At 70.2% G+C, this 112,646-nt stretch carries 98 protein-coding genes (1 of these 98 cut by a window edge); 30 read left to right on the forward strand and 68 right to left on the reverse strand.

Translation table 11 applies throughout. The annotated features are described in order from the left end of the window. The 4 genes in view from AC07Q9_RS09625 to wrbA are tightly spaced (at most 26 nt apart) and all read right to left on the reverse strand, a layout consistent with a single transcriptional unit that may run on beyond the window. Nucleotides 1-299 carry the beginning of a hypothetical protein gene (locus AC07Q9_RS09625; protein WP_495309012.1) on the reverse strand. 361 nt of this gene lie to the left of the window's left edge, so only the first 299 of its 660 coding nucleotides appear in the window; it begins with the start codon at nt 297-299; its stop codon lies beyond the left edge, outside the window. 23 nt (nt 300-322) lie between these two features. Then, nucleotides 323-1,093, reverse strand: a complete 771-nt coding sequence (locus tag AC07Q9_RS09630) for an SDR family NAD(P)-dependent oxidoreductase (RefSeq protein ID WP_495309014.1) — start codon at nt 1,091-1,093, stop codon at nt 323-325. Then, nucleotides 1,090-1,554 (reverse strand): ester cyclase, encoded by a 465-nt coding sequence (locus AC07Q9_RS09635; protein WP_495309016.1) that lies wholly within the window; start codon nt 1,552-1,554, stop codon nt 1,090-1,092. The genes AC07Q9_RS09630 and AC07Q9_RS09635 overlap by 4 nt, the downstream gene beginning before the upstream one ends. A 26-nt stretch (nt 1,555-1,580) precedes the next feature. Next, the gene (wrbA, locus tag AC07Q9_RS09640; RefSeq protein ID WP_495309018.1) at nt 1,581-2,180 is read right to left on the reverse strand and encodes an NAD(P)H:quinone oxidoreductase; all 600 of its coding nucleotides are present in this window, start codon (nt 2,178-2,180) and stop codon (nt 1,581-1,583) included. A 277-nt stretch (nt 2,181-2,457) separates the two neighbouring features. Here wrbA and AC07Q9_RS09645 point away from each other — a divergent pair, with 277 nt between their 5' ends. Continuing rightward, on the forward strand, nt 2,458-3,522 hold the full coding sequence (locus AC07Q9_RS09645) for an asparaginase (protein WP_495299964.1): 1,065 nt from the start codon (nt 2,458-2,460) through the stop codon (nt 3,520-3,522). Nucleotides 3,523-3,532: 10 nt separating this feature from the next. On the opposite strand, the gene AC07Q9_RS09650 is transcribed toward AC07Q9_RS09645, so the two are convergent. The 7 genes from AC07Q9_RS09650 to AC07Q9_RS09680 form a co-directional block, all read right to left on the reverse strand. Continuing rightward, nucleotides 3,533-5,149, reverse strand: coding sequence for a phospholipase D family protein (locus tag AC07Q9_RS09650; RefSeq protein WP_495309020.1), 1,617 nt, complete (start codon nt 5,147-5,149; stop codon nt 3,533-3,535). 11 nt (nt 5,150-5,160) lie between these two features. Continuing rightward, nucleotides 5,161-7,389: a molybdopterin cofactor-binding domain-containing protein gene (locus AC07Q9_RS09655; RefSeq protein ID WP_495309022.1), complete on the reverse strand. Its 2,229-nt coding sequence runs from the start codon at nt 7,387-7,389 to the stop codon at nt 5,161-5,163. 18 nt (nt 7,390-7,407) lie between these two features. After that, the gene (locus tag AC07Q9_RS09660; RefSeq protein ID WP_495309023.1) at nt 7,408-8,391 is read right to left on the reverse strand and encodes an FAD binding domain-containing protein; all 984 of its coding nucleotides are present in this window, start codon (nt 8,389-8,391) and stop codon (nt 7,408-7,410) included. Beyond that, on the reverse strand, nt 8,388-9,032 hold the full coding sequence (gene paoA, locus AC07Q9_RS09665) for an aldehyde dehydrogenase iron-sulfur subunit PaoA (protein WP_495309025.1): 645 nt from the start codon (nt 9,030-9,032) through the stop codon (nt 8,388-8,390). Before paoA ends, AC07Q9_RS09660 begins: the two co-directional genes overlap by 4 nt. 25 nt (nt 9,033-9,057) lie before the next feature. Beyond that, nucleotides 9,058-9,405 (reverse strand): DUF4148 domain-containing protein, encoded by a 348-nt coding sequence (locus tag AC07Q9_RS09670; RefSeq protein ID WP_495309028.1) that lies wholly within the window; start codon nt 9,403-9,405, stop codon nt 9,058-9,060. 113 nt (nt 9,406-9,518) lie between these two features. After that, nucleotides 9,519-10,913, reverse strand: a complete 1,395-nt coding sequence (locus AC07Q9_RS09675; RefSeq protein WP_495309029.1) for a sensor histidine kinase — start codon at nt 10,911-10,913, stop codon at nt 9,519-9,521. Beyond that, nucleotides 10,910-11,569, reverse strand: coding sequence for a response regulator (locus tag AC07Q9_RS09680; protein WP_492683357.1), 660 nt, complete (start codon nt 11,567-11,569; stop codon nt 10,910-10,912). The genes AC07Q9_RS09675 and AC07Q9_RS09680 overlap by 4 nt, the downstream gene beginning before the upstream one ends. 562 nt (nt 11,570-12,131) lie before the next feature. Here AC07Q9_RS09680 and AC07Q9_RS09685 point away from each other — a divergent pair. Next, nucleotides 12,132-12,797 (forward strand): hypothetical protein, encoded by a 666-nt coding sequence (locus AC07Q9_RS09685; protein WP_495309030.1) that lies wholly within the window; start codon nt 12,132-12,134, stop codon nt 12,795-12,797. 52 nt (nt 12,798-12,849) lie between these two features. On the opposite strand, the gene AC07Q9_RS09690 is transcribed toward AC07Q9_RS09685, so the two are convergent. Further along, nucleotides 12,850-13,773, reverse strand: a complete 924-nt coding sequence (locus AC07Q9_RS09690; protein WP_495309031.1) for a LysR substrate-binding domain-containing protein — start codon at nt 13,771-13,773, stop codon at nt 12,850-12,852. A 74-nt stretch (nt 13,774-13,847) separates the two neighbouring features. Between AC07Q9_RS09690 and AC07Q9_RS09695 the strand changes: the two genes are divergently transcribed. The 7 genes from AC07Q9_RS09695 to AC07Q9_RS09725 all read left to right on the forward strand — a co-directional run bounded on the left by AC07Q9_RS09695 (nt 13,848) and on the right by AC07Q9_RS09725 (nt 21,986). Next, a complete protein-coding gene (locus AC07Q9_RS09695) occupies nt 13,848-14,717 on the forward strand; it encodes an HpcH/HpaI aldolase family protein (RefSeq protein WP_495309033.1) in 870 nt (289 codons plus the stop codon). Nucleotides 14,718-14,719: 2 nt separating this feature from the next. Further along, nucleotides 14,720-15,598, forward strand: a complete 879-nt coding sequence (locus tag AC07Q9_RS09700; RefSeq protein WP_495309036.1) for an amidohydrolase family protein — start codon at nt 14,720-14,722, stop codon at nt 15,596-15,598. Between the two features lie 3 nt (nt 15,599-15,601). Continuing rightward, entirely contained in the window at nt 15,602-16,714 is a 1,113-nt protein-coding gene (locus AC07Q9_RS09705) for a hypothetical protein (protein WP_495309037.1), read from the forward strand. After that, complete coding sequence (locus AC07Q9_RS09710) at nt 16,711-17,907, forward strand: DUF5624 domain-containing protein (RefSeq protein WP_495309039.1); 1,197 nt, start codon at nt 16,711-16,713, stop codon at nt 17,905-17,907. Before AC07Q9_RS09705 ends, AC07Q9_RS09710 begins: the two co-directional genes overlap by 4 nt. Before the next feature lie 45 nt (nt 17,908-17,952). After that, the gene (locus AC07Q9_RS09715; protein WP_495309041.1) at nt 17,953-18,921 is read left to right on the forward strand and encodes a Bug family tripartite tricarboxylate transporter substrate binding protein; all 969 of its coding nucleotides are present in this window, start codon (nt 17,953-17,955) and stop codon (nt 18,919-18,921) included. Nucleotides 18,922-19,044: 123 nt separating this feature from the next. Continuing rightward, a complete protein-coding gene (locus tag AC07Q9_RS09720; RefSeq protein WP_495309042.1) occupies nt 19,045-20,103 on the forward strand; it encodes a porin in 1,059 nt (352 codons plus the stop codon). 32 nt (nt 20,104-20,135) lie between these two features. After that, complete coding sequence (locus AC07Q9_RS09725; RefSeq protein WP_495309044.1) at nt 20,136-21,986, forward strand: tannase/feruloyl esterase family alpha/beta hydrolase; 1,851 nt, start codon at nt 20,136-20,138, stop codon at nt 21,984-21,986. On the opposite strand, the gene AC07Q9_RS09730 is transcribed toward AC07Q9_RS09725, so the two are convergent. Together AC07Q9_RS09730 and AC07Q9_RS09735 are read right to left on the reverse strand one after the other, a co-directional pair. Beyond that, on the reverse strand, nt 21,975-22,658 hold the full coding sequence (locus AC07Q9_RS09730; RefSeq protein ID WP_495309046.1) for a LuxR C-terminal-related transcriptional regulator: 684 nt from the start codon (nt 22,656-22,658) through the stop codon (nt 21,975-21,977). The genes AC07Q9_RS09725 and AC07Q9_RS09730 overlap by 12 nt on opposite strands. A 96-nt stretch (nt 22,659-22,754) precedes the next feature. Continuing rightward, a complete protein-coding gene (locus AC07Q9_RS09735; RefSeq protein ID WP_495309048.1) occupies nt 22,755-23,549 on the reverse strand; it encodes an alpha/beta hydrolase in 795 nt (264 codons plus the stop codon). A gap of 232 nt (nt 23,550-23,781) precedes the next feature. On the opposite strand from AC07Q9_RS09735, the gene AC07Q9_RS09740 reads away from it, so the two are divergent. Continuing rightward, entirely contained in the window at nt 23,782-24,198 is a 417-nt protein-coding gene (locus AC07Q9_RS09740; RefSeq protein ID WP_495309050.1) for a nuclear transport factor 2 family protein, read from the forward strand. A 54-nt stretch (nt 24,199-24,252) separates the two neighbouring features. Then, the gene (locus tag AC07Q9_RS09745) at nt 24,253-27,078 is read left to right on the forward strand and encodes an ATP-binding protein (RefSeq protein WP_495309052.1); all 2,826 of its coding nucleotides are present in this window, start codon (nt 24,253-24,255) and stop codon (nt 27,076-27,078) included. Nucleotides 27,079-27,135: 57 nt separating this feature from the next. Here the strand turns inward: AC07Q9_RS09745 and AC07Q9_RS09750 are convergent, their stop codons facing one another. Continuing rightward, nucleotides 27,136-27,534, reverse strand: a complete 399-nt coding sequence (locus AC07Q9_RS09750) for a RidA family protein (protein WP_495309054.1) — start codon at nt 27,532-27,534, stop codon at nt 27,136-27,138. 143 nt (nt 27,535-27,677) lie between these two features. On the opposite strand from AC07Q9_RS09750, the gene AC07Q9_RS09755 reads away from it, so the two are divergent. Further along, entirely contained in the window at nt 27,678-28,616 is a 939-nt protein-coding gene (locus tag AC07Q9_RS09755; RefSeq protein WP_495309056.1) for a LysR family transcriptional regulator, read from the forward strand. On the opposite strand, the gene AC07Q9_RS09760 is transcribed toward AC07Q9_RS09755, so the two are convergent. From AC07Q9_RS09760 to AC07Q9_RS09785, 6 genes are all read right to left on the reverse strand, one after another. Beyond that, complete coding sequence (locus tag AC07Q9_RS09760; protein WP_495309058.1) at nt 28,608-30,305, reverse strand: long-chain fatty acid--CoA ligase; 1,698 nt, start codon at nt 30,303-30,305, stop codon at nt 28,608-28,610. The genes AC07Q9_RS09755 and AC07Q9_RS09760 overlap by 9 nt on opposite strands. A 100-nt stretch (nt 30,306-30,405) precedes the next feature. Beyond that, on the reverse strand, nt 30,406-30,855 hold the full coding sequence (locus AC07Q9_RS09765; RefSeq protein WP_307638209.1) for a nuclear transport factor 2 family protein: 450 nt from the start codon (nt 30,853-30,855) through the stop codon (nt 30,406-30,408). Between the two features lie 53 nt (nt 30,856-30,908). Beyond that, a complete protein-coding gene (locus tag AC07Q9_RS09770; RefSeq protein ID WP_495309060.1) occupies nt 30,909-31,520 on the reverse strand; it encodes a TetR/AcrR family transcriptional regulator in 612 nt (203 codons plus the stop codon). Between the two features lie 63 nt (nt 31,521-31,583). Beyond that, entirely contained in the window at nt 31,584-32,759 is a 1,176-nt protein-coding gene (locus tag AC07Q9_RS09775; RefSeq protein WP_495309966.1) for a CaiB/BaiF CoA transferase family protein, read from the reverse strand. 20 nt (nt 32,760-32,779) lie between these two features. Beyond that, nucleotides 32,780-33,754 carry a tripartite tricarboxylate transporter substrate binding protein gene (locus AC07Q9_RS09780; protein ID WP_495309062.1) on the reverse strand — a complete coding sequence of 325 codons (975 nt, stop codon included), beginning with the start codon at nt 33,752-33,754 and terminating at the stop codon, nt 32,780-32,782. A 27-nt stretch (nt 33,755-33,781) separates the two neighbouring features. After that, nucleotides 33,782-34,561, reverse strand: coding sequence for an enoyl-CoA hydratase-related protein (locus tag AC07Q9_RS09785; protein WP_492683336.1), 780 nt, complete (start codon nt 34,559-34,561; stop codon nt 33,782-33,784). Nucleotides 34,562-34,657: 96 nt separating this feature from the next. On the opposite strand from AC07Q9_RS09785, the gene AC07Q9_RS09790 reads away from it, so the two are divergent. Beyond that, on the forward strand, nt 34,658-35,566 hold the full coding sequence (locus tag AC07Q9_RS09790) for a LysR family transcriptional regulator (RefSeq protein WP_495309065.1): 909 nt from the start codon (nt 34,658-34,660) through the stop codon (nt 35,564-35,566). Nucleotides 35,567-35,597: 31 nt separating this feature from the next. Here AC07Q9_RS09790 and AC07Q9_RS09795 read toward each other — a convergent pair whose 3' ends face one another. The 5 genes from AC07Q9_RS09795 to AC07Q9_RS09815 are packed head-to-tail and all read right to left on the reverse strand — an operon-like array spanning nt 35,598 to nt 38,930. Further along, entirely contained in the window at nt 35,598-36,089 is a 492-nt protein-coding gene (locus AC07Q9_RS09795; RefSeq protein ID WP_495309067.1) for a nucleoside deaminase, read from the reverse strand. A gap of 19 nt (nt 36,090-36,108) precedes the next feature. Next, nucleotides 36,109-36,444 (reverse strand): hydroxyisourate hydrolase, encoded by a 336-nt coding sequence (gene uraH / locus AC07Q9_RS09800; protein WP_062472877.1) that lies wholly within the window; start codon nt 36,442-36,444, stop codon nt 36,109-36,111. A 48-nt stretch (nt 36,445-36,492) separates the two neighbouring features. Next, nucleotides 36,493-37,008 (reverse strand): hydroxyisourate hydrolase, encoded by a 516-nt coding sequence (locus tag AC07Q9_RS09805; protein WP_495309068.1) that lies wholly within the window; start codon nt 37,006-37,008, stop codon nt 36,493-36,495. Continuing rightward, nucleotides 37,001-37,555 carry a 2-oxo-4-hydroxy-4-carboxy-5-ureidoimidazoline decarboxylase gene (gene uraD / locus AC07Q9_RS09810; protein WP_495309070.1) on the reverse strand — a complete coding sequence of 185 codons (555 nt, stop codon included), beginning with the start codon at nt 37,553-37,555 and terminating at the stop codon, nt 37,001-37,003. Before uraD ends, AC07Q9_RS09805 begins: the two co-directional genes overlap by 8 nt. 49 nt (nt 37,556-37,604) lie before the next feature. Further along, on the reverse strand, nt 37,605-38,930 hold the full coding sequence (locus tag AC07Q9_RS09815; RefSeq protein WP_492683389.1) for an MFS transporter: 1,326 nt from the start codon (nt 38,928-38,930) through the stop codon (nt 37,605-37,607). Between the two features lie 204 nt (nt 38,931-39,134). Here AC07Q9_RS09815 and AC07Q9_RS09820 point away from each other — a divergent pair, with 204 nt between their 5' ends. Continuing rightward, a complete protein-coding gene (locus AC07Q9_RS09820; protein WP_495309071.1) occupies nt 39,135-40,097 on the forward strand; it encodes a LysR family transcriptional regulator in 963 nt (320 codons plus the stop codon). A gap of 201 nt (nt 40,098-40,298) precedes the next feature. Next, on the forward strand, nt 40,299-41,021 hold the full coding sequence (locus AC07Q9_RS09825; protein WP_495309073.1) for a hypothetical protein: 723 nt from the start codon (nt 40,299-40,301) through the stop codon (nt 41,019-41,021). Here AC07Q9_RS09825 and AC07Q9_RS09830 read toward each other — a convergent pair. From AC07Q9_RS09830 to AC07Q9_RS09845, 4 genes are all read right to left on the reverse strand, one after another. Further along, entirely contained in the window at nt 40,994-41,710 is a 717-nt protein-coding gene (locus AC07Q9_RS09830) for a fimbria/pilus chaperone family protein (RefSeq protein ID WP_495309074.1), read from the reverse strand. The two genes, AC07Q9_RS09825 and AC07Q9_RS09830, sit on opposite strands and share 28 nt — an antisense overlap. 277 nt (nt 41,711-41,987) lie before the next feature. Beyond that, the gene (locus AC07Q9_RS09835; RefSeq protein WP_495309075.1) at nt 41,988-42,656 is read right to left on the reverse strand and encodes a DUF1120 domain-containing protein; all 669 of its coding nucleotides are present in this window, start codon (nt 42,654-42,656) and stop codon (nt 41,988-41,990) included. 132 nt (nt 42,657-42,788) lie between these two features. Continuing rightward, complete coding sequence (locus AC07Q9_RS09840; RefSeq protein WP_495309077.1) at nt 42,789-43,451, reverse strand: DUF1120 domain-containing protein; 663 nt, start codon at nt 43,449-43,451, stop codon at nt 42,789-42,791. A 138-nt stretch (nt 43,452-43,589) separates the two neighbouring features. Next, nucleotides 43,590-44,252, reverse strand: a complete 663-nt coding sequence (locus tag AC07Q9_RS09845; protein WP_495309079.1) for a DUF1120 domain-containing protein — start codon at nt 44,250-44,252, stop codon at nt 43,590-43,592. A 360-nt stretch (nt 44,253-44,612) separates the two neighbouring features. On the opposite strand from AC07Q9_RS09845, the gene AC07Q9_RS09850 reads away from it, so the two are divergent. Continuing rightward, nucleotides 44,613-45,290: a response regulator gene (locus AC07Q9_RS09850; protein ID WP_495309081.1), complete on the forward strand. Its 678-nt coding sequence runs from the start codon at nt 44,613-44,615 to the stop codon at nt 45,288-45,290. Then, nucleotides 45,287-47,659, forward strand: a complete 2,373-nt coding sequence (locus tag AC07Q9_RS09855; RefSeq protein WP_495309083.1) for an ATP-binding protein — start codon at nt 45,287-45,289, stop codon at nt 47,657-47,659. Before AC07Q9_RS09850 ends, AC07Q9_RS09855 begins: the two co-directional genes overlap by 4 nt. Nucleotides 47,660-47,671: 12 nt before the next feature. On the opposite strand, the gene AC07Q9_RS09860 is transcribed toward AC07Q9_RS09855, so the two are convergent. Beyond that, nucleotides 47,672-48,559 (reverse strand): LysR family transcriptional regulator, encoded by an 888-nt coding sequence (locus tag AC07Q9_RS09860; protein ID WP_495309086.1) that lies wholly within the window; start codon nt 48,557-48,559, stop codon nt 47,672-47,674. Nucleotides 48,560-48,690: 131 nt separating this feature from the next. Between AC07Q9_RS09860 and AC07Q9_RS09865 the strand changes: the two genes are divergently transcribed. Beyond that, nucleotides 48,691-49,689 (forward strand): tripartite tricarboxylate transporter substrate binding protein, encoded by a 999-nt coding sequence (locus tag AC07Q9_RS09865; protein ID WP_495309088.1) that lies wholly within the window; start codon nt 48,691-48,693, stop codon nt 49,687-49,689. Beyond that, the gene (locus tag AC07Q9_RS09870; RefSeq protein WP_495309090.1) at nt 49,686-50,873 is read left to right on the forward strand and encodes a M20 aminoacylase family protein; all 1,188 of its coding nucleotides are present in this window, start codon (nt 49,686-49,688) and stop codon (nt 50,871-50,873) included. The genes AC07Q9_RS09865 and AC07Q9_RS09870 overlap by 4 nt, the downstream gene beginning before the upstream one ends. Before the next feature lie 4 nt (nt 50,874-50,877). Here the strand turns inward: AC07Q9_RS09870 and AC07Q9_RS09875 are convergent, their stop codons facing one another. Further along, a complete protein-coding gene (locus AC07Q9_RS09875) occupies nt 50,878-51,759 on the reverse strand; it encodes an AraC family transcriptional regulator (RefSeq protein ID WP_495309092.1) in 882 nt (293 codons plus the stop codon). A 107-nt stretch (nt 51,760-51,866) separates the two neighbouring features. Between AC07Q9_RS09875 and AC07Q9_RS09880 the strand changes: the two genes are divergently transcribed. The 4 genes from AC07Q9_RS09880 to AC07Q9_RS09895 are packed head-to-tail and all read left to right on the forward strand — an operon-like array spanning nt 51,867 to nt 54,381. After that, nucleotides 51,867-52,415, forward strand: a complete 549-nt coding sequence (locus tag AC07Q9_RS09880) for a carboxymuconolactone decarboxylase family protein (RefSeq protein ID WP_495309094.1) — start codon at nt 51,867-51,869, stop codon at nt 52,413-52,415. 1 nt (nt 52,416) lies between these two features. Beyond that, a complete protein-coding gene (locus AC07Q9_RS09885) occupies nt 52,417-52,968 on the forward strand; it encodes a redoxin family protein (protein WP_495309096.1) in 552 nt (183 codons plus the stop codon). A 22-nt stretch (nt 52,969-52,990) separates the two neighbouring features. Further along, nucleotides 52,991-53,683: a glutamine amidotransferase gene (locus AC07Q9_RS09890; protein ID WP_495309098.1), complete on the forward strand. Its 693-nt coding sequence runs from the start codon at nt 52,991-52,993 to the stop codon at nt 53,681-53,683. Beyond that, nucleotides 53,680-54,381: an MOSC domain-containing protein gene (locus AC07Q9_RS09895; protein ID WP_495309100.1), complete on the forward strand. Its 702-nt coding sequence runs from the start codon at nt 53,680-53,682 to the stop codon at nt 54,379-54,381. The genes AC07Q9_RS09890 and AC07Q9_RS09895 overlap by 4 nt, the downstream gene beginning before the upstream one ends. Before the next feature lie 6 nt (nt 54,382-54,387). Here AC07Q9_RS09895 and AC07Q9_RS09900 read toward each other — a convergent pair whose 3' ends face one another. From AC07Q9_RS09900 to AC07Q9_RS09910, 3 genes are read right to left on the reverse strand one after another with little or no spacing between them, the layout of a single operon-like run. Next, nucleotides 54,388-55,017 (reverse strand): type II secretion system protein GspJ, encoded by a 630-nt coding sequence (locus tag AC07Q9_RS09900; protein WP_495309102.1) that lies wholly within the window; start codon nt 55,015-55,017, stop codon nt 54,388-54,390. Then, complete coding sequence (gene gspI / locus AC07Q9_RS09905; protein WP_495304868.1) at nt 55,014-55,379, reverse strand: type II secretion system minor pseudopilin GspI; 366 nt, start codon at nt 55,377-55,379, stop codon at nt 55,014-55,016. Before gspI ends, AC07Q9_RS09900 begins: the two co-directional genes overlap by 4 nt. Continuing rightward, the gene (locus AC07Q9_RS09910) at nt 55,369-55,857 is read right to left on the reverse strand and encodes a prepilin-type N-terminal cleavage/methylation domain-containing protein (RefSeq protein WP_495309104.1); all 489 of its coding nucleotides are present in this window, start codon (nt 55,855-55,857) and stop codon (nt 55,369-55,371) included. The genes gspI and AC07Q9_RS09910 overlap by 11 nt, the downstream gene beginning before the upstream one ends. A gap of 159 nt (nt 55,858-56,016) precedes the next feature. On the opposite strand from AC07Q9_RS09910, the gene AC07Q9_RS09915 reads away from it, so the two are divergent. Then, nucleotides 56,017-56,448, forward strand: coding sequence for a type II secretion system protein N (locus AC07Q9_RS09915; RefSeq protein ID WP_495309106.1), 432 nt, complete (start codon nt 56,017-56,019; stop codon nt 56,446-56,448). Between the two features lie 13 nt (nt 56,449-56,461). Here the strand turns inward: AC07Q9_RS09915 and AC07Q9_RS09920 are convergent, their stop codons facing one another. The 16 genes from AC07Q9_RS09920 to AC07Q9_RS09995 all read right to left on the reverse strand — a co-directional run bounded on the left by AC07Q9_RS09920 (nt 56,462) and on the right by AC07Q9_RS09995 (nt 85,077). Beyond that, a complete protein-coding gene (locus AC07Q9_RS09920; RefSeq protein ID WP_492683310.1) occupies nt 56,462-57,079 on the reverse strand; it encodes a transposase in 618 nt (205 codons plus the stop codon). 14 nt (nt 57,080-57,093) lie between these two features. Continuing rightward, nucleotides 57,094-57,729 carry an RNA polymerase sigma factor gene (locus AC07Q9_RS09925; RefSeq protein WP_495309108.1) on the reverse strand — a complete coding sequence of 212 codons (636 nt, stop codon included), beginning with the start codon at nt 57,727-57,729 and terminating at the stop codon, nt 57,094-57,096. A 125-nt stretch (nt 57,730-57,854) separates the two neighbouring features. Continuing rightward, nucleotides 57,855-70,799 (reverse strand): filamentous hemagglutinin family protein, encoded by a 12,945-nt coding sequence (locus AC07Q9_RS09930; protein ID WP_495309110.1) that lies wholly within the window; start codon nt 70,797-70,799, stop codon nt 57,855-57,857. After that, nucleotides 70,790-71,131, reverse strand: coding sequence for a FecR/PupR family sigma factor regulator (locus AC07Q9_RS09935; RefSeq protein ID WP_495309112.1), 342 nt, complete (start codon nt 71,129-71,131; stop codon nt 70,790-70,792). The genes AC07Q9_RS09930 and AC07Q9_RS09935 overlap by 10 nt, the downstream gene beginning before the upstream one ends. A gap of 68 nt (nt 71,132-71,199) precedes the next feature. Then, nucleotides 71,200-72,201 (reverse strand): FecR family protein, encoded by a 1,002-nt coding sequence (locus tag AC07Q9_RS09940; RefSeq protein WP_495309113.1) that lies wholly within the window; start codon nt 72,199-72,201, stop codon nt 71,200-71,202. 11 nt (nt 72,202-72,212) lie between these two features. Next, nucleotides 72,213-72,761 carry an RNA polymerase sigma factor gene (locus AC07Q9_RS09945; RefSeq protein WP_495309115.1) on the reverse strand — a complete coding sequence of 183 codons (549 nt, stop codon included), beginning with the start codon at nt 72,759-72,761 and terminating at the stop codon, nt 72,213-72,215. Then, nucleotides 72,758-73,483 (reverse strand): hypothetical protein, encoded by a 726-nt coding sequence (locus AC07Q9_RS09950; protein ID WP_495309117.1) that lies wholly within the window; start codon nt 73,481-73,483, stop codon nt 72,758-72,760. Before AC07Q9_RS09950 ends, AC07Q9_RS09945 begins: the two co-directional genes overlap by 4 nt. A gap of 233 nt (nt 73,484-73,716) precedes the next feature. After that, a complete protein-coding gene (locus tag AC07Q9_RS09955) occupies nt 73,717-74,943 on the reverse strand; it encodes a substrate-binding domain-containing protein (protein ID WP_495309119.1) in 1,227 nt (408 codons plus the stop codon). A 164-nt stretch (nt 74,944-75,107) separates the two neighbouring features. Then, the gene (gene gspF / locus AC07Q9_RS09960; protein WP_495309121.1) at nt 75,108-76,313 is read right to left on the reverse strand and encodes a type II secretion system inner membrane protein GspF; all 1,206 of its coding nucleotides are present in this window, start codon (nt 76,311-76,313) and stop codon (nt 75,108-75,110) included. Nucleotides 76,314-76,320: 7 nt separating this feature from the next. After that, nucleotides 76,321-77,763, reverse strand: coding sequence for a type II secretion system ATPase GspE (gene gspE / locus AC07Q9_RS09965; RefSeq protein WP_495309123.1), 1,443 nt, complete (start codon nt 77,761-77,763; stop codon nt 76,321-76,323). Next, a complete protein-coding gene (gspD, locus tag AC07Q9_RS09970) occupies nt 77,760-80,357 on the reverse strand; it encodes a type II secretion system secretin GspD (protein ID WP_495309125.1) in 2,598 nt (865 codons plus the stop codon). The genes gspE and gspD overlap by 4 nt, the downstream gene beginning before the upstream one ends. Continuing rightward, entirely contained in the window at nt 80,354-80,959 is a 606-nt protein-coding gene (locus tag AC07Q9_RS09975) for a type II secretion system protein M (RefSeq protein WP_495309127.1), read from the reverse strand. The genes gspD and AC07Q9_RS09975 overlap by 4 nt, the downstream gene beginning before the upstream one ends. Next, the gene (gspL, locus tag AC07Q9_RS09980; RefSeq protein WP_495309129.1) at nt 80,956-82,152 is read right to left on the reverse strand and encodes a type II secretion system protein GspL; all 1,197 of its coding nucleotides are present in this window, start codon (nt 82,150-82,152) and stop codon (nt 80,956-80,958) included. The genes AC07Q9_RS09975 and gspL overlap by 4 nt, the downstream gene beginning before the upstream one ends. Further along, nucleotides 82,149-83,099 carry a type II secretion system minor pseudopilin GspK gene (gene gspK, locus AC07Q9_RS09985; protein WP_495309131.1) on the reverse strand — a complete coding sequence of 317 codons (951 nt, stop codon included), beginning with the start codon at nt 83,097-83,099 and terminating at the stop codon, nt 82,149-82,151. Before gspK ends, gspL begins: the two co-directional genes overlap by 4 nt. 69 nt (nt 83,100-83,168) lie before the next feature. Continuing rightward, nucleotides 83,169-83,600, reverse strand: a complete 432-nt coding sequence (gene gspG / locus AC07Q9_RS09990; protein WP_489056829.1) for a type II secretion system major pseudopilin GspG — start codon at nt 83,598-83,600, stop codon at nt 83,169-83,171. Nucleotides 83,601-83,715: 115 nt separating this feature from the next. Continuing rightward, nucleotides 83,716-85,077, reverse strand: a complete 1,362-nt coding sequence (locus tag AC07Q9_RS09995) for a homoserine dehydrogenase (RefSeq protein ID WP_495309133.1) — start codon at nt 85,075-85,077, stop codon at nt 83,716-83,718. Between the two features lie 319 nt (nt 85,078-85,396). Between AC07Q9_RS09995 and AC07Q9_RS10000 the strand changes: the two genes are divergently transcribed. The 3 genes from AC07Q9_RS10000 to AC07Q9_RS10010 all read left to right on the forward strand — a co-directional run bounded on the left by AC07Q9_RS10000 (nt 85,397) and on the right by AC07Q9_RS10010 (nt 91,060). Then, complete coding sequence (locus AC07Q9_RS10000) at nt 85,397-88,090, forward strand: bifunctional acetate--CoA ligase family protein/GNAT family N-acetyltransferase (RefSeq protein WP_495309135.1); 2,694 nt, start codon at nt 85,397-85,399, stop codon at nt 88,088-88,090. 61 nt (nt 88,091-88,151) lie between these two features. After that, nucleotides 88,152-89,165, forward strand: a complete 1,014-nt coding sequence (locus tag AC07Q9_RS10005) for an Lnb N-terminal periplasmic domain-containing protein (protein WP_495309137.1) — start codon at nt 88,152-88,154, stop codon at nt 89,163-89,165. After that, nucleotides 89,162-91,060, forward strand: coding sequence for an esterase/lipase family protein (locus AC07Q9_RS10010; RefSeq protein WP_495309139.1), 1,899 nt, complete (start codon nt 89,162-89,164; stop codon nt 91,058-91,060). Before AC07Q9_RS10005 ends, AC07Q9_RS10010 begins: the two co-directional genes overlap by 4 nt. Nucleotides 91,061-91,067: 7 nt before the next feature. On the opposite strand, the gene AC07Q9_RS10015 is transcribed toward AC07Q9_RS10010, so the two are convergent. Genes AC07Q9_RS10015 through AC07Q9_RS10030 form a run of 4 tightly spaced genes read right to left on the reverse strand, consistent with a single transcriptional unit; the run spans nt 91,068 to nt 96,348 of the window. Continuing rightward, the gene (locus AC07Q9_RS10015; RefSeq protein WP_495309142.1) at nt 91,068-92,828 is read right to left on the reverse strand and encodes a dipeptide ABC transporter ATP-binding protein; all 1,761 of its coding nucleotides are present in this window, start codon (nt 92,826-92,828) and stop codon (nt 91,068-91,070) included. Beyond that, entirely contained in the window at nt 92,825-93,766 is a 942-nt protein-coding gene (locus tag AC07Q9_RS10020) for an ABC transporter permease (protein WP_307638254.1), read from the reverse strand. The genes AC07Q9_RS10015 and AC07Q9_RS10020 overlap by 4 nt, the downstream gene beginning before the upstream one ends. A 19-nt stretch (nt 93,767-93,785) precedes the next feature. Next, nucleotides 93,786-94,751, reverse strand: a complete 966-nt coding sequence (locus AC07Q9_RS10025) for an ABC transporter permease (RefSeq protein WP_070060589.1) — start codon at nt 94,749-94,751, stop codon at nt 93,786-93,788. Between the two features lie 7 nt (nt 94,752-94,758). Beyond that, on the reverse strand, nt 94,759-96,348 hold the full coding sequence (locus AC07Q9_RS10030; protein ID WP_495309146.1) for an ABC transporter substrate-binding protein: 1,590 nt from the start codon (nt 96,346-96,348) through the stop codon (nt 94,759-94,761). 216 nt (nt 96,349-96,564) lie between these two features. Between AC07Q9_RS10030 and AC07Q9_RS10035 the strand changes: the two genes are divergently transcribed. After that, nucleotides 96,565-97,173, forward strand: coding sequence for a TetR/AcrR family transcriptional regulator (locus AC07Q9_RS10035; protein WP_495309148.1), 609 nt, complete (start codon nt 96,565-96,567; stop codon nt 97,171-97,173). A 7-nt stretch (nt 97,174-97,180) separates the two neighbouring features. After that, nucleotides 97,181-97,981 carry an alpha/beta fold hydrolase gene (locus tag AC07Q9_RS10040; RefSeq protein WP_495309150.1) on the forward strand — a complete coding sequence of 267 codons (801 nt, stop codon included), beginning with the start codon at nt 97,181-97,183 and terminating at the stop codon, nt 97,979-97,981. Between the two features lie 88 nt (nt 97,982-98,069). Here AC07Q9_RS10040 and AC07Q9_RS10045 read toward each other — a convergent pair whose 3' ends face one another. The 11 genes from AC07Q9_RS10045 to AC07Q9_RS10095 form a co-directional block, all read right to left on the reverse strand. Continuing rightward, nucleotides 98,070-99,284, reverse strand: a complete 1,215-nt coding sequence (locus tag AC07Q9_RS10045; protein ID WP_495309151.1) for a YeeE/YedE family protein — start codon at nt 99,282-99,284, stop codon at nt 98,070-98,072. Nucleotides 99,285-99,413: 129 nt separating this feature from the next. Further along, nucleotides 99,414-100,355, reverse strand: coding sequence for a sulfurtransferase (locus tag AC07Q9_RS10050; protein WP_495309153.1), 942 nt, complete (start codon nt 100,353-100,355; stop codon nt 99,414-99,416). Nucleotides 100,356-100,474: 119 nt separating this feature from the next. Next, nucleotides 100,475-101,518: an LLM class flavin-dependent oxidoreductase gene (locus AC07Q9_RS10055; RefSeq protein WP_495309156.1), complete on the reverse strand. Its 1,044-nt coding sequence runs from the start codon at nt 101,516-101,518 to the stop codon at nt 100,475-100,477. Nucleotides 101,519-101,537: 19 nt separating this feature from the next. After that, nucleotides 101,538-102,464: an ABC transporter substrate-binding protein gene (locus AC07Q9_RS10060; RefSeq protein WP_370869878.1), complete on the reverse strand. Its 927-nt coding sequence runs from the start codon at nt 102,462-102,464 to the stop codon at nt 101,538-101,540. 12 nt (nt 102,465-102,476) lie between these two features. After that, on the reverse strand, nt 102,477-103,400 hold the full coding sequence (locus AC07Q9_RS10065) for an ABC transporter substrate-binding protein (RefSeq protein WP_495309160.1): 924 nt from the start codon (nt 103,398-103,400) through the stop codon (nt 102,477-102,479). A 40-nt stretch (nt 103,401-103,440) separates the two neighbouring features. Continuing rightward, complete coding sequence (locus AC07Q9_RS10070; protein WP_495309163.1) at nt 103,441-105,258, reverse strand: amino acid ABC transporter permease/ATP-binding protein; 1,818 nt, start codon at nt 105,256-105,258, stop codon at nt 103,441-103,443. Continuing rightward, complete coding sequence (locus AC07Q9_RS10075) at nt 105,255-105,791, reverse strand: GNAT family N-acetyltransferase (protein ID WP_159277042.1); 537 nt, start codon at nt 105,789-105,791, stop codon at nt 105,255-105,257. Before AC07Q9_RS10075 ends, AC07Q9_RS10070 begins: the two co-directional genes overlap by 4 nt. Then, nucleotides 105,788-107,008, reverse strand: coding sequence for a M20 aminoacylase family protein (locus AC07Q9_RS10080; RefSeq protein ID WP_495309167.1), 1,221 nt, complete (start codon nt 107,006-107,008; stop codon nt 105,788-105,790). Before AC07Q9_RS10080 ends, AC07Q9_RS10075 begins: the two co-directional genes overlap by 4 nt. Continuing rightward, nucleotides 107,008-108,348, reverse strand: coding sequence for an LLM class flavin-dependent oxidoreductase (locus AC07Q9_RS10085; protein ID WP_495309169.1), 1,341 nt, complete (start codon nt 108,346-108,348; stop codon nt 107,008-107,010). The genes AC07Q9_RS10080 and AC07Q9_RS10085 overlap by 1 nt, the downstream gene beginning before the upstream one ends. Nucleotides 108,349-108,388: 40 nt before the next feature. Beyond that, entirely contained in the window at nt 108,389-109,396 is a 1,008-nt protein-coding gene (locus tag AC07Q9_RS10090) for an LLM class flavin-dependent oxidoreductase (RefSeq protein WP_495309171.1), read from the reverse strand. A 125-nt stretch (nt 109,397-109,521) separates the two neighbouring features. Then, the gene (locus AC07Q9_RS10095) at nt 109,522-109,722 is read right to left on the reverse strand and encodes a hypothetical protein (protein ID WP_062482175.1); all 201 of its coding nucleotides are present in this window, start codon (nt 109,720-109,722) and stop codon (nt 109,522-109,524) included. Between the two features lie 176 nt (nt 109,723-109,898). Between AC07Q9_RS10095 and AC07Q9_RS10100 the strand changes: the two genes are divergently transcribed. Continuing rightward, a complete protein-coding gene (locus tag AC07Q9_RS10100) occupies nt 109,899-110,105 on the forward strand; it encodes a dodecin (RefSeq protein ID WP_062482179.1) in 207 nt (68 codons plus the stop codon). Nucleotides 110,106-110,237: 132 nt separating this feature from the next. Here AC07Q9_RS10100 and AC07Q9_RS10105 read toward each other — a convergent pair whose 3' ends face one another. Both AC07Q9_RS10105 and AC07Q9_RS10110 read right to left on the reverse strand, forming a co-directional pair. Next, nucleotides 110,238-111,458, reverse strand: a complete 1,221-nt coding sequence (locus tag AC07Q9_RS10105; protein WP_495309172.1) for a class I SAM-dependent methyltransferase — start codon at nt 111,456-111,458, stop codon at nt 110,238-110,240. Nucleotides 111,459-111,610: 152 nt separating this feature from the next. Next, entirely contained in the window at nt 111,611-112,594 is a 984-nt protein-coding gene (locus AC07Q9_RS10110) for an AraC family transcriptional regulator (protein ID WP_495309174.1), read from the reverse strand. Nucleotides 112,595-112,646: the final 52 nt, after the last annotated feature.

Below are 112,646 nucleotides of genomic sequence, written 5' to 3' on the forward strand. Positions count from 1 at the left end.
ACCGCCGCCCTGCCCGACAAGACGTGCACCGTCCCCCGGTCGCCCACGCGGTACTCGGGTTCGTCGACCGTGAGCTCGGGCACGATGATCCGGTCCCAGTAGCCGGCCACCTCCAGCAGCAGATGCCGCAGGTAGTTCTTCAGGATGGCCCGGTGCAGCGGCTTCTCGGTCGCCTGCAGAAAGGCCTCGACCTGGCGCGGCCACTCGGTGACGTCGAACTTCGGCGGCACGCGCATCAGCGTCAGTGCGTCCGCGGTGTCCAGGCGCTGGTTCTTCGGGTTCACGGGCTCGGCGTACATGGTGTCTCTCCTGTCTCGGCGGTTCAGATCACGGACAGCAAGCCGCCGTCCACGAGCAGCGCGATGCCGCTCACGTAGCTGGCCATGTCCGAGCCGAGCCACGCCACCGCGTCCGCGATCTCGGACGGCTTGCCGAGCCGGCGCAGCGGCGTGCGCTGCCGAAAGCCTTCGGACGCGGCGGCGATGCCCGGGTTCGTGCGCACCAGGTGGGTGTCGATGACGCCGGGCGCGACCGCGTTGACGCGGATGCCGTCGGGCCCCAGCGCATCCGCCAGGGCCTTGGCCATGAGGACCACGCCGCCCTTGCTGGTGGAATAGGCCACGGTCATGCCGGCGCCGGCGATCCCGCCCATGCTGGCCATCAGCACGATGCTGCCGGCCTTGCCGTTCACCTTCATCTGGCGTGCAGCCGCCTGGGCACTGAACAGCACGCCGTCGAGGTTGACGCTCATCAGGCGCCGGTAGTCATCTTCGGCCACGTCGGGGCCGTCCGAGCGCAGCGTGATGCCGGCGTTGGCGACCATCACGTCGACACCGCCGAATTCCGCCGCCGCCTCGACCAGCGCATCGACCTGCGCGCGCTGGCTCACGTCCGTGCGGTGAAAGCGCACGGACGCGCCCAGCGCCTCGATCTCCGAGGTCGTGGTGCGGCCGCCTTCGTTCGACGTTTCGGTGATGTCCGAGACGATCACCGCCCTGGCGCCGTGCTGCGCGGCGCCGATGGCGATCGCGCGGCCGATGCCGCTGGCGGCGCCGGTGACGACGACGACCTTGTCCTTGAGGATGTCGGTCATTGCCGTGCTCCCGGGCCGGCGCTTGGGGCGGCCGGCGGCCAGGCGCCGAGCTGCTGCAGCAGCGAAAAGAGATTCGCCACGCCCCAGTGCTCCGTGATCTGGCCGTCCTGCACGCGCATCGCGTCGACGGTCTCGAAGTGGATCTTGCGGCCCGTGGGGGCGATGCCGAACACCTCGCCCTGGTGCGTGCCGTGGTAGGTCTTGAAGGTCGTCACCACGTCGCCGTCCACGCGCTGCCAATGGATGTCGGCATGGAAGTCGGGGAACGCGGCGCGCAGCGTCTTGTACAGGCCCAGGGCGCCCGCCTTGTCCGGCGTGCAGTTGGGCTGCGGCGTGTGGTCGAGAAAGCTGTCGGCAAAGAGTTGGTCGAAGAGCGCGTAGTTGCCGCCGCCCTGGACCTCTTCGGTGTTGCGGCGCACGACGGCCTTGGCCGCTTCGCCTGCGGTGTTCTGCTGGTTCATGGTGGTTCTCCTTGGCGGTCCGGCGCTCAACCGAAGAGCTTGGCCGCAGTCTTGGCCACCAGCTCGCCCTGGTGACGGGCGCCGGCCAGGTCGATCTCGGTCGGCTGGCGCGATCCGTCGCCGCCGGCCACGGTCGTGGCGCCGTAGGGTGCGCCGCCGACGATCTCGTCCACGCTCATCTGGCCCTGGTGGCTGTACGGCAGGCCCACGATGGTCATGCCGAAGTGCAGCAGGTTGGTGATGATCGAGAACAGCGTGGTCTCCTGGCCGCCGTGCTGCGTGGCAGACGAGCTGAAGGCCGCCCCCACCTTGCCGTTGAGCGCGCCGCGCGCCCACAGGCCGCCGGCCTGGTCCAGGAACGCCGCCATCTGCGACGACATGCGGCCGAAGCGCGTGCCGGTGCCGACGATGATCGCGTCGTACTTTTCGAGGTCGGCCACGGCGGCAACCGGCGCCGACTGGTCGAGCTTGAAGTGCGCGCCCTTCGCGACCTCCAGCGGCACGGTCTCGGGCACGCGCTTGATGTCGACCTCGGCACCGGCACTGCGGGCGCCTTCGGCGATGGCCCGGGCCATCGTTTCGATGTGGCCGTAGGACGAGTAGTACAGGACAAGAACTTTGCTCATGGGTATCTCCTGGAAAGGAATCGCCGAACGCCGGCGGGCGAAGAACGAAGACTCAACTTCGATGACATGGCGCTAGCGTAGGAGCCAGGCATCTCTCGCGGAAGCCTGTTTGATTCGATGGAATCCATCGAGAAAACGGATGGTCTTCTTCACGTCCCGCCCGTCGCGGCGGGCTTGCTGGTACTGTTTCCCCTCGCCCGTCACCGCGCCGGCTCGATGGCCGGGCGGCCGGCGGGCGCAACGGCTCGCTCATCTTCACCACCACACAAGGACACCCATGAAGACACTGAAGAGGACACTGGCACTGGCGACGATCGGCCTGGCGGCGGTGGCCACCTCGGCACACGCGCAGGCGCAGACACGGCCCGTCGTGCAGTTCATTGCCACGGGCGGCACCATCGCCATGAAGATCGACCCTGTCACCAAGGGCGTGGTGCCCGCGATCTCGGGCGACGACCTGATGCAGACGGTGCCCGATGCCGGCAAGTACGCCACCATCGAGGTCAACAACTTCTCGGCCATGTCGTCCAACTACATCGAGGCGAAATGGTGGACGCGCCTGACCAAGGCCGTCGACGACGCGCTCGCGCGCCCCGAGGTGGCGGGCGTCGTCATCGCGCACGGCACCGACACCATGGAAGAAACGGCCTACTGGCTGGACCTGACCGTCAAGTCCGACAAGCCGGTGATCCTGATCGGCGCGCAGCGCAACGCCTCGTCGCCCGACTTCGACGGCCCGCGCAACCTGCTCAACGCCATCCGCATCGCCACCACGCCCGAAGCGCGCGGCAAGGGCGTGATGCTGGCGATGAACAACCAGATCAACGCGGCGCGCAACGTGACCAAGACGCACACCGCCAACGTCGAGACCTTCAATTCGGGCGACTTCGGCTTCCTGGGCGAGGTGTGGGACGACAAGGTCATCTTCACGCGCGCGCCGCTGCGCCGCCAGCACATCGACATCGGCAGCGCCGAGATGCCGCGCGTGGAAATCGTGGCCATGTTCGGCGGCGCCGACGGCTCGCTCATGCGCTACGCCGTCGACCAGGGCGCCAAGGGCATCGTGGTGCAGGCCGTGGGCATGGGCAACATGAACGTCTCGATGTTCGAGGCGCTCAAGTACGCGCTGTCCAAGGGCGTGCCGGTGGTCGTCTCCACGCGCGTGCACAACGGCCGCACGCGGCCGGTCTACGGTTTCGTGGGTGGCGGCAAGACCAGCGACGAAGCCGGCGCGGTGATGGCCGGCGACCTGAGCCCTCAGAAGGCGCGCCTGCTGTTGATGCTGCAGCTGCAGCGCGGTGTCACGAGCAAGGCAGACCTGCAGGCCGCGTTCGACCGGTAGACCGGGCCCGCTACAGCATCGACTCGGGGATCACCAGCGACTGCAGGTAGAGCCTGGCGCGGGTCGGCAGGTCCGCGCCGGGCTCGTCATCCGTCACCCTGACGGGCGGGTCGCTGTCGATGCGCCACCATTCCAGCGCATCGTCGCTGCCCGGCTTCAGGCGCACCTGGTACGCGGCGTGCAGCATCAGCTCGTTGAAGAAGGCGCTCGCCTCCTCCGCCAACGCGGGACAGTCGATGCGCAGGCCGAACTCGGTGTTCAGCGCATCGGAGCGCGGGTCCATGTTGACCGAGCCCAGGAACAGCGTCTTGCGGTCGATCACCAGCGCCTTGGTGTGCAGCCGCACCTGCGCGCCGGCGCCGATGCTGCCGACGAACAGCGCCCGGCCCGCGTTCGGATGGATCTCGTGGATGCGCATGCCGCCCTGCAGCAACTGCGCGCGGTAGCGGCGGTAGCCGGTGTGGACCACGGGCTCGTCCGTGGCGGCCAATGAATTGGTGATGAGCGTTTGCCGGATGCCACGCGCCGCGTTGCGGCGCATGCCCTCCAGCGCCGCCGGGCCTGGCACGAAGTACGGCGACGAGGTCGTGATCTCGGACTGCGCCTGCTGCGCCGCCTCGCCCAGCAGACGGCGGCTGGTGTCGATGAGCGCGCCGCTGGGCAGGCGCCGCGTCTCCATCTGGCCCCAGGCCTTGGCCGGTGCATCGGCAAAGGCCTGCGCCGTGCCGAACGCGAGCTTCACGCGGCCCGCCGCCAGCTCGTCGCCCAGGGTGACGCGGCCCGTGGGATCGACGGTGCGAAACGGCACCGGCTCGGGCGTGTCGGCGCCGTCCACGCGCGCATCGAAGGCACGGCGCAGGGCTTCGGCATCGGCCGAGGGGCGCAGCACCGAGCTTGCCGTGCGCACCTGCGGCGCATTCCAGTACTCGTCGAAGAGGCTTGCCATCTGCGGCAGCACCGCGCCTGCCACCAGCACGTCGTAGTCGAAGAAGTTGGCGTCGGCATCGCGCATGAAGTAGATGTCGCCCAGGTTGCGCCCGCCGGCCACGGCCAGCACGCCATCGGCCACGAACAGCTTGTTGTGCATGCGGCGGTTCAGGCGCGCGAAGTCGAACAGCGCCAGGCCGAAGCGCACGGCCGTGCCACCGCGCGTGGGAAAGGGGTTGAAGATGCGCACCTCCACGTTCGGGTACGCGCCCAGGCCGTCGAGCAGCGGCCCGATGTCTTGCGTGTAGAGGTCGTCCACCAGCAGCCGCACGCGCACGCCGCGCGCTGCCGCGTTGCGCAGCTCACGCAGCACCAGCCGGCCGGTCGCGTCGTCGTGCAGGTGGTAGTACTGCAGGTCGAGCGAGCGCTGCGCACCGCGCAGCAGCGCCAGGCGCGTGTCCATGCTGGCCAGGCCCAGCATCAGGCGAAAGCCGCTGGCGCCGGGTTCGGCCCCTTGCATCGATGCGGTGGCGATGCGGTCGAGCGGCGTCGCGGGGCCCTGCACGGGCAGCGAGGTGCTGGCGGTGCGCGGGCCTTCGTCGGGGAGCGTCGCGCAGCCGGCGAGCGACAGCGCGACGAAGGCGGCAGCGGCAAGAAGAAGCTGGCGAGTCAGTGCGGCGACAGAGGCGGTGGCAGGCATGGCGAAGCCATTCAAGCACGCATCGGCAGCCCCGTCAGCAGCTTGTCGAGCGTGATCGGGTAGTTCCGCACGCGCACGCCGGTGGCGTTGAAGATGGCGTTCGCCACCGCGGCGGCCGAGCCGCAGGTGCCCAGCTCGCCGATGCCCTTCGACTTGATCGGGCTCGCCAGATCGTCGCTGTCCTGCAGGTACACGGCGTCGATGTCGGGGATGTCGGCGTGCACCGGCACCAGGTACTCGGCCATGTCGTGGTTCACGAAGTAGCCGTGGCGCGCATCGACCACGGCCTCCTCGTGCAGCGCCGCGCCCACGCCGAACACCATGCCGCCGATGGCCTGGCTGCGTGCGGTCTTCATGTTGAGGATGCGGCCCGCCGCAAACACGCCGAGCATGCGGCGCACGCGCGTCTCGCCGGTGTCGATGTCCACGCCCACCTCGCAGAAGTGGGCGCCGAACGCGGCCTGCGCATAGCGGCGGTGCAGGTCGCCGGGCTCGACGTTGCCGAGCACGCTGAGGCCTTCCGCGCCCGCCAGCTCGCCGAGCGCGTGCGAGCGGCGCCCCAGGGCGATGCGGCCGCGCTCGAAGCGCGCCGTCTGCGCATCGAAGCCGGCACGCTGCGCCAGCAGGCGGCACAGCTGCTGGCAGCCGTCGAAGACCGAGGCGCCCGCGCTCGACGCGCCGATGGACGCGATCGAGCCTGCGCCCATGGGCAGCGCGGTGTCGCCCAGCCGCACGCCGATGCGGTCCATCGGGATGCCGGTCATCTCGGCCGCGATCTGCGCCAGCACGGTGTAGGTGCCGGTGCCGATGTCGGTCATCGAGGTCTCGATCAACAGCCGGCCCTGCGCGTCGAGGCTCAGCCTGGCGTTCGACGGGCGCACTGAGTGGTGGTGGATGGCGCTGGCCACGCCCATGCCGACCAGCCAGCGGCCGTCGCGCACCCTCCCCGGCTCGGGGCTTCTCCGGTCCCACCCGAAGCGCCGCGCGCCCTCGCGCAGGCACTCGATCAGCTTGCGCCCCGAGTACGGGCGCGACGGCCCGCGCTCCGGGTCGTGCGGGCTGTCGTTGAGGATGCGCAGCTGCACCGGGTCGATGCGCAGCTTTTCGGCCAGTTCGTCCAGTGCAACCTCGAAGGCCATCTGCCCGCTGGCGGTGGCCGGCGCGCGCATGGCGGCGGCCTCGGGCAGGTCGAGCGCGGCCACGCGGTGCGCCGTCATGCGGTTCGGGGCGGCGTACAGCAGGCGCGTCTGGCGCGAGGCGCCTTCGTAATAGCTGCGGCCCGGCAGGTTGCTGGTCCAGGTCTCATGGCCGATGGCCGTGAGCCGGCCGTCGGGCGTGGCGCCCAGGCGCACGCGCTGGATGGTCCCGGCGCGCCGCGTCGTGTGGTTGAGCAGCTGCTCGCGCGCCAGCGCTGTCTTCACCGGCCGGCGCAGCTCGCGCGCGGCGAAGGCCGAAAGCACCGCATCGGCATGCGTGCGCAGCTTGGAGCCGAAGCCCCCGCCGACGAAGGCCGAGACCACGCGCACCTGGGCCGCCGGCACGTCCAGCATGGCGGCCACGTCGCTGGCGGCCCAGTTGGGCATCTGGTGCGAGGTGTAGAGCGTGAGCCGGTCGCCATCCCAGCGCGCGGTGGTGGCCTGCGGCTCCAGCATCGCGGGGTGCTGGTCGGGCGTGGTGTACGTCTGGTCGATCGTGACGGGGGCAGCGCCATAAGCGCCCTGGAAGTCGCCCACCGCCGTGTCGGCCGCGCTCTCGCTGCCGGCGCTGGGGTCGTCGCCGGGCTTGGGGGCGCTCGCCTGCGCGGCCGCGAGGTCGAAGCGGCCCGCGCCGCGCTCGTAGTCGATGCGGATCAGGAACGAGGCCGCGCGGGCCTGCTCGAAGCTCTGCGCCACCACGAAGGCCACCGCCTGGCCGTGCTGCTGCACCTCGGGGCCCGACAGCTGCGACACCACATTGGCGCGCCCTTTCGGCGCCATGCGCGGCACGTTGGCGTAGGTGTAGACCAGCAGCACGCCTGGCGCGCGCTGCGCCTCGGCGGTGTCGATGCGCGTGATGCGCCCCTTGGCGATGCCCGCCAGCACGATCCAGCCATAGGCGGCATCGGGCACCTCGTTGCCGTACTCGTAGCTGTAGCGGGCACGGCCGCTGACCTTGAGCGGCCCGTCGATGCGGTCGAGCGGGCGGCCCAGCACGCGCTCGCGGTCCAGGGCGCTGGGCCCGGCGGCTTCGGTGAATTGCATGTCGTCGCCCTCCTGCGTTCAGGTGTCGATCGCCTGCGCCAGCGTGGCGTGCAGGGTACGCCGCAACAGCGGGATCTTGAAATCGTTGTGCCCATGGCCGCGCGCCCCGGCCAGCAGCAGGTCGGCCACGGCCTCGCGTGCCTGCGCGCCGCCGTCGGTGCCGACGAGCCGGCGCTCGGCCTCCTCGTTGCGCCAGGGCTTCGCGGCCAGTCCGCCGAAGGCCAGGCGCGCGGCAGTCACCGTGCGGCCCTCGCGCACCACCACGGCCGCGACGGAAACCAGCGCGAAGGCGTACGACGCACGGTCGCGCACCTTGCGGTAGAGCTGCGTGCCGCCCAGCGGCGGAGGCAAGGTCACGGCGGTGATGAGTTCGTCGGGCGCGAGCACCGTCTCGACCTCGGGCGTATCGCCCGGCAGGCGATGCAGCTCGGCGATGGGAATGCGCCGCGTGGCGCCGCTGGCAGACACCGTCTCCACCTGCGCGTCGAGCGCGCGCAGCGCCACCGCCATGTCCGACGAGTGCACCGCGATGCATTGCGTGCTGGCGCCGAAGATCGCGTGGATGCGGTTGAAGCCCTCCATGGCCGCGCAGCCGCTGCCCGGCGTGCGCTTGTTGCAGGGCTTGGTCGTGTCGTAGAAATAGAAGCAGCGCGTGCGCTGCAGCAGGTTGCCCGCGGTGGTGGCCTTGTTGCGCAGCTGCGCGCTGGCGCCCGACAGCAGCGCACGCGACAGCAGCGGATGGCCTTGCCGCACGCGCACGTCGGCCGCGAGGTCGCTGTTGCGTACCAGCGCGCCGATCTTCAGGCCGCCGCCCGGCAGCGCCTCGATGCGGTCCAGCCCGAGGCGGTTGACGTCGATCAGGTGCGGGGGCCGCTCGATGTCGAGCTTCATCAGGTCCAGCAGGTTCGTGCCGCCCGCGATGAAGCGCGCGCCCGGGTGCTGCTGCATCGCCAGCGCGGCGGCGGCCGGCGTGGCGGCGCGTTCGAAGGTGAAGGCTCTCATGTCGCGGCTCCCGCCACTTCGCGGATGGCCGCGACGATGTTCGGGTAGCCCGCGCAGCGGCAGATGTTGCCGCTCATGCGCTCGCGCACCTCCTCGTCGCTGAAGGCCAAGGGCGCCGCCAGGTCGCGCGTGACATGGCTGGGCATGCCGCCGCGCAGCTCGCCCAGCATGCCGACCGCCGAGCAGATCTGGCCCGGCGTGCAGTAGCCGCACTGGTAGCCGTCGTGCTTGACGAAAGCGGCCTGCATCGGGTGCAGCTTCTTCGGCTCGCCCAGGCCCTCGATGGTCGTCACCGCATCGCCCTCGTGCAGCACCGCGAGCGTGAGGCAGCTGTTGATGCGCCGCCCGTTGACCAGCACCGTGCAGGCGCCGCACTGGCCGTGGTCGCAGCCCTTCTTGGAGCCCGTGAGCTGCAGCTGCTCGCGCAGCAGGTCGAGCAGCGTGACCCGCGGGTCGATCGACAGCGCATGCGGCGTGCCGTTGATGCGCAAGCTGACCGCGGTCGTCGGCCCTGGCGCGGCAGCGGCTGGCGCCACCGGTTCGGCACTCGCCGCCAGCGGCAGCGCGACTGCTGCAACGCCGGCTGCGCCGGTCACCAGCACCGTGCGACGGGTGCAACCGTCTTCGGTTTCGGTTGTCATCGAGGGCTCGCTCGGCGTGTGAGCGTCAGGGCTGGCGGTCGACAGCAGCGCCTGCGGCCGTTCGCGTGTTCGGCATCGTGGAGACGATCGTGCTGTTGACGCGCGAACCGCTCACCACGTTCTGGTCGGGCGCATGCGCGATCGCCACCGCGACCTGGCGCATGGCCTCGCGCGAGACGCTCGAGGTGAAGGGATCGGGCCCGCGCGAGCCGCGCGTCACGTTCTGGTCGGGCGCATGGGCCGCGGCCACGGCCTGGGCCGCCACGTCGTCGCGCGAGAGCAGGCCGGCGCCCTGGTGCACGCCGTCGTAGGTTTCGGCAGAGGCCGCGCCGGCCAGGGTCAGGATGGCCAGGAGGCCGAGGGTCTTTCGCATGTGAACTCCTTGTTGGGGATGGGGATCGCGCCTTGCGGCACGGCCGCTGTCGCGACAGGAGTCACTGTAGGAAGGCCGCTTTATGCGACCTTTATGCGAGAGTTAACCCAGCGTTAAGCCGCGCGGCCCGCATCGGCGGCGCGCAGGTGCACGCGCGCGCGCAGCCCCGCCGGGCGGCCCTGCGCGTCATGGCGGTTGGACAGCACGATGCGCAGGCCGTTGCGCAGCGCGGCCATGCGCGCGATGGCCAGGCCCAGCCCGCTGCCCTCGGTCGGGTTGCCCGGCACGCGGAAGAAGCGGTCGAAGGCGCGGTCGATCAGCTCGGGCGGAATGCCCGGCCCGTTGTCCACCACGTCGACCACCGGCCGCCCGTCCACCTCGTGCAGCCGCACGTCGACCACGCCGCCTTCGGGCGAGTGGCGCAGCGCGTTGTCGATCAGGTTGTCGAACACGCTGCGCAGCTCGGCCGGCGGCGCGGTCACCGTCGCGGCGGCCTGGCCCTCGAAGCCGATGTCGATGCGGCGCCGGTCGGCCACCACCATGAGCTGGGCCACGCTGTCGCGCAGCACCGAGGCCACGTCCAGCGCCACCGGCGCCTCTGGTTCGGTGCTGCTTTCCTGGCGCGACAGGCGCAGCAGCTGCTCGATCAGGTGCTGGGCGCGCGTCACGCCGCCCTTGAGGTGCGTGTAGTGCTCGGCCACGGCCTCGCCCGGCACTTCGGCGCGCATGTTGTCCAGCTGCAGGCCGATGGCGGCAATGGGCGTGCGCAGCTCGTGCGCGGCGTCCTGCACGAAACGGCGCTGCGCGGCAAAGGCCTGGCGCAGGCGACCGAGCAGGCTGTTGAAGGCTTCCACCAGCGGCGCGATCTCGTCGGGCACGCGCGACACCGACAGCTCCGACAGGCTGCGCTCGTCCTGCGCCGCCACGTCGAGCACCACGCTGCGCAGCTTGCGCGAGGTGGCCCACACCACCCACCACAGCACGGCCAGCGACAGCGGCAGCAGCAGCGCGATGGGCGCGATGGACGACAGCGCCCGCTTGGCCACCAGCCGGCGCACCACGCCGCCGTTCTGGATCACCTGCACCTGGAAGCGGCCCGGGTCGGCCACCGGCGCGGTCGAGTAGACGCGCCACAGGCCCTCGCTGCCCGGGCCCGTGCGCACGGTGGTCAGCCCTTCCGCCGGCTGGCGCACCACGGGCAGCGCCGGCCAGGAGCTGGCCAGCAGCTCGCCCCTGCCATTCCAGACCTGGATGACGAAGGTGCCGCGCTCGAAGGTGCTGCGTTCGTCCGCCGGCTTGAGCTCGGGCACGGCCGCGTTGCTGGCGTAGGCGTCGGCCAGCATCTGCATCTGGTCGTCCTTGAAGGTGACGATGAGCCGGTCGTAGCTCTCGTAGGTGAACCAGGCAAAGCCCGCCGCCGCGACCAGGTGCACCAGCACCAGCCATGCCAGCAGCTTGTTGCGCAGCGAACTCGGCGAGTACCAGGGCCGGCCGGGTCCGGTGGTCATGCGTCGACCACGCGCCAGCCCAGGCCGCGCACGTTGCGGATGGTGTCGGCGCCGAGCTTGCGCCGCATGTTGTGGATGATCACGTCGACCGCGTTGCTCATCACCTCCTCGCCCCATCCGTAGATGCGGTTCTCGAGCTGCTCGCGCGACAGGATGGCGCCCGGGCGCTCCAGCATGGCGTGCATCAGCGCGAACTCGCGGGCCGTGAGCGTCTCGCGCGTGCCGCGAAAGAGCACCTCGCGCGTGGTGAGGTCGAGTTGCACGCTGCCGCTGCCGATGATCGAGTTGGCAGCGCCGTGGCGCCGGCGCACCACCGCGCGCATGCGCGCCAGCAGCTCGGGCAGCTCGAAGGGCTTGAGCAGGTAGTCGTCGGCGCCCAGGTCGAGCCCTTCCACGCGCTGGCCGAGGCCGTCGCGCGCCGTGAGGATCAGGATCGGCGTGGCATTGCCCATGCCGCGCGCGTGGCGCAGCACCTCGACACCGTCCAGGCCCGGCAGGCCCAGGTCGAGCAGCACGCAGGTGTAGTCGCCGTCGGCCAGCGCACTGCGCGCCAGCAGGCCGTCGCGCACCCAGTCCACCGCCCAGCCCGAGCGTTCCAGGCCGCGCAGCAGGCTCTTCCCGATCATTTCGTCGTCTTCGACAAGCAGCACCCGCACACTGGCCCCCAATTTCCCGATGGAGGCCGCAGACTAGCGCCGAATCGTTAGAGCAGCGTTAATTTTTGAAGGCTCAGCAGTACTTCGGGACGACGCCAACCTGGGCTGACACTCCGCACTCCGCACTCCGCCTCGTGACTTCCGCGAGCAACTTTCACGCAGCGCGTTGGGCATGAATTCTCGACCACCAGGTCTTGGGTGAATTGCTCTTTCGCGATCGCTTCGATTGGCAGTGACTGCAGCGTTCGTGCGTGTCCCACCGTCCGCGCAGTCCAGGCTGTCGGGGTTGAGGCTCTGCGGACCGCATGTCATTCGCCCGTTGCAAGTAGCACTCTCGATTGCCGGCCCCTTACAACTCTGTTAAAAGATTTGTAACAAATTGGAGGAGAACATGAAGCCATGGTGTGCGGTAGTTGCGACTGGCATCGTTGCGTCGTTGACAGGATGCTCGGTCCTCCAGAGACCGACTGCTGCGTGGCCGTGGGACGGCTATCCCTGCTCCCTCGCAGCAGCCAGCAATGCGACCGGTGCATGCAAGGATGACGAAGACAGAGCCCTCGCGATGTTCATCAAGTCGAGTGAATTTTGCAGGGCTGTTCACAACCGGTATGAAGCAGGCGCCAATCAGGCCGGCTTGGCTCAATCGCTGGTGAGTGTCATCGGCACAGCCGCTGGCGTCGTGGCGGTTTCCACGACCGGGACCGCAAGCAAGGCGTTCTCTGCGATGTCTGGGTCCACCAACGCGATGCAGCTTGCCATGGGCAATGCCCTGTCGGCCACGGCTGAATTGAAACGCCAATCGGCTGTGGGGGCCGCAGCAAGCGAATGGGGCGCCAAGTTTCGAGACGCACCGGATGTCAAGAAGAAGCAAATAGTGGCTGTCGAGATGGCCAACCAGTGCTGGCTGGCGAGCGCAAAGGCCGAGCAGCAGATTCTTCAAGCTGTCAGCGCACCCACTTTGCCTCCTCCACCTCCACCATCTCCAGCCTCTTTGGCCGCTCAGTCCGCCCAGAACGCGCAAGCAGCAGCTCAAGCTGCGTCCGAAACCGCCGCTCAAGCCGCAGCCCAGGCGGCAGAAGCAGCCAAGGCCGCAGAAGCCGCACGAGTCGCGGAGGCGGCAAAGGCAACAGAGGCATCGAGAGCGGCGGAAGCGGCAAAAGCTGCGGCGACGGCCGCCGCGAAAACCAATCAAGTCAACGTACCCGTTCAAACCCCTGCCCCGCCTTGACGGTGGGACAGCAAGCCCTTCTTGGAAAGTTCAAGAACCTTTTCGAACGAGGCTACGCGGCTTGCCGTTTTGCAGTTCGCACGACTCTTCGTTTCAACGCCGCCCGCAGCTCCTTGAGGATCAGCCCCACATAGGGATTCGGGTCCGCCTCCCGGTGCGCCAGGTACAGGCTCGACACGGCCTCCTTGTCGAGCACCGACTGGTAGACCACGCCATCGAGCTGGATGCAGCGCGTGTCGCCCGGCACCAGCGCGATGCCGACGCCGGCGGCGACCAGCCCGGCGATGGTCGAGGCCTCGCGCGCTTCCTGCACCATGCGTGGCCGGAAGCCGGCCTTGGCGCACAGGTCCTGCACCTTCCAGTACAGGCCGATGCCGGCATTGCGCGGGTACATCACCAGCGGTTCGTCGCGCAGGTCGGCGATGCGCAGCGGCTTGCCGCTGAGCCGGTGGTCGCGCGGCACCACCGCCATCAGCGGCGACTGGTACCACTCCTCGACGATCAGGCCGGTCGGGATCTCGACGTTCGGGCGGCGCAGCACGGCGACATCGAGGGCGTGCCCGTGCACGGCGTCGAGCTGGTCGAGCGAGGTCATCTCCTTCAGCGTGAGCACCACGCGCGCGTGCTGCTTGCGAAAGCGCAGGATGGCCGCGGGCATGGCCGGCGACAGCATCGACGACGCCGTGTAGCCCAGCGCGATGCTGCCGACCTCGCCCGAGGCCGCGCTCTGCGCCTCGCCCTTGGCCGTTTCCACCTCCTGCAGGATGCCGCGCGCGCGTTCGAGGAAGTGGCGGCCCGCCTGCGTGAGGAACACGCGCCGCTTGTCGCGCTCGAGCAGCCGGACCTTGAGCTCTTCCTCGAGCGCCTGGATCTGGATGCTCAGCGGCGGCTGCGCGATGTGCAGGCGCTGCGCGGCGCGCGTGAAGTTGAGCTCCTCGGCAACGGCGACGAAATAGCGGAGATGGCGCAGTTCCATGATATCTACCAGGTATGAGAAACCGACGATAAACAGTATTTCCAAATATAAGACAGCTTGCCTACGATGCCTGCATGACACGCAGAGACACGTCGCAGGAACAGCCTGCACCCAAGCCCTTCCAGGGCCATCCGCTGATCCGGGGGCTGGCCCGCGGCGAACCCTTGACGGCCTTCGGCGTCCGCATGGCACGCACGCCCGACATCGCCCGGCTGGCCAAGGCCAGCGGCCATCACGCAATCTGGATCGACCTGGAGCACAGCACCATCGCGCTCGACGCGGCAGGCGCCATCTGCGCCGCGGCGCACGACCTGGGCCTGATGGCGCTGGTGCGCGTGCCCGAGCGCGAGTACGGCGCCATCGGCCGGCTGCTCGACGCGGGCGCGTCGGGCCTGATCTTTCCGCGCGTCGAGACCGCCGCGCAGGCCGCCGACCTGGCCGCAGCCTGCCGCTTTGCGCCGCACGGCCACCGTTCGGCCATCGCCGCGCTGCCGCAGTTCGGCTACCGCCGCCTGCCGCCGGCCGAGACCTACCGGCTGGCCAACGATGCCGTGGTGGTCAACGTGCTGATCGAGAGTCCGCTGGGCATCGAGAACGCCGAGGCGATCGCGCGGGTGCCCGGCATCGACCTGGTGAGCATCGGCTGCAACGACCTGAGCGCCGAACTCGGCGTGCCCGGCGACTACCGCCATCCGCTGATGCAGCACGCACTGGACACCGCCCTCGCCGCCTGCGCGCGCGCCGGCACGCCGCTGTCGATCGGCGGCATCGCCGACGCGGCGCTCAACGCTGAGCTGCTGGCGCGCGGCGCGGCGCCCTTCCTCATGACGGGCATCGACACCGACGTGCTGCTCGCCGCGATGCAGGAGCGCGTGCGCGGTACGCTGGCCGGCCATGCGTCCGTCGGCTCGTCTTCTTCCTCCCTTTCTCCCGCCACCGCCTGACCATGACCCACGAGATCCTGACTTCCAAGCCCATGCGCGACGCGCAGACCTTGACCCGCGCCGCCTTCGAGGTGCCCGCCGGCGCTTGCGACGCGCACGTGCATGTCTTCGGCCCCGCCGAGCGCTACCCGCGCGTCGACCAGCCGCACTACACGCTGCCCGACGGCAACCTCGAGCAGCTGCAGAGCGTCCTCGGCGTGCTCGACATCGAACGCTTCGTGATCGTGCAGCCCAGCTTCTACGGCACCGACAACCGCTGCATGCTCGACGCCCTGGACGCCGCCGGCGACCGTGCGCGCGGCGTGGCGATGGTCGATGACAGCGTGTCCGACGAGGCCCTGCGCGCCATGCATGCACGCCGCGTGCGGGCGCTGCGGCTCGACCTGTTCCTGCGCGCCCAGTTGCCCACGGCCGAACTGCATGCCTACATCGAGCGCAGCATCGAGCGCATCCGCCCGCTGGGCTGGCACGTGCAGTTCTACACGCCGGGCTGGGTCGTGCGCGACCTGATCCCGGTGCTGCCCGATCTCGACTCGGACTTCGTGATCGACCACATGGGCTACATGCTCGAAAGCGACGGCCTCACGCGCGCCGACTTCGACCGCCTGCTGCGCGCCGTGGCCGACGGGCGCGGCTGGTTCAAGCTCTCGGGCCCGTACCGCCTGGCGAAGGACGGCAACTACGCCAAGTTGCGCCCGCTCGCACAGGCCATCGTCGAGGCCGTGCCCGAGCGTGTGATCTGGGGCAGCGACTGGCCGCACATTCCCGAAGGCGGGCGCGACACCGGCGAGCTGCTAAACCTGCTGGCCGACTGGATTCCCGATGCCACCGCGCGCCGCAAGGTGCTGGCCGACAACCCTGCCCGCCTGTTCGGCTTCTGAACCATGTCCGACATCACCATGCACTGCATCCAGGAACTGGACACCTCGGGCGCGCGCGCCGCCGAGGTCTTCGAACACGACGGCACGCGCTACCTCGTGGTGCCGCAGCTGGCCCAGGACGTTGCCGGCCAGCCCGCGCAGATGACGCTGGGCAACAGCGACGTCGATGCGCTGGTCTACCGCTGGGACGACGGCCGCTTCGTGGAACACACGCGCCTTGCGGTGCCGGGCGGCGAAGATGCCGCGTTCTTTCGCATCGGCGCGCGCGCCTTCCTGGCCACCGCCAGCCTGCGCACCGGATCGGGCCCGTATGCACTGGACACGCACTCGACGATCTTCGAAGTGATCGACGGCCGCTTCGAGGTCTTCCAGCGCGTGCCCACCTCGGCCGCCAAGCAGTGGGCCCACTTCCAGATCGGCGAACGCCACTTCCTCGCGCTCGCACAGGGCGTGACCCATGGCGACACGCCGCTTGCGCCGGGCGCCGAGTCGTGCATCTTCGAATGGGACCGCGAGCGCTTCGTCAAGTTCCAGACGGTGCACTCGGGCTGGGGCTACAACTGGGCCTTCATCGAGGTGGGCGGCCAGCAGCTGCTGGCGTATGCCGACCAGGCCGTGCCCTCGCACCTGCTGCGCTGGAACGGCGAGGCCTTCGAACCGTTCCAGACCTTCGAGGGCAAGAGCGGGCGCGCCTTCTGCTGCTTCGAGGCGGAAGGCGCCACCTGGCTCGTGTTCGCCTGCCTGCATGACAACACCGTGCTGCTGCGCTGGGCCGACGGCCGCTTCGTGCCGCACCAGGTGCTCAGCGGCCCGGGCGGGCGCGAGTTCGAATGGATTGCCACGGCGGACGGCGGCCGGCTGGTGCAGGTCAACTTCCTGCACGGCACGCGCGAGGCGCCGATTCCGCAGCTGCAGTCGGTGGTCTACCGCATGGCGCAAGGGCAGCTCGTGCCCGTCGCCGAGTTTCCGACCTCCGGCGGCACCGACGCGACCTGCTTCGAAGCGCAAGGCCAGCGCTACCTCGTGGTCACGAACAGCCTCAGCGGCGAAGTGCGCTTTCGCACGCCGAGCCGCGTGTACCGGCTCGACCTCGCTGCAGACAAGGAGCTTGCATGAACGCCCCTGCCAACCCCCACCAGAGTCCCGAGCTGTTGCGGCTCTTCGAAACCTACACGGGCGGGCCGCAAGGCATCGGCGCGAACCTGGCCGCGCTGACCGGCGCCGCGACGGCGGGCGATCCGCTCATCGTCGCCACCAGCGCCGACGTGGTGCTGTTCCCCGGCAACGGCCGCGACCCCGAGGTGCAGGGCTTTCGCCTGTCCACGCGCGGCTTCAAGGAGCTCGCGGGCATCTCTCATCACGGGCCAGCCGTGGCGTCGATCCTCAAGATGCGCATGGTCGACCCCGACGGTCCGCTGTGGCGCAAGGAAGCCGGGCGGCTGCTGGCGGCCACGCGCATCGCCCGCGAGGCCAACTCGGTCGCCCTGTGGCGCGACACGATCGCCGTGCCGGCCTACCGCGGGCGCGAGCAGAAGATCGCCGAGCTGGTGCACTACTCGTGCGTGCTCACCGAGCGCTACCTCGAGCGCGTGCTCGAACAGCCCGCCCTCTTCACGCCCGAAGACATGCGCACGCACTACCTCGAAGGCACGGGCAGCGCCGTCGGCGCCACGGTGCCGATGAACGCCGTGATGATCGCGACCTTCTTCCTCGTCGGCATGGACATCAGCCACCGCGTGATCGGCTGGCTCGACGGCCATGCCATCGACTGGTCGCGTGCCATGGCACTGGTCGTCGGGCGCCAGGGCCGGCCCACCGCCGGCGTGACGTGGACCACGAACTCGGTGTGCGCCATGATCCTCGGCGCCTCGCGCCACACGCTCTCGCTCGACCGGCTCTTCATCGCGCCGCACGTCGGCGGCGAGTTCCAGCCCGGCGCCGACGTGGCGGCCGTGCGCGCCTTCGAGACGCCGATGCGCCAGCTGTGGGCCCACACGCGCGCCGTGAGCGAACTCGGCTCGCTCATGTACGACGGCTACCCGCGCTACGCGCCGGGCTCGACCGTGCGCCCCGTGCTCGATGCCGACACCCGCGCGGTCGCCGAGATGCCGGCCATTGCCGGTCCCGACGACTGGCGCGCGCTCAACACGCGGCTGCGCGTGGTGCTCGAAGACCCGCGGCAATTGCTCTCGGGCTGCGTGACCGACTACGCCGTCGAGCAGCTGCAGGCGAACGGCAACGACCCGGCGCGGGTGACGGTGCCGGGCCTGGACCGCATGGACTACCCGCCGCTGCCAGACGCCGCCTGAGCGCCATCAGCTCAAACACAAGAAAACACCGGAGACAGACAACCCATGAAAAGACTCGTTCACCCGCTGCTCGCCGTGCTGGCCACGTCGTGCATGCTCGCCCCCGCCTGGGGCCAGGGCACGCCCTGGCCCTCGCGTCCGATCAAGATCATCACGCCCACGCCGGTGGGCGTCGGCTCCGACCTGTTCGCACGCGCCTACGCCGACCGCCTCAGCCGCGCCCTCAACACGCCCGTGGTGGTCGAGAACCGCCCCGGTGCGCTGGCCTCCATCGGCACCGACGCGGTCGCCAAGGCCGCGCCCGACGGCTACACGGTGCTGTTCTCGACGAGCAACCCGTTCACGATGACGCCGTTCCTGCTCTCGAAGATGCCCTACGACGCGAAGCACGACCTCGTGCCCGTCACGCAGGCGCTCAAGGGCGGCTCGTTCATCGTGGCCACCCCCGCGATGCCGGCGAAGAACATTCCCGAGCTGGTGGCGCTCGCCAAGAAGGAACCGGGCAGGATCTCGTTCGCGTCGTACGGCTCGGGCACCACCTCGCACCTGGGCTTCGAGCTGTTCCAGGACGCGGCCGACATCGAGCTGCTGCACGTGCCCTACAAGCAAAGCGCCGCGCCGGACCTGATCGCCGGCCAGGTGCAGCTGGGCTTCGAGCCGCCCGTGTCCGCGCTGCCGAACATCAAGGCGGGGCGGCTCAAGGCCCTGGCCTACACCGGCAGCAAGCGCAGTGCGGCGCTGCCCAACGTGCCCACGCTGTCGGAGAGCTACCCGGGCGTGGAGGTGTTCACCTGGCTGGGCTTCTGGGTGCCGGCCAAGACGCCGCCGGCCATCGTGGAGCGGCTGCACAAGGAGATCGTCGCCATCACGCATTCGCCCGAGATGGGCAAGCTGCTCAGCGACGCCGGCCTCGACCCGATCGGCAGCACGCCCGCCGAGGCCACTGCCGCCATCGACCGCGAATCGCAGGCCATGGGCCGGCTGATCAAGGCCAAGAACATCCGCATCGACTGACGACGGTGCCCCGGCGCGGCTGACGGCCGCGCCCCTTTTCTTCCGCAGTTCTCACGCCGCGGCGCCTTCCCTGCAGGCGCCGTGTGCCGACGCACGCCATTTCTACAACAAGGAGATAGAGACATGAGGATCACCCACCACCCCTTTCAACGCCTGCACCGACGGCTGCCGCACACCGTCGCCGGTGCGTTGTGCCTGGCCGCCAGCGCGGGCGCCACGGCGCAATCGAGCGTGCAACTGTTCGGCACGCTGGACATGAACATCACCTACTCCAAGAGCGACGGGCGCTCCGTCAAGTCGATGGACCAGGGCGGCAACATCTTCCCCAGCCGCCTGGGCTTTCGCGGCACCGAAGACCTGGGCGGCGGGCTGGCCGCGAGCTTCTGGCTGGAGATGGCGCTGTTGCCCGACACGGGCGAGATCCAGGGCACCGGCTTTCATCGCCGCTCCACGCTGAGCCTGTCGCACAACAGCTTCGGCGAGCTGCGGCTCGGTCGCGACTACACGCCCACCTTCTGGAACATCTCGCAGTTCTCGCCCTTCGGCACCGTGGGCGTCGGCGGCTCGGCCAACATCATCGAAGGCTGGCCCTTCGGCCTGGGCGGTGCGCGCACGCTGGCGCGCGCCAACAACTCGGTGGGCTACTTCCTGCCCAAGGGCCTGGGCGGCTTCTACGGCCAGGCGATGTACGCCCTGCCCGAAGGCCAGGAAGGCGCACGCTACCGCGGCGGGCGCGTGGGCTGGAGCAACGGCACGGCCGACATCGCACTGGCCTACGGCGTGACGCCGGTCGGCCCCAACGACTACCGCGTGGCGAGCATCGGCGGCACCTACGACTTCGGCCCCGTGAAGCTCTACGCGAACTACTACCGGCAGAAGACCGAGGGCGACAAGCAGGTCAACACGCTGCTGGGCGTGAGCGTGCCGGTCGGCCCGGGCGTCATCAAGGCCTCGGTGGCGCGCTCCAACCGCTCCGGCCCGGGCGGCCTGGACAACGACGACGCCACGCAATACGCCGTCGGCTACGTGCACTACCTCAGCAAGCGCACCGCGCTGTACGGCACCTACTCGCTCGTGCGCAACCGCGGCAACGCGGCCTATGTGGTGGCCGACTCGTCGCCGGCGAGCACGCCGGGCCGTCCGGCGCGCGGGCTGCAGTTCGGCATCTCGCACAACTTCTGATCGCTTTCTCACCGTTCGAACCCGGAGGCCTCATGGACAAGACGATCGACATCCACGCCCTGCTGCGCGCCAGCGCGCGCATGGCCGCCGGCGGCCTGTGCGCCGCGCTCGTGGCCTGCGGCGGCGGCAACGGTGGTGGGGGCGGCGGCCTCTTCGGCTTCGTGCCGCCGCCCGCGCCCTCCCCTGCGCCGCCACCGGCCGCGTCGCCGGCACCGCTGGCCTGCGACGACTCGTTGAAGACCGCCTTCCAGCCCGATGCCGACACGCAGGTGCTGCTGGTCAAGGCCTTCAAGGCGGGCGAGGCGCTGCTGCTGTCGGGCACGGCCACGGGCAGCACGCCCGTCGCCGCGTCGGACCTGTGCCTGGTGAAGCTGCTGGTCGGGCCGGGCCATGCCGGCCCCGCCGAAGCGCCCTCGACCACGCGGGGCATCGGCATCGAGGTCTGGCTGCCCTCGGCGGCCAAGTGGAACCGGCGCCTGCACCTGCTCGGCGGCGCCGCCATGGCCGGTGGCCCACAGGCCACGCTGACGGCCTTTGCCGATGCGCCCACGGCCTCCCCGTGGCGCGTGGCGGGCGAGGAAGGCGCGGTGGCGGCAACGACCGACACCGGGCACCCCGCCGGCAACTCGAGCTTCCTGATGAACCCCGACGGCACCGTCAACACCGTGGGCTGGAACGAGTTCGCCGAGCGCGGCATCCACCAGATGACGCTGAAGGCGAAGGCCCTGGCCGCCGCCTACTTCGCGGCGCCCGCGCGCTACACCTACTGGCACGGCGGCTCCACCGGCGGACGCCAGGGCCTGAAGCAGGCGCAGAAGTACCCCGAAGACTTCGACGGCATCATCGCCACCTCGCCGGCCATCAACTGGTCGCGCTTTTCCATCGGCGCGCTCTATCCGCAGATCGTGATCCAGCGCGACCTGGGCGGCGTGCCGCTCAGCGCCGGGCAGTCCACCGCCGTCTCGATGGCGGCGCTCAACGCCTGCGACCTCGTGGGCGGCCAGCACCTGGGCTACCTGCTGGACCCGGCGCAGTGCCGCTACGACCCCACGAAAGACACGGCCCTGTTGTGCACCGCCGACGGCGGCACCAACACCACGGCGGACTGCCTGAGCACCGTGCAGGCGAACGCCGTCAACAAGATGTGGTTCGGCCCGACGGCCGACGGTTTGGTGCCCGACCCGGCCGTCGACAACGGCATGGGCGTGGCGCTGTCGCCCCAGCAGCTGTGGTGGGGCCTGCCGCGCGGCGCGAACCTGGGCCTGGTGGCCGGCCCGGCCCCGTTCTTCATCGCCTCGGACATGGCGGCCCTGTTCCTGCAGGACCCGACCCGCGCGGGCCCGAGCTTCGTGAACGCGACCGGCAACGGCGCGAACGGCTGGAAGGGCCTGAGCTACGCGCAACTGGCCGACATGGGCGAGCGCGGGCGCGCCTTGCAGCCGCAGTTCTCGGACATCGACACCGACAACCCCGACCTGAGCCGCTTTCGCGACCGCGGCGGCAAGCTGATCACCGTCATGGGGTCGTCCGACCAGCTGATCCCGCATGCGGGCGCCATCGACTACTACCGGCGCGTGGCCGCGCAGATGGGCGGCCTGCCTGCCGTGCAGGGCTTCTACAAGCTCTACCTGATCCCGGGCATGGGGCACTTTCCGACCAACGGCACGGCCAACGCGCAGGCCAACCCGCCGCTGTACCCGGAGGCGCTCAACTACCAGGCGCTGACCGAATGGGTCGAGAAAGGCATCGCGCCGCCCGACCAGGTCACGCTGAACACACCGGCCACCACGCCCGCGGCCAGCGGCCTGATGTGCGCCTACCCGCGCATGCCGGCCTACGACAGCGGCAGCATCACGAGCGCGGCCAGCTTCTCATGCCGGTAGCTGCGCAGCGCCAGCGGGGCCCGGCGGCCATGCGGCGCGGCGGCTGCGGAACTCGGGGATTTCCACCATCCCCTTTTCGGCCGCGATGCTCGCCGCTTCCGTGCGCGACGACGCGCCGAGCTTGGCCAGGACGCCCTTGACATGCGTCTTCACGGTGCCGACCGCGATGCCGAGTTGGCGCGCGATGGTCTTGTTGCACTGGCCGCGCGCCAGCAGCCGCAGCACCTGGTCCTCGCGCAGCGTCAGCTGCCCGCTGGGGTCGCGCGCCGCCACGCGCTGCGCCACCTCGGGGCACACGTAGCGCGCGCCTTCGGCCAGCGAACGGACGGCCAGCACCAGCTCGTCGGGCGTGCAGCTGGACAGCACCAGGCCGTCGACACCGGCACGCAGCGCCGAGGCGGCGGCGCACTCGCGCGCCCGCGGGGCGATCACCAGGATCTTCGAATGCGCCTGCAGCGGCGGGAGCCCGGGCTCGGCACCGCGTTGCGCCAGGCGCAGGCCGGAAGACCAGTCCGTCACGACGACATGGCCGCCACGCTGCGCCGCCGACGGCAGGCTCTCGGCCAGCCACGGCAGCCCGGCGCCGAAGAGCGTGGCGCGCACGCCGGCCCGCAGCAGCGGCTCGGCCAGCCAGACCAGGACGTTCACGGGTTCCAACGGACGATTCCACATGGCATCTCCTTCGCGATCGACGACGGCGTCGATCCGAAGGAGATGCTCGGCCTCCGGCGTGCGCCGGTCCAGTTAGAGCTTGTTGGCGGCCCGGCCTTACTGCGGCTGCACCTTCGCCAGCGCCGCCTTCTCGATGATCGAGGCCACCGCCGAGGGCTTGGACTCGTACACGGCATGGCTGCCGCGCGTCTCGACCACGGTGGCGCCGGCGCGCTGGGACATGAGGCGCTGCGCGGGCGGCGGGATCATCTTGTCGTCGGTCGCCACGAGGTACCAGCTGGGCTTGGTCTTCCACGCCGCGGTCGTGACCTCGCCCTTCAGGGCCTCGACGCTCCAGGGCACCTGGGCGTTGGCAAGGAACGCCGCCCGCTCGGCCGGCAGGTCGCCGGCGAAGGCGCCCGCGAACTTGACCTTGTCCAGCATCAGGAAGCCGTTCACCGGCGGCAGGATCGGCGGCACGGGCGCGCCCGGCACCGGGTTCGAGATCAGCGTCTTGACCGATTCGCCCTTGTCCGGCGCGAAGGCGGCGATGTAGACCAGGCGCGACACCTTCGGGTCGTTGCCCGCTTCGGTGACCACCGCGCCGCCGTACGAGTGGCCCACGAGGACGACGGGGCCGTCCTGCGCGTCGAGCACGGCCTTCGTGGCGGCCACGTCGCCGGCGAACGAGATCGTCGGGTTCTGCACGATGCTGACGTTGTAGCCCTTGGCCTTCAGCAGCTTGTAGACGGGCTCCCAGCCGCCGCCGTCGACAAAGCCGCCGTGCACCAGCACCACGTTGTTGATGCGGTCGGTGGTGGCGGCGTTGGCGGCCGGGCTGGCGGCGACGATGCCCAGCACGAGCGGGGCGGCGAACAGAGGGGCAAGCAATGCACGGGTCTTCAGTTTCATGATGACGGACTCCAGGGTTGAGGGGTTGCGGCCCGCCGCCGAGAACCGGTGGCGCTGGCCTGCAGGCATCGTCGGCGCGCAGCGAAGCCACGGCGCCTCTCTTCGCGGCTACCTCCTTGGAGAGGGGTGCATTGCGCGCCCTCGCCTCGCGCCCCGCAAGGCCCTAACAAGAACTAACGCGCAGCCGCCCCGCGAGCGCGCAAGATGGCGAGAAGGCCTTGCGGATCGCACCATGGACACCTCTTCCGACTCCGGCACGCCGGAACTCCCGCCGGACGCCCACCGCGTCGTCAGCGACTTCATCGCCGCCGTCAACGGCGGCGACCTGCGCGCCGTGATTGGCCTCTTTGCACCCGATGCGCAGGTGAACGACCAGCTGCGCAATTTCTGGGGCATCCACGCCATCTGCGAATGGCTCGAGCGCGAGATCATCGACGAGCGGGTGCATATCACGGCGATGGACGTGCGCCGGCACTACGACGTCGTGATCCTGGCCGCCGGATTGCGCGGCGACTTCGCGGTGGCCGGCATGTCGCAGCCCGTGATGGTGGACATCTACTTCACCATCCAGGACGAGAAAATCGTTCGCCTCCAGCTGCTCATGGTGCGCGATGACGACGAGGAAGCGGACATCCGGAAGGTCCCATGAAACGCAGGCCCCGCCGTAGAATTTGCCGCCTGGTCCACGCCTGATCCTCCCATCGTGAATCGCCCCGCCACCCCGCCCGCTGCCCGGTGGCAAGCCACCTTCGGACCGTTCCTCCTTTCGCCCGACGAACGCCTGCTGCAGCGGGACGGTGTGCCCGTGCGCCTGGGCGGCCGGGCCCTCGACCTGCTCGTGGTGCTGGTCGAGAACGCAGGCGCCGTCGTCAGCAAGAACGACCTGCTCGCGCGCGTGTGGCGCGACGTGGTGGTGGACGAAGGCAGCCTGCGCTTTCACATGCACGCGGTGCGCAAGGCCCTGGGCGACGGCGTCGCGGGCACGCGCTACGTCGTGAACACGGCCAACAAGGGCTACACCTTCGTCGCCGCCGTGGAGCGCCAGAGCCATGGCGCCGAGGTCCCTGCGCCCACGGCCCGCCCCGGCACGGCCCTGCCCGCGCTGGGCTCGACGATCGTGGGGCGCGGCGGCGACATCGACGCCATCGTCACCAACCTGCTGCAGCGGCGGCTCGTCTCGGTGGTCGGCGCCGGCGGCATCGGCAAGACGACGGTCGCCATCGCATCGATCCAGGCGGCGGCGGACCACTTCGCGCACGACGTGCACTTCGTGGACCTCGCGCAGGTCGGTGCCATGGGCTCCATCCGCGCCGCCGTGGCCCATGCGGTCGGCCTGCAGAACGGCCAGGACGAGCTGCCGCTCATCGCCGCCCACCTGGCCGAGCGCAAGGCGCTGATCGTGCTGGACTGCTGCGAGCACGTCGTCGTGGCCGCCGCGGAGCTGACCGAATGGCTCGTTCGCCACTGCCCCTTCGTTCACATCCTGGCCACCAGCCGCGAGGCGCTGCGTGCCGAGGGCGAGTTCGTCTACCGCCTGCCGCCGCTGGCCTTTCCCCCGCCGGGCGAAGGCGCCACCGCCCGGGCGGCGCTGGCCTACCCTGCCGTGCAGCTGTTCGTGGAACGCGCGGCGGCCAGCGGCGCGGGCTTCGAGCTGAAGGACAGCGACGCACTGCTGGCCTCGCAGCTGTGCCGCGAACTCGACGGCATCGCCCTGGCGATCGAGCTGGCGGCGGGTCGCATCGAAGCCCTGGGCCTGCAGGCCATCACCTCGCATTTCGATGCGAGTGCCAGGCTCATGTGGCATGGGCGGCGTACGGCCGTGCCGCGCCACCAGACGCTCGGCGCCACGCTCGACTGGAGCTTTCAGCTGCTCACCGACAGCGAGAAGCGCCTGCTGCGCCGCCTGTCGGTGTTCGCAGGCAGCTTCGCGCTCGATGCGGCGCTGGACGTGTGCTGCTTCGACAGCGATCCCTCGGAAGGCGTCGAATTGCTGGCCGGGCTGGTCTCGAAGTCGCTCGTCAACGTCGATGCGGGCGGCGCCGCGCTGCGCTATGGCCTGCTGGACACGACGAAGTCGTACGGCGGCAAGCGGCTCGAGCTCAGCGGCGAAGCCCAGGCGCTGGCCGAACGCTTCTCGCATTTCTACGGGCGATGGGCCACGCGGCAGGCCGCGCATCCGCTGGGCAAGGAAGCGCTCGACACAGTCCGGCTGGAGCTGCCGAACCTGGGCGCCGCCATGGCGTTCCACTTTCGGGGCGACGCGCACCCGGCCGCGGCTGTCGAGCTGGCGGCCTCGTTCTGCCCGCTGCTGCTGCAGCTGTCGCTGTTGAAGGAGTGCGCGCGCTGGGCGCAGGCCGCGCTGGACCGCATGCCGCCCGAGTGCGTCGGCTCTCACGCCGAGGTTCGCCTGCGCGGTGCGCTGGGGCAATCGCTCATGTTCATCGGGGGCGACGGCGACGAGGCCGACACCGCCTTTCGCCGCGGCATCCAGGTGTCGGAAGACCTGGGCGCCCCGCGCTCCACATTGCACCTGCTCAACGGCCACGCCCTGCTGCTGCACCGCGACGGACGCTTCACCGAGGCGCTGGCGACCGCGCGCAAGGCCCAGGCGCTCCTGCCCGCACTGGACGACCCGGAATGCCGGGCGATCGTCGATTCGCTGATGGGCGTCGCGCTGCACCTCGTCGGCCATGTGCAGGAAGCCATGGGCCACTGGCAGCGGGTGGCGAGCCACGGCGCAGGCCCGTCGACCGACACCACCTCGCGGCTGGGCTTCGATTACTACATCCGCGCCATGTGCGGCGTGGCGCGCAGCCTGTGGCTCACGGGGCACTATGCCGAGGCCGTCGCGGTGGCGGACGAGACGATCGCCAAGGCACGCAACTGCGGCCATGCGGTCACGTATTGCATCGCCCTCATCTGGGCCGGCTCCGTGCATGTCCACCTGGGCAACGTTCCGAAGATCCGCGCGTTGGCCGACACCGTCGAGGCCGTGGCCCGGCGCCATTCGCTCACGCCCTACCTCGGCATCGCGAATGCCACGCGCGGGCAGATCCTGGTGATCGAGGGGCGCCCGGCCGAGGGCGTGGAACTCATCCGCCGCGCGGTCGAGACGCTGCGGGTCAGCCGCTACGAAATGGTCACCACCGTGTTCCTGACCACCATGGCGCGCGGCCTGTCCGACCTGTCGCTGCATGCCGCGAGCCTCACGCTGTGCGACGACATCGCGCAGCGCATCGAGACGGGCGGCGATCGCCTGCGCCTGTCCGAACTGCTCACGACCCGCGGGCGCGTGCTGGTGGCCGCGGGACGGCCCGAGGAAGCCCGCGAGAGCTACCTGTCGGCCATGGCCGTGGCCCGGTCGCAGGGCGTGAAGCCCTTGCAGGTGCGCGCGGCCGTGGCGCTGGCGCAGCTGTTGGTCCGCGTGGGCCACGCCGAGGAAGCCGACCCGCTGCTGCGCCCGCATGTGATCGCGGCGGGCGACGAGACTTCGGCGGACCTGGCCGTGGCGCGAAGCCTGTTGCGTTGAGTGGCGCGGCGGGCGGGGCCAGGGCTTCGTTTCAGGCCACCGCGAAGCTTTCCCGAATCAGGTCTGTGGCAGCTTCGCAATCACCTTGATCTCGAACTGGAACCCATACAGCCACGTCACCCCGATCCCGGTCAGCGTCGGGTGCGGCGCTTCGCCCCAGTACTCGGGCACCAGCTTCCAGATGGTTTCGAAGTTCGATTCCGGATCGACGATGAAGACCGTCACGTCGACCACGTCGTCGAAGGTGCAGCCTGCGGCTTTCAGGATGGCATTCAGGTTGTCGAAGGCGCGCCGCACCTGGGCCTCCAGCTCGGGTTCCGGCGAGCCGTCTTCGCGGCTGCCGACCTGCCCCGACACGAACAGGAAGCCGTTGGCGCGAACGGCCGGCGAATAGCGGTTGCGCTCGTAGAGCGCCTGGCGCCCGGGTGGAAAAACGACGTCGCGTGAGGAGGCCATGGGGTGTTTTCTTTCTGCGGTGAGTGAGGACGATGCAGGGACTTTAGGAAGCCATGCGCCATCGATAAACCGGCAAAGCCAACAATCACTGTTTGCAGATTCCAAACAATCAATCAAGGCACACGCCCCGCAGGAGCCCTCCGATGGACCGTTTCGATGCAATGCAGGCCTTCACCCGCGTGGTGGAAGCCGGCAGCTTCACCAAGGCCGCCGACACGCTGCACATGAGCAAGACCAGCGTGACCCAGCTCGTGCAGCAGCTGGAGGCGCGGCTGCGTGTGAAGCTGCTCAATCGCACGACGCGCAAGGTGAACGTCACGGCCGACGGTGCGGCGTACTACGAGCGTGCGGTGCGGCTGCTGGCCGACCTGGACGATGCCGAGACCAGCCTGTCGAGCGCCGCCGCCCTGCCCCGCGGCCGCCTGCGGGTCGACGTGCCCAGCCCACTGGCCCGCATGATCCTGGTGCCCGCGCTGCCGGCCTTCCATGCGCGCTACCCCGACATCCAGCTCGACATGGGCGTGAGCGACCGCATGGTCGATGTGATCGGCGAGAACGTCGATTGCGTCGTGCGCGGCGGCGAGCTCAACGACCCGTCGCTCATGGCCCGCCGCGTGGGCGACCTGCAGCTCGGGGTTTATGCGGCGCCGAGTTACCTCGAGCTGGCCGGCGCGCCAACGCATCCGCGCGAGCTGGAAGACACGCACCACCGCATCGTCGGCTTCCTGTGGTCGCGCCACGGCAAGACCTTTCCGTACGCCATGCACCGGGGCGGCGAGCGCGTCGACGTGCAGGGCCGCTACGTGCTCTCGGTCGACGACGGCAACGCCTACCTCGCGGCCGGGCTGGCGGGCCTGGGCATCCTCTGGCTGCCGGACTACATGGCCGCGCCGCACCGGGCGCGCGGCGAACTGGTGCCGCTGTTCGAAGACTGGCAGCTCGATCCGATGCCGCTGTACGTGGCGTTCGCGCCGAACCGGCATGTGAGCGCCAAGCTGCGCGCGTTCATCGAGTGGGTCGCCGGGCTGATGGCGCAGCATGCGCCGGTCATCGTTCGCCCGGACCCGTCGGATTCACGTTGACGCAGCCTCTGCTTCCTGCAGCGCGCGCCACATCACCTTGCCACTGCCACTCTTGGGCAACGCATCGACGAACTGCACCACGCGCGGCGCCTTGTACGCCGCCATGTTCGCGGCGCACCAGTCGATGATGTCCTGCGCGCTCACCGGCGCTTGCGCAGGCTTCAGCACCACCAGCGCCTTGACCGATTCGCCGCGGTAGGCGTCCCGGGTCGCGATCACGCAGGCCTCCTGGATCGCCGGGTGGCGGAACATCAGTGCCTCCACCTCGGCCGGCCAGACCTTGAAGCCGCTCGCGTTGATCATCCGCTTGAGCCGGTCGGTGACGAAGAAGTAGCCCTCCCCGTCCACATGCCCCATGTCGCCGGAGCGGAAGAAGCGCTTGCCGTCGATCTCGACGAAGGCGGCCTCGGTGTCCGCCGGGCGCTTCCAGTAACCCGCGAAGACCTGCGGCCCGTGGATCACGATCTCGCCCTGCGCTCCCGGCGCGACCTCGCGGCCCGTGTCGGGGTCGATCACGCGCGCGTCAGTGCTCATGAACGGGATGCCCAGGCACTGCAGCTTGGGTGCGTCGGGCGGGTTGTAGTGCGAGGGCGCGGCGGTTTCGGTGAGGCCGTAGGCCTCGACATAGCGCAGGCCGTACTGCTCGAACAGCCGCTGCGCCACCGCCTGCGGCATCGCCGCCCCGCCCCCACCGATGGCGACCAGGCTCGACAGGTCGAAGCGCGCCACGTTCGGGCTGGCCAAGAGGTCGATGACCATGGTCGGGATGTTGGCCCAGTGCGTGACCTGGTGCGTGGCGATCAGCCGGCCCGCCAGCTCGCGGTCCCAGCGCGGCATCAGCACGGCCGTGGCGCCCACCTGCATCGCCGCATGCATGACGCCCACCATGCCGGTGATGTGGAACATCGGCACGGCCACGAGGTGGATGCTCTGCGGCGTCACGTTGCCCCAGGCGTTGATGGCCATCGCGTTGTGCATCGCGTTCGCGTGGCTGAGCATGCAGCCCTTGGGCAGGCCGGTCGTTCCGCTGGTGTAGGGCAACAGGGCCAGTGCGTCCGCATCGGCGCGGGCCACGGGCGGTGCGGCTTCGCAGGCCAGGCAGTCGGTCCAGGCTTGCACCGTGCCACCGGCCAGCGCCGGCAGTTCGCGCCGTGGCAGCAGCCACGGCGCCCAGGCTGCCGGCATGTCCTGTTCCGCTAGCGCGGCCGGGTCGAAGGCATCGGTGAACTGCGTCACGACGAGGTGGCGCAGCTGCTGCACCGGCGGCAAGGCATCGCTGGCTTTCGCGAGCTCGACCGCGAGGTCCGCTGTCGCGATCGCCACCTGCGCATCGGGATCGACGATGAAATGCTTCAGCTCCTCGGCGCGGTTCATCGGGTTGACCGGCACCACCACGGCATCGGCGCGCAGGATCGCGAAATGCGCGATCACCAGCTGCGGGCAGTTCTGCATCGCCAGCAGCACGCGGTCGCCGGGGCGCACGCCTAGCGCATGCAGGCCGGCCGACAGGCGCTCGACGCCGGCCCACAGCTGCGCATAGCTCAGCGTGCACCCCATGAAGATGAGCGCCGCCTTGTCGGGAAAGCGGCGGGCATTGACCGCGAGGTTGTCCCACAGCGGCGTGCGCGCCGCGTGCAGGGCGCGAGGCAGGCGTCGGGGCCAGAACGTGTGATGCGGGCGGGTGTGCATGGCGTGCCCCTGGTGGGTGGTAACCGGTCGTTGGGCGTGGCTGCGCCCTGCCCGCTTCCGACAAGCCGGAAGCGGGAGCGATGCTTCAAGAACGAGACGGCTACGGCTGGCCGGGCGCGATGCCCGCGCGCGCAAAGGCGGCCTGCGACTGGGCGCCGTTCATGTAGACGTCCTTGCGCGTCACCTCGCCAGCGTCGTTGACGTCGACCACGTCGAGCATCTCGACGCGCGCGGTGAACGGCTGCCCTGCCGTGTCCTTCAGCGGCAGCACCATCACCCACTCCAGCACCCAGTGCCGCGCGCCGAACAGGCTGCGCCGCAGTTCGAAGCTGAAGGGGTAACGGGCGAACACGCCGACGCAGTACTGGCGCAGCGCCTCGCGCCCGCGCACCGGTGCGGAACCGTCGTGCAGCCAGTAGGTCGTGTCTTCGGAATGCAGCGATGCGATGCGATCGGGGTCGCGTGTTTCCCATCCGACGTGGTACCGCGCGAACAACGCTTCGGTCCCCAGGGCGGGGTCGGCGGGATCGGTCTTGCCAGGAAACGCCATGTCTGTCTCCATCGGATGCGATGGAGAAAATTTACCGACTCACAGTCGGTTTGTCAATCCGGGTGTGAATCCGACCCGTGTTGCTGCAGCCCGCACAGCATGGTTTCGAGCAGCCGGCAGTGCAGCTGCACGGCGGCCACCGGGTCTTGCGCCGCCCCGCAGGCCAGCGCCGCTTCGGCCACTGCGCCGGCGATGAGTCGCGTGGCGGCCTCGATCTCTTCGGGCGGCGTGCCTGCCGGCATGATGGCCACGAGCCCGGTGCGGATCGAGTCCATGAAGTGGCGGTCGTCGATGCCGCGCCAGCGCTCCCAGCCGAGCACCACGGGCCCGTCGACCAGGATCAGCTGGCGCAGGCCCTCCTGCGTGGCCGCTTCGAGGTAGATGCGCAGGTTGGTCGCGATGGTGTGGGGCGAGCGATGCCCTTCGATACGCTGGATGCGCGTGCCGAGTTCCGCAGCAAGCTCGGCCTGCACCGCATCGAGCACGGCCTCGAAGACGTCGTGCTTGGCGCGGAAGTGGTGATACAGGCCGCCCTTGGCGATCCCCGCGCCGGTTGCGATGTCGTCGATGCTGACCGCCGCGAACCCCCGCTCGATGAACAGCTGCCGTGCCGAGGCGAGGATGGCCCCGACGGTGGTTGCGCTGCGCTTGGCCTGCTGGACCATGTGCGTCTTTCTCCTCGATGGCTGCTGCGCCACGTGAACACGCGGGCAGTATGGCACGCAGTGTCAGCTGGCCGGCGCTGCCGACAGCTCCCGCAGCAGCTCCTCCGTGTGCTCGCCGAGCCGGGGCGCCGCCCTGCCCGCCACCGGCTGCGCATGCAGCCAGCGCGCCGCGGGCTCCAGCCCGACGTAGGTGTTGCCGTGTGCATCGGCATAGTCCCGCACCGGGCCGCTTTCGCTGTCGCGCAACTCGCGGATGAGCGCGTCGACGCCGGGAATGCGCGCCACCGGAATGTCGGCCTCCCGCAAGACCTCCAGCCAGTGTGCCGTCGGGTGCTGCGCGATGTGCTGCTCCACGAAGGCATACACCGCGTCGATGTGCTGCGTGCGGCGGGCCATGGTGCGAAAGCGCGGGTCGCTGTGCCACAGCGCCTCCTGCCCCACCAGCCGCAGGAAGCTTTCCCAGTGCTTGTCGGTGTACAGCAGCGTGCTCAGCCATCCGTCCTGTGTGCGGTAAGGCTTGCGGTAGCACGACAACAGCCTCGGGTTGCCCGACGGTCCCAGCGGCGGCTCGAAGCTCGCGCCGGCCATGTGATCGAGCAGCACGAAGTTCGCCATGGTCTCGAACATCGGCACCTCGATGAACTGGCCCTGGGCCTGTGCGTCGTTCCGGTGGCGCTGCAGCAGCGCGGCCAGCACGGTCTGCGCGGCGAACAGGCCCATGGTCTTGTCGGCGATGTTCAGCGGCAGGTACTGTGGCTCGCCGTCGCCGTCGCCGGCGGCGGCCACGAGCGCGGGCAGGCCCACCATGCCCTGGATCAGGTCGTCGTACGCGGGGCGGCCCGCGTACGGACCGTCCTGCGCGAAGCCCGACAGGAAAACGTAGATCAGCTTCGGGTGGTGCCGCTTCAAGTCGTCCCAGCCCAGCCCGAGGCGCGCGAGCGCGCCCTGTCGCATGTTGGTGATGAACACGTCGGCCGTGGCCACCGCGCGCAGCAGCGTGTCGGCCGCTTCGGGCGCCTTCAGGTCGAGGCACAGGCTGCGCTTGCCGCGGTTCAGATTGAGAAAAACCGGCCCCATGCCCTCTTCGCGCACGGGCCCCATGCCGCGCATGATGTCGCCCTCGGGCGGCTCGACCTTGATGACGTCGGCGCCGTACTCCGCGAGCATCTGCGTGGCGTACGGCCCCATGATGACGCTCGTCAGATCGAGGATGCGGACACCCGAGAGAGGCAGTGCCATCGTCGTCACACCACCCTCCTTCATTGCGGCTCGATGCGCGCGTCGCGCACGATGGCCTGCCACTTGGCGATCTCGCGCTTCACGAAGGCCGCGAAGGCCACGGCATCCATCGTGCCTGGCGCCGTGCCCTGACTTGCCAGCATTTCCTTGAATGCCGGCTCGCTCATCGCGCCGATGGCGATGCGGTTGAGCTGCTGCACGATCGCGGGCGGCGTGCCGCGCGGTGCATACAAGCCGATCCAGATCTCGGTCTCGTAGCCGGGCACGCCCTGCTCGGCGATGGTGGGCACGTCGGGCAGCGAGGGGTTGCGCTGCGCGGTCGACACGGCGATGGCGCGCAGCTTCTGGCTCTCGACGTACTTCACCGCCGTGAGCGCATCGACGAAGGCCGCGTGGATCTGTCCGCCCAGCACGTCGTTCACCGCCAGCGCCGTGCCCTTGTAGGGCACGTGCAGGAACGGCGCGCCCGTGCGGGCCGCCAGCAGCTCGCCCGACAGGTGCGTCGTACCGCCGGTGCCCGACGAGCCGTAGGACACGCCGCCGCTCTTCTTCGCGAACGCGATCAGCTCCTGCAGGTTCTTCGCGGGCACCGAGGGATGGACCACGAGCACGTTCGGCGTGCGCGCCAGCAGGGCCACGGGCACGAAGTCCTTCTCCGTGTCATACGGCAACTGCCTGGTGATGGCCGGGTTGACGACATGCGCCGTCGTCGTGATGAGCAGCGTGTACCCGTCCGGGCGCGACTTGGCGACGCGCTCCGCGCCGATGATGCCGCCCGCGCCCACGCGGTTCTCGACCACCGCGGGCTGCTTGAGCTCGTCTTGCATCCTGCGCGACAGCTGGCGGGCCAGCACGTCGGTCATGCCACCTGCGGTGAAGGGCACGACCAGCGTCACGGGGCGGTCGGGGTACGTGGACGCGACGGCCGCGGAAAGCCCCGAGGCCAGTGCCAGCCCGAGGGCGGCGGCGCGCACGAATTTCGAGATCGTTGTCATGTGTCTGTGTCTCCTTGAGAGGCTGCTTCAGCCGCGCTTTCTCGCGCGCAGGAAGGCCTCGATGTAGTCCTTGGGCTCGCTCGTGTCGTAGGCGCGCACCAGCGCCTCGACGCCGACGGCGATGGCGTCCTGCGTGGGCATGCGTTCCCAGCTGCGGATCAGCGCCTTCTGGTTGCGCAGGGCCTGCGGCGCGCCCGACAGCAGCTCGTGGCGCCACGTGGCAACTTCGTCCTCGAGCGATTCGGCGGGCGCTGTCGCGGTGATGAGGCCCCAGCTGCAGGCCGTGTCGGCGTCGATCATGCGGCCCGACAGCAGCAGGTCGCGCGTGCGGCCCCAACCGATCAGACCCGGCAGCAGCGCACCATGAATGACCGAGGGCACGCCGAGCTTGACCTCGGGCATGCCGAAGCGCGCGTCCTTCGCGGCGATCTTCAGGTCGCACACGGTCGCGACCTCCATGCCGGCGCCCAGGCAGTAGCCCGACACCACCGACATGGTGGGAAACGGCAAGGCGCGCAGCTGCTCGCACAGCGCGAACACGCCCTTGATGTAGGCATCGATGTCGCGGTGCTTCGCGTCCTTGAGGAACTTGATGTCGGCCCCGCCCACGAAGGCCGTGGGGCGCCCGCGCAGGACCATGAGGCGGATGTCGTCGCGCCACTGCAGCTCGTGCAGCGTCTCGGTATAGATGGCGGCGGCCTCGGCGGTGAGCAGGTTGAGGCGGCCGTTGTCGAACTGCACGTTGGCGACGCCTTCGGCATCGACATCGACGTGGCAGCAAGGGCGGGATTCGGTGGAGGTTTCCATGGTGCAGGCGGGTCGGTGATGGGATTGCGCCTGATCGTAGGCAGCCCTCATTGATGCAACAATGGAATTATTCGAATAAACCAAGTCCCCATTGGAATGAATATCACCATCCGGCAGCTCGAGGTTTTCCTGGCGCTGTTCGACACGCGCAGCTTCACCGCGGCCGCCACCCAGCGCCACATGACGCAGTCGGCCGTGAGCAAGGTGGTCGCCGAACTTGAGACGCAGCTGGGGTTCGCGCTGTTCGACCGCACCACGCGGCGCGTGCAGCCCAATGCGCAGGCCGTGGAGTTCCATCCCTTCGCGGTGGAGATCATCGCGACCATGCGCTCGGCGGCGCGCAGCGTGGCCGAGCTTGCCGACCTGCAGCGCGGGCGCGTCGGCATCGCCGCCTCACCGATGATGGTCTACGGCCTGCTGGCCCCGCTGATCGCCGACTACCGCAGGCGCTACCCCGGCGTGCAGTTCGACCTGCACGAACTCTCGACCGACGAGACCGTCGCGAGCGTCCTGGCCGGCCGGGTCGACTTCGGCCTGGGCGCGATCGACCACGAGATTGCCGGCGCCGACACCCAGGTCGCGTTCGAGGATTCGATGTTCGCCGTGGTGCGCGCGGACCACCCGATGGCCGCGAAGAAGAAGGTCCCGTGGAAAGAGCTGGCGCGCTGGGAGCACATCAGCCTGCGCAACGTGTACACGGTGCGGCGCACCATCGACGACATCGTGGCGCGCCAGGGCATCGCGCTGCCCAGCGCCATCGAGGTCGGCACGCTCACCGCCGCGCTCGGGCTGGTGCGTGCGGGTGCGGGGGTGGTCGTGCTGCCCGGCTACGCGGCCCGCATCGCGCAGGAATGGGGGCTCAAGGCCTGCGCCATCGCTGACATCGGCGCCACGGTGCACCGCATCCACGTGATCCGGCGGCAGAAGTCGACGCTGTCGATTGCCGCGCGGCGCTTCCTCGACGAGCTGCGGATGCCGGCCGGGAAGCTGCCCGCCCGCCCCTAGCGTCGGGGGCGGTGCGGGGCTTTCTTGCGGGTCAACCCGCCGGCTGCGCCACCTTGCGCCACGCCTCGTACAAGTCCTCATCAGCCTCATCGCGCACCGGCAGCGAATGCAGTTTCATCTCACGCTGCTCCACCGGCCGGGCGATCTCGACGTAGCCGCGTGCGGCCGACAGGTCGAAGGGTTCGCCGTCTTCGTTCGAGTAAGCGTAGAAGACCTCCTTCACGCCCGACAGGTACATCGCCGTCAGGCACATCGAGCACGGGTAGCCGCTGGCGTACACGGTGCAGCCCGACAGGTCGGTGCTCTTCAGCGCCTTGGCGGCGGCGCGCACGGCCTGCATCTCGGCGTGGGCCGAGGGGTCGCACAGGGCGTCCACCTCGTTGACGGCGGTGGCAATCACCTTGCCGTCGCGCGCGATCACGGCGCCGAAAGGCCAGGTCTTGCGTTCGCGGATGTTGCCCATGGCGAGGCGGATGGAGTCGAGCAGGTACGCGCCTGCGTGGGGGTCATGGGATGTGGTCATTCAGGAAAAGCTCCCGCGGTCAGCTGCCGCGATAGGTGGAAAAAAACCAGGGGGCGCACAGCATCGGCACGTGGTAGTGCTGCGCGGCGTCGGCGATGGCGAAGCGCACGGGCACCACGTCCGACAGCGCATCGGCCGCCTTGAAGTGGTCCCCGACATGGAACTGCAGCTCGAACTGCCCGGTGCGCGCCGAGGCGGCGGCCAGCATGGGCGCGTCGGTGCGGCCGTCGGCGTTGGTGCGCGTGCTGTTCAGGCGCGTCGGCGGCGTGGTCGCCACGTCGTAGAGGTCGACCTTCAGCCCGACGAGCGGGCGGCCGGTGGTGATGTCGAGCACGTGGGTGGTGATGCCGGTCATGAGAACAAAACTCCTTGCAGACGATGGGAACGAACGGGGCCTGCTTGTTCAGCTGCCGCGCGAGTAGGTGTAGCTCCACGGGCCGAACTGGATCGGCAGGTGGATGCGCTCGGCCACGTTGGCCACGCGGATGCGCACCGGCAGCTTCGACAGGAACGGCGGCGTGGGCAGGCGCGATTGCTTGCGCGCGAAGTACTCGTCCACGTGCAGCAGCAGCTCGTAGTCGCCGGCGCGGTAGCTGTCGCCGATCAAGAGCGGCTCGTCGGCGCGGCCGTTGCCGTTCATGGTCACGGTGCGCAGCAGCTTGAAGCCGTCGCCCTCGCGCACCGAGAAATCGATGCGCAGGCCGGTCGCCGCAGCGCCGTGGAAGGTGTCGAGCGCGTGCACGGTCAGGCGCGGGCTCACGCCGTGCAGCACGATCGGGCCGCTGGCCTGGGCCGGGCCGGCGGGTGCGGCCGTTGTCTGCGCAACAGCACCGTGGGGCGCCAGGGCTGCGGCGCCGAGCGCGAGGCCCGAGAGCGCGAAGCGACGGCGTGCGGGCAGGGAAATTTCTTTCTCAGGCATGGACCGCTCCTTGGGAGGTGGACGCATCCAGCAGCGTGTCGATGCGCCCGCGGGTGATGAGGCCGATCTGCGTCAGCGCCGCGCGGCGCTCGGCTTCGGTGGACTCGGCGGCGCGGCTGCGCAGCGCCTCGAAGATCTGGCCCTTGGTGCTGCGCCGCACCGCGATGATGAAAGGAAAGCCGTGCCGCTCTCGGTACACGCGGTTCAGCCGCTGGATCTCGGCCATCTCCTCGCGGCTCAGCGCATTCAGGCCCGCACTGCCCTGCTCGCCGACCGACTCGGCAGTCATCGTGCCGGACTGGGCTTCGCGGCCCGCCAGCTCGGGGTGGCCGCAGAGGAACGCCAGCTGCTGGGCGTCGGGTGCGCGGCGCACCACGTCGAGCATGGCTTCGTGCAGCGCTTCGATGGTGGCGAAGGGCCGCAGCGACCAGGCCGAGCGTGCGACCCAGGGCGAGTTCTCGAAAGTCGGCCCGAGTGCGGCGACGAACGCGTCGCAGTCCATGGCGTTGAGCGCCTGGAGATCGAAACGATGGGCGTGGGAAGGCATGGAGCGCATCTCCTTTGTATTCAGACAGTCGGACGAAGGGGGGAAGGAATCAGCGCGCAGACGTCTTCTGCAGACGCGGCACGAACAGCAGAATCAACACGGCGGCGCAGACTTCCACCGCCGCGACCACATACAGCCCCGGCGCGAGGCTGCCGGTGGCGGTCTTGATGAGGCCCAGCATCCACGGCGCGCCGAAGCCCGCGAGGTTGGCGATCGAGTTGATCAGCGCCACGCCGCCGGCGGCTGCGGTGCCGGCCAGGAAGCGGTTGGGCATCTGCCAGAACACGGGGATCGCGCTCATGGTGCCGACGATGGCGAGCGTGAGACCCGCCAGCACCAGGGCCGGGCTCTGGCGCAGGAACAGCGCGACCACCAGCAACGCACCCGAACCCAGTGCCGCGGCCAGTGCGCAGTGGTAGCGCGCCTCCTGGTGGCGGTCGGAGTGGAAGCCGTTCCAGATCATGCCGGCCGCGCCGCACAGGTAGGCGCCGGCCATGATCCAGCCGATGGTCAGCGGGTTGGTGAAACCGATCTCCTTGACCAGCGTCGGGCCGTAGAAGGTGAGCGACGAGTTCGCCGCGATGATGCAGAAGAAGATCAGGATCAGCAGCCAGAACTTGCCGTTCTTCAGCGAGGCCAGCATGCTGTGCTCGCGGTGGCCCAGCGCCTTGCGGTCGCGCTCCAGGTCGTCGTGCACCAGCTGGCGTTCACGCGCCGTGAGCCAGTGGGCCTGTTCGGGGCGGTCGGTCAGGTAGAAGTAGGTGGCGATGCCGGCCAGCACCGAGGGAATGCCCTCGAGCAGCAGCACCCACTGCCAGCCGGCCCAGCCGTTCACGCCATGCATGTTGTTCATGATGGTGCCGGCCAGCGGCCCGCCGATCACGCCCGCGAAGGCCGAGGCCGACATGAACATGCCGAAGGCCTTGGCGCGCCGGCTGTCAGGGAACCAGTAGGTCAGGTACAGGATGATGCCGGGGTAGAAACCGGCCTCGAACACGCCCAGCAGGAAGCGCAGCAGGTAGAACACCTCGGTGCTCTTCACGAACATCGTGGCGATCGAGGTCAGGCCCCAGCCGATGGTGATGCGCATGATGGTCTTCTTGGCGCCGATCTTCTGCAGCAGCAGATTGCTGGGCACCTCGAAGAAGAAGTAGCCCAGGAAGAAGATCCCCGCGCCCAGCCCGTAGGACGCCTCGCTCCACTTCAGGTCGTCCAGCATCGTCAGCTTGATGAAGCCGATGTTGACCCGGTCGATCCAGGCCAGCACCCACAGCAGCATCAGGAAGGGAATCAGGCGAAAGATGATCTTGCGGTAGATGCCGTCCAGTTCCGCCGTGGCGGTGTGTTCCCGGACTGGCGCCATCGTGGCGTCCATGCTCATGGTTGTCTCCATTTCTAGGTGTGGACGGGACACGCCGCCTGGGACCTTCTGTGGGTCCGCTTGCGGCTGCCGTTCCCGCTGGTGGCGAACTGTAGGCAGATATCGCGGCCCCGGATCACGCTCTCTAGAATGTGCGGCATAACGGTTTGCCATGATGGTCCTGCCGTCGGCAACGCCTCTTTTCTCCGCCCAGCCGCCATGTCACGCTCCCACGCCCCCGTCGACACCTACCTGCTGCGCGTGCTGGTCGCCCTGGTGGCCGAACGCAGCGTCTCCCGGGTGGCCGTGCGGATGAACCAGACCCAGCCCGCCATCAGCACCGCGCTGCGCCGGCTGCGCGAGGTGTTCGCCGACCCCATCCTCGTGCGCGAGCGCAGCGGCATGGTGCCGACCGAGCGGGCGCTGCAGCTGCGCGACCGCGCGCGCGGCGCGTTGCTCGAAATCGACCGCATGCTCTCGGGCCCCGAGCAGTTCGAGCCCGCTTCGAGCGCGATGACCTTCCACCTCGCGCTGCCCGACTACCTGGCGATGAGCTTCCTGGCCGACGTGACCACGCGGTTCCGCGCCGAGGCGCCGCATGCGCGGCTGGTGGTGCACCCGCTGAGCGTCACCTACGACTACGAGCGCGCGCTGGCCCAGGGCGAGCTGGACATCGTCATCGGCAACTGGCCGCAGCCGCCCGAGCGGCTGCACCTGTCGCTGCTGCTCGAAGACGACCTGATGTGCCTCATGGGCAAGAACAACCCGCTGGCCGCCAAGGGCGCCATGACGATGGAGCGCTACATCGCCGCGCGCCACGTGGTGCCCACGCCGTATGCGGCGTCGCAGCGCGGCGTGGTCGAGACGCACCTGGCCACCTTGCGCCAGACGCGCGAGGCCTGCATTGCCGTGCCCTACTTCACCGTGGCGCCGCACCTGCTGGTGGGCACCGACCTGGTCTTCACCACCGCGCGCCATTTCGCGATGCAGTTCGTGCACACGCTGCCGCTGGTGGCGGTGCCCGCGCCGCAGGGCTTTCCGCGCATGCGCTTCTACCAGCTGTGGCACGACCGCTCGCAGCACGAGCCGGCACACCGCTGGCTGCGCGGCATCCTGGCGGCCGTGGCGTCGGGGCTGGCGCGGCCCGATGCAGCGGCAGAAGCCGCATCGGCAAGCGCCTAGGCGGCCGACCCCGGCGCAGCGGCTGCGCGCCCCCACGCGCGTTCCCCTGCCCTTCGGACGGGTTCCCGCTGCCGGCGCCTGTTCTCTTCCGGCGCGCTGGTCGTGGTGCTCAACCGGTAGCCCTGCCCCGGAACGGCCTGCAGCTCCAGCCCATGGCGCCCCGAGCCAAGGCCGAGCTTGCGGCGCAGGCCGCACACGTTCGTGGAGAGCACCCCGGAGCCGCAGCGATGGCCGCTGTCCCAGACCAGCGCGCGCAGTGCGTGGTGGGTCACCGGCATGGCGGCTGTCCATCGTCAGCAGGTCGTAGTTCAGCAGGCCGGCAGCGCCGCCGCTGCTGAAGGTGTCGGCGCGCTCGCGGGCCCGGAACGCATCGGTCGGCACGATGAGGCGGACCTCGTCCCTGCCGGGGCGCAGCTCGATGATCGTGCTGGGAAACTGGCGCTGAAATGCATCGCAGGCCGTGGCGCCCGCAGCTGCGTCGCCCACCTCTGGGCCGGTGACGAGGCCGGCCTTGTCCCGCAGTGTCTCGTCGAAGCACAGGCGGCCTTCCGCATCGAAGGTGGCGGGCACCAGCCCGCGACGCTCGTCGTTGACGAACAGCGTCACCACGTTCGCCCCGGCGCGAAAGCGGGCTTCGTGCCGGAAGTAGTCCGCCAGCTTCGGATCGATGCCGCGCTGCTTGAGCACGTCCTGGTCGAAGCCGGCGACCTGCTTCTCCTTGACGAACTGCTCGATGGCGTCGGCACGCTCCTCGCCGGCCAGGGCAAAGGCCGAAGGAGACACCAGCAACACGCAGAGCGCCGCCGGCAGGCCTGCCGAAGCGCCTTTCGTGCGCCCTCCCCCCGCAGCCATCGCGGCAGCCAGGGGCGCCCTGCACAAGGAACGCGCAGCCATCGTCAGTGCGCCGCGAGCCTGGCGTCGTAGCTGGCCACAGTGAAGCCGTACACCGTCGCGGGCACCAGCCGCACCGTGGCGGCGCCCTGGGCAGCGGCCGGCAGGGCCACTTCCACCGACTCGCCGGGAAGCACATAGGGACGCGGCAACTCGACCGTCGCGGTCGACGGCAGCAACTGGACCGAGGCGGCCATGCGCACCACGTACGGACTGTCGTTCCTCACGCGCAGCGTGTCGGCCCCGACCGACCACTTCAGTCGTTTCCACGGCTGGTCGTCCTGCGCCAGGCCCTTGGGATGAATCAGCACCGGCAGGTTCTGGCGAACGTTCATGTTCACGCGCAGGCCCGGTTCCATGTTCTTCGGAGGAATGCCCTCGAAGATCACGCGCCGCAGGCGTTGCGTCTGCAGCGGCTGCTTGGTCTGCAACAGAAAGCGCACCAGCTGCGTTTGCCCCGGCTCGACCCGGGCGACCGGCGGGGTCACGATCAGCAGGGTCTCGTCGTCCCCGGGAATGCCCGTCAGCGACGTGAACATGAGGGCCGGCTTGGCATCGGTGTTCTTGACGTTGATGCTGGCCTCGCCGTCGCTTTCGTTGACGATGACGACGGAGGTCTCAGGCAGCATGCCCGCGGCATGGAGCGGCAACGGGGCAAGGCCCGCGATCAACGCGGACGATGCAGACAGTGCGAAAACAAACGCAGCGGGAGTGAAGTTCACGGTTCTCTTTCCTGTGTACGGACGAGCGCGTCCGCCGTCTCGAAAGGGGCGCTTTCGAGAAGAATCAAAAAAATGGGGATGGATCGACCGGCTGTTCGTCAGCCGTGGCGCCAGGGGTGGCACCGCGCCGATCCCGATCGGTCTGGACGCGATGCCGGCCGGTTCTCAATGCCGCAGCGGGCCCGGGAACGGGATGCCCTGGAGAGGGTTGTGCCAGGCGCACTGCCCGGCACAACCCTGTATCGGGCGCAAGACCCGCCCGATTCAGCCGCGTGGCTTACAGGTAGACGAGTTCGAACGTCGACAGGCCGTCCAGCGGGATCGCGTGGGTCAACGGCAGGTTGCTGCCCTTGTCGATGGCGGTCACCACACGGATATTGGCCGTGACAGACTTGCGAGCATCCGGCCCACCTTCCGTGCCCACAGCTCTCTTGGATGAAACGATCTGGCCTCCATCCCCCATCAAACCGTTGTCGCCGCCGTACCACCAGGAGGCGCCGCCGTCTGTGCTCTGAATGGTCACCGTGGGGTTGCCATCGTCGGTCTGACTCGTCACCTGCAACGAATAGGCGCCAATGTTCTTGCCATCCGAGGCGCCCAAACCGAGCTTCTTGTTCGGGGGAAATCCCGCGATCGTTGTCAGCGAAGTGACCGCGGTCGAGGCGCGTTCGTCGATCACCTTGAAACCGAACAGCACAGGCGCCTCGCAGGTCATGGTCAGTTGGGTCGACTTTTCCGCGAGCGTGGTCTGGGCCGTCTGGTTCAGCGAACTGGCAGGAATGCCGCCGTAGTCGATCACGCCACCGCCTGCAAAGGCGGGCGTGCAAGCGGCCGGCACGATGGTGCCGCTGATGCGGAGTTCGGTGCCTTCGGCACTCGCCTGGCCGGGCACGAACATCACGGCGACCGCGCAGGCGGCAGCGGCAAGAGTTGCAATTTTTTTCACGAATATTTCCTCAAGAACTTAAGAAGGGTGGCAACGAAGGATTCGTCGAGATCCGCCCAGAGCCCCGAAGCGCTGCCTTTGACGGCAGAAGAAGCAAGGGGGTGGATCGACGGGGTGTTCGTCGGCGGTTGCTTACAGGTAGACGAGTTCGAACGTCGACAGGCCGTCCAGCGGGATCGCGTGGGTCAACGGCAGGTTGCTGCCCTTGTCGATGGCGGTCACCACGCGGATGTTGGTCGTGACAGACTTGTGAACAGACGGCGAAAGTCCCGAGCTGCCGGTGGACGCAATGATCTTGCCCCCATCACCTGTCAGGGCGGGTTGACCAAGAACCGTCCAGCTGGTGCCGCCGTCCGTGCTCTCAAGGGAAGACACGCTGCTGCCATCGGCGGTCTGACCCGTCACCTGCAACGAGTAGGCGCCAATGTTCTTGCCACCCGAGGCGCCCAAACCGAACTTCATGTTCGGTGCATACCCCGCGATCGTTGTCAGCGAAGTGACCGCGGTCGAGGCGCGTTCGTCGACCACCTTGAAGCCGAACAGCACAGGCGCCTCGCAGGTCATGGTCAGTTGGGTCGACTTTTCCGCGAGCGTGGTCTGGGCCGTCTGGTTCAGCGAACTGGCAGGAATGCCGCCGTAGTCGACCACGCCACCGCCGGTGAAAACGGGCGTGCAAGCGGCCGGCACGATGGTGCCGGCGATCCGGAGCTCGGCACTTTCGGCGCTCGCATGGATCGGCGCGAACATCACGGCGGCCACACCGGAGATGGCAGCAAGGGTTGCAATTCTCTTCACAAATTTTTCCTTAAGGAGCTTCGAGAAAGTCTCAAGCGGGGAATTCGCTGGGACCCATCCAGGGTCCCGAGACGATGCGTTTGACGACAGAAGAACCAAGAGCGCAGGGGGATCGACGGGCTCTTCGTCGGCCGTTGCTTACAGGTAGACGAGCTCGAACGTCGACAGGCCATCCAGCGGAATCCGTTGGGTCAACGGCAGGTTGCTGCCCTTGTCGATGGCGGTCACCACGCGGATGTCGGCCGTGACGGAGGCGTGGGCGCCTGGCACCGATCCCGTGGCGCTGCCGGTGAATGAAACGATCTTGCCGCCGTCAACGGTCAGGCCACCCGCAAAGTCCGACCAGGTGGTGCCGCCGTCTGCACTGTGAATGTGCTTGGTGGTGCCTTGATCGGCGGTCTCGTTCGTGATCTGCAACGAGTAGGTGCCGATGTTCTTGCCATCCACGGCGCCCAGGCCGAACTTCGAGTCCGCGCCATACGCCGGGATGGTTTCCAGCGAAGCGACCGCGGTCCCGGCGCGTTCGTCGATCACCTTGAAGGCGAACAGCGCCGACGCCTCGCAGCTCAGGGTCAGCTGGATCGACTTGTCCGCCAGCGTGGTCTGGGCCGTGGGGTTCAGCGAGCCGGCAGACATGACACCGTAGTCGACCACGCCGCCGCCTGCGAAGGCGGGCTTGCAGGCGGCCGGCACGATGGCGCCGGTGATCCGGAGTTCGGCGCTTTCGGCGTTCGCATGGATCGGCGCAATCATCACGGCGGCCACGCCGGCAATGGCGGCAAGAGTTGCAATTTTCTTCACGAGTATTTCCTTAGAACTTCAAAAAAAGTTTCAACGACGAATTCGTTGAGACCACCCATGGACCCGACACGATGCTTTCGACACCATCGGAACGGGCCCATATCCAAAAAATCGATGCGCCGGTTCTCAGCTTCCAAGGGCCTTGCGCCTCTGGAAAAAAGCCGGAGCCTGTGAGGCCGTTGCTGCCCGTCGATTGTTCTGATCGGGCGCTTTTCCCGATATAGAAATGCATCGAAAAACCGGCGGCTCGACGTATGGATCGTTCTAAATTTCGAAACGGTGGCGGCCACGCATCCCCCCGTTGTGATGGTGTCGACGTGCAGGCGAGCGTCCTACGATCCGCCCACTGGGAGGGACCCCATGGCACACCACCTCGCCGCGCAACCGCTTCGCCTGATGGTGCTCGACGACCACGAGGTCGTCCGGCATGGCCTGGTCACCAGGTTGGCGGATGAACCCGACCTGTCGGTGGTCGGCAGCCATGGCACCAGCCGCGAACTGCTCGATGCCCTGGCCGCCCTGCCAGCCGACATCGTGCTGATGGATTTCTCGCTCGGCCCTTCCGACATCGACGGGCTCAACCTCCTGCGGGCGCTGAAGGTCCGGCATCCGCTCAGCCAGACGATCGTCATCTCCGCGCACTACGGCGCGGCCACCGTGGCACTGGCGCTGAAGGCCGGCGCGCGCGGCTACGTCGGCAAGAGCCAGGAACTCGGCGAGGTGGTGGCGGCCGTGCGCACGGTGGCCAAGGGCCGCATCCACCTGCATCCCGACATGGCGGCGGACATCGCGACCCATTCCGAAGCAGCCTCGCACCACACCGACGCCGACGCGCTCACGGCGCATCCCCTGCTGTCCCCGCGCGAGCGCGAGGTGCTGCGCTGCTGCCTGGAAGGCCTGTCGGTCACGCAGATCGCGGCGAAGTTCTCTCGCAACGTGAACACCATCAGCACGCAGAAACACGCGGCGTTCCGCAAGCTGGGCATCCGCACGGACAACGAGCTGTTCAAGATCCGCCACCAGCTGGACAAGACATGAATCCCTGGCTCACTCTCGGGCGAACGGCGCGATGGGCGATGTGCGGCGCGATGGCCCTCCCCGCCGGCCCCGCGTGGGCACAGGCGCAGCCCGTCTTCACCGAGGAAGAGCATCGCTGGATGAACGCCAACCCCGTCGTGCGCTATGCCGCCGACACCCGGCTGAGCCCGCTGGAGTCCATCGAGCACGGCCGCTACAAGGGTTTGATCGCCGAGTACCTCGACGCGGTCGCCCGCAAGTCGGGCCTGCGCTTCGAGCTGCACGCCACCCACGACTGGCAGGAAGCCCTGCAGGCTTTTCTGGACGGCAAGGTCGACATGTTCCCCAACGCCAGCGCCCAGCGCACCACGCGCGAGGTCGGCGCCCGGCTGCGCCTGACCGATCCCTTCTTCGTGGCGCAGACCCTCATCGTCACGCGCACCGATGCCCCGATCGTCCTGCACATGAAGGACCTGGAGGGCAAGGTGGCGGCCGTGCGCGGCGGGGGCTCCTACGAGCATGTCTTTGCCGATCGCTACCCCGGCGTGCGCGTGCTGCCCACCAGCGAACCGATGGAGAGCCTCGATGCTGTGATCTCAGGCCAGGCCTATGCGGCCATCGGCTCCGACGCGGTGTTCCTGCCCATGATGCGCCGCAGGTATGCGAGCCGGCTGAGCATCTCCGGCACGGTGGGCGACCTGCTGTACCTGGCCCAGATGGGCGTTCGCGCCGACCTGCCGCTGCTGCATTCGATCGTGGAGAAGTCGCTCGCCAGCCTCTCGGCCGCGGAGACGGGCCAGATGAACGACCGGTGGCTGGAGCAGACCGACTTCGGCGAGCCGTCGCTGCTGTCGATCGTGCGCTACCGCCTGCCGCAGCTGTTGCTGCTGCTCGGCGGCGTCGTGCTGCTCGGCTGGTTCGCCTGGCGCGCCCGCGTGGCGCAGCGCGCCGCACAGAAGAGCGAGCGCACCAAGTCGAACTTCCTGGCGGTCATGAGCCACGAGATCCGCACGCCCATGAACGCGGTGCTGGCCTCCATCGAGATGCTGGCCCACACGCCGCTGGATGCGCGCCAGAAGCGCTTCACGCGCACCGCCTCGGCGGCGGCCGAGGCCCTGCTGTCGCTGCTGGACGATGTGCTCGACCTCTCGAAGCTGGACGCCCGGCGCCTCGCGCTGGAACTGGTGCCCACCGACGTCGACACGCTGGCGCAGAAGGTGGCGCATGTGGCGCGCGTGAACGCGCAGGACAAGCCGCTGGTCATCGCGGTGCGCACGCACAACCCGTCGGGCCGGCAGGTGCTGATCGACCCCACGCGGTTGCGGCAGGTGCTGCTCAACCTGCTGGGCAATGCCGTGAAGTTCACCGAGCGCGGGCGCATCGACGTGACACTGGAGCTTCTGGACGACGGCGACATGAACGGGCTGCTGACGGTCACGGTGAGCGACACCGGCATCGGCATTGCGCCCTCGCAGCAGGCCACCCTCTTCGATGCCTATTCGCAGGCCGACAGCTCCACCACGCGGCGCTTCGGCGGCACCGGCCTGGGGCTGACCATCTGCAAGGAGCTGGTCGAATTGATGGGCGGCGAGATCCGGTTGACCAGCCGGCTCGGTGCGGGCACCTCGGTCGAGTTCGCCCTGCCGGTGAAGCTTGTGTCGCCCCCACAAGAACTGTCCAAGGATGCCGCTGCGGCGCGTGGCAAGCCGCCTTCCGGTCCTGCGGCCACCGTGCTGGTCGTGGAGGACCATCCGGGCAACCAGTTCATCATCGCGGAGCAGTTGCGCCTGCTGGGCTACGACGCCCGCATCGAGGCCGACGGCGCGGCGGCGCTGGCCGCGCTCGCGCCGCCGCATCCTTTTGCGCTCGTGCTCATGGACTGCCACATGCCCGGGATGAACGGTTATGAAGCGACGCGCCGCCTCCGGGAGCGTGAGCGCGAGGCAGGCGCCACCCATCTGCCCGTGATCGCGATCTCGGCCGCGACCGACTCGGCGCACCTCGACGAATGCATGGAAAGCGGGATGGACGGCGTGCTCAAGAAGCCGCTGCGGCTGGACGAGCTGTCGAGCATGCTGCAGCTCTGGCTGGGCGGCGCGCCGTCGTCGCCGCAACGTCCCGACACGGCCTTGCCGCCGCAGTTTCACGAGGCCATGGCGGAAGACCTTGCGGCCTTGCGTCGGGCGTTCGCTGCGGGCGACACCGCGAGCGCGGCGCACCATGCGCACCGGATCAGGGGCGCGGCCTTGATGGTCGACGCCGCGGCCGTGGCGGCGCCTGCCGAGGCGTTGGAAGACATCGCCCGCGGCGACACCGCTTCGGATCACATGCGCGTGGCGGACCTGCTGGACGAACTCCAGCTTGCGCTGTCGGCGATGGCTGCATCCTGAACCGACGGCGCCTCAATCCTCTGCCATCTGCTCCTGCATCAACCGCCGAAGAATCGCCAGCGCCGGCGCCTCCGTGCGCTGGCGCAGCGTCACCAACCCGAAGCGCGCCGTGCCGCGCATCGGCGGCTCCATCCGCAGCCGGACCAGGTCGGGCGCCGTCGCGTGCACCGCCAGCAGCACCGTGTCGCTCTGGCGCACCACGTCGGCGATGCTGGGCACTTCTTCGCATTGCAGCGTCACGCAGTGCGCGGGATGCGCCTGCGGGCCGTAGGTCTCGACCAGCCCGCGCGCCACCTCGTCGCTCAGCGGCGTGGAGGCGATCGGGTAGCGCTGCACCGCCTCGAAGCTCACGCCCTTGCGCAGCCGCGTGAGCGGATGGCCGCGGCGGCACATGAAGCCGGCGCGCATCTCGTAGACCTGCGTCAGTGTGAGATCGGGCGCGGGCTTGAGCGCGCGCGCATCGACCACCAGCGCATCGAGGCTGCGCTCGCGCAGCGCCTGCGCCAGCAGGTCGGTGCTGCCGCGCGCGATCACGGTGCGCACGGCCGGGTGGTGCGTCGCCATGTGCAGCAAAAAGGGCGTCATCAGCAGCGCGCCCGGCCCCGAGCCCAGCCCGATGCGCACCGTGCCGCCCTCGCCTTCGCGCATCTGCCGGCCACGGTCGCGCAGCGCCTCGGCCTCCGACACCAAGAGCCGCGCGCGCTCCAGCACCTCGCGCCCGAAGGCCGTGAGTTCGTTGCGCCGACCGATGCGGTCGAACAGCGGCATGCCCAGCTCGTCCTCGAGCGCGCGCACGCTGCGGCTGAGCGCGGGCTGCGTCAGGTGCAGCGCCTGCGCCGACTGGCTGAACGAGCCCGTGTGGGCCAGCGAAATCAGGTGCCTCAGTTGAACCAGCGTCATGGCGAAAGCCTCGTTTTCAGGAATGCATTGGACTCATGCTAATGCAGCCAACAATGCATTGGACGTTGCGTCGGGCCGCTCCTAGCATTCCCCTGCATCCGGCCCCACGAGCCGGCACCACCCCAGGAGACATGACTTTGACGACGACTTCGCTCTTCCGATCCGCGCTGCTGCTCGGCTGCGGGCTGATGCTGCTGGCCGCGGGCCCCGCCCGCGCCGACGGCTTTCCCGCCAAGCCCGTGAACCTGATGGTTCCCTACCCGGCCGGCGGCCCCTCGGACGCCACCGCGCGCATCTTCACCGTGCCGCTGGGCAAGGCGCTGGGCCAGCAGGTGGTCGTGGAGAACCTGGGCGGCGTGAGCGGCGCCATGGCCGCGCAGAAGGTGCTGGCCGCGCCGGCCGACGGCTACTACCTCTTCCAGGGCTCGCCCAACGAGATCATCCTGGCGCCGCTGGCCAATGCGGCCGTGAAGCTCAAGGCCGAAGACTTCCGCATGGTGCACCCGGTGGCCGAGGCCGTGATGGTCTTCGTCGCCCGCAAGGACCTGCCGGCCAACAGCGTCGACGAACTCATTGCCCTGGCGCGCAAGTCGCCCGACAAGCCGCTGTCGTACGGCAGCGTGGGCATCGGCTCGCTCTACCACCTGATCCTCGAGAAGGTGCAGCTGGACACCGGCGTGAAGCTCATGCACGCGCCCTACAAGGGCAACGCGCCGCTGCTGCAGGATATCGGCGGCGGCCAGGTCGACTTTGCCGTGCTGGTGTACAGCGCCGCCATGGGCGCGCTGGCCGACCAGGGCCGGCTGAAGATCCTCGGCCAGCTCGGCGGACAGCGCTCGGAGCTGCTGAGGAACGTGCCCACCGCCAGCGAAGGCAAGGAGCTGAAGAACTTCAACTACAAGACCTGGAGCGGCTTCTTCGTGCGCAAGAACACGCCCGAGGACGTGGTGCAGAAGCTGCACCAGGCCGTCGGCGCGGCGCTGAAGGAAACCAGCGTGCGCGAGCAGCTCGCGGCCCAGACGCAGCTGGCCTCGCCGCAGACGACGCTGGCCGAATCGGCGAAGTTCTACGAAGCCGAAACCGCGCGCTACCGCGACATCGCCAAGTCCATCCGCCTGGAACCCCAATGAGCACCACCCCCCTCCTGAACGACCTGCACGCCAGCGCCGACACCTTCATCGGCATCCGCCGCGACATCCACCAGCACCCCGAACTCGGCTTCGACGAGCACCGCACCTCGGCGCTGGTGGCCGAGAAGCTCCAGGCCTGGGGCTACACCGTCGAGCGCCACGTGGGCGGCACGGGCGTGGTGGGCCGGCTGGTGCGCGGCAGCGGCACGCGCCGCCTCGGCTTGCGCGCCGACATGGACGCCCTGCCCATCGACGAAGCCACGGGCCTGGCCTACGCCAGCGCGCACACGGGCGTGATGCACGCCTGCGGCCACGACGGCCACACGGCGATGCTGCTGGCGGCGGCGCAGCACCTGGCCGAACGCGGCCGCTTCGACGGCACGCTGAACCTGATCTTCCAGCCCGCCGAGGAAGGCGGCGGCGGCGCGGTGCGCATGATCGACGACGGCCTGTTCGAGCGCTACCCCTGCGACGCCATCTTCGCGATGCACAACATGCCCGGCATGGCGCAGGGCCGGCTGGCAATGCGCGAAGGCCCGGCCATGGCCTCGTCCGACTACGCCACCATCACCCTCACCGGCGTGGGCGGCCATGGCGCCATGCCGCACCGCGCGGCCGACCCCATCGTGGCCGCGGCCAGCACCGTGATGGCGCTGCAGAGCGTGGTCTCGCGCAACATCGATCCGCTGCAGATGGCGGTGGTCACGGTGGGCGCCATCCATGCGGGCAAGGCCAACAACGTGATCCCGCAGAGCGCCGTGCTCGAGCTGAGCGTGCGCGCCCTCGACCGCGAGGTGCGCAAGAAGATCGAAACCCGCATCAAGGCGCTGGTGGCCGCGCAGGCCGAGAGCTTCGGCGTGCAGGCGCAGATCGACTGGCGGCCCGGCTACGCGGTGCTGGTCAACACGCCCGAAGAAACCGCCTTCGCGCGCACCGTGGCCGAAGAACTCGTGGGCCCGGCGCAGGTCACCTGGCAGACGCCACCGCTGCCGGGCAGCGAAGACTTCGCCTTCATGCTGGAGCGCGTGCCCGGTTGCTACCTGCTCATCGGCAATGGCGACGGCGACGCGCACGGCGCCTGCATGGTCCACAACCCGGGCTATGACTTCAACGACAGCAACGTTGCCGTGGGCGGCGCCTATTGGGTGCTGCTGACCGAGCGCTTCCTGAGCGCCGCGAACTGAACGTTCAAGCAGACTGCCGCGCGAGCCATTCGCGCGGCGACACGCCCACCTTCTGCGCGAACAGGCGCGACAGCGCCGAAGCGTTCGCGTAACCGAGGCTGTCGGCAATCGCCTTGACCGACGCGCCCGTGCGCAGCTCGGCCTGCGCGATCGTCAGGCGCCACTGCGCGAGGTAGTCGGCGGGCGTCGCGCCCACCACCGACTTGAAGCGCGCCGCGAACGCGCTGCGCGACATGCCGGCCTCGGTGGCCATCTGTTCGAGCGGCCAGGGCTCGCCCGGGCGCTCGTGCAGCGCGACCAGCACGCGCGCCAGCTGCGGATCGCCCAGGCCCGTCAGCAGGCCGGCGGGCACGCCGCTCTCCTGCGGATGGTCGAGCAGCCAGCGCAGCAGCTGGATCAGCACCACCTCGAACAGCCGGTCGGCCAGCAGCCGGTGCCCGCACAGCACGCGCCCGGTTTCCGCGAACAGCAGCGCCAGCGAAGCTTCGAGGCCGTCGACCGCGTGCAGCGGCAGCCGCACCAGCGGCGGCAAGGCGCGCACCAGCGGGTGCGCCTCGCCGCCGTCGAAGTCGACCGTGGCGCAGACGAAGTCCGAGCCTTCGGTGGGCGCGTTGTGAAAGTCGTGCGCCAGCGGGCGCGGGTAGAACAGCAGGCTGGGCTCCTTCACGACCAGCTTGCGCGGCACGCTGGCCGCGCGCACCGACGGCGCCGAATGCGTGACCACCATCTCGCCGCGCCGCATCACATGCAGGAAGCTGCGCCCCTCTTTCGCCGCGAAGTGCGTCACGCCGCACAGCGGCCCCGTGTGGAACAGGTGGGCCCGCACACGGAAACGCTCGAGCAGGGACGAGAGCCTGTCGATGGGCGGAGGAGTCTGGGCCGACATTGGACGAAAAGGTATGTTGAATGGATGAAAGCATTCAAATCATACGGACTGCTGGAAGACACTGCCATCAACGTCATTGCTGTCACCACCCCTGAAAGGAAGTCTTCATGTCCCGAATCCACCTCGTCTCGGACACCGCCGCCACCGGCGACGCCCAGGTCCTGCTCTCCCAGATCCACGGTGCCTTCGGCGCCACGCCGAACATGTTCCGCGCCGTCGCCAACTCGCCCGCGGCGCTGCGCAGCCTCTGGGGATCGTTCGGCGCGCTCGGCGGCGGCGTCATTCCGGCGCAGCTCGGCGAGCAGATCGCCGTGGCCGTGGCCGACCGCAACGCCTGCCACTACTGTCTTGCAGCGCACACCGCGCTGGGCCGCAAGGCGGGCGTGTCGGCCGCCGACATGACGGCCGCGCAGGCCGGCGAATCGACCGACCCGCGCACGGCGGCGGAACTGCGCTTTGCGCTCAAGCTCGTCGACGCACGCGGCCAGGTGAACGACGCCGACGTGCAGGCCCTGCGCGCCGTGGGCTTCGACGACCGGCACATCGTCGAGATCCTGGCCCACGTCGCGCTGAACCTGTTCACCAACTACGTGAACGTGGCCTTCCAGGTGCCGGTGGATTTCCCGCAGGTGAAGCTGCGCACCGAGACGGCCTGACATGGCCTGGCCACGCCCCGAGGCGCCCGAGCTGCAGGTCGCGCAGTGGCTCAACACCGACGCGCCCGTCACGCTCGCGTCGCTGCGCGGCCGGGTCGTGGTGCTGCATGCGTTCCAGATGCTGTGCCCGGCCTGCGTGTCGCACGGCCTGCCGCAGGCGAAGAAGACGCGGCAGCTCTTCGCCGCGAAAGACGTCGCGGTGATCGGCCTGCACTCGGTGTTCGAGCACCACGACGTCATGACGCCCGCCGCGCTCGACGCCTTCGTGCGCGAGTACCGACTGGGCTTCCCCATCGGCATCGACCAGCCCTCGCCCACCGGCGGCATTCCCGCCACGATGCGCGACTACCAGTGGCAGGGCACGCCGAGCACGGTGCTGGTCGACCGGCAGGGGCGCCTGCGCATGAGCCACTTCGGGTTGATCGACGACATGGCCTTGGGCGCTGCCATCGGGCAGCTGGCGGCCGAGGAGGCGCCTGCGCACCTCATCGCGCAGCCTGCGAGCGATGCATCGCCAGACGGCCCGTGCGACGACACCGCCTGCCGCGCCTGAAAGAAGAAAGGACACTCGCCGCATGCCATGCATCGCCCTGCAACACCTCGCTTTCGAAGACCTCGGACGCTTCGCCAACGTGCTCACCCAGGCCGGCCACGTTATCGACTACCGGCAGGCGGGCCCGTCCGCGCTCAGCGTTGACGAGTGGCGCCACGCCGACCTCGTCGTGGTGCTCGGCGGCCCCATCGGGGCGTACGACACGGCGACCTACCCCTGGCTCGCAGAAGAGATCGCCGGCCTGCGCGAACGGCTTGCGCTGCAGCGCCCCACGCTGGGTCTGTGCCTGGGCGCGCAGCTCATGGCCCGTGCGCTCGGCGCGGGCGTGTATCCGTCGGGGCACACGGAGATCGGCTGGGCGCCGGTCGACCTGAGCGCGGCGGGCCAGGCCTCGTGCCTCGCGGCGCTGGAGGGCGAACCCGTGCTGCACTGGCACGGCGACACCTTCGACCTGCCGCCCGGCGCCGAACTGCTCGCCAGCACCGCACGCACGCCGCACCAGGCCTTCCGCCACGGCCGCCATGCGCTCGCGCTGCAGTTCCATCCCGAGGCCGACCCCGCGCGCATCGAGCCCTGGCTCATCGGGCACCACCACGAACTGGCCGCGGCCGGCATCGACATCCCCGCGCTGCGCGCCCGCAGCGCCGAGCTGGCCGAGGTGCGCTCCGATGCCGCGACGCGCATGCTGACCGCATGGCTGGACCCGCTCGCATGACGCAGCCCGCCCTGCCCATCGACGCGCTGCTGGTCGGCCCCGTGGTCCTGCTGCCCGACGGCCGTTCGCGCAGCGGCATCCGCAAGACGCCCACGGCCGATGCGCTGTGGCTGTCGCCCACCGGCCTGCAGGGCGACGCGCAGGCCGACCTGCGCATCCACGGCGGTGTAGAGAAGGCCGTGCACCACTACCCGCGCGAGCACTACGCGGGCTGGGCGGCGGGTGGCCACCGCACCGAGCTGCTGGCGCACGCGGGCGCCTTCGGCGAGAACATCTCGACCACGGGCTGGAACGAATCGACCGTGTGCATCGGCGACGTGGTCCAGCTCGGCGACGCGCGCGTGCAGGTGTCGCAGGGCCGGCAGCCGTGCTGGAAGCTCGATGCGCACTTCGGCAGGCCCGGCATGGCGCGCGAGATGCAGGCGCGCGGCTGCACGGGCTGGTACTACCGCGTGCTCGAACCCGGCTGGGTGCGGGCCGGCGCCCTGGCCACGCGCGTGGAACGCCCGCATCCCGAGTGGCCGCTGTCGCGCCTCATCGCGCTGCTGTTCTCGCGCGACGCGCGCTTCGCCCCCGAATGGGAACAGGCCGCCGCCCTGCCCGCTTTGGCCGAGCGCTGGCGCGCCACCTTTCGCAAGCGGGTGGACGCGGGGCGCGTCGAAGACTGGGAGCCGCGCCTGCGCGCACCTGAGGCCTGACGCAGTTCAGAACGCCAGCACGCGCCGGAACGACCGCGGCGTGGCGTCGTTGCCCGCCGACACCGCCAGCAGCAGTTCCACCCCGGTGGCCGGTGCGCGTGCCGGCGCCACGCCGGGCAGGCGGCGCCAGCCCAGGCCGGGCTCCCAGGCGCGCAGCTGGAAGGTGGCGACACCGTCGAGCACCGCCACCCGGTCCGCAGGCTCGGGCGCCTGCAGCGGGAACACGGCCGACACGGGCCCCGCCGCGCGGTAGAGCACATCGCCGCGCACCCACCATTGCACGCGCTGCCACTGCCCGGGCGCGGCCGGCGCGGTGCGCACGATCTCGACCACGAACGGTGCGCCGTTCGGCTGGCGCGCCTGCATCGCCACCGGCAGCAGCGGCGCGGCGGCCGAAGGATTCGCCGATGCAGTCGCCGGCACCGGCAGCTCGGTGGTCGCTCGCAAAGCCACGTCGCGCTCGAACTGGTCCAGCGCGCGCAGCAGCCGGGCCACGCGCTCGGTGCGGTCTTCGAGCTGGTCGTTCGCGCGGCTCACGCTGTCCAGGCCGCGCCAGGACATCACGGCGAGCACGGCCATGAGCGCGATGGCGATCATCACTTCGACCAGCGTGAAGCCGCGCTGCGTGCGCTTCATGGCGGTGCGCTGCGTGTGTGCAGCGTGGCCAGCAGCCGGTCTTCGTCATCGGCCGCGTAGACCTGCACGCGCACCGGCCGCAAGCCATCGACCACGGTCCCGACCTCCAGCCGGCAGACGAAGCGGATTCCGCCTTGCGGGCAGTCGCTGCGCGACACGCCCGGCGTGGTGGGCGCGCCGCCCAGTTGCAGTTCCGCCAGCTGGTTGCCCGCCGACAGCATCGCCAGCGACTGCCGCTCCAGCAGGCCGAGGTTGCCGATGGTGAGGCTCGAGGCGCGCACGATCGCGGCCAGCGCGATGCTCACGATGGTCAGCGCGATGAGGATTTCGATCAGCGTGAAGCCGCGGTTCTTAGCGCACATGAAACGCCCCGGACGCATCCCGCGTCACCGTCACCGTGGCCGCGCCATGCCGCAGTTCGCGTTGCCAGCTGGCGCCCACGGGCTCCGACGTGAGCACGACCGGCCCCGCCGGCACGACCTCGACGGGCCCCACGCGCCAGCCGCGCGGGCGCAGTTCGTCGTCGGCGGCAAAGGTGTCGAGCGCGCCGAGCGTCGTCACCTGCGGGATCGCGCTGCCGCCGCGCTGCACCCAGGTGCCGCGCGCAAAGCGGTAGCCCTCGGCATCGGCCTGCCACGCGATCGTGCGGCCGTCCACGCGCACCTCGTTCTGCGCCACGGCCAGGTGCCGCACCAGTTCGCGCGCGTCGCGCCGCAGTTCCTGCGCGGGGTCGGGCGCGATGCCCAGGCCGATCGCGGCGGTGGCGATGCCGACGATGACCAGCACGATCATCAGTTCGATCAGCGAGAAGCCGCGCTCCCCGCCCATGCGTGGTCGCATGCCGCTCGTCATCCCGTCGTGGAAACACGCCATGCGGCCGATGCTAGGCAGGCTGCGTGATGCCGCGATGAAACGCAGTGCTGACACGAAACCCCAACGCCCGCGTGATAGACACAGGGGGTGCCCGCCGCCCTCGCGGCCCGCTGACCGCCCTTCACCATGCGCCCTTTCACGCCCCCCTCCGCCCGCCTTCTCGTTCATGCCGCGGGCCTGTCGCTGGTCGTGGCCGGTGTCGTGACATGGGCCCGGCTGCTCACGCCGGCCGCGCCGCCGGTGCGCGCCGCGCCCGCGCAGGCCGCTGTCGCCGATCCCACGGCCGATGCGCTCGCCGCCTGGTTCGGGCCCGGCGAGGTCCGCGCGAACATCGCGGTCAAGGGCTTGATCAAGGGCGCGGGCCAGGCCGGCGTGGCCGTGCTGTCGGTGAACGACGGCGCGCCGCAGCCCTACCGGGTCGGCGATGCGCTGGGCCGCGCGCTCACGCTGGCAGGCATCGAGGCCGACGCGGTGACGGTCGACAAGGCCGGCACCTCGCTGCGCATCGCCGCGCCGGTGCTGCCCACGGCGCCCGGCATCGTGCGCGTCGCGCCCTGAACCTTCGCGGCGCTCAGGGCGCCGTTTCGCGCGGGCGCGCATCCGGCGCCGAGGCCCAGTTCGACAGCGCATGCAGCAGCCCGCGGTTGACGCGGAAATCGCCGTCGCCCGACTCCGGCAGGAAGGCGCCCGACAGCGCCCGCGTCACGACACGCACCGCACGCGGATCGCCGCCGAAGGCTTCGAGTTCGCGCGCAAAGGCGGCGCGCGCGGGCAGCTCGTCGGCAAAGCGCTCGAAGCCCACGAACCAGCGAAAGAGCATGTTGTAGGCCAGGCTCTCGTGCACCTTCTGCGCGTCTTCGAGCGAATAGATGATCTGCAGCATCAGGCTCTTGAACAGCGTCGCCGCATCGACCGTGCCGCCATGCTGGCGCTCCAGCTCGGCCAGCAGCGTGCGCTCGTGGCGCAGCGTGTCTTCCACCTGGTCGCGCAGTGCCACCAGCGGGTGGCTCTGGGGCACCAGCGCGCGCAGGTTGTCGGCCTGCACCCAGGCCTGGTGGCTCACGATCCAGACCCAGGGCGAGCCGTAGCGGTTGACCGCCACCGGGCCTTCGCGCGCGCGCTCGACGATCTTCGAGAGCCGGGCATCGAGCTCCTGCATGGTGACCCGCAACGGCGACATCCACTTCATCTTGTTCGCTCCCTTCACGTTGCCGCGCCGTCCCGACGCAATTCGGCCAGCGCCTGCCGCAGCGTGGTGTCGACCCGCCGCGCCGTCGTGCCCTGGCGCCGGGCCACGTCCTGGCGCGACATCTCGTGCCAGCGCAGCGCCAGCAGCACCGAACGATGGCGCTGCGGCAGGCGTGCCATGGCGCGGTCGATGGCGGCGACGTCCGAGCGCGCCTGCGCGATCTGCGCCGGGCCGGGGCGCGGGTCGGCCATCGCCTCCAGGTCGGCGCCCTCCGCGCTCACGCCCTGCCAGCGCTTGCGCGCGCGGATGCGGTCCATCGCGAGGTTGGACGCCACGCGGTACACGTAGGCGTCGGGGTTCGCGGGCACCTCCTGCAGCGTGCATTCGCCCAGCCGCAGCCAGGCCTCGTGCAGGCATTCGCTGGCCAGGTCCGCGCAGCCGAGCTGCCGTTCGAGGCGCCGTTGCAGCGGTGCGTACTGCGCCACGAGATGCTGCTGCAGCTGCACGCCCGGCGTCGGCGCCGCCACCGGCCGTGGGGCCGGGCGCAGCGCGGGCAGCGCGACCCGGTCGTCGATCAGGCGCCAGACCGAAGGCCGCATCGAGGAGAACCGGTCCGGGGCGCGTCGCAAGGCGTGAGGATGGGGAGTCATGGTCGGTTTCGCTGAGCGCCCGTCGCGCCGCCCCGGACTCTCCGGTGGCGGCAGCGGCCAGGCCTGGGACAACAAGGGAAGGAACACGGGCGCCCGTCGGCCGGGGCGCGGGCTCGACGGGTCGTTCAGCGTTGCAGGTTGGCGCGCTCCTCGTCCGTCAGTTGCCGGCTCATCGCCGGCGGCAGGCTGCTGCCGCCGCCGAGCACGCGGATCACGCTGCGCGGGTTGTAGCTGGCGGCGGTGGTGCTGGCCTTGGCGCTGTCGGCTGGCGCCTGTGCGCCGTTGCCGGCACCCCCGCTTGCGGGCTCGTTGCCGAAGCCCAGCACGCGCACCGTGAACACCGACGGCAGCGCCTGGCGCGCCGCCGCGCGTTCGCGCTGCATCACGTCCTGCGCCGCCATGCTGGCCTGCGAGGCGGCGGCACTGGCGTTGGTCAGCGCGCCCACGTTCACCGAGGCCACCACCGGCAGGCCGGCCGATTCGCCCTTGACCTGGATGTTGGCGGCGTTCACCACCTGCAGCGCGGCCACGTTGACGTTGCCCGACACGCGGATGCCCGCCTCGCCCGCGTCGATGGTGCCCAGCGGCGCGATCAGGTCGACGTCGCCCGGCGGCACTTCGGCGATGGGCGCCAGCGTCGCGATGCCCGCGCCCGAGCTCGGGGCCTGCGGCGATACCTCGACGTTGCCGACGTTGTCGTACACGCGCTTGGGCGGCGTGAACACCACCGTGGTCTTGGCGCCGCGCCCGGCGTTGATGTCGCCCTTTTCCGACCACGCGAGGATGTCGCCGCCGAAGGTGGTCATGATGCGCGACAGCCCGAGCAGCAGGCTGCCCTCGCTGAAGAAGCGGATGTTGCCCTGCCCCTGCGTCAGCACGCCCGAGGTGGCCGGCGGCACCGCGCCCTGCACGCCCAGGATGATGCTGCCGCCCGGCGCAAGCATGTCGATGTCGCCGCCGAACTGGGTGCGCACGCCCGAGCCGCCGAACATGGTGATGTCGCCGTCGAGCGCCGCCCGCATGGGGAACAGCGTGGCGATCATCTCGCGCCCGCGCAGGTAGCTGCCCTGGCGCGGACCGTCCGCGTCGTTGTACTCGCGCCCGCCTTCGCGCAGCTCGGCGTAGTACACCTCGCGCAGGAAGATGCGCTGCTGCGCCGGGGCCAGTGCGTCGAAGTACGCGAGCGCCTGCGCGGTGCTGCCGGCGTCGAAGCCGTAGCGCGCCTTCAGCCAGGCAGCCAGTTCGGCCTCGTAGGTCTTCGCGGCCTTGCCCGGCTGCTGCGCCAGCGGCGTGCCGGTTTCGGCGCGGTTCGAGGGGTCGAGGTAGCGCGCGCGGACCGGCGCCATGTCCAGCCCCTGCGTCGCCGCCTGCGCGCCCACGCCGGCCATGAGCGCCACCGAGGCGCCGGGCCGTGTGTCGCCGGGCACGATGGGGCCGATCGAGGTGATGCCGCCGCGGTCTTCCTGCCGCAGGTGCCGGCCCGCCGAGACTTCGAGCGTGCCGGGGCCGGCGATGTCGATGTTGGCGTAGAGGATGTCGCGGCCGGCGGAGATCACCGAGACGTCGGTGGGCTGCTGGTGGACGATGAGGTTGCCGCGTGAACGCATGCTCGGGAGCTCGGTCGGAACTTCCCCCCAGAACGTGCCCGGCGCATCGCCGGTGTTGACGATGTCCCGGCCGGCCTTGATCCAGACCGGGCCGGCGGCCTGGTACCAGGTCGCGCTGCCGTCGGGCAGGGTCAGGGTCTCCCCGGTGCGCAGGCCCACGATGTCGCCGCTGCCTGCATAGAAGCGAACGGGCGGCGCCGCGACGTCGCGGGGCAGCGGCTGCGCGGCCGTGTTCGGGCCGAAGGCAAACAGCGTGGTCTGGCCGTAGAACAGATTCCCCGGGAAGGCGGAGCCCGTGGACGATGTGTTGGTGACCAGCACCTCCGCAGCCCCCGGCGCTTGTCCGACAAATGCGGGATTGAACGGCGTCGGCAGCGGCGTGCCGGTGCCCGACATGCCCATGCCGAGTTGGCCCGCGTAGATCGAGCCGCCCGACAGCATCTCGAATTCGCCGCGTGCGGAAGGCGCCAGGGTCAGCCCGTAGCTCAGTGCCACGGGGTAGTACCGTGCTTGCGGCAGCGCCGCGTAGCCGGCGTAGATGTTGCCCGTCAACGCGGCGGCGTGAAAGATGCCCGGATAGACGATCCATGCGTCGGGTGAAGTCGTCTTCAATGTCGCGTCGGCGCTGTCCCGGCGTGCCATCACGGGCGTGAGGTGCCCGCCCGCCGACAGCAGGTCGATCGCGCTGCGGTCGCTCCACAGGCTGAACCAGCCCTGCCCGCCTCCGTCGTAGCCGGTGCCGCCGACGCTGAAGGCCGAGGTGTTCGGCGTCGGAACGCGCCCGGGGTCGGCCGCGGCGCCGAGCACCAGGTCGCCGCGCGTGCTCAGGCGCATCGTCGCGTCGCCCGGCAGCAGGTTGATGCCGCCGCGCGCATCGGCAAAGGTCGGGTTGAAGGGATCGATGGCACGCGTGTCGATCGGGTCGCTCAGGTTGAAGTTGCTCGACAGGTACTGCAGGCCCAGGCTGCCGATCGACGCCGCGCGCACGTCGGTGCCGCCGCGCAGGTTGGCGATGGCGCCGGTCAGCACGAGGTTCTCCGCGGCCCCGTTGAGCGCGCGGTGCGGGTTCAGGGCGCCGGCCACGCGCATGTCGATGTCGCCGCCGCCTGTGAGGGTCAGCGCACCGTCCGCGCCGACGCGGCCGGTGCTCGCCACCGCGAGCACGAGCCCGCCGCTGCTGGGTCTGTCCTGCGAGTTCACCAGTGGCTGCGGCGTGCGCGGTGCGATGGCCCCTGCATCTCCAGCGACACGCACGCTCAGGTTGCCGCCGCCCAGCGTGCCGAAGCCGGTGAAGCCTGCCAGCGTCGGCGGGGTGAACGTGCCGGGCACGACAGTGCCGCCGATGTAGGCGCCGAAGTTGATCCACCATGCGCTCGGGATCGGGCTGTCGATGCCCGCCGTGCCCGAGCCTTGCCGCCAGAGCCAGTTGCCGGCCAGCACGCTCGAGCGTTCATCGGAGACGATGTGACCCACGAGGTCGCCGCCCGCCGCGATCAGCAGGTTGCCGCCCTGGTCGGGGTACCACGCGCGGTAGGCCGAGAGCGCGCCGTTGTAGTCGGTCAGCGGCGACTGCGGCCCCAGCAGGCCGTCGGCGTTGGTGCCGCGCGGGCGGTTGTGGCCCGCCTCGGTCGCGGTGGCCGTGCCGGCGGTGTACACGCCGAAGGGCGAACGCATCCGCAGGTCGCCGGCTGCCAGCAGTTCGAGGTCGCCGGTGCCGGTGCGCAGCACGCTGAAGGCGACGGCGTTGCTCGGTGAGCCGATGGCGACCGGATCGCCGCCACCGCCGGGCATGCATTGCTCTGCGCTGACGTCGCACCAGAAAAGTTCATCGGGTGATACCGGTGTGCCGGGTGGATGGCCGAACCAGTTGCCCGGCGCCCAGACCATGCCACCGGGCGTTTCGATCCTGAACTTCAGCACGCTGTGCGCATCGGCCAGCTGCAGCGCCGCGCGCGAATCCGGCCGCGTTGCCCGGCGGTCGGCCGCGCCGAGGTCGGCACCCGCCACCAGCTGCAGGTCCCACGAGGTGGCGCCTTCACCGAGCATCGGAGCGATCGCCCAGTTGCGCCCCTGCACGCCATCGACCGTGGGCCGCAGCTGCACCGGCGTGTTGCCGGGCAGTTCCAGCAAGGTGTTCGACGGAATCAGCGCGCCGCGCGCGAGCTGCAGCGGGCCGGCCATGGTCATCTCCACGGGCAGCTCCACGCCCTTGGGCCAGGTCAGCGCACCCACCGAGGCCGGCGAGCGCAACGCGGTGCCGGCGCCCAGCCGCGTCTCGGGCGGCAGCGTCACGGCCGTGGCCAGCACCGAGCCGGCGGCATGGGCCAGCGAACCGTCGGGGCGGTAGATGTTGGCCGCGACCACGGTGCCGGCCGGCAGGCTCCACGGCGCTTGCAGCACCGCGTCCACGGGCAGCACGGTGCCGGCGGGCAGCGTGGTGGGGTTCACGGCCACGCTGTAGTTGAGGGTGGCGCCCGCGGGAAAGCGGGTGCCGGTGTCGAGCGTCACGCCATCGATGGGCACGATGACGGCGCCGCCGGCGTAGCGCCCTTCGCCGAGCATCCAGCCCACGTCGTCCGGCGTGGCCGGCGGTGGCGCGAAGCCGTCGTTGATGCTGCCGTGCACGTTGAGTGCGCCGGCCGCGCGGATCACCAGCTTGCCGGGCTCGCCGAAGCCGCGCCGCGCCGGATCGCCGCGGTGCGCCGCGGGGCCGTAGCGGTAGCCCGAGAGGTCGAGGTCGCCGTCCACCGTGAGGTCGCCGTTCGGGTTGTTCAGCCGGTCGCTCACGATCTCCACGCCCGGGCGCAGGTGGTAGCTGCCCAGGCCTGCGAGGCGTGCCGACAGCGAGGCATTGACCAGCGCCTTGTCGATGAAGGCGACGCTGTGGCCGTCGATCTCGTCGAGGAATTTCTGCGTGATCAGTTGCGGCCTGTGGCCCGTCACGTCGGGCGTGGAAGCCAGCGGCGCGTCGTCGTAGGTGCGGAAGGCATTCACCGCGACGGTCTTCGCGCCCACGATGGTGGGCGTGCCCTCGACCGCCACGGCCACGTCGTCCGCGCCGAGGCGCGGCGCATTGAGGTCGAGCGTGCCGCGCGCGCGGCCGTCGTTCTGTCCGGCGCGGGTGCCCACCGGCACGTCGGTGCCGGCGCGCAGGTCGATGCGTGCGCCGCTGCCCAGCGTGAGCGTGCCGTCGCGGCTCGTGAGGTCGACCACGGCGCGGTTCGGGCTGTCGATGATGCGGCCCGCGCTGTCCACGCGCAGGCCGGTGCCGTGCGCGTCGAGCGTGCCGTTCACGCGCAGGTCGCCCGCCGCGGCCAGCCGGATGGTGCCGACCTGCACGCCGCTCGCGTCGATGCGCCCGTCCACGCGCAGGCTTCCGCCGTCCAGCGCAATGGACACCTCGCGCGCCTTCACGCCGTCGCCCACCACGAGGTCGCCCTGCTTGATCTGGAAGCGCCGCGCGCCGAACACGCCGCCGTCGTTGAGCCGCTGGTTCAGGCCCGCGAAGTCGGGCAGGGTCCGAGCGCGCACGGTCAGCTCGCCCGCGTCGTAGGGCACCAGGGTGCCGCCGACGTCGTAGCTGCCGCTGGCGGCGCCGCGCAGCGCGCCGTCCAGCGCGACATGGCCGGCGCCCTCGCCCAGCGCCACGGCCTCGATCGTGCCGCCGCGCTGGCGGTGCGCCGACACATCGATGAGGCCGCCCGCCGCCTGCGTGATGTGGCCGGCCGCGCTGGTCATCAGCAGCTCGCCGCCGGCGCTGTCCTTCGCCACGTCGAACAGCGTCACGGTGCGGCCCGACAGGTCGATGCGCGAGGCCGCGCCGAGCGTGACGTTGTCCGTCGCCGCCAGCACCAGCCGGCCGGAGGGCAGCACGATGCTGCCCTCCAGCCCGACGCGCTTCCCCCTGAGTTCCAGTGTCGCGCCCAGCGCGTCGCTCGTGCCGGGCGCCACGCCCTCGGGCACGGCCACGGTGATGTCGCCGCCCGCGGTGATGCGCATCGTCGAGGCCGCCTGCCCCGTGAGCACCGGCGCCACCACCGCGAGGTTGCCGCCTTCGTAGGCATAGCCCTCGCCCGGCGTGTACGCGCCCTGCCGCTGGTGCACCGCGAGCGTGCCGCGACCGCTGGCCGTGACGCGTTCGCTGGCGTTCAGTTTCACGTCGGCAAAGCCCAGCGCCAGGCGCGCATCGGTGGCCTGGCCGCTGGGCTGTGCATACGGGCCGTGGCCCAGCACGATGGTGCGGGCGCCGATGTCGAGCGTGCCCGCTCCCAGCAGGTCGGCCATGGCCGCGCCGGGCACGGCGTCGGAGCCGGACCAGACGAATTCGCCCGCCCGGATGGCTGCCACATCGCCCGCCGCGCCGTAGCCGTGGATCGCCGGCGTGCCGAACACCAGCCGGTCGAGGCCACTGGCGTCGAGCTTCACGGCGCCGAAGATGTTCACGGCGTCGCGCGCGTTGAGGATCAAGGTCTCCAGCGCCGGCGCGCCGATGGCGGTGTTGCCCGCCAGCAGGCGGTCCAGCCGCACCTGGTTCAGCGCCAGGCCCAGCGGCAGGCGGCCGTTGGCGCCTGCGGTGGCAATGGCCGCATCCTCGCCGAGGTTGACCGCCGCCACCGCGAGCGACAGGTTGCGCGTGCCGTAGGACACGTTGTCGGTCAGCGTCAGCGCGCCGTTCGTGGCGATGGCCAGCGTGCCCTCGGACACCAGCTGCGTGGTGCCGCTGCACGAGGCTGTCACGCACTGGCCGACATGGAGGCCGACCGCGTACTGCGCATCCGCCGGCGTGCCCAGCTGCAGGTTGAACCAGCCATTCGACAGCGCCAGCACCGAGGTGCCTGTGAACACATAGCCCGCGCTCGAATCGAAGCCCGAGGCCTTCTGGCCCAGGGTGCTGAGCGAGGCGCCCTCCTCGATGACGATCTGCCCCTCGCCCGCGTAGCTGGGGCTGCCCGCCAGCACGATGTCGCCGGCCGACAGGTGCGCGCCGCTGCGCACCACCAAGCTGCCGTCGCCGCCGATCGTGGCCAGCCGTCCGCGCTGGCCGTACTCGACGAAGATGCCGCCATTGAGCACCAGCCGCGGCGCATGCAGCTTGCTGAGTTCGTCGGCCCGCACCGACGATCCGGCCAGGTCGGCGGCGGCCGTCTGCCCCGCCGCCAGCACCTCGCCCAGCCCGCGCACGTTCACCGTGCCGCCGAAGCCGTCGGTGCCGGGCGCCGCATCCAGGCGCACCTGGCCGTCGAAGGTGAAGCCCAGGCGGTTCGTGTCGCTGTCGGTGGGCTTGGCCAGGAAGACGTCCAGCGTCTTCGCGTCGACCGTGAGCATGCCGCGCGCGAAGCCCTGGCGCGCTGCGTCCGCGCGCATGAACGTGTTGTAGTCGGTCTCGCGGTAGCTTGAATGCGCACGCACCTGCGTGCCCGGCGTGAGCACCAGGCGGTTCGGCAGCGTCTCGCGGATCGCGGTGTGGGCCACGCCCAGGTAGCCGGGCGCGACATACGAGCCGTTGCCCACGCCGGTCACGCCCGACAGGCCGATGCGGTCGCCCGCGCCGATCTCCACGCGGAAGGCGCCGGGGAGCAACGCATAGGTCGAGGGCATCAACGTGTAGGTGCCGGCCGGCAGGCCCGGTACGCCGGCCGCAAGGGTGACCTGTTGTCCCACCGCCGGTGCGCCGAAGCCCGCCTCGGGCGCCACCGGCGCATAGCGGGCCGCGCTGCCGGGCACGATGGCGTACACGCCGCTGCGGCGGTCGCTGTAGGCGTTGAAGGGGTTCGCGTTCGCGAGCGGCGTGGCCAGCACGTCGACCGAGCCGCCCCGGCCGGTGGTGAAGCCCGCGCCCGACAGCGTGCCGCCGCCAGACAGGTCGAGCAGCGAGCCGGCCTGCGCGTCGACATGGCGGGCGTTGGCGCCGATGCCGCGCCCGACGATGGCTGCACCGACCATGCCGCCCGCTGCGTCCGGTGCCACGGCCTGTCCGCCGTAGCGATAGATCAGGCCGTCGACCGTGCCGCCATAGGGCATCTGCAGGCCCGCACCGCTCACCGAGGTTTCGCTGCCTGCGAGCAGCGTCACCCGTTCGGCCACCTCGCCTGTGAGGTTCGAGCCCAGTTGCAGGCGCCCCAGCGGCGCACGCAGGATGCCGCCCTGCTCGATGGTCTCGGCGCCGAGCCGCAGGCTGCCGAACACCGAGTACGGCATGGCGACCTCGCCATCGCCCTGGCGGCGGATTGCCAGCACACTGCCCTCGGCATAGCGCGGCGCCTCGCCGGAGGCGGGGTCCCGTGGCATCACGCCGGCCAGGATCTGTGCGCTGGCGCCTGTCGCCGGATAGATCTGGGCGGCCGTCAACGTCATCTGGCCGCTCGTCGACAGCTCGGTGGTCAGGTCGCCCTGGAGGCCTTGACCCACGCCGCCGCTCAGAAAGCGGATGTCGCCCCGGCTGGTGATCTCGACGGAACCGAAGCTGCGCCGGTCCACCGTGTAGCGTGCCGTGCCCAGGTTGACATCGGCGCGGGCACCGAAGCCGACCCGGTCGCGCACGTCGATCAGGTCGGCAGAGACAGCGAAGGTGCCATCGCCCGCCTGGGTGGAGGGGCCTTGTGCCCACCCGGCTTCGGGCATGACCGAGCCCTCCGGCATCTCGATGGGGGCGGGGGGTCTGCGCACACCCGCAAGCCGCACATACGGTGCGCTCAGCGACACCGATGTACCCGCTGCAGCGGTCTCGCTGTGGGCATAGGACGCCGCGTAGAAGCGCAGGCTTTGCCCCAGGTTCAGCGTGACGCTGCCGTCGAAGCTCAACGGTCCGTGAACCAGCAGCGACAGGTTGTCGAAGCCCCCGGCTTCGATGCGATCCACGCCGATCCGGCCCGTGCCTGTGCGCAGAAGTTGTCGTGCGTCGAACCGCGAGGTCGCCGCCGCGAGCGGGCTGTCGCCTTGCGTCTGGGCCAGCACCATCTCGCGGTGCCGCAGCAGTTCGCCCGTGGTGAGCGCGCCCGGGTAGACCGCTGATTCGAGCGCCACTGCCAGCGTGCCACCTGCAGCGCCCGCGCCGCCCGCCGCCGCACGCAGCGTGCCGTCCAGGTAGAGGCCCTGGCTCGACGAGAGGACGATGGTGCCGCCATTGCTCGCCACCGGCACCGGCGAGGTGATGCCGCGCGGCCCGCCCGCGCCGGGATCGAAGTCCGCGCGCGTGCCCGACGCATCGAGCAGCGCGCCCGGACGGATCACGACGAAGGCCTCGGGCGCCCGGGTCCTGCTGCCCTGCTCCCAATCGAATGCGCCACCGATGCGGATCGTGCCGCCATCGGGCACCTGGCCGTAGGCCCGGCCGAAGTTGTCGTAGGCCACCGCAGCCCGCGCCGAGGCGTCGAGCACGGCGCGCTCGCCGATCCACACCAGCCCGGGCTGGCCGGGTTCGCCCGGCAACCCGCTGCCCTCCAAGCTGATCGTGCCGCCCGGTGCGCGCAGCAGGCCGTCGACCGTGATCTCCCGACCGCGCAGGCCGATGGACTGGCCCGCATCGACCGTGATTTCCGCGCGCGACCGCACGTCGACCGGCGCCCGCGACACCGTGGCAACGCCGTTGTCCACGAGCGCCTGCAACTGCAGGCTCGCGCCGCCGCGCTGCGTGAGCACGCCGCGCACCGGGTCTTCGGTCCACAGCGGCGGCATCCACGGCACCAGCGCGCGATCGGGCGCGCTGCCGCCTGCAACGGTCTTCGCATCGGGTGCGAAGCGGTAGACAGGCATGCGCACGTCGAGCTTCGCACCGTCGGCCACGACAAGCCCGAGGTGTCCGTTGACGTCGTAGCGTGAGAAGCCCGACTGGAAGATGCCGCTGTCGACGGCGATCTGCGCCAGGGCCGTGACGGGCCGGTCGAACACCGTGCCGGCCGCCACCCGGGTGCCGCTCGCAACGATGAATTCGGCAGGGGCCACATGGCCCGTGGGAACGGTGACCATGCGCCCTTGCACACCGACTCCGTTCGGAAAGATCGCAGCCGAAACGACGTAGTCGATGGGGAAGCCCTCGGGGCCGATCATTCCGACGATCTTCGCCCCTGCAGGCACCGTCTGGGGTTCCCGGGGATCGCCCCGGGAGTACGACCTGAAGCGCTGGATCGAACCGTTCACGATCGCCTGGACGCTGAACGCGACCGCGGCGGCGCTGCGAGGCAGCACCCAGTCCGCGGCGATGGTGACGGCGTTCGTGTCGTTGTCCAGAAAGAGCGGCGCCGACCCCATCGCTTCCCCGGGGCGCGCGCGGGTGCGCTCGTACTGGTAATCAACCGGCAGGATGCTGCCCGCGACCACCTTGTAGTCCTCCAGCAGGATCAGGTCGGTGGCCGCGCGCTCGCCGAGCGCCTCGCCACCGATCACCACCCCCGTGCCCGACGCCATCCGCAAGGTGCCGCCACCGCTCACGCCGTAGCCCCGGATGTCGCCATCCGCATGCAGCAGGCCGTGGGTCGCCACCGAGGTGTTGCTGTCCGCCAGCAGGTCCACATCGCCGCCGCGCCCGCCGCGCGTCTTGCCGTTGGCCAGCACCGCGCCGCCCGACGACACATCGATCAGCGAACCCGCTGCCAGTTCGATCGCGCCCGTGGTGCGGATGCGCACCGCGCCGCCGTCGAGGTACGGCAGGCCGCTGCTGCCCGACGGGTCCATCTGCAGGTTGCTCCACAGCCCGCGCGCATCGAGCGTCACGCCGGGCGCGACGCGCACGCCGATGGCTTCGGGCAAAGTGCCCTCCGCCAGCGGCAGGCCGATGTCGCCCGGTGCCCCGACGTTGGTGGCGCTGCGCACCACGTTGCCCAGCATGATCTGGCCGCCGCGCGCCGTCAGGTCGGCGCGCACCGCCACCGTCGTCGCGTGCAGCGCGATGCGCCCGCCCGGCGCCACGCTCAGCGAGCCGTCCACCGCGACCTCCTTGCCGGCCACGGCCACGAGCGAACCCAGGCCGAAGCCGCTGAGCTGCCGGCTGTCCAGGCGCAGCGCCTCCTTGTCGGCAGCGGGCAGCGGGTCGCCAGCCCCGAGCCTCGCCGTGTCGGCGCCTGCCGCACCGTCTTCGAACACGATGCGATCGAGCGTCGGCACCAACTGGCGAAAGATGCCCACCGTACCTTTCGCGGGGTCGTCGTTGAAGCCGACGACCTGGTCGTTGCCGAGCGTGAGTTGGCCCGCGCGGGCCGCCGCAGCGTGCGACTGCGCGTAGCCGTCGAGTGCGGCGTCGCTCTTCGTGCCCTGCCCCGGCCCCTGGTAGGCGGTGGCCGTGATGTCGCCGCGCAGCACCGCCGCGCCCGTCGCCACTTCGAGGCGGCCCGCGTCGCGGCCCACCGTGTAGCCGTTCTCGAGCCGCTGCTGCGGACCGATCAGCGGGTTGTAGAAGTAGCCCGTGGTCTTGTCGCCCCAGCGCTTGTGTTCGTCTTCGAAGCCCTTGTAGACGCCGGTGTAGACGATGTCGGCCGGCGCGCTCGACGCCTCGTACAGCCGCCCGTCGCGGCCCTTGAGCCAGCTCTGGCGGATGACGCCGGTCTGCACGTCCAGCGTGCCGCCCGAGAGGTTGATGTTCGATCCTGCCTGCGTCACCACCTCGGCGCCCGTGAAGACCACGTGGCCGCCCTGCGCCGCCCATTCGCCGATGCCGTGGCCCTGCAGGCCCAGGTAGCCGCCCACCTCGAGCAGGCCGCCCGCCGTGTACCAGCGCTCGCCGTCGTAGCCGCCGGTGCCCGCCGCCACACGCGTGAGCTTGCGCCGGTCGATCCACACGTTGCTGTTGTTGAGCATCGTGGTGTCGCGGTTGACCGGCGCGTCGCGCTGCTCGTTGCCCTGGATGTTGATCTCGACGTTGTTCGAGGCCATGGCCACCCGCACGCCCACGGCGCCCGACACGTCGAGCCGCGCACCGTCGGCCACGGTGCTGCGCCCGCCCTGGCGGCCCGCGCTCACCGCGATCTGGCCGCCGGTGGCGAGCGTGGTCGAAGCACCTTCGAACAGCACGCCCCCGCCCGAGACGATCTCGATGCGCGACAGGTCGCGCCGGTCGTTGAGCTGCGAGAGGTTGTCGAACGCGCCCAATGCGGCGCTCCGGCGCAGCACGTCCTGCCTGGCCGACTCGTTGATGAGTGCGCTGCGCTGGCTGTCGAGCGCGGTGCGGCCGTCCTGCGTGTCGAGCAGCACCGCGTTCAACGCGCGCCCGGTGACGGTGACACTGCTCTTCGCATCGGCGGCCGATGCCAACAGATGGATCGTGCCGCGCGTGTCGACCGTGGTCGTGGCCAGCGCCACGCCGTCCTGCACCACCTTGCGCCCGGCCAGCGTGATGTCGCCCTCGGGTGCGCGCAGCAGGCCGGTGTTGCTCACCTGCCCCGCCGTGCTGTCGGGCAGGAACTGCGGCGCCACCTCGTTGCCGCGCGTGGTCGAGAAGGTGTTCTCGGCCGTGCCCTGCCCGGGGCGCACGATGAAGAAGTCGCCCGCGGCAAGCTGCGCCTGCCCGCGCGGCGTGGTGACGGTGCCGGCGTTGTGCACCTCCTTGCCCATCAGCAGCACGTAGCCGCCGCCCTGCGTCACCGAGGCCGGTGTGCGCGTGGTGAGCTGCGCGCCCGCCTCGATCTTCACCGCGCCCTGTGCATCGGTGAAGCTCGGTGCATAGCCTTCGCCCGCGCGGGCGCTGTGGATGCCGCGCGCCTTGAACTGGTCGTCGCTGATGTGCGCGGCGGCGGCCACGAGGTTGCGCGTGTCGGTCTGGCTGGTGCCGCTGAACACGACGCCGTTGCGGTTGGCGATGAGCACCGTGCCGTCGGCCTTGATCTGGCCCTGGATCTGCGAGGGCCGCGCCTTCGGGTCGTTCACGCGGTTGAGCACGGCCCAGTCGGCCTGTTGCTTGAAATCGACCGTGGTGTTGCGACCGACGTTGAAGGTCTCCCAGTTCAGCACCGCACGGTCGCCGGTCTGCTGGATCGCCACGTGCGTGCGGCCATCGGCCGACGGTGTCTGTTCGGGTCTGTTGGCGTTGTGCCAGCCGGCCGTGAGGCTGTGGGTGTCGACCGCAAGCCCGCCTTCGGTGAGACCGTCGGGTACCGACGACGGCGTGTTGCGCGCGGCCTCGCGCGCCGCCGCCTGGGCGGCCTGCTGCGCCGCGATGGCCTGTGCCGCGAGGTTCAGGTTGCTGATCGAGCGCTGCAACTGCACATTCGCCTGCTGCTGTTGCAGCCCCGGGTTCGTGAGGCTCGACGCCGGCATGCCGTTCGGCAGGCGCCCGCTCTGGACCGCACCGGCCTGCGCCGCGCCCTTGTCGGCGAACCAGGCGGGGCTGAAGGCCTGCCGCGCCTGGGCCACGCCCATCGCACCCGCGGTGGCCAGCGCCACGGCCAGCGCACGCGCCAGCGGCGTGAGGCGCAGCTCGCCCTCGGTCGAAACGGCGCGTCGGCGCGAAGAATGGGCGTGCGGATTCAGGACCATGATGAGCGGGAGCAAAACGGCGCGAAGGGAGAAACGGCGGGATCGAACGCCGCCCGGGAACCCGGACGGCGCACGGACACATGGATGTCGTTCGCCGCGCGGGCGATCGACGGGAATCGAGGGGCAGGCAACGGCCGCGTCTGGCAGGCCGCGGGCAACAGCAACTGCCACAGCGCAAGGGCCTCGCGCCAGGCCCGCGCATGCGCCGCGCTGCGTGCACACCAGCCCGCAAGCGCCTGCGCCTCGGCCTCGCTGCCATGCAGGCGGTTCAGGCGCACGACCCAGGCCAGCGCTTCGTCGCTCAGGCGGGTGTCATGAGGCGTCGGTTGCATACCCCATGACGAGCCTGCGCGATGCAACCCGTAAATTTTTTGCAGGCTGCTCGCGGTGTGTCAGAAATTCAGCTCAGCAGCACGATGCCGCCCGGCAGGCTGCGCAACTTCGCGCCGTAGAGCTCGCGGATCATCGCCAGCGCGTTGTCGATGCTGCGCAGCGACAGCTGCATGCGCACCGCCACGCGGCCCAGCGCCTCGTTGCGCAGGATGATCCGGCCCGGCCGGTAGCGGTTGATCTCCGCGATGACCTCGGCCAGCGGCGTGCCGTCGAACGACAGCACGCCCGTGCCCCAGGTGCTCACGTTCGCCAGGTCGGCGCGCACCACCTCGTGCAGCCCGCTGGGGTCGTACACCACCTGCCGGCCCGCCTCGACCGAACGCTGCTGCCCGTTCACCGACACCAGCACGCGGCCGTCGAGACAGGTCACGCAGACCTCGGGCCCGGTGTGGCGGATGTTGAAGCGCGCGCCGCGCGCCTGCAGCCGACCGCCACCGGCTTCGACGAACAACTCGGCCTCGCCGGCCGTCGCGATCTCGGCTTCGCCGGCGACCAGCGCCAGTCCGCGCGCGCCCTGCAGGCGGTTGATCTGCGTCTGCGTGTTCATGCGCACACTGACGCCCTCGCCCAGCGCCACCTGCCGCTGCTCGCCGGTCGCGGTGCTGTAGTCGGCCGTCAGCTCGCCGACCGAAGGCCACAGGCCCAGCGGTGGATCGATCGCAAGCACGCCCGCGGTCACCGAGGCCGCGACCGCGCCGCCGAGAAAGGCACGGCGCCCCGGCGAATGCAGCGCGTTCGATAACGCTGGCCAGAAGCGGTGGCCCCGCGTGCGCGATGTGCGCGATCGTGCGGCTTCGGCCTGTCGTGCTGCTTCTTCGGCCAGCAGCGGATCGAGCGCGGACCACACGCGCATCAGCTCGCGCCAGGCCTGCGCGTGCGCGGCACTCAGCGCCGCCCACTGCTTGAAGGCGTCGGCATCCGCGCGCGTGGCCTGGCCCGAATGCAGGCGCGCCCACCAGGCCCGCGCCTGGCGCTCCAGCTGGCCGGTTTCGGTATCGGGGGAAGACATGGCGCTCATCATCAGTTGTGTCTCGGCCCGGCAAAGTGGCCGCGCTGCACCGCGTCCACGTCCGGCAAATGCTTCTTGCAGTAATCCAGTGCCGCGCGCAGTTCTTTCTCGACGGTGCTCAGCGACACCTCGAAGCGCAGCGCGATCTCGCTGTTGAGCAGCCCCTCGACCCGCGCGGCCACGAGGATCTCGCGGCGCCGCGCCGGCATGCGCGCCAGCACGTCGCTCAGCGCCTGCACGTCGCTGCGCGCGCTGGCAATGCGCTCTGGGTCGCTCGTTTCGTCCACGAGGTGAACGAGCGCATCGATCTCGCCACGCACCAGCAGCACGCTGTCGCGGCGGTAGCCGTCGGTCGCGATGTTGGCGGCCATGCGCAGCAGGTAGGCATCGGCGTTGTGCACCGTGCCCGCGTCGCCCATGGCCGCGAGCCGCAGCCAGGTTTCCTGCATGGCGTCGGCCGCGTCGTCGCGCGAACCGACGATGCGTTCGAGCTTGCCGCGCAGCTCGACATAGCGCGCGACCATGCGCGCGCGCAACGTGGAGGCCAGGCTCTCGCTCATGGCGCCACCGGCGGCGTGCAGTCGGTGCGCGCGCCCGGGCCTTCCGGCAACAGCAGCACCACGAGCGGTTGCGGCAGCGACGGCGGCGGCGGCGCGCCGACCGACAGCCGCTGCACCTTGAGCCGCACCGCGGCATCGCGGTCGGGTTCGCCGGTGGTGCTCAGCAGGCGAAAGCGGTCCACCGCGCCGTGCGCGTCCAGGTGCAGCTGCAGCGCGAGGCGGTAGCTGCCCGGCCGCGTCTGCGTGGTATCGCACAGGGCACCACGCAAGGCGTGCTGGACCTGTGCGGCATAGGCTTGATGCAAGACATCCCCTTCGTTGAAACCCGACCCCTCCAGGCCCGCCGCTTCCGGCGACAGGCCCGCCTCCTTCGGCCCCGCGGCGGCCTCGCGGATCACCACCGAGCCCGCGTTCGCATGGCGCGCCTCCATGCCCGTGCCGGCCAGCATCGCTTCGAGCGCCTCGGCCGCGCTCAGCGTGCCGCGCACCGCGCCCGACCGCCGCTGCGCGTGCTCGCCGTCGATCAGGATGTCCAGGCCGGTCATCCGGCTGTAGACATCGAGCGCATCGCCCAGCCGCTGCGGTGCGATGTCGAACGCCCGGCGTGCCGCCGATGCCGCCTTGGCGGCTGGCTCGGGTGGCTGCTGCGCCTGCACGCCCACGCCCCAGGCCAGGCACCCGATCAGTGCCAGGGCACGGACCGATGCCGCGTTCGCTCTCATACCGGTGGGACGCACAGGCTCCTGGGTGACTTCGTTCTTCCGCGCCCTCGGGACTGCGGAAGGCCGTGGTCACGGTAGTGATCGACGGTGACGCACGCATGACATTCATTCGTTCTGCTCCGCCGCGAACAGCGAAGAGGCCCCGGGGATCGGCCACGCCGAAGCGCAACCTCTCCACGGGGCCTCCGGTCGGCGAACGGGCGAGACCCGTTCAGGCCAGACCGATCAGCAACTTACGGACGGCCCTTGCCGTTGCAGACACCGGCGAAGCCGATGCTCAGCGGGCTGGAGGCGTTCAGGAAGTTGGCGGCGATGGCAGCCTTCCAGTTGTTGTTGGCGGCCGGCGGAGTGCCCGGCGAGGTGCCGTTCGGGATCACGACGAAGTTGTGGGAATTGACGGGATCGGTTTCGATCAGGCCGTCATAGGTCGTGCCGGTCAGGCCCGTCAGCAGGTTCTTGACCTTGGTCTGGATCGCGGCGTCCTTGTAGCACTGGTTCAGCAGCAGGTTGGTGGTGCCGAAGATCGGGTACTCGGTGCCGGCGGTCGGCATCACGTAGGCAGGCACCCAGTTCAGCGGGTTGCTCGCCGTGCCGGTGGGCAGCACTTGCTTGGCGAGCGCGTTGCGGATCGAGCTGGCGACCGGCAGCACGCCGTTGATCTTCGCGACCACGGCGTTGTTGGTGCCGGTGTAGTCCGGGTCCGGGCTCAGGTAGCTCACGCGCGCGTCCGTGGTCAGGGCGGCCTTCACGCCGCTGCTGCCCGTGGCCGACACCCAGTGTGCGGGGATCACGTTCGCCGGCGAGAGCGCGCCGCCGACCATGGTGGTAAAGCTGTTCGACACCGTGAAGCCGGCGCCCGGGCAGGCGGCCACGAGGTAGCGGCTCAGCAGTTCGTTGGTGCCGCTGGTGTCGGTGCGGTAGACCACGTTCACGGTCGTCGTGTCGGCCGTGCCGCGCACCTGGCCCCAGGTCTGGCCGCCGGTCTTGTTGCTGAAGATCGCGCACATCTTGGCGTCGGTCAGGTTCAGGTCGGCGATGCCAGCACGCTTGTAAGGGATGAGCACCGCGGTGGCCACGGCGGGCACCTGGATCATCGGGCCCCAGCCGGTGGTGCCGGCGGCGTTGGTGTTGTAGGTCGACAGCTCGCCCGAGCTCAGCGCGGAATCGCTGCCGGCGAAGTGCACCGACTGGCCTGCAGCCCAGGGCGGCGTGCCGCTCACGGACTCGTTGCGGAAGGCGGTCGCGCTGTTGTTGATGAAAGCCGTCTTGCCGGCGCCGCTGCCGGTGCCGGTGTAGCTGAAGTTGGTCTGACCCACGCCGCTGGGCAGCAGATCGTCATAGAGCAATTCGGGCAGGGTCGCACCGCCGCCGACGGCGATCTGGGCGGAAGCGGCGCCAGCGGCCGCGAGGGCTGCCATCATCACGGCCGACAGGGCGACCGACTTGAACTTTGCACGCATGGAAACTCCTTTGAAGGGACCAGAAAATTGGATTCGTGTCGCCTGTGCAGCGACAGGATCGATGGTGCGTTCGCGAGGTGACAGCCACCCGAAAAAAGCTCGGGAACACGCACCCGTGAATGCGTGCGAAACGGGGCGTCGGCGTGCGCCAAGCTCCCGAACATTCAGCGCACCATCTGGTTGATTTCCATGATCGGCATGAGCACCGCGAGCACGATGGCCATGACCACGCCCCCCATGGCGAGGATCATCAGCGGCTCCAGCAGCGTGGTCAGGCGCATCGCGCGGCGCTCCAGATCTCGGGAGAGGTTCTGCGCCGCGCGCTCGAACATGGCCGCCAACGCTCCCGTCTTCTCGCCGCTGGCCACCAGGTGCACGAGGTTCGACGGAAAAATCTTCTGTGCCTTCAGCGCCGCCGCGAGCGGTGCGCCCTCCTTCACGCGGCCCGTGGCCTCGAGCACGCAGCGGCGCAGCCAGTCGTTGCCCAGGGTCTGGCGCGCGGCCTCGAGCCCGCGCAACAGCGGCACGCCCGCGTCCATGAGGATCGCCAGCGTGGACGCGAAGCGCGCCGTGTCCACACCGAGCGCATAGCGCCCCACCAGCGGCAGGCGCAGCACGAGCGCATGCCAGCGCAGCCGCCGCCCCGCATCGCGCAGCGCGGCGCGGGCGAGCAACCCGGCGCCCGCGCACACGCCCGCTGTGAGCCAGCCCCATTCGCGCACGAAGGCGCTCGCGGCCAGCATCACGCGCGTGATGGCCGGCAGCTCCTGGCGCGCCTGCGCGAATGCGCCGATGACCTGCGGCACGACGTAGCCCAGCAGGAAGACCACGATGCACAGCGACACGAAACCGACGATGGCCGGGTAGATGAAGGCGGTGAGCACCTTGCCGCGCAGGGTGTCGCGGTTCTCGAGGTAGTCGGCCAGCCGTTCCATCACGCGTGCGAGGTCGCCCGAGTCTTCGCCGGCGCTGACGAGCGCGCGGTAGATCGGCGGAAAGTCGCGCGGCCGTTCGCCCAGTGCATCGGCCAGCCGCAGGCCGGCACGCACGCCGTCGCAAACCGCGCCCAATGCTTCGGCCACGTGGCGGCGCTCGGCCTGTTCGATGGTGGCGACCAGCGCGGCTTCGAGCGTGAGGCGCGCGCCCAGCAGGCTCGCGAGTTCGCGCGTGGCCCAGCACAGGTCGGCCGCGCCGAGCCTCGGCTGCAGCCAGGCCAGCGCACCGCCACTGGCCGCCTGCTCGCGGATGCCGAGCGGCGTCAGGCCGCGTTCACGCAGCTGGGCGCGCACGGCGCGCGCGGACTCGCCCTCGGCGCTGCCGCGCTGCAGCTCGCCGGCCGCGTTCGCCGCTTCGTACTGGAACCGTGCCATGGCGCGCTCAGGCGTCGCGCGTGACGCGCAGGATTTCCTCGGCGGTGGTCACGCCCTCGCGCACCCAGCGCTGACCGTCCTCGCGCATCGAACGCATGCCGTGGCGCACGGCGGCGGCGCGCATGGCCTGCTCGTCGCCGCCTTCGTGGATCAGGCGCCGGATGTCGTCGTGCACCACGAAGAGTTCGTGGATGCCCGTGCGCCCCTTGAAGCCCGAGTGGCCGCAGGCCGCGCAGCCCACGGGCAGGTAGACCGTGCGGCCGTCGTCCTGCACGCGCGGCGCCTTGCAGGCCGGGCAAAGGCAGCGCACCAGCCGCTGCGCCAGAACGCCCAGCAACGAAGACGACAGCAGGAAGGGCTCGATGCCCATGTCGGCCATGCGCGTGACGGCCGACACCGCGTCGTTGGTGTGCAGCGAGGCCAGCACGCCGTGGCCCGTGAGCGAGGACTGCACGGCGATCTGGGCGGTTTCCAGGTCGCGGATCTCGCCGATCATGAGGTTGTCGGGGTCCTGCCGCAGCGCGGCGCGCAGGGCCGCGCCGAAGGTCATGCCGATCTTGGCGTGCACCGGGATCTGGCCGATGCCGGGCAGGTCGTACTCCACCGGGTCTTCCACGGTGAGGATGTTGCTGGTGCCCAGATCGAGCTGGCCCAGCGCGGCGTACAGCGTGGTGGTCTTGCCGCTGCCCGTGGGGCCGGTGACCAGCACGATGCCGTGCGGCTGGCGCACCAGCCGCGTGAGCTCGGCCAGCGTGTCGGGCGCCATGCCCAGCCGTTCGAGCCGCAGCCGACCGGCGTCTTTCTCGAGCAGCCGCAGCACCGCGCGCTCGCCATGCGCCGTGGGCACGGTCGAGACACGCACGTCGATCGGCCGCCCGCCCACGCGCAGCGTGATGCGCCCGTCCTGCGGCAGGCGTTTTTCGGCGATGTCGAGCTGCGACATGATCTTGATGCGCGAAATCAGCGCCGCATGCAGCGCCCGGCGCGGCGTCACCACGTCGCGCAGCGTGCCGTCGACACGGAAGCGCACCACCGAATGGGTCTCGAAGGATTCGAGGTGCACATCGCTCGCGCCGTCGCGCGCGGCCTGGGTGAGCAGCGCGTTGATCATGCGGATGACGGGCGCGTCGTCCTGCGCGTCGAGCAGGTCGGTGACGGCCGGGATGTCCTGCATCAGCCGCGCCAGGTCGACCTGCTGCTCCACCGCACCGACCACCGAGGCGGCGTCGCCCGATTCGGCCTGGCGCTCGGCGAGCAGGCGCTCCATGTCGTCGTCGCCCACCTGCCGCAGCGGCAGCGCGCCCAGCAGGCGGCGCGCCTCGACCACGGCCCAGCCGGGCGTGCGCGGGCTGACCGCCAGGAAGGCCGCCTCGCCGTCGCGCTGCACCGCGACGCGCTGGCTGCGGGCCCAGGCCTGGGGCAAGGCGGTGTCGGCGCGGGCCGTGTTCACGGCGTCACCACCCGTTCGGGCCGGTAGCCCAGCTCGCGCAGCACGGCGACCGCGTTGTCCACGGCCTGCGGCTCGCGCGGCACGTCCACGCGCACCATCGCGCCCTCCCCGCCTGGGCCGCCGACGATGTAGGCGCCGATGCCGCTCACGCGCACGCGCTGCACGATGCGCAGCGCCTCCTGCTCGGTCTTGGTGTCGGCGAACTGCACCACGGTGACCTTGTCGTTGGCGCCGCCGTACAGCGCGGCGGGGTCGGACTCGACCGTCACGCCGGCCGGCAGCCGCGAGCGCTGCGTCGGGGGCGGCGGCGGTGCAGCGGCCGGTGCCTGGCGCACCGCGCTGGCCATGGCGGTGGCCGGCGGTGGCTGGTCGCGCGTGTGCTCCCAGCTCTGGGGGCGCAGGTCGACCTCGGGTGCCTGCCGCAAGCTGGGCAGGTCGGCCGGCGGCAGCAACGGCGCGCCGCTGTCGGGCAGCAGGCCATGCGCCATCGGGCGTGCGCGACCCTGCTGCAGGCGCATGAAGTTGTAGCGGTCGAGCGTGAGGCCGCGGCTGGCGTTGGCGTCGCGGATCACGTAGGGCCGCAGGAACACCATGAGGTTGGTCTTGACGCGCTGGCGCTTGTCGTAGCGAAACAGGTTGCCCAGCAGCGGCAGCGAGCCCAGGCCCGGCACGGCCTCGGTGCCGTTGGCGACGCTGTCTTCCATCAGCCCGCCCAGCACCATGATCTGGCCGTCGTCCACGAGGATGCTCGTGTCCAGCGCGCGCTTGTTGGTGACGATGCCGGCCGCGCCCGAGGTCTGCTCGTCGATGCTGGACACCTCCTGGTAGATGTCGAGCTTGACCGTGCCACCCTCGGAAATCTGCGGCCGGATGTTGAGCTTCAGGCCGATGTCCTCGCGCTGGATGGTCTGGAACGGGTTGGTGCTGCTGTTGCCGTTGGTGATGTACTGGCCGCTCACGAAGGGCACGGTCTTGCCGACCATGATCGAGGCGGGTTCGTTGTCCAGCGTGAGGATGTTCGGCGTCGACAGGATGTTGGCGCCGTCCTTGGCCTGCAGCGCGCGCGCCAGCACCTTCAGGTTGAGCACCTCGCCCACGCCGGGCAGGTTGATGGTGCCGTCGACCACGCCGATGTTCAGCCCGCGCGGCATCGCATCGATGGTGGTGCGCGCATTGGCATTGAGGCCCGCGCCGCCGAAGTTGGTGCCGCCGCGCACGCGGCCATTGTTGCCGCCGGCCATCCACTGGATGCCCAGCTCGGCCGCGTCGCGCTCGGTGACCTCGACGATCAGGCTTTCGACCAGCACCTGCGCGCGCCGCTGGTCGAGCAGGTCGATCACGCTGCGCAGGCTGCGGTACATCGGGTCGGGCGCCGCGATGATGAGCGTGTTGGTGGTGGCGTCGGCCTGCACCGTGACGCCGCCGCTGGAGAACGCGGTGGACGCACCGCCATTGCCGCCTGCCGCACCCTGCGCCTGGCCGTTGGCACCGCCGGCCGCGCCGCGCAGGCCGCCGAACTTGCCGGCGCTGCTTGCCGTGGCGCCGCCGGTCGCGGGCTGGCTGCCAGTGGCCGACGCACCATTCGCTGCGCCGCCATTCGCCGCCCCCGCCCCGCCGAGCATGCCGCCCGCGCCCAGCGCCGCGCGCACCGAGCTGCCGCCGCCACCCGTGGCGCTCTGGTCGCCCGATTCGCCGGTGAGCAGCCCGCGCAGCACGTTCGCCAGGTGCACCGCCTGCGCGTTGCGCAGGTAGACCACGTGCAGGTTGCCCGGGTCGCCCTGCGCGCTTTCGAGCTTGCCGATGAGTTCGCGCGCCAGCGCCGTGCGGCCCGGGCTGCTGGAGCGGATCACGATGCTGTTGGAGCGCGGGTCGGCCAGCACCACGATGTCGCGCCGGCCTTTTTCGCCGCTGCCTTCGAGCAGCTCGGTGGCCAGCGCGGCGATGTCCGTGGCGATGCCGTGGCGCAGCTTGACCAGCTGGGCGTCGAGCGCGGTGGGCGTGTCGATGCTCTCGATGATGCGTGCCAGCCGCTCGAGGTTGTCGATGTAGTCGGTGACGACCAGCGTGTTGTTGGCGGCGTAGGCCGCGATGCTGTTCTCGGCCGCGACCAGCGGCTTGAGCACCGGCACCATCGCCTCGGCGTTCTCGTAGTTGAGCCGGAAGGTACGCGTCGCGAGCCCGCCGCCGGGGCTGCGCGCGTTGACCGATCCGCCCTGCTGCTTCGCGTCGGCCACCGGCACGACGCGGCTCACCTCGCCCACGTCGACGATCGCGAAGCCGCGCATGCGCAGCGCCGAGGCCAGCATGCCGTAGGCGGTGGCGGCCGGCACCTCGCCTTCGGAGACCAGCGTGATCTGCCCCTTCACGCGCGGATCGAACAGGAAGTTGCGCCCCAGGAACCGCGCCAGCGCCGAGACCACCGAGGTGATGTCGGCATCGACGAAGTTCAGCACCACGCGCTCTTCGGCACCGGCACGCGGCACGGTTTTGGCGGGCGGCGATGAGGTCGCGGCGCTGGCGGCGATCGCGAACACACCCAGGCAGCATGCCGCCGTCCATCGGCGCAGGGCCGCGCCGTTTCGATCTCGTGTCACTGGCCATCCTTGGTGAGTTGTGTGGACTGCAGCGCCACCGCGCCGCGCACGCGGCCCTGCGGCGTGCCCTCGCTGTTGTCGTCGGAACTGTCGATGCGCGCCAGCTGCGCCTGCGTGACCTCGAGGTCACGGCGCGCCGAGACCGCCACGAGCCAGGCGAACACCTGCGCGGCCGGCACGGGCTCCGAAAATTCGACGCGCCATGCGCGGGCGGGTTGCGCGGGGCTCCCGGCTGCGGGAGGCCCGTCGGCCACGGCGTCGTGCAGGCGGTAGCGACCGCGCAGGCCGGCGCGGTCGAGGGCGGCGTCGATGCCGCCCTGTGCCGCTTCAGGCATGGCATGGGCGCCGGGCACGTCGGCCAGCAGCGTGTCGAGTTCGGCGGACTGGGCCCGCAGCTTGGGCAGGTCGCGCTGCCAGCGGGCGACGGTGTCGAGCGCGGGGCGGGCCAGGCCCAGCCACAGGATCGCCAGCACCACGATCAGCAGCGCAACGCCCGCGCCGAGCCGGTCGCGTGCGGGAAGCCCACGCCAGCGCCCGGTCGCTTCGCGTGCCATCCGCCGCGCGGGGTCGAGGAGGACGCCGCCCCTTCGGGACAGGTTCACGGGGTGTCCTTCTCTGCGCGGGCCGTGGCCGGCGTGATGCGCAGTGCGCCGGCCTCCGGGTCGGCGGACAGGCTTCGCTCGCGCGCCTGCGCCTGCAGCACGCGCAGCGCCTCGGTGTTCGGCGTCGCGCCCTCGCGCCAGCGGATGCGCAGCTCGCCCGCCGTGTAGTGCAGCGCCTGAACCTGCCCGGCCGGCAGCTGCGCGAGCAAGCCCACCGCCGCGCGCGACAGCGCCGCGTAGTCGCCGCCAACCGTAGCCTGCGGTACCTGGCCCGCCCGCGCCTCCTTCTGCTGGCGCGCCTGCTGCACCGGGTTGACGACCACGGGCAGCTCGGGAAACGCGGCCTTGACCCGCACGGCCATCTCCCGCTTCAGGGCCTGGCCCTGCGTCGCCAGCCGGTGGGCATGCACCTGGAGACCGGCCGTCCACACCAGCGCGGCCATGCAACCCCACAAGGCCGCCGGCCGCAGCAGCGCCGCCACGCCCGCGTGCACCTGCGCGGGGTCGCTCGCGGACAGCGCCCAGCGCCAGCCCTCGCCCGACCAGCGCGCCGGGTCGCCCTCCTCCTGCGCCGTCCAGTGCACGGCGGGCGGTGCCGCTTCGCCGGTCGTCACATGTGCCGCGAGCGCGGCGTCGCGGTCCGCGCCGTGCGGCAGCGCCTGCATGAAGCCCGTGCCGGCGCCGGTGCGCACCACGAGCCAGCGGTCCAGCTGCAGGCCTGTCCAGCCCTGGGTGGGCATCGGCAGGAAGGCGGTCGGCAGGCACAGCGCACGCGGCGCCATGCCGTGCCGCCGCAGCAGCACCAGCCAGCGCGCCATCGCGTCGCGCGCGATCCAGGCGGCCGGCACCGTGCCATCGGCCCCGCGCGGGCCGATGCCGACCGCCAACGCGTCGATCGGTTGCAGCGCACAGGGCTCGATGGCCCCGAGCACCGCCGCATGCAGGTGCCGCCCGGTCAGCGGCGGCAGCGCGAAGCTCGCCAGCGCCACTTCGCCCGGCGCCAGCGCGACCTCGAGATGGCGCGCCTCGAAGCGCCCGACCACGGCCGCCAGCGCGAGCGCGCCGCCGTCGTGCCAGCGGCCATCGGCGGTGCGCCAGCCGCAGTGCAGCTCGGCGTCCACGGGATCGGCTTCGCCCTCGCCCGGCCAGGGCGGCAATTGCAGGCGCAGGCGATCGACCTTCAGCGCGCTCACACGCCCTCCCGCAGCCAGACCACGCGCGGCACGCTGGTCTTGTCGTCCTGCAGCAGCGCGACCTGCACGAACTTCGTGCGCGGCGTGTCGAGCACGCTGGCCACGCGGAACCAGTTGCTGTCGATGCCGATGCGCACGTCGCGCTCGTCGAGCGCGGGCATCTGGAGCCGGTTCGCAAAGTCGCCGCGGTTGATGAACCACTGGCCGCGGTCGCGCGCGGCGAGCAGCGCGCGCGCCTTGTCCAGCGCCAGCCCGGGCACGCCGGCCGCGAGCAGTTCGGCGCTGGCCGTGTTCGCGTTGATCCAGGTGCGCGCCGGCAGCAGCGTGACGAAAGGCGCGAGCCGCGTGATCACGCCGGCATCGACGCCGGGCACGGCCAGCAGGTCTTCGAGCACGCGCGGGCGCGGGGCCTGCGGGGCACGCGGCAACGCCGGCGGCAGGCCCAACGTCGCTGCCATGGTGTCGGCCGCCGCATCGGGCATCGTCTGCGCGGCTTCGCCTTCGGGGTCGGCGATGCTGCCGACCACGCGCCGCATGAGCGCCTGGGCCTGGGCCTGCGAGACGCCCGTCATCGTGCAAAGCCGTTGGAACACGGCCGCTTCGGCCGGGTCGATGCGGCCCCGGTCGACGAGGTTGCGCAGGTTGAACTTGCTCTGCTCGTCGCTGATCTCGCTGAGCAGCCGCGCGCCCTCGGCGGCCACCTGCCCCGCCACGGGCCCGGCGAACGGCCGGGTCCACAGGCCGTCCAGCCGCGTGGTCGGCTCGCGCACGGCCTCGGCGCGCAGCAGCCGCTGCGCCGCGCCCAGCTCCCCGCGCAGCAACCAGCGCGCCTGCACGCGCGATTGCTCGCCCTGCGTGGTGCGGATGAAGGCCGACTGCCGCCCGAGCAGCGCCGCTGCCAGCGCGGCAATCACCGCGACGATCAGCAAGGCGCTGATCACCGCCATGCCGCGCATGCGCCGTTGCCGGCGGCCTGTTCCGATCCCTGCCATCGCGCCCACGGTGCCGTTCCCGCGCTACCAGGAGCCGATGTCCGCGTTGGCTTTTTCTCCGTCGGGCTCGCCGTCGGCGCCCAGCGAGAACACGTCGACCTCGCCGTGCGTGCCGGGGTTCAGGTACTGGTAGGCGTTGCCCCACGGGTCCTGGGGCAGACGTTCGAGGTAGGTGCGCCAGTTCGTCGGCACCTTGCCCGTGGCCGGCTTCTCGACGAGCGCGCGCAGGCCCTGCGTGGCGCTGGGGTAGGCGCCGTTGTCCAGGCGGTAGAGCTTCAGCCCCTGCATGATCGCGGCCACGTCCTGCCGGGCCGCGGTGGCGCGGGCCTGGTCGGGGCGGTCCATCAGGCTCGGCACGATGAGCGCGGCGAGCACGCCGATGATGACCAGCACCACCATCAGTTCGATGAGGGTGAAGGCCCGCTCGGCACGGCGACGGATTGAACGGGCGGCCATGTTCCACAACTCCCGGGAAAAGACTTCACAAGGACAACGACGAGCACTGCGGGCCATCCTCGCAGCGGCGCATGTCAGTCCGATTGAAAATCCTCGGGAGTTCGGTGACAGGCCTTCAGTCGTCCAGCGTTTCGACGCGCAGTGCGATCACCGGGCCCGCCACGACCGGGCTCGTCTGCAACGCGTGCAAGGCGAGATCGACCGCGCTTTGCAGCGCCGATTCAGTGATCACCAGCACCTGCGGCGCCGCATCCGCAGGCCCGTTCGCCAACACCAGTTGCCGCACCGGCAGCCGCTGCGCGGCCAGCAGCTCGGCCACGGCCGCGATGTCGGTCGCTGCCTGCACCGGCACGCGCAGGTAGTGCGCGCTGCGCACGGCCGCGCGCGGCAGCACCGGCAGTTCGCGCACCGCATGCGCATGAAAGCCGGTGTGCGGCACGCGCTGGCCGGCGTGGGTGCCGTCCAGGCGCGCCACGTCGACCAGGTCGGCGATCACGGCCGAGGCGGTCTGCTCCGAACCGGCACCCGCGCCGTAGTACATCGTGACGCCCGCCGCGTCGGCCTTGACCATGATGCCGTTCATCGAGCCGTTCACCTGCGCGAGCAGGTGCGTCGCCGGCACCAGCGCGGGTTGCACGCGCAGCTCCACCCCTTCTTCACGGCGGCGCGCCACGCCCAGCAGCTTGACGCGAAAGCCCAGCTGCTCGGCGCAGGCCACGTCCAGGCGCTGCAGCGCGGTGATGCCCTCGACCTGCGCATCGGCAAAGCGCACCGGCATGCCGAAGGCATTGGCGGCCAGCAGTGCGGTCTTGTGGGCGGCGTCGACGCCCTCGATGTCGAAGGCCGGGTCGGCCTCGGCATAGCCCAGCGCCTGGGCCTGCGCGAGCGCATCGCCGAAGTCCAGGCCCTCGTCGCGCATCTTGCTCAGGATGAAGTTGGTGGTGCCGTTGACGATGCCCGCCACCCATTCGATGCGATTGGCCGTGAGGCCCTCGCGCAGCGCTTTCACGATGGGGATGCTCACCGCCACCGCGCCCTCGTACATCACGGCCACGCCGTGCGCGCTGGCGGCGGCGAAGATCTCGGGGCCGTGCACGGCCAGCAGCGCCTTGTTGGCCGTGACCACGTGCTTGCCATGCGCAATGGCCGCCAGCACCCAGTCGCGCGCCGGGCCGGTGCCGCCGGCCACCTCGACCACCACGTCGACATCGGGGTCGGTGGCGACCTGCATCGGGTCGGCTGTGAGCGCCACGCCCTCACCCACGATGCCCTGGGCGCGCGCGAGGTTGCGCGCCGCGACCACCGTCACCTCGATGCCGCGCCCGGCGCGGGCGGCGATGAGGTCCTGGTTGCGGGCCAGCACGCGGAAGGTGCCCGCGCCCACGGTGCCGATGCCGATCATGCCGACGCGCAGGGGGCGAATGGCCGCAGGATGGCTGGGCTGGGGCAGGAAGGACGAGACGGGATCGCGGTACATGGGCTTCTCCAAACAACGAACGAACAAGACAAAAACAAAAAAACCCAGCTGCCAGCTGGGTTTCGTTCATTCGGGAGAAGAGACACCAGGTGGCTGCCGGAGCGGCCACCCTGCGCGTGCTCAGGGGGCCGCGGCGGTCATGGTGGTAATCATTCGTGCATTCACTGCGTCGCTCGTTCGCACGCAGGCGGCGAACGGCATCGTGCGGCCGACAACGGCGGCGCTGGATGCTGCAACGGGGGAAAGTGAAAGGCACGACATGAGCCGGCGAGTGTACACGCGGTGCTTGCGGCACGCCCCGATCCGGGCAAACTAGGGCATGGACAAGCATTTCCTGACCCCCCTGTTCGCCCCGGCGTCGATCGTGGCCTTCGTCGGCCAGCCCAGCGATCCGGGCGGCCAGACCGCCCTGGGCCACACGCTGCGCGAAGCCTTCCGCGCCGACCGCTTCGACGGCACCCTGCGCTTTCTCGACGTGCGCACCCAGGGCACGCTCGAAGAGCTGGCGCAGACGCATGCCGACCTGGCGCTGATCGCGCTGGCGCCGCGCGACGTGGCCGCCGCGCTCGAGATCGCGGGCCGCATCGGCTGCAAGGCGGCGGTGGTCATCTCCACCGGCATCGCCGCCGAACAGGCCGCGCAGTGGCGCAAGATCGCGCGCCGCGAAGGCGTGCACCTGCTGGGCCCGAATTCGCTGGGCTTCCAGCGCCCGCCGCTGCACCTGAACGCCAGCGTGGCCGGCCCGCTCGCGCGCACGGGGCCGCTGGCGCTGGTGTCGCAGTCGGGTGCGCTCACGGCCTCGATGCTCGACTGGGCACGGCAGAACGGCGTGGGCTTTTCCAGCGTGGTGTCGCTCGGCCCGCACACCTCGGTCGACATCCCGCAGGTGCTCGACTTCCTGGCCAACGATTCGAGCACGCACAGCATCATCGTGTACCTCGAAGGCATTGCCGATGCGCGCCGCTTCATGAGCGCGCTGCGCTCGGCCTCGCACGCCAAGCCGGTGGTGGTGCTCAAGGCGGGCCGCAAGCCGGCCGGCAACGAGGCCGCGCAGACGCACAGCGCGGCCATCGTGGGCAGCGACGACGTGTTCGACGCCGCCCTGCGCCGCGCGGGCGCGGTGCGGGTGCGCTCCTTCGTCGAGCTGTTCTCGGCCGCCAAGTGCCTGGCCTCGCGCTACCGGCCGGTGGGCAAGCGGCTGGCCGTGGTCACCAACGGTGGCGGCCCCGGCGTGCTCGCGGCCGACTGGATCAACGAGATCGGGCTGGACCTGGGCCGCCTCTCGGCGCCCGCGCAGAAGCTGCTGCAGCCCTCGCTGCCCGCGCTCGCGTCGCTCACCGACCTCATCGACCTCTCGGAAGACGCCACGCCCGCGCACTTTCGCGCGGCCATCGACACGGCTTCGGCCGACAGCCAGATCGACGGCGTGCTCGCCATCTTCTCGCCCAAGGCCGGGGTCGACGCGGCCGCCACGGCGCGCGCGCTGGCCGACATTCCGCGCCCCATGCCCAAGCCGCTGCTGTCGTGCTGGATGGGCGATGCGTCGGTGGGCAATGCGCGGGCCGTGCTGGCCGAGGCCACCATTCCCAGCTTTCGCACGCCCGAGGCGGCCGTGGGCGCCTTCGGCAACATCGCGGCCTTCTATCAGAACCAGCAGCTGCTGCAGCAGACGCCGCCGCCGCTGTCGGCGCTGGCCAAGCCCGACATCGACGGCGCGCGCCTGCTCATCGAGAGCGTGCTGGCCGAGCGGCGCAAGGTGCTGACCGAGATGGAGTCGAAGTCGCTGCTGTCGTGCTTCCACATCCCGATCACGCGCACCCTGCTCGCGCGCAGCGCCAACGAGGCCATGATGATCGCCACGCAGCTGGGCTTTCCGGTGGCGCTGAAGATCGACTCGCCCGACATCTCGCACAAGTCCGACGTCGAGGGCGTGGCGCTGAATGTGATGAACGGCACCAGCGCGCGCGACACCTACCTGGAGATGATGGAGCGCGTGGCGCGCCTGGCGCCCGACGCGCGCATCAACGGCGTGACCGTGCAGAAGATGGTGCGCGCGCGGCGCGGGCGCGAAATCTACGTGGGCCTGGTCACCGACCAGCCCTTCGGCCCGGTGATCGTCTTCGGCGCGGGCGGCACCATGATCGAGCTCATGAACGACCGTGCCATGGAGCTGCCGCCGCTGAACCAGTTCCTGGCGCGCCACCTCATCGAGCGCTCGCGCGTGGCCGAGACGCTGGGCGAATGGCGCGGCGCGAACCCCGTGAACATGGAGGCCATCGAGGACGTGCTGCTGCGCGTGTCCGAAATGGTGTGCGAGCTGCCCGAGCTGCGCGAGATGGACATCAACCCCATCATCGTGGACGAGCACGGCGCGGTGTCGGTCGATGCGCGCATCGTGGTGGACAGCAGCACGCAGGCCGTGGCGGGCCCGGTGGGCAACGGCTACCAGCACCTGGCCATCATGCCGTACCCCGCGCGCTACCGACGCGAATGGCCCCTGCCCGGTGGCGGCGCGTACGTCGTGCGGCCGGTGCACCCGAACGACGCGCAGATGCTGCAGGCGCTGGTGCAGGGCCTGTCGCCCGAGAGCCGGTGGTTCCGCTTCGTCTCGCGCTTCCATGAGCTGCCGCCGTCGATGCTGTCGCGCTTCACGCTGATCGACTACGACCGCGAGATGGCGCTGGTCGCCACCGTGATGGAGCGCAGCACCGCGCCCGACGGCACTGTGCTCGAAACCGAGCGCATCGTGGGCGTGTCGCGCTACATCACCAACCCCGACCAGACCAGCTGCGAGTTCTCGCTCGTGGTGGCCGACGAGTTCAGCGGCAAGGGCATCGGCTCGCGCCTCATGGAAAGCATCATCGACGTGGCGCGCGACCGCGGCCTCTCGGAAATGGACGGGCTGGTGCTGGCCGGCAACCCCGACATGCTCAAGCTGGTGCGCCGCCTGGGCTTCACGGTGAAGTCCTTCCCCGAAGACCCGGACTTCAAGCTGGTGACCTACCCGCTGTAGGCCAGAAAGGGACGGCCGCAACTCGACGAAAATCGGCCGCCTTCTCTCTGTGCCTTCTTTCATGCTCCGAATCCTCTTGCGCTCCCTCGGCCGTCTGCTGGTGAGCTTCGCCCTGCTGCTGTCCGCCGCCTGGGCCTGCGCGGCCCTCTGGTACCAGCTGCCGGTGGCAACGCCGCTCAAGGTCGGCGCGATGGTGCTGTGGGGCCTTTTCGGCCTGGCGGCGATCGTGCTCGTGTGGCGCGGCAAGGCCGCCCGACCGCTGCTGTCGTATGCCATCGGCTTCGCCATGCTGCTCGGCTGGTGGAACACCATCCTGCCCTCGCAGAACCGCGAATGGGCCGACGACGTGGCGCGCTACCTGACGCCGCGCGTCGAAGGCAGCGTGGTCACGATGGAGAACGTGCGCAACTTCGACTGGCGCAGCGACACCGACTACACCGTGCGCTGGGACACGCGCCGCTACGACCTGGACCGCCTGCGCTCGGTCGACGTGTCGCTGTCGTACTGGACCGGCCCGGCCATCGCCCACACGCTGGTGTCCTTCGGCTTCGACGACGGCCAGTACGTCACTTTTTCCATCGAGATCCGCAAGGAGCGCGGCGAAAGCTTCTCGTCCATCGGCGGCTTCTTCAAGCAATTCGAGAACAGCCTCGTGGCCGCTGACGAGCACGACATCCTGCGCGTGCGCACCAACGTGCGCGGCGAAGACGTCTACATGTACCGCGTGCGCCTGCCGCAGGCCGAGATGCGATCGCTGTTCCTCGGCTACGTGGGCGAGGCCAACGCGCTGGCGCGCGCGCCGAGCTTCTACAACACGCTCACCGCCAACTGCACGACCATCGTCTACAGCCTTGCCAGGCACGTCGTGCCCGGCCTGCCGATGGACTACCGCCTGCTGGCCTCGGGCTACCTGCCCGAGTACCTGCACGACGTGGGCGGCCTGACGCCCGGCCTGAGCATGGACGCGCTGCGCGCCGGCGGACGCATCACCGACCGGGCCATCGCCACGGACCAGCAGCCCGGCGTGAACTTCTCGCAGGCGATCCGCAACGGCCTGCCGGGCGTGGCGCCATGAGGCGCATCGGCTTCCCCACCCTGCTGCTGGCGCTGTCGCTGTTCACCGGCTGCGCGGGCGTCACCGTCGGCACCATCTCGCCGGCCGACTACCTGGCGCAGCGGCGCGGCGACGTGCTCACCACCGGCAAGCTCAGCAGCTCGGCGCAAGAAGTGCTGCGCGTCATCGGCTCCGACGCCGACCAGTGCCGCAAGGACGGCCGTGCCTGCCGCCAGAACCTCGCCACCTCCGCCGGCCTGAGCGACGAACAACGCATGTCGGCGTTGTCCGAGGTGTGGCTGCAGCTCGCGCTGGCGGGCGGCGTCGGCGGCTCGGCCGCGCAGCCCATGGCGCCCGAGGCCATCGAGGCCTGGCTGGAAACCGCGCGCCACGCCTACGCCTACCTGTTCTATACGGCGCGCAAGCCGCGCGACCGCGCCTTCGAAGACCGCCAGACGCAGGTGCGCGACTACTACAACTACGCGGTGCAACGCGCCATCACCGGCCTGTTCAGCCGCTACCGCAAGAGCGACATGTCGGTGGCCGCCATTCCGCAGGTGAGCGGCTGGCGCATCGACGCCGACCTGTCGGCGCTGCAGCTCGCGCCCGACGCGCCCCCGCCGAAAGAGCTGATTCCCGCCGCCTCGCTGACCTTCTCGGGCCTGCGCAACATCTACCGTCGCGACGGCTTCGGCGCCGAGCTGGTGGCCGCGGGCGACGACCGTCCCACCGCGGCGCAGGCCGACGAAGACGCCCCGCCCTTCAGCGAGACGCCCTTCCCCGCCCTCACCGCGCTGCTGCAGTTCGACGGTGCGACCTTGCAGGACGTGCTGGCCACGCGCACGCTGCGCATCGCCGTGTTCGATCCCTACCGCACCAGCACGATCCGCCTGGCCGGCGAAGAGATTCCGCTGGCCGCCAACTTCACCTCGGGCTACGGCCTGTGGCTGGCGCGTTCCGACTTCGCGCTGCAGGCGCTGCGCAGCCTCTTCGGCGGCGCCGAGGGCCTGACCCGGCCGCACATCTACCTGATGCAGCCCTACGACCCGAAGCGCCGCACCATCGTCATGCTGCACGGCCTGGCCAGCAGCCCCGAGGCCTGGATCAACGTGGCGAACGAAGTGCTCGGCGACGAGACGCTGCGCCGCCGCTACCAGATCTGGCAGGTGTACTACCCGACCAACGCGCCGCTGCCGCTGAACAACCTCGCCATCCGCGAAGCCATCACGCAGACCTTGGCGCACTTCGATCCGCAGGGCCGCGCCGAGGCCTCGCGCAACCTCACGCTCATCGGCCACAGCATGGGCGGCGTGCTCTCGCGCCTTTTGGTGTCGTCGTCGGGCGACGTGCTGTGGGACGCGCTGCGCGAGGGCTACCCCATGCCGGCCGCGCAGCGCCGCCGCATCGAGGAAGGGCTGGGGCCCTACCTGCGCTTCGAGCCGCTGCCCCAGGTCAGCGACGCCATCTTCATCGCCTCGCCGCACCGCGGCACCTCGTTCGCCAACAAGCGCATCTCGCGCTGGGTGGCCAACCTCATCACGCTGCCGGTGGCCATGCTGGGTCAGCTCAACGACATCTCGCGCGAGTTGATGCGCGTGGCGCCGAGTTCGCAGGACATGGGCCCGCTGCGCATTCCCAACAGCATCGACAACCTCAGCGACCGCGATGCCTTCGTGCGCCTGTCGTCGGGGCTGCCGCTGAGCCCGAAGGTGCGCTACCACTCGATCATCGGCAACGACACGCCGGGCCTGCCGCTGGCCGAGTCGAGCGACGGCATCGTGCCCTACGCCAGCGCGCACCTCGACGGCGCGGTGTCGGAGCTGGTGATTCCGTCGGCGCACAGCGTGCAGGAGCACCCGCTGGCGATCCTGGAGATCCGGCGCATCCTGCGCGAGCAGCTGCAGCGCGTGCCCTGAGGGCACTTCATGCCGTGGCGAGCACGGCCGCGGCCGGTGCGTGCCGCATGTCCGGCACCGCCGCCATCAACGCCCGCGTGTACGCATGCTTCGGCGCATCGAGCACCTCGGCGGCACTGCCCTGCTCCACCAGCCGCCCACGCTGCATCACGCCCACGTCGTCGCACATGTGGCGGATCACGGCGAGGTTGTGGCTGATCAGCAGGTAGGTCAGGCCGAACTCGTCCTGCAGGTCGCGCATGAGGTTCAGCACCTGGGCCTGCACCGACACGTCGAGCGACGAGGTCGGTTCGTCGCAGACGATGAACTCAGGCTGGCTGGCCAGCGCCCGCGCAATGGCGATGCGCTGGCGCTGGCCGCCCGAGAACTGGTGGGGGTAGCGCCGACCGTCGTCGGGCGACATGCGCACGCGGCGCAGCGCCTGGGCCACGCGCTCGGCGGTTTCGTCGGCACTGGCGGCCAGGCCCAGCACTTCCACGGGTTCGGCGATGAGCCGGTCCACGCGCCAGCGCGGGTTGAGGCTGGCATGCGGGTCCTGGAAGATCATCTGGAAGCGCCGGCGCAGCGCGGCCGTCTGCGCGGCGTCGCCCCAGCGGTCGATGCCGTCGAAATGCACCGTGCCGGCCGTGGGCCGCGTGAGGCCGGCGATCATGCGCGCCACGGTCGACTTGCCCGAGCCCGATTCGCCGACCAGCCCGAAGGTGCGTCCGCGCGCGATGTCGAAGCTCACGCCGTCGACCGCGTGCAGCACCTTCTTCGGCTGGCGCGCCAGCGTGCGCACGAGCCAGCCGGGCGAAAGATCGAATTCGCGTGACAAGCCCTGCACGCGGATCAGCGGCGCGCTGTCCGCCGGTGCCGCCACGGTCTCGACCTGCGCAGGCGGCAACGCGGTGGCCACGGCAATGTCCGCGCCGATCTCCGGCACAGGCAGCCGATGCAGCCTGTCATGCACCGAAGGAATCGCGGCCATCAGCGCGCGCGTATACGGCTCGCGCGGGTGATCGAGCACCTGGCGCACCGGGCCGGTCTCGAGCACGCGGCCCTGGTACATCACCATCACGCGGTCGGCCGCCTCGGCGATCACGCCCATGTCGTGCGTGATGAGCATCGCGGCCGTGCCGCGCTCGCGGCAGACGCGCCGGAACACGCGGATCACCTGGGCCTGCACCGACACGTCGAGCGCGGTGGTGGGCTCGTCGGCAATCAGCAGCTGCGGCTCGGCGCACAGCGCGAGCGCAATCGCCACGCGCTGGCGCATGCCGCCCGAGAACTGGTGCGGGTACTGGTCGATGCGGCTTTCGGGGTCGGGAATCTCCACGTCGGCCAGCAGCGCCAGCGCGCGCCGGCGCGCCTCCTGCTCGCTCACGGGCAGGTGCGTGCGGATGGTTTCGATGAGGTGCCGGCCGATCGGGTAGACCGGGTTCAGGCTGGTCAGCGGGTCCTGGAACACGCTGCCGATGCGGCGCCCGCGCACGCGGCGCATGTCCTCGCCGCGCAGCGTGTCGATGCGCTCGCCGTGCAACTCGACCATGCCGCCCGCGATGCGCCCCGGCGGCGGCACCAGCCCGATGACGGCGGCACCGACCATCGACTTGCCCGCGCCCGACTCGCCGACCACGCCCAGGATTTCGCCCGGTGCGATCTCGAACGAGACGCCATCGAGCACCTGCACCGTGCCTCGGTGTGTGTCGAAGGCCACGTCGAGCCCGCGCACGCGCAGCACGGGCGTTTCGCCGCGGGGCGATGGCGAGGGGTCGCGCGCGCTCATTGCAGCCTCGGGTTCAGGGCGTCGCGCAGCCAGTCGCCCGCCAGGTTGACAGACAGCGCCAACGCCAGCAGCACCAGCGCCGGAAACAGCAGGATCCACCACTCGCCCGAGAACAGGAAGCCCTGCCCGATGCGGATCAGCGTGCCCAGCGACGGCTGCGTGGGCGGCAGCCCCACGCCCAGGTACGACAGCGTCGACTCCGCCACGATGGCCAGCGCAAAGCTGATGGTGGCAATCACCAGCACCGGCGCCAGCAGGTTCGGCAGGATGTGCCGCACCAGGATGCCGGTGCGCGAGCGGCCGATGATCTGCGCGGCGGCCACGTAGTCCTTGTGCTTCTCGAGCATCACGGCGCCGCGCACCGTGCGCGCGTACTGCACCCACTCCGACAGCCCGATGGCCGCCACGATCACGTACACCGCCATGTCGTCGCGGTAGCCCTCGGGCAGCAGGCCGCGCGCGATGCCGAAGATCAGGAGCGCCACCAGCAGCACCGGAAAGGTCAGCTGCACGTCGGCCACGCGCATCACCAGCGTGTCGAACCAACCGCCCGCATAGCCCGCCGCCAGCCCGAGCGGCACGCCGATGGCCAGCGACAGCCCGACCGCGCTCACGCCCACCAGCAGCGACATGCGCAGGCCGTAGAGGATGGCCGAGAACACGTCGCGCCCCTGGTCGTCGGCGCCCAGCGGGTAGAACGCGCCCGAAGCGCCCTGCTGCCCCGGCGGCGTGAAGGCATCGATCAGGTCGAGCACGGCCGGATCGAACGGGTCTTGCCGTGCGATCCACGGTGCGAACAGCGAGGCCAGGGCAACCAGCAGCAGCACGAAGGCGGCCAGCTGCACGGTGCGCGAGCGTGCAAACGCGCGCAGCACGGGCGACTCGGCGTTGCGCCAGCGGCGCGGCGCGGGGGCGCCGGTCGGAGAAGGAAGCGTCATTCGGAAAAGCAAGAAGGAGTCAGGCGCGTCGCAGGCGCGGATCGACCAGCACGTACAGCAGGTCGACGATGAAGTTGATCGCCACGTACAGCAGCGCGATCAGCAGCAGGTAGGCCGCCACCACCGGCACGTCCACCCCCTGGATCGACGTGATGAACAGCAGCCCCACGCCCGGCCACTGGAACACCGTCTCGGTGACGATGGCAAAGGCCACCAGCGAGCCGATCTGCAGCCCCGTGATGGTGATGACCGGGATCAGCGTGTTGCGCAGCGCATGGCCGTAGTTCAGGTCGCGCTCGCGCAGCCCGCGCGCACGGCCGAAGCGGATGTAGTCGGCGCGCAGCACCTCCAGCATCTCGGCGCGCACCAGCCGCATGATCAGGGTCAGCTTGTACAGGCCCAGCGTCAGCGCGGGCATCAGCAGCGAGGCCCAGCCCGAGGCCGTGAGCAGCCCGGTGCTCCAGCCGCCCAGCTGCACGGTGTCGCCGCGTCCGAACGAGGGCAGCCAGCGCAGCTCGACCGCGAACAGGTAGATGAGCCCGATGCCGATCAGGAAGGTGGGCAGCGACACGCCGACCAGCGACACCGCCATGACCGCGCGGCTGGCCACGCTGTCGCGTCGGATCGCGGTGTACACGCCCAGCGCCACGCCGCCCGCCACCGCCAGCACGGCCGCCACCAGCGCCAGCTCCAGCGTGGCCGGCAACCGCTCGGCGATGAGCTCGACCACCGGCCGCTTCAACCGGTACGACACGCCCAGGTCGCCCTGCAGGGCATGGCCCACGTAGCGCAGGTACTGCACCGGCACCGGGCGGTCGAAACCCAGCTCCGCCGTCAGCGCGGCGCGTTCTTCCAGCGTGGCGTCTTCGCCGAGCAGGCTGATGGTCGGGTCGCCGATGTGGCGGAACACCAGGAAGGACACGAACGACACCGCCAGCAACACCAGCACGGACTGGCCGAGCCGGCGCAAGAGATGAACCCACATGATGTGCTCAGGGCTTCGCTACCTTCACGTTCTTGAAGAACACGCTGCCGTCGGGGCTGACCGGAATGTCCAGCTTCGGGGTCGAGGCGAAGTTGAGCACCTGGTCGTGCAGCGCGATGTAGATGCGTTCCTTCTGCACCGTCTGCCAGATGCTTTTGATGGTGGCGTCGCGTTTCGCCTTGTCGCTCTCCGCGGCCAGTGACGCGATCTGCGCGTCGACCTCGGCGTTGCTGTAGCCGGTGGCGTTGGTCGGGCCGCGGCCGTCCTTGCCGCGCGTGTGCACCAGGTAGTCGAAGATGTAGGCCGAGTCGTAGGTCGGCACGCCCCAGCCGAACAGGTAGAAGTCGGTGTCGGCCGAGTTGATGGCGGTGCTGTGCAGCGCGATCGGGCGCGCCGCCACCGTGGTCTTGATGCCGATGCGCCCGAGGAAGCCCGACACCGCCGTGCTGATGGCCTCGTCGTTCACGTAGCGGTCGTTCGGCGTGTGCAGCGTGATCGCAAAGCCGTTCGGATAGCCGGCCTCGGCCAGCAGCTTCTTCGCCTGCGCGGCATTGGCCTTCGGGTAGGCCGCGAAGCCCTTCTCGTAACCGTGCACGAACGGCGGCGCGATGATGCCCGAGGGGTTCGACAGCCCGCGCATCACCGCCGCCTTGATCGCGTCGCGGTCGATCGCCAGGCCGATGGCCTCGCGCACCTTCGGGTCGGCCAGCGGGTTCCTGCCCTTCACGTCGGCGTACTTGAGCTCCTTCGCGCCCACGTTCAGGCCCAGGAAGATCGAGCGGTTCTCGGGCCCTTCGGTCACGCGCAGGCGCTTGTCGGCCTTGAGGCGGCCCACGTCCTGCGCGGGCAGGTCCTGCACGAAATCGACCTCGCCCGACAGCAGCGCGGCCACGCGCGTGGCGGGCGACTTGATCGGCACGTAGACCAGCTCGGTCACGTCCAGCGGAAACTGGCCGCGGCCCCAGTACTGCGGAAACTGCTTGAGCACCGTGCGCGCATCGACCTCGCGCGAGGCCAGCACGTAGGGGCCGGTGCCGTTCTCGTTGCGGGTGGCGAAGTTCTCGGTCTTGCTGGCCACGTCCTGCGACTGCTCGGCCTTGTTCGCCTTGGCCCAGGCCTCGTTGAGGATGAAGAGGTTGGTGAGGTTGTTCGGGAAGATCAGGTTCGGGCCCTTGGTCCTGACCTGCACCGTGAGCGGGTCGACCTTCTTCACCTCGGCCACCGACGACAGCAGCGACTTGAGCGCCGAGCTCGGCGCCTGCGCGCGCTGCAGCGAGAACACCACGTCGTCGGCCGTGAGCAGCGCGCCGTCATGGAACTTGACGCCGGGGCGCAGCTTGAACTCCCACACCGTCGGGTCGGCCGTGAGCTTCCACGAGGTGGCGAGCGCGGGCTGCAGCTTGCTGTCGGCGCCGCGCAGGATCAGCGGTTCGTAGATCTGGTGCAGCAGCCCGAAGTTGGTGCCGGTGTTGACCGCATGCGGGTCGAGCGTGGCGGGGTCGGCGCTGCGCGCCCATCGCACGGTTTCGGCGGCGGCAACAGGCGCCTGCGGCAGGCCGGCGGCCAGCAGGGCCGCGGTCAGGAGTGGTCGGAGCATGGAATCCCTCGGGTGTTCTTGTGAAGTTGAAACAGGCAGATGGCCGCCGTGCGCGGACACACGCCTGTCGTTGCGTGGCGCGACTGTGCCCTGCCCCCGTGCCATCCCCAACGAAGGAGTCCGCATATGGAAATGCGGTGCCTGCGACGTTGAAAACCTGATTTCCCTTGGATGTTTTGCGATGTACATTTACAGCGTAAATTAAAAGGATTCGCGATGCCCAAAGCCTTGTCAGAAGAGGACGTCCAGGACTTCCGCCGCCGCCTGCTCGCGATTGCCGAACAGTCCTTCGCCGAGCATGGCGTCGACGGCGTCACGGTGCGCCAGCTGGCACAGCAACTGGGTTGCAGCGCGATGACGCCCTACCGCTATTTCCGGGACAAGACGGAAATACTGGCGGCGGTGACGGCGGCGGCGCTCGACCGCTTTTCGGCATCGCTGGAGGCGGCGTTCGAGAACCCCGGTAGCGCCGCGGAAAAGTCGGCGGCCGTGCGCGGCGCCTACCTGCGCTTTGCTTTCGACAACCCTGGGGCCTACAAGCTCCTCTTCAACCTGCCGCATCCGGGCATGTCGGAGTTCCCGGAGCTGAAGCGCGCCGCACAGCGTGCCGAACAGATCATGACGGTGCCGTTGGAGCAGCTCGTCGCCGAAGGCGCCATCGCGGGCGATCCGCGCCTGCTGGGCCGGGTGTTCTGGAGCGCGATGCATGGGGCCGTGTCCCTGCAACTGGCCGGCAAGCTCGAGGCATCGCCCGGCTTCGACACCGTGCTCGACCACACGCTGCGCTTCATCGTCGCGGGCGCGAACGCCACCCACGGAAAGTAGGACGGCCATGCTGCTGACCGTGAAGGGTTCGCAGGTTCACCTGCTCGACAAGGGAGAAGGATCGCCCGTGCTGTTCCTGCACGGCAATCCGGACACCGCCGATGTGTGGCGTAGCCTCATCGACCGGTTGCATTCGCACCATCGCTGCCTCGCGCCCGATCTGCCGGGCTACGGACAGTCCGTCGCTGCACCCGGCTTCAGCTTCGCGCTGGAAGACCTGGCGGCATTCGTCGACGAGCTCGTGCACCAGCTCGACCTGCAGGAGCCGCTCAGCCTCGTGGTCCACGACATCGGCGGACAGTTCGGCCTGCCCTGGGCCATCCGGCATCCGCAGAAGGTCCGGCGCCTCACCATCTTCAACACGGCCTTCTCGCCCGGCTACCGATGGACCCGCCTGCACCGCATCTGGCGCACGCCGCTGCTGGGCGAACTGGCGCAGTTCCTCACCAGCCGGCGCGCGTTCTCGCGCGAAATGAAGAAAGGCGCGAGCCGCCTCACCACCGAGCAGATCGACCGGATCTACGACCGGATCACACCATCCATGAAGCAGACCGCGTTGCGCTGCTTCCGCGCCACCGAGCTGGCGCACTTCGAAGGATGGGACACACAGCTGCGCGCCCTCGCCGCGCGCCTGCCGGTGCAGGTGCTCTGGAGCGACGACGACCCCTACATCGCACCGGAATTCGCCGACCGCTTCGGCACGCAGGCGGTGGTGCACCGGTACCGCGGCTACGGACACTGGCTGCCCCTGGAAGCCACGGAACGCGTGGGGGCGGAACTCGAGAAATTCCTTGCCTCGCCGGGCTGACGGATCGCCTGCCCGCACCCTTGCAGTCACTTGTCGATCACCGACGAGGTGCCGACAGCCACGGCCGACCTGTTTGCGCAACAGGTGATCACGCCCCTGCCACCAGGCGCTTCAGCCGCAATCCACCCCACACCGCCAGCAGCACGCTCGCACCGAACACCCAGCCCGACAGCGCACCGGCCATGGTGCCCGACAGCAGGTTGCCGACCGTGCAGCCCAGCCCGGTCATCGCGCCCCACCCCAGCAGCAGGCCGCCGCTAAGGCCCCGAACGACCTGCCCCACCGTCGGCCACGCGGGCTTGAATTGCCCGCTCGCGAGCGCCGCGGCCAGTGCGCCCGCCACGAGGCCGCCGACCAGCAGCGCGTTGGGCGTCTGCCAGAGGCTTTCGACCACCGCCGTGACGCAGCCGCCGAAACCGTCGAGCCCGTCCAGGCGCTGTGGCAGCAGGCCGTGTGCATTGCCGAAGTCGCGCGCGGCGCTGCCGAGTGCGGCTGTCACGCCCAGCGGGCGCAGCCGCAGCACCACGATCACAGCGATGGCGCCGACCGCGAGGCCGCCCCACGCATACGGCCAGCGTCCGTGCAGCAGGCGGCGCGCGGCGTCGATGAAGCGGCGCGGCGTGGGCGACGCAGCCTCGCCCGCCGGCAGCTTCCGCCAGAGCCAGGCCGCGAGCGCTGCGAACACCACCAGCTGCAGCGCGGCCGAGCCCGCATAGCCCAGGTGGTGCGGCAGCCACACGACGGGCGCGGTGGCGATAGTGGCGCTGTAGAGCCAGTTCCAGCTGGTGAACCCCAACAGGAATCCCGCGCCCGCACCGAGCAGTGCGAACGGCGCGGTCGGCGAGCCCTCGCCCAGCCGGTACCAGTGCGCGCTGATGCATGAGCCCGACACCACCATGCCCGCGCCGAAGGCCAGCCCTGCCAGCACCAGCGCCCCGCTGACCGGTCCGATGTGCGCATCGGGCGGCAGCCGCCCGGGCTGCGGCACGGGCAGCCAGCCCGTCATGATGACGTGCATGCCCACGGTGCCGACCGCCAGCGCGGCCACGATGGCCAGCAGGCCGCGTGCGTCGCCGCCTTCGAAGTAGTCGCGCGCATGGCAGTAGAAGCAGAAGCGCGAGCGCTGCAGCACCACGCCGAGCACCGCGCCCAGCCCGAGCGCGAAGGCCAACGCACGGCCGCCGCTGCGCTCGCCCAGCAGGTGCACGCCGGCTGCGACCAGCAGCAACACCACGACTGCAGCGGCCAGGCCTGCGCGAGAAAGCGGCGGCGAAGGCGCCGCACTGATTGACGAAGCGGACATGCCCCGGTCCCTTTGTTTGAGTCAAAAAAAAGCGAGCCCGAAGGCTCGCCCAATGTCGCTCATCAGAGAGGCCGCGAGGTCCCTCCAACGCCGACTCACCTCGAACTCATCTCACCTCAACTCATTCATTCACTTGGACGCCCACACCGTGCCGGCCGGGTTGTTGACCGGCACGCCGACGGCGTTGCCGTACTCGGTCCATGAGCCGTCGTAGTTGCGCACGTTCTTGTAGCCCAGGATCTTGTGCAGCGCGAACCAGGTGTGGCTCGAGCGCTCACCGATGCGGCAGTAGGTGATCGCCGGCTTGCTGCCGTCGATGCCCACGGCCGCGTAGATCGCCTTCAGCTCGGCGGCCGACTTGAAGGTGCCGTCTTCGTTCACCGCGCGGCCCCAGGGCACGTTGGCCGCGCCGGGCACGTGGCCCGCGCGCACCGCCAGTTCGGCGGCGCCGGCCGGCGCGAAGATCTTGCCGCTGTATTCGTCGGCCGAACGGATGTCGACCAGCTTCGCGTCGGAGCGGCCCTCGGCCACGGCCAGCACATCGGCCAGCCGCGCGCGCAACTGCGGGTTGGGCTGCGTCACCTTGAAGCGCGTGGCGACATGCTCGGGCGCGCGGTTGTCGAGCACGCGGTTCTCGGCCTCCCACTTCTTGCGCCCGCCGTCGAGCAGCTTCACGTTCTGCACGCCGTACTGGTCGAACACCCAGGCGGCGAACCAGTTGTTGGTGTCGCCGTAGAGGATCACGGTGGTGTCCTTGTCGACGCCGGCCGCCGACAGCAGCTTCTCGAATTCCGCCTGGCTCACGATGTCGCGGCGCACGCGGTCGTTGAGGTCGTTGTGCCACGAGAAGTTCACCGCGCCCGGGATGTGGCCGCGCTCGTACAGGCCCGGGTTCACGCTGACCTCGATCACGCGCAGCTTCGGATTGCGCAGGTTCTTCTCGAGCCAGTCGGTGGAGACCAGCGGGCCGCTGCCGTCGGCCGAGGCCTGCGCGAAGGCCGACGGTGCGGTGGCCAGGAAGGTCAGCGTGGCGAGGGACGCGGCGCGCCACCATCTGCTGAAGATCGACATGCGGGACTCCTTGTGTTGAATGGAAGACATCAGAAACAGATCAGAGCGAACTCTAGGCAGGCCACCCGCGATCACCAACGAAGCGTTTGCGATAAGCGCATGCGCAAAGCGTCTGAGGCTCAGGCGAGTGCGACTTCCTTGTGTGGCAGCTCGGCGCGCACACGCCAGCCCAGTTCGGGCGCAATGCGCACGGCGATGTCGTCCAGGATCTGCTCGTAGGCCTCGCTGTCGAAGTTGTAGGGCAGCTCCACGCGCAGCTCGCTCACCAGCGGCAGCACCGGGTCGCGGTGCAGGCGCTCGAGGATCTCGTCCGCGCTGCCCACGAGGTCGCCCGCGAACAGCGTGCGGCGCTCGCCCTGCGGCGACAGCGTGCGCTCGACGCGGCCCGCGGCGAACGCGCGGTAGCGCCGCCGCGTGGCGGCATCGGCGCCGTCGAGCGGCACGATCACGCGGCCCAGCGCGATCCGCCCGCGCCGCGCGCCCGGCACTTCGCTGGCGCGGTAGCGCTCGACCAGCCCGGTCTGCGCCTCGAGGAAGTCGTCGGTGGTCTCGCCCGTGAGCACGTTGCCCAGCAGCAGGTGAAAGCCGTTGCGCCCCGCCCATTCGGCCGAGCGCAGCGACCCGCCGCCGTACCAGAGCCGCCCGACCAGGCCGGGCGCATAGGGCTGCACGCGCGGACGCACGCGCCCGCCAGCGGACTCGACCACCGTGTCCTCGTCGCCCAGCAGCACGTCTTCGAGGTTGGCGCGCAGCCGCGCCACGCGCTTGTGCGTGAAGTCGACCGTGGCCGGCGGTGCATCCTGGAAGCGCCCGCCCAGCAAGGCACCGTGCGGCGGCGCACCCGCGCTCAGACCCACCTGCAGGCGACCGCGCGAGAGCACGTCGACGGTGGCCAGGTCTTCGGCGAGCCGGAACGGGTTTTCGTAGCCCATCTGGATCACGGCCGCGCCCAGCTCGATGCGGCGCGTGCGCTGCGTGGCGGCGGCCAGGAAGGTCGGCGCCGACGACACGGCGCGTTCCAGGTGGCGCTGGCGCACCCAGGCGCTGTCGAAGCCGCGCCGCTCGCCGAATTCGAACAGCCGCAGCGCGGCCTCGAGGCCCGCGTGCGGGTCGGCCTCGTCGTAGTTGCCGGGCGTGAGAAAACCGATGTGGTGGATGGTCATGGTCGTGTCGCTCGCAGGGTCAGAACTTCGGCAACCCCGGCGGGTTGACCTCCGATTTCGGCAGCGCCTCTTCGGCCAGGCGCCAGCGCGCGAGCGCCTTGGCGTAGGTGCCGTTGCGGATCAGGTTGTTGGCCGCGGTGGTCAGCGCCACGGCCAGGCCGCTGCCCTTGCGCGTGGCCACGGCCACGTCCGACTTCAACGGCCAGCCCGCGTTCACGGTGCCGGCCAGCCGCAGTTGCCCGTTCTTCGCGGCCTCGTAGGCCTGCGGTGCGTTGGGGTTGAAGTTGGCGTCGACGCGTTTCGTCGTCACCGCCAGCCAGCGCGTCACATCGTCGTCGTAGTACTGGATCGACACCGGCTTCAGGCCTGCGGCCACGTTCTGCCGGTCCCATTCGAGCAGGATGCGTTCCTGGTTGGTGCCGGCGCCGGTCGTGAGCTTCAGGCCCGCCACGTCCTTCGGCTCCTTGATCGACTGGATGGCGCTGTCGGTGCGCACGTAGAAGCCGTGCAGCCCGAGCCGGTAGGTCGAGAAGTCGAACTTCTCCTTGCGCTGCTCGGTCACGCCCACGTTGGAGATCACGGCGTCGTACTTGCCCGAGCTCAGGCCCAGCGGCCAGTCGGCCCAGGCGACGGGCCGCAGCTCCAGCTTCAGGCCCAGCGCCTCGGCGATGAGGTGGGCAAAGTCGGGGTCGAAGCCCACCACCGTCTTCGCGTCGGTGGCGTAGGTGGAGATCGGCGGCGCGAACGGCGCGATGGCGATGGTCAGCACGCCCTCCTTCACGAACTTGAAGCTCGGCGGAATGGCGTTGACGGCCTCGGCGTCCTTGCCGGTGTGCAGGCGGCCCTTCTGCTCGGGGCTGAAGTCGAAGGTGTCGGCGGCGTGCGCCGGCGCGAACGCCATCAGCCCGAGGGCGGCCAGCGCCCCCAGTGTCTTCTTGAGCGACATGGTCCCCTCCCCTCAGTTCTTCGGCAGGCCGGGCGGGTTGGTGCGCGCCACCTCGATGGCCTCGGAGGCCAGGTTCCAGCGCGACAGCGCCTTGCCGTAGTTGCCGTTCCTGATCTGCGTGTTCAGCGCGAGCGTCACGGCCTCGGCAATGCCCGAGCCCTTGCGCGAGGTGACGGCGATCTCGGCATTGAGCGGCCAGCCGCCCGACACCAGGCCCGCGAGCCGGGTCTTGCCGTCGCGCGCCTCGTAGGCCGCGATGGCGTTGGGGCCCACGTAGGCGTCGGCACGGCCCGACTGGATGGCCAGGCGCTGCACCACATCGTCGTCGTAGTACTGGATCTCGATGGGCTTGAGGCCGGCGGCAATGTTCTGCTTGTTCCAGCGCAGCAGGATCTGCTCCTGGTTCGTGCTGGCCGTCACGATGAGCTTCAGGCCCGCGATGTCCTTCGGTTCTTTGATAGTCCCGAGCTTGCTGTCCGACTTGACGTAGATGCCCAACTGGTCGTTGCGGTAGGTCGAGAAGTCGAACTTCTCCTTGCGCTCCTCGGTCACGGTCACGTTCGACACCACCACGTCGAACTTGCCCGACTGCAGGCCCAGCGGCCAGTCGGCCCAGGCGGTGGACACCAGCTCCAGCTTGCGCCCCAGGCTGTCGGCCACGAGCTGCGCGATGTCGGGTGCGTTGCCCACGGGCGTCTTGGTGTCGGTGGCGTAGGCCGCGAACGGCAGCCGGCCGGTGGTGGTGCCGACGACGAGCACGCCTTCCTTCTGGAACTTGAAGTCCTTCGCGAGCCGCACGGCCTCGTCGATCTTCTGCGCGCGCGGGCGGCCGGGCTGCTCGGGGCTCAGGTCGGGCGCCGGGGCGGTCTGGGCCGTGGCGGCGATCGGCAGCAAGGCCGCCAGGAGAACGGACAGGAGAAGGCGTCGATGGGTCATGAAAAGCGGTCGGTTGGAAAAATGGGAAACGAGAAAAAACTCAGAGCACCTTGGCCAGGAACTCGGCCGTGCGCGGATGCCTCGGTGCGTTGAACACCTGCTCGGGCGTGCCGGTCTCGAGGATGCGGCCCTGCTCCATGAAGACCACGGTGTCGGCCACCTCGCGGGCAAAGCCGATCTCGTGCGTCACGATGACCAGCGTGGTGCCGGAGCTCGCGAGCTCTTCGATCACCGCAAGCACCTCGCCCACGAGTTCGGGGTCGAGCGCCGAGGTGGGCTCGTCGAACAGCAGCACCTTGGGCTTGAGCGCCAGCGCGCGCGCGATCGCCACGCGCTGCTGCTGGCCGCCCGAGAGCTGGCGCGGGTAGGCGTCCTTGCGGTCGGCCAGGCCGACGCGGGCCAGCAGGTCGGTGGCCAGCGCCTCGGCCTCGGCGCGCGGCAGGCCGCGCACCGACTGCGGCGCCTCGACGATGTTCTCCAGCACCGTGAGATGCGGGAACAGGTTGAAGTTCTGGAACACCATGCCCACGTCGACACGGCGCGCGAGGATGTCTTTCTCGTGCAGCTCGTACAGCGTGTCGGCATCGCGCCGGTAGCCGATGAGTTCGCCGTCGATGGCAATGAAGCCGTCGTCCACGCGCTCCAGGTGATTGATGGTGCGCAGCAGCGTCGACTTGCCCGAGCCCGAGGGGCCGAGGATCACGGTGACGCTGCCGCGCGGCGCGGTGAAGGTCACGTCGTCGAGCACCTGCAGCGCGCCGAAGCGCTTGGACACGCCGTGGATCGTCACCTCGCCGCCCGGGGCGCGCGAGCCGTTCCAGCGCGGCACCTGCGCGGGGGCCGGCGCCGGTGCCGACACGGGCACCACGGCCGGCGCCCTGCCCCGCGCCCACAGCCCGTGCACCACGCCGCCCAGCCACGAGCGCGGCGCATGGCGCAGTGCCCCGCGCGAGAAATGCCGCTCGATGTAATGCTGCGCCACCGACAGCACGGTGAGGATCACGAGGTACCACACGGTCGCCACCATGAGCAGCGGAATCACTTCCAGGTTGCGCCGGTAGATGATCTGGATCGTGTAGAACAGCTCGGGCAGCGCCAGGATGTAGAGGTTCGAGGTGCCCTTGGCCAGCCCGATGATGTCGTTGAAGGCCGTGGGCAGGATGCTGCGCATGGCCTGCGGCAGCACGATGCGCGAAGCCTGGCGCCGGCGCGAAAGGCCCAGCGCCGCTGCTGCCTCGAGCTGCCCCTGGTCCACCGACAGGATGCCTCCGCGCACGATCTCCGAGGCGAAGGCCGCCTGGTTCAGCGTGAGGCCCAGCAGCGCCGCCACGAAGGGGCTGATGAGCTGCGTGGTCGGGTACGAGAAGAAGGTCAGGTCGGTGAACGGCACGCCCAGCGACACGGTCTCGTACAGGTAGCCGAGGTTGTTGATGATCAAGAGCAGCACGATCACCGGCACCGAGCGGAAGAGCCAGGTGAACACCCAGGCCAGCCGCGCCAAGAGCGGCGAGCGCGACACCCGCGCCAGCGCCAGCCCCGTGCCGAAGAAGAAGCCCAGCACCGCGCCCAGCGCCGTGAGCAGCAGCGTGCGGCCCAGCCCGGCCAGCACCGGCTCCGAGAAGAACCACTGCGCGAACACCGGCCAACCCCAGCGCGGGTTGGTGAGCACCGAATGCAGCACGAGGCCGATCACCGCCACCGCGAAGACGGTGCCGACGGTGCGCGCCGGGTAGGTCGCGGGCACGATGCGAAAGTGCGAGTAGTCGCCCTTGGCGGGCGGTGCCGCATCGCTGCGGCGCAGGGGTGCCGTGGGGGTACGAGGCTCCGGACCGGCATCGAGCACGGTGGTCGTGTTCATCGCGACACCGCCCCGCTCAGTGCCGCACCGGCACGGCCTTGCGTGGCCCACTGCGCCAGGTGCTTCTCGAACGGCAGCTTGCGCGGCGTCTCGGGGTCGGCGTCGTCGGTGAAGAGCGCCGTGTAGCCGTGGCTGCGGTACAGGCCCACGGCCTCGGGCTGGCGAAAGCCGGTCGTGAGGTAGATGCGCTCGTAGCCCTGGCGCAGCACCTGCGCCTCCAGCTCGGCCAGCACGCGGCTGGCCAGGCCCTGGCGGCGCAGCGCGCCGTGCGTCCACACGCGCTTGAGTTCGGCGGTGCGCTCGTCGTGGCGCATGAAGGCGCCGCCGCCGATCGCCACGCCGTCGCGCAGCAGCAGCACGAAGTTGCCGTGCGGCGGCGCGAACACCTCGGGCGCGTAGCGGTCGATCTCGCGCGGCGCGCCGGGCTCGCGCAGCACGTCGCCGTAGCGGCTGTCGTACTCGAAGGTGAGGCCTTCGATCAACGGCCGGGCCAACGGGTCCAGCGGCGTGGTGTAGAGAAACTGTTCGCTCATGGGGTGGTTTCCTGGGTGTCGCCGTCGGCGGAAAGAAAGCGCTCGGCCAGCCGGGCCCAGTACACGGCCGCGGGCGCGAGGATCGCGTCGTTGAAGTCGTAGCGCGGGCTGTGCAGCGAGGCGCTCTCGCCGTTGCCGAAGAACACGTAGCTGCCGGGGCGCGCCTGCAGCATGTAGGCGAAGTCTTCGCTGGCGGTGCGCGGGCGGAAGGCCGGGTCGACCCGCTGCGCGCCGAAGGTGTCCAGCGCCACGGCGCGTGCGAAGGCGGTTTCTTCGGCGTGGTTGACCACCGGCGGAAAGCCCGGCCGGTAGTCCACCTCGGCCTGCGCGCCGAAGCTCTCGGCCTGCGCTCGCGCCAGCGCGGGAATGCGCTGCGCCAGCAGTGCGCGCACCTCGGGCTTGAACGAGCGTGCCGTGAGCTTGAGCTCGACCGTGTTCGGAATCACGTTGGAAGCCTCGCCGCCATGGATGGAACCGACCGTGACCACGCCCATGTCCAGCGGATCGACGTTGCGCGACACCACGGTCTGCAATGCTGCGATCAGGTGCGCGCTCGCGACCACGGGGTCCACCGTCTCGTGCGGCTGCGCGCCGTGGCCGCCCTTGCCGCGCACCGTGATGTGGGCCTGGTCGATGGCCGCCATCGCGGGCCCGGTGACGCAGCCCACGTGCCCTGCCCCTACGCCGGGCCAGTTGTGCAGGCCGAACACGGCGTCGCACGGGAAGCGCGTGAACAGGCCCTCGTCGATCATCTTCTTGGCGCCCGCGCCCAGTTCTTCGGCGGGCTGGAAGATCAGGTGCAGCGTGCCGTGAAAGCTGCCCGTCTCGGCCAGGAAGCGCGCCGCCGCGAGCAGGATCGCCGTGTGGCCGTCGTGGCCGCAGGCATGCATCACGCCCGCGTTCTCGCTCGCATACGGCAGGCCCGTGGCCTCGTGGATCGGCAGCGCGTCCATGTCGGCGCGGATGCCGAGGCTGCGCCCCGGCCCGCGCCGCAGCGTGCCCACCACGCCGGTGCCGGCCAGGCCGGTCGTGACCTCGTAGCCCCAGGCCGCGAGCCGCTCGGCCACGAGCGCCGAAGTGCGGTGCTCCTTGAACGACAGCTCGGGGTGGCGGTGGATGTCGCGCCGCAGCGCAATGAACGCGTCACCGTAGCCGGCAATGGTCGATTCGACGCGGTGGATGTCCTTCAGGGCCGGTCGTGGCAGCGCGGCGCCCATCAGGCGGCCTTGCGCTCGGCGGTGGCGCTGCCCTGCGGCGCGGCATGGCGGCTCGCCTTGCGCGGCAGGCCCAGGTGGTCGCGCAGGGTCTGGCCGGGCAGCGTGCGCTGGTAGCGACCGCGCGCCTCCAGCGCCGGAATCACGAATTCGATGAAGTCGTCCAGCCCCTGCCCCAGCACCGGGAAGCCGAGGATGAAGCCGTCGGCCGCGCCCTCGTCCACCCAGCGGATGATCTCGTCGGCGATGCGCTCGCCCGTGCCCACGAACTGCGTGCGCGGCGTGGCGACTTCGAGCGCCACCTCGCGCAGCGTCTGGCCCTTGGCCTTGGCATTGGCCTTGATGCGGTCGGTGGTCGAGCGGAAGCTGTTGCGGCCGATCTCGCCCAGCTCGGGGAACGGCGCATCGAGCGGGTACTGGCTGAAGTCGTGGTGGTCGAAGAAGCGGCCCAGGTAGGCCAGCGCCTCTTCGACCGTGAGCAGTGCGCGGATGGCGAGGTACTTCGCCTCGGCCTCCGCCTCGGTGGCAGCGACCACCGGGCCGATGCCCGGGAAGATCTTCACGTCGCCGGCCTGCCGCCCCTGCGCCACGGCGCTGGCCTTCACTTGCTTGAGGAAGGCGCGCGTGTCTTCGAGCGAGGGCGAATGGGTGAACACCGCGTCGGCGTACTTGCCTGCGAGGCCGATGCCCGCATCCGACGAGCCGGCCTGGAAGATCACCGGCTGCCCCTGCGGCGAGCGCTGGATGTTCAACGGACCCGCCACCTGGAAGAAGCGGCCCTTGTGGTCCAGCGTGTGCAGCTTGTCGCGGTCGAAGAAACGGCCGCTCTCGCGGTCGCGCACGAAGGCGTCGTCGTCCCAGCTGTCCCACAGGCCCTGCGTCACGGCCAGGTACTCGTCGGCGATCTCGTAGCGCAGCGCGTGCTCGGGGTGGGCGCGGCTGTAGTTCTTGGCGCTGCCTTCCAGCGGCGTGGTCACCACGTTCCAGCCCGCGCGCCCGCCGCTGATGAGGTCCAGCGAGGCGAACTGCCGCGCCACCGTGAACGGGTCGCTGTACGAGCTGGAGATGGTGCCCGCCAAGCCGATCTTCGTGGTGACGGCGGCCAGCGCCGACAGGATGGAGATCGGCTCGAAGCGGTTGAGGAAGTGCGGGATCGACTTCTCGTTGATGTAGAGCCCGTCGGCCACGAACGCGAAAGCGATGCCCGCGGCCTCGGCCTTCTGCGCGTTGCGGATGAAGAAGTCGAGGTTGACGCTGGCATCGGCCGGGCCGCCCGGGTGCTTCCAGGCATTCATGTGGCTGCCGGCCCCTTGCAGCATGACGCCGAACTGAATGTTGCTCATGACGATCGTTCTTGTGATGGGAAAGGAAGGAAGAAGGAGCTCAGGCCAGTGCGGGCTCGCGGGCCTGCGCCAGCAGCTCGACCGCCGTGGCGCGCGCGCCGAAGTCCGCCACCGGGATGTCGATCACGAACTCCTCGATGCCGTGGCGCGCGCTGAGAGCCTCGAGCGCGTCGCGCACCTCGTCGCCGGTGCCGGCGATGACGTGCGGGCGGCGTTCCTCGGTGCGGTAGTCGCTCGCGCCGGCCTGCCGCGCGAACTCGGCGGCGGCTTCGAGGCTCGGCAGGTTCACGCTCTGGCCCGTGGGCAAGGTCACGCGGAAGCTGCGCAGCGCGCCCACGCGCTCGGCCGCTTCGTCGTGCGTTTCGGCGGCGAAGGCGAACAGCGCGAGCAGCGGCGCGCGGCCGGTCGCGCCGCGGTAGGCGTCGATCGATTGCTCGATGTTCAGCGGGTCGCCGTTGAAGTGGCCCGCGTAGACGAACTGCCAGCCCAGCCGCGCCGCGAGCAGCGCGCTCTCGGGGCTGCCACCGAGCAGCACGCGCTGCGGCGCCACCGGCGGGAACGGCGTGGCCACGGCGCCGGCCAGCGCATGGTCGGCGGGCACGCCGTCGTGCAGGAAGGCATCGAGCTCGCGCAGGCGCGCTTCGAAATCGAGGGCCTTCGCCTTCGCCGGGTCGTGCAGCGATTGCAGCGCCTTGCTGGTCAGTGGCAGGCCGCCCGGCGCCTTGCCGATGCCCAGGTCGACACGGCCTGGCGCCAGCGAGGCCAGCACCTTGAAGGTCTCCGCGACCTTGAAGGGGCTGTAGTGCTGCAGCATGACGCCGCCGGTGCCGATGCGGATGCGCGAGGTCTTCGCGAGCAGGTGCGAGGCCAGCACCTCGGGCGCCGAACCGGCATAGGTGCGGTTGCCGTGGTGCTCGGCCAGCCAGTAGCGCCGGTAGCCCAGCCGTTCGGCGCGCCGGGCCAGCGCGATGGTGTGCTGGAACGCTTGCGCGGCGTCGGCACCTTCGGGGATCAGGCTCTTGTCGAGCAGGGAGAGCGAGTAGGACACGGTGTTCGGCGATGGCGCAGTGGAAGCGGGTGTGCTTCAAATTCTGCGAGCCATCACGCGGGCCGTTTGCGCTGAATTCCTCTATCGATATCTGGAATCTGCGGGGTCGCGCGGCTCACCGCGCCTCACCATGCGTACGGCAAAAGGGCCGCCACCGCCGTGGCGTGCAGCCGCCTGCGCACGCGCAACGGCACATGGCCGTGCGGTGCGCGGCGTGCCACTTCATGCGGCGACGCCGGCGCGATGCACCAGGCGATGGCGGTCAGCGCGAGGACGTGGCGGGCCTGTGCGGCCGGGGATGAAGAGGCGACGGTGTGCAATGGCATGGCGGGCGGTTTCCCTGGTTCGATGCCGCCGATTCTGCGAAGCGCACCCGCCGTTGCCAACGACGGATTGCGAATGTCCTGATGCGGTTTGCATCGCATCCGCGCGCCCAAAGGTGTTGCCTCGCGCCCCCCGCGATGGCTACGATGGGCACGCAACCACCCAAGGAGCAACCGCCATGTCGAACCATGTCTACAAGTCGCTCGAGCTGACGGGCTCGTCCAAGACCAGCATCGAGGACGCGGTGCAGACCGCCATCGCGAAGGCGCACGAGACGGTGCGCAACATCCAGTGGTTCACCGTCACCGAGACGCGCGGCCATGTGGTCGACGGCAAGGTCGCGCACTGGCAGGTGACGGTGAAGATCGGCTTCACGCTCGAGTAGCAAAGCAACAACCCATGGGCGCCTGGAAGGCGCGAAGAAACCGTAGCGAGCGCCCCGAGGTCGCGTCGAGGACCGGAACCGTACACCCGTACGGTGAGGACCGCAGATGCGAGATCGGGGCGCGCAGTAGGTTTATTCGTGCCTTCCTTCGTAGATGTAGCGGCGCGACCATGGCAGCGTGCTTGCCGCCCTGCCCGCCTTGCGCCCGACGATCTGGTAGATCGCCACGTCGTCATTCTCGAAGGCATAGGCGCAACCCGCGAGGTAGATGCGCCAGATGCGGAACTTCTCTTCGTCGACCAGCGCGCGCGCCTCGTCGGCATGGGCCTCGTAGGCGTCGCTCCAGTGACGCAGTGTCTGTGCATAGTGGCGGCGCAGGTTCTCCACGTCGAAGGCTTCGAGCCCGCCCTGCTGCATGGCCTGCAACGCGAGGCTGATGTGCGGCAGCTCGCCGTTGGGGAACACGTAGCGGTCGATGAAGTCGCCGCCGCCGTACGACACGCCGCCGCCCTCGGGGTCGGACGAGGTGATGCCGTGGTTCATGACGATGCCGTCGTCGGCCAGCAGCTGCTGCACGCGCTTGAAGTACTCGGGCAGGTTCTTGCGGCCCACGTGCTCGAACATGCCGACGCTGGTGATGCGGTCGAACTGGCCCGTCACGTCGCGGTAGTCCTGCAGGCGGATCTCGATGCGGTCTGCGAGGCCTGCGGCCATCACGCGCTCGGTCGCCAGGTCGAACTGGTTCTGCGACAGCGTGACGCCCACGCAGCGCGCGCCGAACTTCTGCGCCGCGCGGATCACCAGCGCGCCCCAGCCGCAGCCGATGTCGAGCAGTGTCTGGCCCGGCTTGAGTTCGATCTTGGTGAGGATGTGGTCTATTTTCTTCAGCTGCGCGGTGGCCAGGTCTTCGTCGCCGTTCTCGAAGTAGGCACACGAATAGACCATGTTCGCGTCGAGCCACAGTTGGTAGAACGCGTTCGACACGTCGTAGTGGTACTCGATGGATTTCTTGTCCGACGACTTGGTGTGCGCGAAGTAGCGGGCCATGCTTTGCAGCGCGCCGCCGGGCTTGTCGAGTGAGGTCTTCGCCAGGCCGTAGGCAATGTCGATCACGTCGCTGAGCTTGCCTTCGATGTCGATCTTGCTCTTGACGTAGGCCTCGCCCAGGTTGTCGAGCGTGGGCTGCAGCATCAGCGACAGCGCCGCGGGCGATTTCACGTGCAGCGTGACCGCCGGCCCGCTGAAGTCACCGAAGTCGTAGGACTGGCCGTCCCACAAGGTGAGCCGCGCGGGCAGGTTGGCCCGTGCGCGGACCGCGGCGCTCCACTGCGCCAGCTTCTTTTCCCAAAGCATGCATCTCTCCGAGTTGTTGAGTAGTCCCGCCTCCACGGGCGGACGGGTGCTGCAGCGAACAAAACGATAGCGAGAATTTGCGAAACCTGCATGGCCGCGACGACGCAAGAAATCGCGGCAGGTGCTATAGGCGCACAGGCGCGATGCAATGCCTAGGCGGCTTCCATCGAGGTGGCGTCGTTGCCAGCCTCGCCGAGCCAGCGGCGCTTGTCGCGCAGCGGCGGCGCGCCGAACATGCGGCCGTACTCGCGCGCGAACTGCGAAGGGCTTTCGTAGCCCACGTTGTGCGCGGCGCTGGCCACGTCGGTGCCGGCGATCAGCATCTGGCGGCGCGCCTCCTGCAGGCGCAGCTGCTTCTGGTACTGCAGCGGGCTCATCGCCGTCACGGCCTTGAAGTGGTGGTGAAACGACGACACGCTCATGTGCACCGCGCGCGCCATGTCTTCCACGCGCAGCGACTGCGCGTAGTTGGTGCGCAGCGCGCTGATGGCTTTCGCGATGCGCTGCGTGTGGCTGTCGTGCAGCGCAATCTGGCGCAGCCGCGCGCCCTCGCCGTTCACCAGCAGCCGATACATGATCTCGCGCTTGATGAGCGGCGCCATGATCGGAATGTCCTCGGGCGTGTCGAGCAGCCGCAGCAGGCGCAGCACGGGCTCCAGCACCGGCATGGCGATGCGGTTCACGTACAGGCCGCGCGAGGCCGGCGCGTTGGCCTTGGCCGGCAGTTTTTCGTCGCCGATGAGGTCGCCGATTTCATCGACCGCCAGCTCCAGCCGCACGCCCAGGTAGGGCTCGTTCTCGCTGGTCACGCACACCTGGCCGCACACCGGCAGGTCGACCGAGGTGACGAGGTAGTTCATGGGGTCGTACACGTAGATGTCGTCGCCCACGATGATCCGCTTGGAGCCCTGCGCGATGAGGCCCAGCGCCGGCGTCGCGAAGCCGTGCTTGGGGCCGTCGGGCTTGCTGATGCAGTGCACCTGCAGGCCGGGCACGGCGCATTCGACCGTGCCGTCCTGGCCGCGCGTGATGTGGCGGATGAGCTGCACCAGCTCTTCGCGGGCGGCATCGAGTTCGGGTTCCAGCGGCATCGGCATGGCGAGGACGGTGGCGGTGTCGGGGGTTTCATCAGACATGGGTAGGCCTCTGACAAAGGAGAGCGGCCGCGGTAGCAGCCATGGAGGATTG

The sequence above is a fragment of the Variovorax sp. GW821-FHT09A10 genome (assembly GCF_059418385.1).

What these genes read in the sequence shown, in the direction of transcription:
- AC07Q9_RS09925 (WP_495309108.1), bottom strand. Translation starts at nt 57,729, where the DNA reads ATGACTCCCCATCCTCACGCCTTGCGACGCGCCCCGGACCGGTTCTCC.
- AC07Q9_RS10060 (WP_370869878.1), bottom strand. Translation starts at nt 102,464, where the DNA reads ATGTCGCTCAAGAAGACACTGGGGGCGCTGGCCGCCCTCGGGCTGATG.
- AC07Q9_RS10025 (WP_070060589.1), bottom strand. Translation starts at nt 94,751, where the DNA reads ATGTGGGTTCATCTCTTGCGCCGGCTCGGCCAGTCCGTGCTGGTGTTG.
- AC07Q9_RS10035 (WP_495309148.1), top strand. Translation starts at nt 96,565, where the DNA reads ATGCCCAAAGCCTTGTCAGAAGAGGACGTCCAGGACTTCCGCCGCCGC.
- AC07Q9_RS09635 (WP_495309016.1), bottom strand. Translation starts at nt 1,554, where the DNA reads ATGAACCAGCAGAACACCGCAGGCGAAGCGGCCAAGGCCGTCGTGCGC.
- AC07Q9_RS10080 (WP_495309167.1), bottom strand. Translation starts at nt 107,008, where the DNA reads ATGGGCGCCGCGCTGCCACGACCGGCCCTGAAGGACATCCACCGCGTC.
- AC07Q9_RS10010 (WP_495309139.1), top strand. Translation starts at nt 89,162, where the DNA reads ATGAGGCGCATCGGCTTCCCCACCCTGCTGCTGGCGCTGTCGCTGTTC.
- AC07Q9_RS09855 (WP_495309083.1), top strand. Translation starts at nt 45,287, where the DNA reads ATGAATCCCTGGCTCACTCTCGGGCGAACGGCGCGATGGGCGATGTGC.
- AC07Q9_RS09915 (WP_495309106.1), top strand. Translation starts at nt 56,017, where the DNA reads ATGCGCCCTTTCACGCCCCCCTCCGCCCGCCTTCTCGTTCATGCCGCG.
- AC07Q9_RS09730 (WP_495309046.1), bottom strand. Translation starts at nt 22,658, where the DNA reads ATGTGGAATCGTCCGTTGGAACCCGTGAACGTCCTGGTCTGGCTGGCC.
- AC07Q9_RS09770 (WP_495309060.1), bottom strand. Translation starts at nt 31,520, where the DNA reads ATGGTCCAGCAGGCCAAGCGCAGCGCAACCACCGTCGGGGCCATCCTC.
- AC07Q9_RS09790 (WP_495309065.1), top strand. Translation starts at nt 34,658, where the DNA reads ATGAATATCACCATCCGGCAGCTCGAGGTTTTCCTGGCGCTGTTCGAC.
- AC07Q9_RS09995 (WP_495309133.1), bottom strand. Translation starts at nt 85,077, where the DNA reads ATGTACCGCGATCCCGTCTCGTCCTTCCTGCCCCAGCCCAGCCATCCT.
- AC07Q9_RS09930 (WP_495309110.1), bottom strand. Translation starts at nt 70,799, where the DNA reads ATGGTCCTGAATCCGCACGCCCATTCTTCGCGCCGACGCGCCGTTTCG.
- AC07Q9_RS09815 (WP_492683389.1), bottom strand. Translation starts at nt 38,930, where the DNA reads ATGGACGCCACGATGGCGCCAGTCCGGGAACACACCGCCACGGCGGAA.
- AC07Q9_RS09735 (WP_495309048.1), bottom strand. Translation starts at nt 23,549, where the DNA reads ATGAAACTGAAGACCCGTGCATTGCTTGCCCCTCTGTTCGCCGCCCCG.
- gspF (WP_495309121.1), bottom strand. Translation starts at nt 76,313, where the DNA reads ATGGCACGGTTCCAGTACGAAGCGGCGAACGCGGCCGGCGAGCTGCAG.
- AC07Q9_RS09645 (WP_495299964.1), top strand. Translation starts at nt 2,458, where the DNA reads ATGAAGACACTGAAGAGGACACTGGCACTGGCGACGATCGGCCTGGCG.
- AC07Q9_RS10040 (WP_495309150.1), top strand. Translation starts at nt 97,181, where the DNA reads ATGCTGCTGACCGTGAAGGGTTCGCAGGTTCACCTGCTCGACAAGGGA.
- AC07Q9_RS09865 (WP_495309088.1), top strand. Translation starts at nt 48,691, where the DNA reads ATGACTTTGACGACGACTTCGCTCTTCCGATCCGCGCTGCTGCTCGGC.
- AC07Q9_RS09935 (WP_495309112.1), bottom strand. Translation starts at nt 71,131, where the DNA reads ATGCAACCGACGCCTCATGACACCCGCCTGAGCGACGAAGCGCTGGCC.
- AC07Q9_RS09760 (WP_495309058.1), bottom strand. Translation starts at nt 30,305, where the DNA reads ATGCACACCCGCCCGCATCACACGTTCTGGCCCCGACGCCTGCCTCGC.
- AC07Q9_RS09685 (WP_495309030.1), top strand. Translation starts at nt 12,132, where the DNA reads ATGTTCATCAAGTCGAGTGAATTTTGCAGGGCTGTTCACAACCGGTAT.
- AC07Q9_RS09955 (WP_495309119.1), bottom strand. Translation starts at nt 74,943, where the DNA reads ATGCGTGCAAAGTTCAAGTCGGTCGCCCTGTCGGCCGTGATGATGGCA.
- paoA (WP_495309025.1), bottom strand. Translation starts at nt 9,032, where the DNA reads ATGACAACCGAAACCGAAGACGGTTGCACCCGTCGCACGGTGCTGGTG.
- AC07Q9_RS09695 (WP_495309033.1), top strand. Translation starts at nt 13,848, where the DNA reads ATGACACGCAGAGACACGTCGCAGGAACAGCCTGCACCCAAGCCCTTC.
- AC07Q9_RS09740 (WP_495309050.1), top strand. Translation starts at nt 23,782, where the DNA reads ATGGACACCTCTTCCGACTCCGGCACGCCGGAACTCCCGCCGGACGCC.
- AC07Q9_RS10045 (WP_495309151.1), bottom strand. Translation starts at nt 99,284, where the DNA reads ATGTCCGCTTCGTCAATCAGTGCGGCGCCTTCGCCGCCGCTTTCTCGC.
- wrbA (WP_495309018.1), bottom strand. Translation starts at nt 2,180, where the DNA reads ATGAGCAAAGTTCTTGTCCTGTACTACTCGTCCTACGGCCACATCGAA.
- AC07Q9_RS10075 (WP_159277042.1), bottom strand. Translation starts at nt 105,791, where the DNA reads ATGAGCGAACAGTTTCTCTACACCACGCCGCTGGACCCGTTGGCCCGG.
- AC07Q9_RS09785 (WP_492683336.1), bottom strand. Translation starts at nt 34,561, where the DNA reads ATGGAAACCTCCACCGAATCCCGCCCTTGCTGCCACGTCGATGTCGAT.
- AC07Q9_RS09950 (WP_495309117.1), bottom strand. Translation starts at nt 73,483, where the DNA reads ATGAGAGCGAACGCGGCATCGGTCCGTGCCCTGGCACTGATCGGGTGC.
- AC07Q9_RS09945 (WP_495309115.1), bottom strand. Translation starts at nt 72,761, where the DNA reads ATGAGCGAGAGCCTGGCCTCCACGTTGCGCGCGCGCATGGTCGCGCGC.
- AC07Q9_RS09655 (WP_495309022.1), bottom strand. Translation starts at nt 7,389, where the DNA reads ATGCAATTCACCGAAGCCGCCGGGCCCAGCGCCCTGGACCGCGAGCGC.
- AC07Q9_RS10050 (WP_495309153.1), bottom strand. Translation starts at nt 100,355, where the DNA reads ATGTCGATCTTCAGCAGATGGTGGCGCGCCGCGTCCCTCGCCACGCTG.
- AC07Q9_RS09895 (WP_495309100.1), top strand. Translation starts at nt 53,680, where the DNA reads ATGACGCAGCCCGCCCTGCCCATCGACGCGCTGCTGGTCGGCCCCGTG.
- gspI (WP_495304868.1), bottom strand. Translation starts at nt 55,379, where the DNA reads ATGTGCGCTAAGAACCGCGGCTTCACGCTGATCGAAATCCTCATCGCG.
- AC07Q9_RS09870 (WP_495309090.1), top strand. Translation starts at nt 49,686, where the DNA reads ATGAGCACCACCCCCCTCCTGAACGACCTGCACGCCAGCGCCGACACC.
- AC07Q9_RS09675 (WP_495309029.1), bottom strand. Translation starts at nt 10,913, where the DNA reads ATGACCACCGGACCCGGCCGGCCCTGGTACTCGCCGAGTTCGCTGCGC.
- AC07Q9_RS10110 (WP_495309174.1), bottom strand. Translation starts at nt 112,594, where the DNA reads ATGTCTGATGAAACCCCCGACACCGCCACCGTCCTCGCCATGCCGATG.
- AC07Q9_RS09705 (WP_495309037.1), top strand. Translation starts at nt 15,602, where the DNA reads ATGTCCGACATCACCATGCACTGCATCCAGGAACTGGACACCTCGGGC.
- AC07Q9_RS09850 (WP_495309081.1), top strand. Translation starts at nt 44,613, where the DNA reads ATGGCACACCACCTCGCCGCGCAACCGCTTCGCCTGATGGTGCTCGAC.
- uraH (WP_062472877.1), bottom strand. Translation starts at nt 36,444, where the DNA reads ATGACCGGCATCACCACCCACGTGCTCGACATCACCACCGGCCGCCCG.
- AC07Q9_RS09940 (WP_495309113.1), bottom strand. Translation starts at nt 72,201, where the DNA reads ATGTCTTCCCCCGATACCGAAACCGGCCAGCTGGAGCGCCAGGCGCGG.
- AC07Q9_RS09890 (WP_495309098.1), top strand. Translation starts at nt 52,991, where the DNA reads ATGCCATGCATCGCCCTGCAACACCTCGCTTTCGAAGACCTCGGACGC.
- AC07Q9_RS09670 (WP_495309028.1), bottom strand. Translation starts at nt 9,405, where the DNA reads ATGCGAAAGACCCTCGGCCTCCTGGCCATCCTGACCCTGGCCGGCGCG.
- AC07Q9_RS09910 (WP_495309104.1), bottom strand. Translation starts at nt 55,857, where the DNA reads ATGCGACCACGCATGGGCGGGGAGCGCGGCTTCTCGCTGATCGAACTG.
- AC07Q9_RS09875 (WP_495309092.1), bottom strand. Translation starts at nt 51,759, where the DNA reads ATGTCGGCCCAGACTCCTCCGCCCATCGACAGGCTCTCGTCCCTGCTC.
- AC07Q9_RS10000 (WP_495309135.1), top strand. Translation starts at nt 85,397, where the DNA reads ATGGACAAGCATTTCCTGACCCCCCTGTTCGCCCCGGCGTCGATCGTG.
- AC07Q9_RS09885 (WP_495309096.1), top strand. Translation starts at nt 52,417, where the DNA reads ATGGCCTGGCCACGCCCCGAGGCGCCCGAGCTGCAGGTCGCGCAGTGG.
- AC07Q9_RS09820 (WP_495309071.1), top strand. Translation starts at nt 39,135, where the DNA reads ATGTCACGCTCCCACGCCCCCGTCGACACCTACCTGCTGCGCGTGCTG.
- AC07Q9_RS09765 (WP_307638209.1), bottom strand. Translation starts at nt 30,855, where the DNA reads ATGGCGTTTCCTGGCAAGACCGATCCCGCCGACCCCGCCCTGGGGACC.
- AC07Q9_RS09710 (WP_495309039.1), top strand. Translation starts at nt 16,711, where the DNA reads ATGAACGCCCCTGCCAACCCCCACCAGAGTCCCGAGCTGTTGCGGCTC.
- AC07Q9_RS09795 (WP_495309067.1), bottom strand. Translation starts at nt 36,089, where the DNA reads ATGACCACATCCCATGACCCCCACGCAGGCGCGTACCTGCTCGACTCC.
- AC07Q9_RS10030 (WP_495309146.1), bottom strand. Translation starts at nt 96,348, where the DNA reads ATGCTCCGACCACTCCTGACCGCGGCCCTGCTGGCCGCCGGCCTGCCG.
- AC07Q9_RS10020 (WP_307638254.1), bottom strand. Translation starts at nt 93,766, where the DNA reads ATGACGCTTCCTTCTCCGACCGGCGCCCCCGCGCCGCGCCGCTGGCGC.
- gspG (WP_489056829.1), bottom strand. Translation starts at nt 83,600, where the DNA reads ATGGCCGCCCGTTCAATCCGTCGCCGTGCCGAGCGGGCCTTCACCCTC.
- AC07Q9_RS09630 (WP_495309014.1), bottom strand. Translation starts at nt 1,093, where the DNA reads ATGACCGACATCCTCAAGGACAAGGTCGTCGTCGTCACCGGCGCCGCC.
- AC07Q9_RS09860 (WP_495309086.1), bottom strand. Translation starts at nt 48,559, where the DNA reads ATGACGCTGGTTCAACTGAGGCACCTGATTTCGCTGGCCCACACGGGC.
- AC07Q9_RS10055 (WP_495309156.1), bottom strand. Translation starts at nt 101,518, where the DNA reads ATGACCATCCACCACATCGGTTTTCTCACGCCCGGCAACTACGACGAG.
- AC07Q9_RS09700 (WP_495309036.1), top strand. Translation starts at nt 14,720, where the DNA reads ATGACCCACGAGATCCTGACTTCCAAGCCCATGCGCGACGCGCAGACC.
- AC07Q9_RS10065 (WP_495309160.1), bottom strand. Translation starts at nt 103,400, where the DNA reads ATGACCCATCGACGCCTTCTCCTGTCCGTTCTCCTGGCGGCCTTGCTG.
- AC07Q9_RS09720 (WP_495309042.1), top strand. Translation starts at nt 19,045, where the DNA reads ATGAGGATCACCCACCACCCCTTTCAACGCCTGCACCGACGGCTGCCG.
- uraD (WP_495309070.1), bottom strand. Translation starts at nt 37,555, where the DNA reads ATGCCTTCCCACGCCCATCGTTTCGATCTCCAGGCGCTCAACGCCATG.
- AC07Q9_RS10095 (WP_062482175.1), bottom strand. Translation starts at nt 109,722, where the DNA reads ATGCCATTGCACACCGTCGCCTCTTCATCCCCGGCCGCACAGGCCCGC.
- gspK (WP_495309131.1), bottom strand. Translation starts at nt 83,099, where the DNA reads ATGGCGGTGATCAGCGCCTTGCTGATCGTCGCGGTGATTGCCGCGCTG.
- AC07Q9_RS09660 (WP_495309023.1), bottom strand. Translation starts at nt 8,391, where the DNA reads ATGAGAGCCTTCACCTTCGAACGCGCCGCCACGCCGGCCGCCGCCGCG.
- AC07Q9_RS09755 (WP_495309056.1), top strand. Translation starts at nt 27,678, where the DNA reads ATGGACCGTTTCGATGCAATGCAGGCCTTCACCCGCGTGGTGGAAGCC.
- AC07Q9_RS09690 (WP_495309031.1), bottom strand. Translation starts at nt 13,773, where the DNA reads ATGGAACTGCGCCATCTCCGCTATTTCGTCGCCGTTGCCGAGGAGCTC.
- AC07Q9_RS09900 (WP_495309102.1), bottom strand. Translation starts at nt 55,017, where the DNA reads ATGAAGCGCACGCAGCGCGGCTTCACGCTGGTCGAAGTGATGATCGCC.
- AC07Q9_RS09750 (WP_495309054.1), bottom strand. Translation starts at nt 27,534, where the DNA reads ATGGCCTCCTCACGCGACGTCGTTTTTCCACCCGGGCGCCAGGCGCTC.
- AC07Q9_RS09805 (WP_495309068.1), bottom strand. Translation starts at nt 37,008, where the DNA reads ATGCCTGAGAAAGAAATTTCCCTGCCCGCACGCCGTCGCTTCGCGCTC.
- AC07Q9_RS09880 (WP_495309094.1), top strand. Translation starts at nt 51,867, where the DNA reads ATGTCCCGAATCCACCTCGTCTCGGACACCGCCGCCACCGGCGACGCC.
- AC07Q9_RS09775 (WP_495309966.1), bottom strand. Translation starts at nt 32,759, where the DNA reads ATGGCACTGCCTCTCTCGGGTGTCCGCATCCTCGATCTGACGAGCGTC.
- AC07Q9_RS09715 (WP_495309041.1), top strand. Translation starts at nt 17,953, where the DNA reads ATGAAAAGACTCGTTCACCCGCTGCTCGCCGTGCTGGCCACGTCGTGC.
- AC07Q9_RS10005 (WP_495309137.1), top strand. Translation starts at nt 88,152, where the DNA reads ATGCTCCGAATCCTCTTGCGCTCCCTCGGCCGTCTGCTGGTGAGCTTC.
- AC07Q9_RS09780 (WP_495309062.1), bottom strand. Translation starts at nt 33,754, where the DNA reads ATGACAACGATCTCGAAATTCGTGCGCGCCGCCGCCCTCGGGCTGGCA.
- AC07Q9_RS10070 (WP_495309163.1), bottom strand. Translation starts at nt 105,258, where the DNA reads ATGAACACGACCACCGTGCTCGATGCCGGTCCGGAGCCTCGTACCCCC.
- AC07Q9_RS09650 (WP_495309020.1), bottom strand. Translation starts at nt 5,149, where the DNA reads ATGCCTGCCACCGCCTCTGTCGCCGCACTGACTCGCCAGCTTCTTCTT.
- AC07Q9_RS09725 (WP_495309044.1), top strand. Translation starts at nt 20,136, where the DNA reads ATGGACAAGACGATCGACATCCACGCCCTGCTGCGCGCCAGCGCGCGC.
- AC07Q9_RS10105 (WP_495309172.1), bottom strand. Translation starts at nt 111,458, where the DNA reads ATGCTTTGGGAAAAGAAGCTGGCGCAGTGGAGCGCCGCGGTCCGCGCA.
- AC07Q9_RS10085 (WP_495309169.1), bottom strand. Translation starts at nt 108,348, where the DNA reads ATGAGCAACATTCAGTTCGGCGTCATGCTGCAAGGGGCCGGCAGCCAC.
- AC07Q9_RS10100 (WP_062482179.1), top strand. Translation starts at nt 109,899, where the DNA reads ATGTCGAACCATGTCTACAAGTCGCTCGAGCTGACGGGCTCGTCCAAG.
- AC07Q9_RS10015 (WP_495309142.1), bottom strand. Translation starts at nt 92,828, where the DNA reads ATGAGCGCGCGCGACCCCTCGCCATCGCCCCGCGGCGAAACGCCCGTG.
- AC07Q9_RS09920 (WP_492683310.1), bottom strand. Translation starts at nt 57,079, where the DNA reads ATGAAGTGGATGTCGCCGTTGCGGGTCACCATGCAGGAGCTCGATGCC.